The organism is Peteryoungia ipomoeae, assembly GCF_004912165.1.
In the GTDB taxonomy this organism is placed as follows: Bacteria; Pseudomonadota; Alphaproteobacteria; order Rhizobiales; family Rhizobiaceae; genus Allorhizobium; species Allorhizobium ipomoeae.
In genome coordinates this window covers 106,196-215,603 of sequence record NZ_STGV01000003.1, presented here as the reverse complement: position 1 = coordinate 215,603, position 109,408 = coordinate 106,196, and the positions used below count along the sequence as shown (strand labels likewise).

The 109,408-nt window shown below is 60.7% G+C and carries 110 protein-coding genes, 2 tRNA genes, 9 pseudogenes and 1 other annotated feature (2 of these 122 cut by a window edge); of the genes and pseudogenes, 59 read left to right on the top strand and 62 right to left on the bottom strand.

Going from position 1 to position 109,408, the window contains the following annotated elements; all coding sequences use genetic code 11:
• The 4 genes in view from FAA97_RS10795 to FAA97_RS10780 are tightly spaced (at most 45 nt apart) and all read left to right on the top strand, a layout consistent with a single transcriptional unit that may run on beyond the window.
• Nucleotides 1-3,362, top strand: partial view of a chromosome segregation SMC family protein gene (locus FAA97_RS10795; protein WP_136598536.1) — the 3' portion only. The gene continues 103 nt to the left of window position 1, outside the view; 3,362 of the gene's 3,465 nt are visible here — the last part of the coding sequence; the start codon falls outside the window, past its left edge; its stop codon occupies nt 3,360-3,362.
• 45 nt (nt 3,363-3,407) lie between these two features.
• Nucleotides 3,408-3,716 carry a type II toxin-antitoxin system HigB family toxin gene (locus tag FAA97_RS10790; RefSeq protein ID WP_136598535.1) on the top strand — a complete coding sequence of 103 codons (309 nt, stop codon included), beginning with the start codon at nt 3,408-3,410 and terminating at the stop codon, nt 3,714-3,716.
• Nucleotides 3,717-3,725: 9 nt separating this feature from the next.
• Nucleotides 3,726-4,103 (top strand): helix-turn-helix domain-containing protein, encoded by a 378-nt coding sequence (locus FAA97_RS10785; protein ID WP_136598534.1) that lies wholly within the window; start codon nt 3,726-3,728, stop codon nt 4,101-4,103.
• Complete coding sequence (locus tag FAA97_RS10780; RefSeq protein WP_246041414.1) at nt 4,103-4,528, top strand: Ivy family c-type lysozyme inhibitor; 426 nt, start codon at nt 4,103-4,105, stop codon at nt 4,526-4,528. The genes FAA97_RS10785 and FAA97_RS10780 overlap by 1 nt, the downstream gene beginning before the upstream one ends.
• Here the strand turns inward: FAA97_RS10780 and FAA97_RS10775 are convergent, their stop codons facing one another.
• Nucleotides 4,529-5,695: an MFS transporter gene (locus tag FAA97_RS10775; RefSeq protein WP_136598533.1), complete on the bottom strand. Its 1,167-nt coding sequence runs from the start codon at nt 5,693-5,695 to the stop codon at nt 4,529-4,531.
• Nucleotides 5,696-5,887: 192 nt separating this feature from the next.
• Nucleotides 5,888-6,886, bottom strand: coding sequence for a VOC family protein (locus FAA97_RS10770; RefSeq protein ID WP_136598532.1), 999 nt, complete (start codon nt 6,884-6,886; stop codon nt 5,888-5,890).
• Nucleotides 6,887-7,112: 226 nt separating this feature from the next.
• On the opposite strand from FAA97_RS10770, the gene ppdK reads away from it, so the two are divergent.
• The 5 genes from ppdK to FAA97_RS10745 all read left to right on the top strand — a co-directional run bounded on the left by ppdK (nt 7,113) and on the right by FAA97_RS10745 (nt 11,840).
• The gene (gene ppdK / locus FAA97_RS10765) at nt 7,113-9,779 is read left to right on the top strand and encodes a pyruvate, phosphate dikinase (protein WP_136598531.1); all 2,667 of its coding nucleotides are present in this window, start codon (nt 7,113-7,115) and stop codon (nt 9,777-9,779) included.
• Nucleotides 9,780-9,819: 40 nt separating this feature from the next.
• Nucleotides 9,820-10,125 (top strand): type II toxin-antitoxin system RelE/ParE family toxin, encoded by a 306-nt coding sequence (locus tag FAA97_RS10760; protein ID WP_136598530.1) that lies wholly within the window; start codon nt 9,820-9,822, stop codon nt 10,123-10,125.
• Nucleotides 10,118-10,405: an addiction module antidote protein gene (locus FAA97_RS10755; protein WP_136598529.1), complete on the top strand. Its 288-nt coding sequence runs from the start codon at nt 10,118-10,120 to the stop codon at nt 10,403-10,405. The genes FAA97_RS10760 and FAA97_RS10755 overlap by 8 nt, the downstream gene beginning before the upstream one ends.
• A 107-nt stretch (nt 10,406-10,512) precedes the next feature.
• Nucleotides 10,513-10,980 carry a carboxymuconolactone decarboxylase family protein gene (locus FAA97_RS10750; protein ID WP_136598528.1) on the top strand — a complete coding sequence of 156 codons (468 nt, stop codon included), beginning with the start codon at nt 10,513-10,515 and terminating at the stop codon, nt 10,978-10,980.
• Entirely contained in the window at nt 10,980-11,840 is an 861-nt protein-coding gene (locus FAA97_RS10745; RefSeq protein ID WP_136598527.1) for a sigma-70 family RNA polymerase sigma factor, read from the top strand. The genes FAA97_RS10750 and FAA97_RS10745 overlap by 1 nt, the downstream gene beginning before the upstream one ends.
• A 43-nt stretch (nt 11,841-11,883) precedes the next feature.
• Here FAA97_RS10745 and FAA97_RS10740 read toward each other — a convergent pair whose 3' ends face one another.
• Nucleotides 11,884-12,639, bottom strand: a complete 756-nt coding sequence (locus FAA97_RS10740) for an SDR family oxidoreductase (protein ID WP_136598526.1) — start codon at nt 12,637-12,639, stop codon at nt 11,884-11,886.
• 99 nt (nt 12,640-12,738) lie between these two features.
• Between FAA97_RS10740 and FAA97_RS10735 the strand changes: the two genes are divergently transcribed.
• From FAA97_RS10735 to FAA97_RS10725, 3 genes are all read left to right on the top strand, one after another.
• Entirely contained in the window at nt 12,739-13,644 is a 906-nt protein-coding gene (locus FAA97_RS10735) for an AraC family transcriptional regulator (RefSeq protein ID WP_136598525.1), read from the top strand.
• 111 nt (nt 13,645-13,755) lie between these two features.
• A complete protein-coding gene (locus tag FAA97_RS10730) occupies nt 13,756-14,052 on the top strand; it encodes a cupin domain-containing protein (protein WP_136598524.1) in 297 nt (98 codons plus the stop codon).
• A complete protein-coding gene (locus FAA97_RS10725; protein ID WP_136598523.1) occupies nt 14,049-14,972 on the top strand; it encodes an MBL fold metallo-hydrolase in 924 nt (307 codons plus the stop codon). The genes FAA97_RS10730 and FAA97_RS10725 overlap by 4 nt, the downstream gene beginning before the upstream one ends.
• A 9-nt stretch (nt 14,973-14,981) precedes the next feature.
• Here FAA97_RS10725 and FAA97_RS10720 read toward each other — a convergent pair whose 3' ends face one another.
• Together FAA97_RS10720 and FAA97_RS10715 are read right to left on the bottom strand one after the other, a co-directional pair.
• Nucleotides 14,982-15,920 (bottom strand): DUF1499 domain-containing protein, encoded by a 939-nt coding sequence (locus FAA97_RS10720; protein ID WP_136598522.1) that lies wholly within the window; start codon nt 15,918-15,920, stop codon nt 14,982-14,984.
• 85 nt (nt 15,921-16,005) lie between these two features.
• Nucleotides 16,006-17,031, bottom strand: coding sequence for a hypothetical protein (locus tag FAA97_RS10715; protein WP_136598521.1), 1,026 nt, complete (start codon nt 17,029-17,031; stop codon nt 16,006-16,008).
• A gap of 203 nt (nt 17,032-17,234) precedes the next feature.
• Here FAA97_RS10715 and FAA97_RS10710 point away from each other — a divergent pair, with 203 nt between their 5' ends.
• Nucleotides 17,235-17,453, top strand: coding sequence for a hypothetical protein (locus FAA97_RS10710; RefSeq protein WP_136598520.1), 219 nt, complete (start codon nt 17,235-17,237; stop codon nt 17,451-17,453).
• A gap of 109 nt (nt 17,454-17,562) precedes the next feature.
• Here FAA97_RS10710 and FAA97_RS10705 read toward each other — a convergent pair whose 3' ends face one another.
• A complete protein-coding gene (locus FAA97_RS10705) occupies nt 17,563-18,123 on the bottom strand; it encodes a type 1 glutamine amidotransferase domain-containing protein (protein WP_136598519.1) in 561 nt (186 codons plus the stop codon).
• 166 nt (nt 18,124-18,289) lie between these two features.
• Here FAA97_RS10705 and FAA97_RS10700 point away from each other — a divergent pair.
• Nucleotides 18,290-18,364 (top strand) — tRNA-Gln (locus tag FAA97_RS10700).
• A gap of 187 nt (nt 18,365-18,551) precedes the next feature.
• Here FAA97_RS10700 and FAA97_RS10695 read toward each other — a convergent pair.
• The 3 genes and pseudogenes from FAA97_RS10695 to FAA97_RS21285 all read right to left on the bottom strand — a co-directional run.
• On the bottom strand, nt 18,552-19,454 hold the full coding sequence (locus tag FAA97_RS10695) for an NAD-dependent epimerase/dehydratase family protein (RefSeq protein ID WP_206110011.1): 903 nt from the start codon (nt 19,452-19,454) through the stop codon (nt 18,552-18,554).
• A 93-nt stretch (nt 19,455-19,547) separates the two neighbouring features.
• On the bottom strand, nt 19,548-20,114 hold the full coding sequence (locus tag FAA97_RS21290; RefSeq protein WP_246041412.1) for a sugar transferase: 567 nt from the start codon (nt 20,112-20,114) through the stop codon (nt 19,548-19,550).
• Nucleotides 20,115-20,268: 154 nt separating this feature from the next.
• A pseudogene (locus tag FAA97_RS21285) lies at nt 20,269-20,856 on the bottom strand (transposase); the annotation flags it as partial.
• Nucleotides 20,857-21,210: 354 nt separating this feature from the next.
• Here FAA97_RS21285 and FAA97_RS10680 point away from each other — a divergent pair.
• Nucleotides 21,211-22,638: a mannose-1-phosphate guanylyltransferase/mannose-6-phosphate isomerase gene (locus FAA97_RS10680; protein ID WP_136598516.1), complete on the top strand. Its 1,428-nt coding sequence runs from the start codon at nt 21,211-21,213 to the stop codon at nt 22,636-22,638.
• 71 nt (nt 22,639-22,709) lie between these two features.
• A complete protein-coding gene (locus FAA97_RS10675; protein ID WP_136598515.1) occupies nt 22,710-23,822 on the top strand; it encodes a glycosyltransferase family 4 protein in 1,113 nt (370 codons plus the stop codon).
• 32 nt (nt 23,823-23,854) lie between these two features.
• Here the strand turns inward: FAA97_RS10675 and FAA97_RS10670 are convergent, their stop codons facing one another.
• Nucleotides 23,855-24,985 (bottom strand): glycosyltransferase family 4 protein, encoded by a 1,131-nt coding sequence (locus FAA97_RS10670; protein ID WP_136598514.1) that lies wholly within the window; start codon nt 24,983-24,985, stop codon nt 23,855-23,857.
• Between the two features lie 22 nt (nt 24,986-25,007).
• Nucleotides 25,008-25,658 carry a NeuD/PglB/VioB family sugar acetyltransferase gene (locus tag FAA97_RS10665; RefSeq protein ID WP_136598513.1) on the bottom strand — a complete coding sequence of 217 codons (651 nt, stop codon included), beginning with the start codon at nt 25,656-25,658 and terminating at the stop codon, nt 25,008-25,010.
• 467 nt (nt 25,659-26,125) lie between these two features.
• Between FAA97_RS10665 and FAA97_RS10660 the strand changes: the two are divergent.
• Nucleotides 26,126-27,343, top strand: a pseudogene (locus FAA97_RS10660) (IS3 family transposase).
• A gap of 674 nt (nt 27,344-28,017) precedes the next feature.
• Here FAA97_RS10660 and FAA97_RS10655 read toward each other — a convergent pair.
• The 3 genes and pseudogenes from FAA97_RS10655 to FAA97_RS10645 form a co-directional block, all read right to left on the bottom strand.
• A complete protein-coding gene (locus tag FAA97_RS10655) occupies nt 28,018-29,652 on the bottom strand; it encodes a glycosyltransferase (RefSeq protein ID WP_136598512.1) in 1,635 nt (544 codons plus the stop codon).
• Nucleotides 29,643-31,400, bottom strand: a complete 1,758-nt coding sequence (locus FAA97_RS10650) for a glycosytransferase (RefSeq protein WP_136598511.1) — start codon at nt 31,398-31,400, stop codon at nt 29,643-29,645. Before FAA97_RS10650 ends, FAA97_RS10655 begins: the two co-directional genes overlap by 10 nt.
• Before the next feature lie 461 nt (nt 31,401-31,861).
• Nucleotides 31,862-32,188: pseudogene (locus FAA97_RS10645) on the bottom strand (integrase core domain-containing protein); the annotation flags it as partial.
• Nucleotides 32,189-32,331: 143 nt separating this feature from the next.
• Here FAA97_RS10645 and FAA97_RS10640 point away from each other — a divergent pair.
• A pseudogene (locus FAA97_RS10640) lies at nt 32,332-33,120 on the top strand (IS110 family transposase); the annotation flags it as partial.
• Nucleotides 33,121-33,158: 38 nt separating this feature from the next.
• Here FAA97_RS10640 and FAA97_RS10635 read toward each other — a convergent pair.
• The 10 genes and pseudogenes from FAA97_RS10635 to gmd form a co-directional block, all read right to left on the bottom strand.
• Nucleotides 33,159-33,461: pseudogene (locus FAA97_RS10635) on the bottom strand (integrase core domain-containing protein); the annotation flags it as partial.
• Between the two features lie 4 nt (nt 33,462-33,465).
• Nucleotides 33,466-33,762, bottom strand: a pseudogene (locus FAA97_RS10630) (IS30 family transposase); the annotation flags it as partial.
• 25 nt (nt 33,763-33,787) lie between these two features.
• A pseudogene (locus tag FAA97_RS21280) lies at nt 33,788-33,979 on the bottom strand (transposase); the annotation flags it as partial.
• Between the two features lie 259 nt (nt 33,980-34,238).
• On the bottom strand, nt 34,239-34,592 hold the full coding sequence (gene tnpB / locus FAA97_RS10620; protein WP_136598509.1) for an IS66 family insertion sequence element accessory protein TnpB: 354 nt from the start codon (nt 34,590-34,592) through the stop codon (nt 34,239-34,241).
• The gene (gene tnpA, locus FAA97_RS10615; protein WP_136598508.1) at nt 34,589-34,975 is read right to left on the bottom strand and encodes an IS66-like element accessory protein TnpA; all 387 of its coding nucleotides are present in this window, start codon (nt 34,973-34,975) and stop codon (nt 34,589-34,591) included. The genes tnpB and tnpA overlap by 4 nt, the downstream gene beginning before the upstream one ends.
• A gap of 57 nt (nt 34,976-35,032) precedes the next feature.
• Nucleotides 35,033-35,610 (bottom strand): annotated as a pseudogene (locus tag FAA97_RS10610) (transposase); the annotation flags it as partial.
• Nucleotides 35,213-35,329: a sequence feature (AL1L pseudoknot), on the bottom strand. It overlaps the preceding pseudogene by 117 nt.
• A 124-nt stretch (nt 35,611-35,734) precedes the next feature.
• Nucleotides 35,735-36,481, bottom strand: a complete 747-nt coding sequence (locus FAA97_RS10605; protein ID WP_136598857.1) for an ABC transporter ATP-binding protein — start codon at nt 36,479-36,481, stop codon at nt 35,735-35,737.
• Nucleotides 36,478-37,260 carry an ABC transporter permease gene (locus tag FAA97_RS10600; protein WP_136598507.1) on the bottom strand — a complete coding sequence of 261 codons (783 nt, stop codon included), beginning with the start codon at nt 37,258-37,260 and terminating at the stop codon, nt 36,478-36,480. Before FAA97_RS10600 ends, FAA97_RS10605 begins: the two co-directional genes overlap by 4 nt.
• A 17-nt stretch (nt 37,261-37,277) precedes the next feature.
• Entirely contained in the window at nt 37,278-38,375 is a 1,098-nt protein-coding gene (locus tag FAA97_RS10595; RefSeq protein WP_136598506.1) for a DegT/DnrJ/EryC1/StrS family aminotransferase, read from the bottom strand.
• 2 nt (nt 38,376-38,377) lie between these two features.
• Nucleotides 38,378-39,469, bottom strand: coding sequence for a GDP-mannose 4,6-dehydratase (gmd, locus tag FAA97_RS10590; protein ID WP_136598505.1), 1,092 nt, complete (start codon nt 39,467-39,469; stop codon nt 38,378-38,380).
• A 585-nt stretch (nt 39,470-40,054) separates the two neighbouring features.
• Between gmd and FAA97_RS10585 the strand changes: the two genes are divergently transcribed.
• A complete protein-coding gene (locus FAA97_RS10585) occupies nt 40,055-40,261 on the top strand; it encodes a hypothetical protein (protein WP_136598504.1) in 207 nt (68 codons plus the stop codon).
• Between the two features lie 50 nt (nt 40,262-40,311).
• On the opposite strand, the gene FAA97_RS10580 is transcribed toward FAA97_RS10585, so the two are convergent.
• The 5 genes from FAA97_RS10580 to FAA97_RS10560 all read right to left on the bottom strand — a co-directional run bounded on the left by FAA97_RS10580 (nt 40,312) and on the right by FAA97_RS10560 (nt 43,446).
• Nucleotides 40,312-40,701, bottom strand: coding sequence for a hypothetical protein (locus tag FAA97_RS10580; protein WP_136598503.1), 390 nt, complete (start codon nt 40,699-40,701; stop codon nt 40,312-40,314).
• A gap of 227 nt (nt 40,702-40,928) precedes the next feature.
• Nucleotides 40,929-41,321: a hypothetical protein gene (locus FAA97_RS10575; protein WP_136598502.1), complete on the bottom strand. Its 393-nt coding sequence runs from the start codon at nt 41,319-41,321 to the stop codon at nt 40,929-40,931.
• A complete protein-coding gene (locus FAA97_RS10570) occupies nt 41,311-41,649 on the bottom strand; it encodes a DUF2293 domain-containing protein (RefSeq protein ID WP_136598501.1) in 339 nt (112 codons plus the stop codon). Before FAA97_RS10570 ends, FAA97_RS10575 begins: the two co-directional genes overlap by 11 nt.
• An 851-nt stretch (nt 41,650-42,500) precedes the next feature.
• A complete protein-coding gene (locus FAA97_RS10565; protein ID WP_136598500.1) occupies nt 42,501-42,944 on the bottom strand; it encodes a hypothetical protein in 444 nt (147 codons plus the stop codon).
• A 220-nt stretch (nt 42,945-43,164) separates the two neighbouring features.
• Nucleotides 43,165-43,446 (bottom strand): hypothetical protein, encoded by a 282-nt coding sequence (locus FAA97_RS10560; RefSeq protein ID WP_136598499.1) that lies wholly within the window; start codon nt 43,444-43,446, stop codon nt 43,165-43,167.
• Nucleotides 43,447-43,715: 269 nt separating this feature from the next.
• Here FAA97_RS10560 and FAA97_RS10555 point away from each other — a divergent pair, with 269 nt between their 5' ends.
• A complete protein-coding gene (locus FAA97_RS10555; protein WP_136598498.1) occupies nt 43,716-44,948 on the top strand; it encodes a hypothetical protein in 1,233 nt (410 codons plus the stop codon).
• 265 nt (nt 44,949-45,213) lie between these two features.
• Here FAA97_RS10555 and FAA97_RS10550 read toward each other — a convergent pair whose 3' ends face one another.
• Nucleotides 45,214-47,025 carry a site-specific integrase gene (locus FAA97_RS10550; RefSeq protein ID WP_136598497.1) on the bottom strand — a complete coding sequence of 604 codons (1,812 nt, stop codon included), beginning with the start codon at nt 47,023-47,025 and terminating at the stop codon, nt 45,214-45,216.
• Nucleotides 47,026-47,552: 527 nt separating this feature from the next.
• Here FAA97_RS10550 and FAA97_RS10545 point away from each other — a divergent pair.
• From FAA97_RS10545 to FAA97_RS10520, 6 genes are all read left to right on the top strand, one after another.
• Complete coding sequence (locus FAA97_RS10545; protein ID WP_136598496.1) at nt 47,553-48,446, top strand: helix-turn-helix domain-containing protein; 894 nt, start codon at nt 47,553-47,555, stop codon at nt 48,444-48,446.
• Between the two features lie 123 nt (nt 48,447-48,569).
• Nucleotides 48,570-50,657, top strand: coding sequence for a TonB-dependent siderophore receptor (locus FAA97_RS10540; RefSeq protein ID WP_136598495.1), 2,088 nt, complete (start codon nt 48,570-48,572; stop codon nt 50,655-50,657).
• Entirely contained in the window at nt 50,657-51,559 is a 903-nt protein-coding gene (locus FAA97_RS10535) for an ABC transporter substrate-binding protein (protein WP_136598494.1), read from the top strand. The genes FAA97_RS10540 and FAA97_RS10535 overlap by 1 nt, the downstream gene beginning before the upstream one ends.
• The gene (fhuB, locus tag FAA97_RS10530) at nt 51,556-53,514 is read left to right on the top strand and encodes a Fe(3+)-hydroxamate ABC transporter permease FhuB (protein ID WP_136598493.1); all 1,959 of its coding nucleotides are present in this window, start codon (nt 51,556-51,558) and stop codon (nt 53,512-53,514) included. The genes FAA97_RS10535 and fhuB overlap by 4 nt, the downstream gene beginning before the upstream one ends.
• Nucleotides 53,511-54,293 (top strand): ABC transporter ATP-binding protein, encoded by a 783-nt coding sequence (locus tag FAA97_RS10525; protein ID WP_136598492.1) that lies wholly within the window; start codon nt 53,511-53,513, stop codon nt 54,291-54,293. The genes fhuB and FAA97_RS10525 overlap by 4 nt, the downstream gene beginning before the upstream one ends.
• Before the next feature lie 30 nt (nt 54,294-54,323).
• On the top strand, nt 54,324-56,024 hold the full coding sequence (locus FAA97_RS10520; protein ID WP_136598491.1) for an ABC transporter ATP-binding protein: 1,701 nt from the start codon (nt 54,324-54,326) through the stop codon (nt 56,022-56,024).
• Between the two features lie 66 nt (nt 56,025-56,090).
• Here the strand turns inward: FAA97_RS10520 and FAA97_RS10515 are convergent, their stop codons facing one another.
• Both FAA97_RS10515 and FAA97_RS10510 read right to left on the bottom strand, forming a co-directional pair.
• Nucleotides 56,091-56,351: a hypothetical protein gene (locus FAA97_RS10515; protein WP_136598490.1), complete on the bottom strand. Its 261-nt coding sequence runs from the start codon at nt 56,349-56,351 to the stop codon at nt 56,091-56,093.
• 456 nt (nt 56,352-56,807) lie between these two features.
• Nucleotides 56,808-57,203: a hypothetical protein gene (locus FAA97_RS10510; RefSeq protein WP_136598856.1), complete on the bottom strand. Its 396-nt coding sequence runs from the start codon at nt 57,201-57,203 to the stop codon at nt 56,808-56,810.
• A 304-nt stretch (nt 57,204-57,507) separates the two neighbouring features.
• On the opposite strand from FAA97_RS10510, the gene FAA97_RS10505 reads away from it, so the two are divergent.
• Together FAA97_RS10505 and FAA97_RS10500 are read left to right on the top strand one after the other, a co-directional pair.
• Nucleotides 57,508-57,584, top strand: a tRNA-Pro gene (locus tag FAA97_RS10505).
• A 298-nt stretch (nt 57,585-57,882) separates the two neighbouring features.
• Nucleotides 57,883-58,950 carry a LacI family DNA-binding transcriptional regulator gene (locus tag FAA97_RS10500; protein WP_136598489.1) on the top strand — a complete coding sequence of 356 codons (1,068 nt, stop codon included), beginning with the start codon at nt 57,883-57,885 and terminating at the stop codon, nt 58,948-58,950.
• Nucleotides 58,951-59,343: 393 nt separating this feature from the next.
• Here the strand turns inward: FAA97_RS10500 and cysN are convergent, their stop codons facing one another.
• The 3 genes from cysN to FAA97_RS10485 form a co-directional block, all read right to left on the bottom strand.
• Nucleotides 59,344-60,822, bottom strand: a complete 1,479-nt coding sequence (gene cysN / locus FAA97_RS10495) for a sulfate adenylyltransferase subunit CysN (protein ID WP_136598488.1) — start codon at nt 60,820-60,822, stop codon at nt 59,344-59,346.
• Between the two features lie 219 nt (nt 60,823-61,041).
• A complete protein-coding gene (cysD, locus tag FAA97_RS10490; protein ID WP_136598487.1) occupies nt 61,042-61,998 on the bottom strand; it encodes a sulfate adenylyltransferase subunit CysD in 957 nt (318 codons plus the stop codon).
• A 207-nt stretch (nt 61,999-62,205) separates the two neighbouring features.
• Entirely contained in the window at nt 62,206-62,952 is a 747-nt protein-coding gene (locus FAA97_RS10485; RefSeq protein ID WP_136598486.1) for a phosphoadenylyl-sulfate reductase, read from the bottom strand.
• Between the two features lie 227 nt (nt 62,953-63,179).
• Here FAA97_RS10485 and FAA97_RS10480 point away from each other — a divergent pair, with 227 nt between their 5' ends.
• Entirely contained in the window at nt 63,180-63,611 is a 432-nt protein-coding gene (locus FAA97_RS10480; RefSeq protein ID WP_136598485.1) for an RrF2 family transcriptional regulator, read from the top strand.
• Nucleotides 63,612-63,674: 63 nt separating this feature from the next.
• Here the strand turns inward: FAA97_RS10480 and FAA97_RS21075 are convergent, their stop codons facing one another.
• Complete coding sequence (locus FAA97_RS21075) at nt 63,675-63,824, bottom strand: hypothetical protein (RefSeq protein ID WP_168800977.1); 150 nt, start codon at nt 63,822-63,824, stop codon at nt 63,675-63,677.
• Between FAA97_RS21075 and FAA97_RS10475 the strand changes: the two genes are divergently transcribed.
• Both FAA97_RS10475 and FAA97_RS10470 read left to right on the top strand, forming a co-directional pair.
• Nucleotides 63,823-64,854 carry a sulfate ABC transporter substrate-binding protein gene (locus tag FAA97_RS10475; protein ID WP_136598484.1) on the top strand — a complete coding sequence of 344 codons (1,032 nt, stop codon included), beginning with the start codon at nt 63,823-63,825 and terminating at the stop codon, nt 64,852-64,854. The genes FAA97_RS21075 and FAA97_RS10475 overlap by 2 nt on opposite strands.
• 220 nt (nt 64,855-65,074) lie before the next feature.
• Nucleotides 65,075-65,447 (top strand): annotated as a pseudogene (locus tag FAA97_RS10470) (hypothetical protein).
• 34 nt (nt 65,448-65,481) lie between these two features.
• On the opposite strand, the gene FAA97_RS10465 reads toward FAA97_RS10470, so the two are convergent.
• Nucleotides 65,482-66,075 (bottom strand): TetR/AcrR family transcriptional regulator, encoded by a 594-nt coding sequence (locus FAA97_RS10465; RefSeq protein ID WP_136598483.1) that lies wholly within the window; start codon nt 66,073-66,075, stop codon nt 65,482-65,484.
• Nucleotides 66,076-66,146: 71 nt separating this feature from the next.
• On the opposite strand from FAA97_RS10465, the gene bdcA reads away from it, so the two are divergent.
• On the top strand, nt 66,147-66,860 hold the full coding sequence (bdcA, locus tag FAA97_RS10460) for an SDR family oxidoreductase (RefSeq protein WP_136598482.1): 714 nt from the start codon (nt 66,147-66,149) through the stop codon (nt 66,858-66,860).
• A gap of 71 nt (nt 66,861-66,931) precedes the next feature.
• Here bdcA and FAA97_RS10455 read toward each other — a convergent pair whose 3' ends face one another.
• Nucleotides 66,932-67,582 (bottom strand): DUF2161 domain-containing phosphodiesterase, encoded by a 651-nt coding sequence (locus tag FAA97_RS10455; RefSeq protein ID WP_136598481.1) that lies wholly within the window; start codon nt 67,580-67,582, stop codon nt 66,932-66,934.
• A gap of 177 nt (nt 67,583-67,759) precedes the next feature.
• Between FAA97_RS10455 and FAA97_RS10450 the strand changes: the two genes are divergently transcribed.
• On the top strand, nt 67,760-68,002 hold the full coding sequence (locus FAA97_RS10450) for an Ada metal-binding domain-containing protein (RefSeq protein WP_136598480.1): 243 nt from the start codon (nt 67,760-67,762) through the stop codon (nt 68,000-68,002).
• A 19-nt stretch (nt 68,003-68,021) separates the two neighbouring features.
• Here the strand turns inward: FAA97_RS10450 and FAA97_RS10445 are convergent, their stop codons facing one another.
• From FAA97_RS10445 to FAA97_RS10435, 3 genes are all read right to left on the bottom strand, one after another.
• A complete protein-coding gene (locus FAA97_RS10445; protein WP_136598479.1) occupies nt 68,022-69,332 on the bottom strand; it encodes a TRAP transporter large permease in 1,311 nt (436 codons plus the stop codon).
• Entirely contained in the window at nt 69,332-69,874 is a 543-nt protein-coding gene (locus tag FAA97_RS10440; protein WP_136598478.1) for a TRAP transporter small permease, read from the bottom strand. Before FAA97_RS10440 ends, FAA97_RS10445 begins: the two co-directional genes overlap by 1 nt.
• A 69-nt stretch (nt 69,875-69,943) precedes the next feature.
• A complete protein-coding gene (locus FAA97_RS10435) occupies nt 69,944-70,978 on the bottom strand; it encodes a TRAP transporter substrate-binding protein (RefSeq protein ID WP_136598477.1) in 1,035 nt (344 codons plus the stop codon).
• 387 nt (nt 70,979-71,365) lie between these two features.
• Between FAA97_RS10435 and FAA97_RS10430 the strand changes: the two genes are divergently transcribed.
• Complete coding sequence (locus tag FAA97_RS10430) at nt 71,366-72,511, top strand: alpha/beta hydrolase (RefSeq protein ID WP_136598476.1); 1,146 nt, start codon at nt 71,366-71,368, stop codon at nt 72,509-72,511.
• Nucleotides 72,512-72,533: 22 nt separating this feature from the next.
• Here FAA97_RS10430 and betA read toward each other — a convergent pair whose 3' ends face one another.
• On the bottom strand, nt 72,534-74,183 hold the full coding sequence (gene betA / locus FAA97_RS10425; RefSeq protein ID WP_136598855.1) for a choline dehydrogenase: 1,650 nt from the start codon (nt 74,181-74,183) through the stop codon (nt 72,534-72,536).
• A 63-nt stretch (nt 74,184-74,246) separates the two neighbouring features.
• Between betA and FAA97_RS10420 the strand changes: the two genes are divergently transcribed.
• Nucleotides 74,247-74,528 carry a type II toxin-antitoxin system RelE family toxin gene (locus tag FAA97_RS10420; protein WP_246041411.1) on the top strand — a complete coding sequence of 94 codons (282 nt, stop codon included), beginning with the start codon at nt 74,247-74,249 and terminating at the stop codon, nt 74,526-74,528.
• Nucleotides 74,529-74,534: 6 nt separating this feature from the next.
• On the top strand, nt 74,535-74,885 hold the full coding sequence (locus FAA97_RS10415) for a helix-turn-helix domain-containing protein (RefSeq protein WP_136598475.1): 351 nt from the start codon (nt 74,535-74,537) through the stop codon (nt 74,883-74,885).
• A gap of 424 nt (nt 74,886-75,309) precedes the next feature.
• Here the strand turns inward: FAA97_RS10415 and betB are convergent, their stop codons facing one another.
• Nucleotides 75,310-76,773 carry a betaine-aldehyde dehydrogenase gene (betB, locus tag FAA97_RS10405; protein WP_136598474.1) on the bottom strand — a complete coding sequence of 488 codons (1,464 nt, stop codon included), beginning with the start codon at nt 76,771-76,773 and terminating at the stop codon, nt 75,310-75,312.
• A gap of 112 nt (nt 76,774-76,885) precedes the next feature.
• Complete coding sequence (gene betI, locus FAA97_RS10400; protein ID WP_136598473.1) at nt 76,886-77,515, bottom strand: transcriptional regulator BetI; 630 nt, start codon at nt 77,513-77,515, stop codon at nt 76,886-76,888.
• A 186-nt stretch (nt 77,516-77,701) separates the two neighbouring features.
• Here betI and FAA97_RS10395 point away from each other — a divergent pair, with 186 nt between their 5' ends.
• From FAA97_RS10395 to FAA97_RS10365, 7 genes are all read left to right on the top strand, one after another.
• Nucleotides 77,702-79,501: a bifunctional diguanylate cyclase/phosphodiesterase gene (locus FAA97_RS10395; RefSeq protein WP_136598472.1), complete on the top strand. Its 1,800-nt coding sequence runs from the start codon at nt 77,702-77,704 to the stop codon at nt 79,499-79,501.
• Nucleotides 79,502-79,625: 124 nt separating this feature from the next.
• On the top strand, nt 79,626-80,330 hold the full coding sequence (locus FAA97_RS10390; protein ID WP_136598471.1) for a hypothetical protein: 705 nt from the start codon (nt 79,626-79,628) through the stop codon (nt 80,328-80,330).
• A gap of 39 nt (nt 80,331-80,369) precedes the next feature.
• A complete protein-coding gene (locus tag FAA97_RS10385; RefSeq protein WP_136598470.1) occupies nt 80,370-80,864 on the top strand; it encodes a GNAT family N-acetyltransferase in 495 nt (164 codons plus the stop codon).
• Nucleotides 80,865-80,950: 86 nt separating this feature from the next.
• Entirely contained in the window at nt 80,951-81,952 is a 1,002-nt protein-coding gene (locus FAA97_RS10380; protein ID WP_168800976.1) for an NAD(P)H-quinone oxidoreductase, read from the top strand.
• 320 nt (nt 81,953-82,272) lie between these two features.
• Nucleotides 82,273-82,968, top strand: a complete 696-nt coding sequence (locus tag FAA97_RS10375; RefSeq protein WP_136598469.1) for an Ntn hydrolase family protein — start codon at nt 82,273-82,275, stop codon at nt 82,966-82,968.
• Between the two features lie 119 nt (nt 82,969-83,087).
• Nucleotides 83,088-84,407, top strand: coding sequence for a hypothetical protein (locus tag FAA97_RS10370; protein WP_136598468.1), 1,320 nt, complete (start codon nt 83,088-83,090; stop codon nt 84,405-84,407).
• Nucleotides 84,408-84,469: 62 nt separating this feature from the next.
• Entirely contained in the window at nt 84,470-85,207 is a 738-nt protein-coding gene (locus tag FAA97_RS10365; protein ID WP_136598852.1) for a COG3904 family protein, read from the top strand.
• A gap of 25 nt (nt 85,208-85,232) precedes the next feature.
• Here FAA97_RS10365 and FAA97_RS10360 read toward each other — a convergent pair whose 3' ends face one another.
• A complete protein-coding gene (locus FAA97_RS10360) occupies nt 85,233-85,613 on the bottom strand; it encodes a VOC family protein (protein WP_136598467.1) in 381 nt (126 codons plus the stop codon).
• Nucleotides 85,614-85,713: 100 nt separating this feature from the next.
• The gene (locus FAA97_RS10355) at nt 85,714-86,019 is read right to left on the bottom strand and encodes a hypothetical protein (RefSeq protein WP_136598466.1); all 306 of its coding nucleotides are present in this window, start codon (nt 86,017-86,019) and stop codon (nt 85,714-85,716) included.
• A 185-nt stretch (nt 86,020-86,204) separates the two neighbouring features.
• Here FAA97_RS10355 and FAA97_RS10350 point away from each other — a divergent pair, with 185 nt between their 5' ends.
• Nucleotides 86,205-86,576 carry a hypothetical protein gene (locus FAA97_RS10350; protein ID WP_136598465.1) on the top strand — a complete coding sequence of 124 codons (372 nt, stop codon included), beginning with the start codon at nt 86,205-86,207 and terminating at the stop codon, nt 86,574-86,576.
• A gap of 169 nt (nt 86,577-86,745) precedes the next feature.
• Entirely contained in the window at nt 86,746-87,081 is a 336-nt protein-coding gene (locus tag FAA97_RS10345) for a hypothetical protein (RefSeq protein WP_136598464.1), read from the top strand.
• A gap of 22 nt (nt 87,082-87,103) precedes the next feature.
• On the opposite strand, the gene FAA97_RS10340 is transcribed toward FAA97_RS10345, so the two are convergent.
• Both FAA97_RS10340 and FAA97_RS10335 read right to left on the bottom strand, forming a co-directional pair.
• Nucleotides 87,104-87,538, bottom strand: a complete 435-nt coding sequence (locus FAA97_RS10340; protein WP_136598463.1) for a DUF6678 family protein — start codon at nt 87,536-87,538, stop codon at nt 87,104-87,106.
• 361 nt (nt 87,539-87,899) lie between these two features.
• Complete coding sequence (locus FAA97_RS10335) at nt 87,900-88,634, bottom strand: DUF3750 domain-containing protein (protein ID WP_136598462.1); 735 nt, start codon at nt 88,632-88,634, stop codon at nt 87,900-87,902.
• Nucleotides 88,635-88,705: 71 nt separating this feature from the next.
• Here FAA97_RS10335 and FAA97_RS10330 point away from each other — a divergent pair, with 71 nt between their 5' ends.
• The 3 genes from FAA97_RS10330 to FAA97_RS10320 all read left to right on the top strand — a co-directional run bounded on the left by FAA97_RS10330 (nt 88,706) and on the right by FAA97_RS10320 (nt 92,461).
• The gene (locus FAA97_RS10330) at nt 88,706-89,713 is read left to right on the top strand and encodes an asparaginase (RefSeq protein ID WP_136598461.1); all 1,008 of its coding nucleotides are present in this window, start codon (nt 88,706-88,708) and stop codon (nt 89,711-89,713) included.
• Nucleotides 89,714-89,831: 118 nt separating this feature from the next.
• A complete protein-coding gene (locus tag FAA97_RS10325) occupies nt 89,832-91,127 on the top strand; it encodes a GNAT family N-acetyltransferase (RefSeq protein WP_136598460.1) in 1,296 nt (431 codons plus the stop codon).
• The gene (locus FAA97_RS10320) at nt 91,124-92,461 is read left to right on the top strand and encodes an oligosaccharide flippase family protein (RefSeq protein ID WP_136598459.1); all 1,338 of its coding nucleotides are present in this window, start codon (nt 91,124-91,126) and stop codon (nt 92,459-92,461) included. The genes FAA97_RS10325 and FAA97_RS10320 overlap by 4 nt, the downstream gene beginning before the upstream one ends.
• Nucleotides 92,462-92,503: 42 nt before the next feature.
• Here the strand turns inward: FAA97_RS10320 and FAA97_RS10315 are convergent, their stop codons facing one another.
• The 4 genes from FAA97_RS10315 to FAA97_RS10300 form a co-directional block, all read right to left on the bottom strand.
• Entirely contained in the window at nt 92,504-92,794 is a 291-nt protein-coding gene (locus tag FAA97_RS10315) for an XRE family transcriptional regulator (RefSeq protein ID WP_136598458.1), read from the bottom strand.
• Nucleotides 92,784-93,071, bottom strand: a complete 288-nt coding sequence (locus FAA97_RS10310; protein WP_136598851.1) for a type II toxin-antitoxin system RelE/ParE family toxin — start codon at nt 93,069-93,071, stop codon at nt 92,784-92,786. Before FAA97_RS10310 ends, FAA97_RS10315 begins: the two co-directional genes overlap by 11 nt.
• Before the next feature lie 193 nt (nt 93,072-93,264).
• On the bottom strand, nt 93,265-93,924 hold the full coding sequence (locus FAA97_RS10305) for a glutathione S-transferase family protein (RefSeq protein WP_136598457.1): 660 nt from the start codon (nt 93,922-93,924) through the stop codon (nt 93,265-93,267).
• Nucleotides 93,925-94,043: 119 nt separating this feature from the next.
• On the bottom strand, nt 94,044-95,879 hold the full coding sequence (locus tag FAA97_RS10300) for a putative bifunctional diguanylate cyclase/phosphodiesterase (protein WP_136598456.1): 1,836 nt from the start codon (nt 95,877-95,879) through the stop codon (nt 94,044-94,046).
• Nucleotides 95,880-96,255: 376 nt separating this feature from the next.
• On the opposite strand from FAA97_RS10300, the gene FAA97_RS10295 reads away from it, so the two are divergent.
• The 3 genes from FAA97_RS10295 (at nt 96,256) to FAA97_RS10285 (ending at nt 98,428) form a co-directional block, all read left to right on the top strand.
• Nucleotides 96,256-96,459, top strand: coding sequence for a hypothetical protein (locus tag FAA97_RS10295; RefSeq protein ID WP_136598455.1), 204 nt, complete (start codon nt 96,256-96,258; stop codon nt 96,457-96,459).
• Between the two features lie 314 nt (nt 96,460-96,773).
• Nucleotides 96,774-97,553, top strand: coding sequence for a L,D-transpeptidase (locus FAA97_RS10290; RefSeq protein WP_136598454.1), 780 nt, complete (start codon nt 96,774-96,776; stop codon nt 97,551-97,553).
• A 161-nt stretch (nt 97,554-97,714) separates the two neighbouring features.
• Complete coding sequence (locus FAA97_RS10285; protein ID WP_136598453.1) at nt 97,715-98,428, top strand: L,D-transpeptidase; 714 nt, start codon at nt 97,715-97,717, stop codon at nt 98,426-98,428.
• 73 nt (nt 98,429-98,501) lie between these two features.
• Here the strand turns inward: FAA97_RS10285 and FAA97_RS10280 are convergent, their stop codons facing one another.
• Nucleotides 98,502-98,906, bottom strand: a complete 405-nt coding sequence (locus tag FAA97_RS10280) for a host attachment family protein (protein ID WP_136598452.1) — start codon at nt 98,904-98,906, stop codon at nt 98,502-98,504.
• Nucleotides 98,907-99,023: 117 nt separating this feature from the next.
• On the bottom strand, nt 99,024-99,911 hold the full coding sequence (locus FAA97_RS10275) for a LysR family transcriptional regulator (protein WP_136598451.1): 888 nt from the start codon (nt 99,909-99,911) through the stop codon (nt 99,024-99,026).
• Between the two features lie 112 nt (nt 99,912-100,023).
• On the opposite strand from FAA97_RS10275, the gene FAA97_RS10270 reads away from it, so the two are divergent.
• Both FAA97_RS10270 and FAA97_RS10265 read left to right on the top strand, forming a co-directional pair.
• A complete protein-coding gene (locus tag FAA97_RS10270) occupies nt 100,024-100,986 on the top strand; it encodes a sodium-dependent bicarbonate transport family permease (protein WP_246041410.1) in 963 nt (320 codons plus the stop codon).
• A 169-nt stretch (nt 100,987-101,155) separates the two neighbouring features.
• Nucleotides 101,156-101,878: a permease gene (locus tag FAA97_RS10265; protein WP_136598449.1), complete on the top strand. Its 723-nt coding sequence runs from the start codon at nt 101,156-101,158 to the stop codon at nt 101,876-101,878.
• Here FAA97_RS10265 and FAA97_RS10260 read toward each other — a convergent pair.
• The 3 genes from FAA97_RS10260 to FAA97_RS10250 form a co-directional block, all read right to left on the bottom strand.
• Entirely contained in the window at nt 101,847-102,212 is a 366-nt protein-coding gene (locus FAA97_RS10260) for a hypothetical protein (protein ID WP_136598448.1), read from the bottom strand. The two genes, FAA97_RS10265 and FAA97_RS10260, sit on opposite strands and share 32 nt — an antisense overlap.
• Nucleotides 102,209-103,120, bottom strand: a complete 912-nt coding sequence (gene bla / locus FAA97_RS10255) for a class A beta-lactamase (RefSeq protein ID WP_168800975.1) — start codon at nt 103,118-103,120, stop codon at nt 102,209-102,211. Before bla ends, FAA97_RS10260 begins: the two co-directional genes overlap by 4 nt.
• Nucleotides 103,121-103,182: 62 nt before the next feature.
• On the bottom strand, nt 103,183-103,638 hold the full coding sequence (locus tag FAA97_RS10250; RefSeq protein ID WP_136598446.1) for a MarR family winged helix-turn-helix transcriptional regulator: 456 nt from the start codon (nt 103,636-103,638) through the stop codon (nt 103,183-103,185).
• Between the two features lie 143 nt (nt 103,639-103,781).
• Here FAA97_RS10250 and FAA97_RS10245 point away from each other — a divergent pair, with 143 nt between their 5' ends.
• Entirely contained in the window at nt 103,782-104,204 is a 423-nt protein-coding gene (locus tag FAA97_RS10245) for an organic hydroperoxide resistance protein (protein ID WP_136598445.1), read from the top strand.
• Between the two features lie 60 nt (nt 104,205-104,264).
• On the opposite strand, the gene FAA97_RS10240 is transcribed toward FAA97_RS10245, so the two are convergent.
• Entirely contained in the window at nt 104,265-104,588 is a 324-nt protein-coding gene (locus FAA97_RS10240) for a sunset domain-containing protein (RefSeq protein WP_246041409.1), read from the bottom strand.
• Between the two features lie 122 nt (nt 104,589-104,710).
• Between FAA97_RS10240 and FAA97_RS10235 the strand changes: the two genes are divergently transcribed.
• Nucleotides 104,711-104,923 (top strand): hypothetical protein, encoded by a 213-nt coding sequence (locus FAA97_RS10235; RefSeq protein WP_136598444.1) that lies wholly within the window; start codon nt 104,711-104,713, stop codon nt 104,921-104,923.
• A 43-nt stretch (nt 104,924-104,966) separates the two neighbouring features.
• Here the strand turns inward: FAA97_RS10235 and FAA97_RS10230 are convergent, their stop codons facing one another.
• On the bottom strand, nt 104,967-105,608 hold the full coding sequence (locus FAA97_RS10230) for a glutathione S-transferase family protein (RefSeq protein WP_136598850.1): 642 nt from the start codon (nt 105,606-105,608) through the stop codon (nt 104,967-104,969).
• A 79-nt stretch (nt 105,609-105,687) separates the two neighbouring features.
• A complete protein-coding gene (locus FAA97_RS10225; RefSeq protein ID WP_136598443.1) occupies nt 105,688-106,134 on the bottom strand; it encodes a MarR family winged helix-turn-helix transcriptional regulator in 447 nt (148 codons plus the stop codon).
• Between the two features lie 50 nt (nt 106,135-106,184).
• Here FAA97_RS10225 and FAA97_RS10220 point away from each other — a divergent pair, with 50 nt between their 5' ends.
• The 4 genes from FAA97_RS10220 to FAA97_RS10205 all read left to right on the top strand — a co-directional run bounded on the left by FAA97_RS10220 (nt 106,185) and on the right by FAA97_RS10205 (nt 108,986).
• Nucleotides 106,185-106,916 carry a DUF899 domain-containing protein gene (locus FAA97_RS10220; protein WP_136598442.1) on the top strand — a complete coding sequence of 244 codons (732 nt, stop codon included), beginning with the start codon at nt 106,185-106,187 and terminating at the stop codon, nt 106,914-106,916.
• A gap of 13 nt (nt 106,917-106,929) precedes the next feature.
• Nucleotides 106,930-107,415 (top strand): DUF1579 domain-containing protein, encoded by a 486-nt coding sequence (locus FAA97_RS10215; RefSeq protein ID WP_136598441.1) that lies wholly within the window; start codon nt 106,930-106,932, stop codon nt 107,413-107,415.
• 23 nt (nt 107,416-107,438) lie between these two features.
• A complete protein-coding gene (locus FAA97_RS10210) occupies nt 107,439-108,215 on the top strand; it encodes a VOC family protein (protein WP_136598440.1) in 777 nt (258 codons plus the stop codon).
• Nucleotides 108,216-108,383: 168 nt separating this feature from the next.
• Nucleotides 108,384-108,986, top strand: a complete 603-nt coding sequence (locus FAA97_RS10205) for a histidine phosphatase family protein (protein WP_136598439.1) — start codon at nt 108,384-108,386, stop codon at nt 108,984-108,986.
• A 12-nt stretch (nt 108,987-108,998) separates the two neighbouring features.
• On the opposite strand, the gene FAA97_RS10200 is transcribed toward FAA97_RS10205, so the two are convergent.
• Nucleotides 108,999-109,253, bottom strand: coding sequence for a hypothetical protein (locus FAA97_RS10200; protein ID WP_136598438.1), 255 nt, complete (start codon nt 109,251-109,253; stop codon nt 108,999-109,001).
• Nucleotides 109,254-109,342: 89 nt separating this feature from the next.
• Nucleotides 109,343-109,408: the 3' end of a 30S ribosomal protein S21 gene (gene rpsU / locus FAA97_RS10195; protein ID WP_136598437.1), read on the bottom strand. The gene runs 174 nt beyond the window's last position; only the last 66 of its 240 coding nucleotides appear in the window; its start codon lies off the right edge, out of view; the stop codon is at nt 109,343-109,345.

Sequence of the window (109,408 nt, the reverse complement as noted above, 5' to 3'; positions counted from 1 at the left end):
GCGGCAAGTCCAATCTTGTCGAAGCCCTGCGCTGGGTCATGGGAGAAAACTCCTACAAGAACATGCGCGCGTCCGGCATGGATGACGTCATCTTCTCCGGTTCGGGAAACCGACCCGCGCGCAATTCGGCTGAAGTCGGCCTTTATCTCGACAATTCCGATCGCACCGCACCCGCCGCCTTCAACGATGCCGACGAAATCCAGGTGACGCGCCGCATCGAGCGTGGCAATGGCTCTGTCTACCGCATCAACGGCAAGGAAGCGCGTGCCAAGGATGTGCAGCTGCTGTTTGCCGATGCCTCGACCGGCGCGCGTTCGCCCTCGATGGTCGGTCAGGGCCGGATCGGCGAACTGATCGCGGCCAAGCCCCAGGCCCGCCGGCAATTGCTGGAAGAGGCCGCCGGTATCTCCGGCCTGCATTCGCGCCGCCATGAGGCCGAGCTCAGGCTCAAGGCTGCGGAAACCAATCTGGAGCGGCTTGAAGACATTACGTCACAGCTCGAAAGCCAGATCGAAAGCCTCAAACGCCAGGCACGGCAGGCGAACCGGTTTCGTCAGTTGTCGGCCGATATCCGCGCGCATGATGCCATGCTTTTGCATATTCGCTGGGCCCAGGCGAAGCAGGCCGAAGGCGAGGCCGAAAGCGCGCTGAACCAGGCGATGTCCGTGGTTGCCGAACGCGCCAACCTGCAGATGGAGGCGGCAAAGCTGCAGGCCATCGCCAGCCTCAAGCTGCCCGAACTGCGCGAGGACGAGGCGAAGTGCGCCGCTGCCCTGCAGCGCCTGCAGATCGCCCGCAGCCAGCTCGACGAAGAAGCAAACCGCATTCTGCGCCGCCGTGATGAACTGACCCGTCGTCTGGCCCAGCTCGGCGAAGACATCCGTCGCGAAGAGCGCCTTGTCTCCGAGAACGCCGAGGTCATCCAGCGACTGGCGGAGGAGGAGGCCGAACTCGAGGAGATGCTGGCCGATGCGGGGCGTCTTGGCGAGGAAGCCAAGGAAACCTTTGAGGCGGCAACGGCGACGCTTTCGGACAGCGAGCGCGACTTCACGCGCCTGACAGCCGAGCGCGCCGAGGCCGCTGCCGGTCGCAACCAGCTGGAACGCGCCATCCGTGATCTCGCCGATCGACGCGCAAAGCTGGAGCGCCAGGTCGCCGAGGCAAGCCGTGAACTCTCCGATATTTCCGACCGCATTGCGGCTTTGCCCGATCCGGATGAAAAGCGCGAGATGGTCGAGATTGCCGAGCAGGCCGTCGCCGATGCCGAAAGTGCGGCCATGGAGGCCGAGGCTACTCTTAACGAGGCACGCCGCAGCGAAAGCCATCTGCGCCAGCCGCTGGAAGCGGCCCGCGCCCGCGTCAACGGTCTGGAGACGGAAGCCCGCACCATCGCGCGTATTCTGGCTTCGACCACCACAGGCGATTTCCCGCCGGTCGCAGACGAACTCTCGGTCGACCGTGGCTATGAGACAGCCCTTGGTGCAGCCCTGGGCGATGATCTCGACAGCGCGCTCGATCCCGACGCTCCGGCCCATTGGCACGGCAATGGCGACGGGGCAGGCGATCCGTCCTTGCCCTCGGGTGTGCCGTCGCTTTTCACCTATGTCCGGGCGCCGGCTGCCCTTGACCGGGCGCTTCGCCAGATCGGCGTTGTGGAGGAGGCTGATGCCCTTCGCCTGATGGCAAGCCTTGCCCCCGGCCAGCGCCTCGTCACGCGCGATGGTGACGTCTATCGCTGGGACGGCCATGTTACCGGCGCCGATGCTCCGAGTGCCGCAGCGCTCCGTCTTGCCCAGAAAAACCGTCTCGCCGAGATCGAAAACGAGGCCGAGGAAGCCCGCGACCAGATGGTCGAGGCCGAGGATCGGCTCGCCGAGGCCGCAGACATCATCCGCAGCCAAGAAGCGTTGCTGACAGATGCGCGGGATCGCAGCCGCCTGACGATCCGCGCGCTTGCCGAGGCCCGCGATGCGCTGTCCCATGCCGAGCGCGCCTCCGGCGATCTCATCCGTCGCCGTGAGGTGATCGAAGAGGCGGTCAGCGGCTTGAAAGGCCAGATCGAGGAAATCGTCGAGCAGGAAGAGACGGCCCGTATCGAGATGGAGGAGACGCCAGATCTTTCCGCTCTCGATGCCCGCCTGCGCGAAGCGGAGGCCGTGGTGGCACGCGATCGCGGTCTGCTGGCCGAAGCGCGTGCGCGTTTTGAGGGGCTTGCCCGCGAAGACGAGATGCGAAGGCGCCGCATTCTCTCGATCCGCCAGGAGAAGCAGAACTGGCAAAGCCGCGCCCGTTCGGCAGAAGAGCACATCGCCACCCTTCGCGATCGTGAGGCGGAAGCCCGCGACGAGATCACCGATCTCGAGCTTGCGCCCGATGAATTCGAGGACAAGCGCCGCCAGCTTTTGTCCGCTCTTGAAAAGGCCGAGAAGGATCGCCGCGATGCCTCCGACCGGCTGGTCGAAGCCGAGACAGCCCAGCGCGAGGCCGACCAAAAGGCGGCCGCCGCCCTTGCTTCGTTGGCGGAAAGCCGCGAGAAGCGCGGCCGCGCCGAGGAGCGCCTGGTATCGGCACGCGACTGGCGCATCGAGGCGGAAACCCGCATCCGCGACACCTTGAGTGTCGAGCCGCATGAAGCCTTCAAGCTCACCGGCCTCAAAGCCCCTTCCGAGATCCGCGATCTGCGCGAAGTCGAGCGCGATCTCGACCGGCTGAAGATGGAGCGCGAACGCCTGGGCGCCGTCAACCTGCGCGCCGATGAAGAGCAGAAGGAGCTTTCGGAGAAGCTCGCAGCCCTCATCAAGGAGCGTGACGATATCATCGATGCGATCCGCAAGCTGCGCGGTGCCATCCAGAGCCTCAATCGCGAGGGTCGCGAACGCCTGATCGCCGCTTTCGACGTGGTCAATGCCCAGTTCCAGCGGCTGTTCACCCACTTGTTCAACGGCGGCACGGCCGAACTCCAGCTGATCGAAAGCGATGACCCGCTGGAAGCCGGCCTCGAAATCCTCGCCCGCCCGCCGGGCAAGAAGCCGCAGACCATGACATTGCTCTCGGGCGGCGAGCAGGCGCTGACGGCGATGGCCCTCATCTTCGCCGTCTTCCTCACCAACCCGGCGCCGATCTGCGTGCTCGACGAAGTGGACGCACCGCTCGACGACCACAATGTCGAGCGCTACTGCAACCTGATGGACGAGATGGCCGCGTCGACGGAAACCCGCTTCGTCATCATCACCCATAACCCGATCACCATGGCCCGCATGAACCGCCTCTTCGGCGTCACCATGGCCGAGCAGGGCGTCTCCCAGCTCGTCTCCGTCGACCTGCAGACGGCGGAGGCGTTGCGCGAGCGGGACATAGCGTGAGGAACTAGGCCGCTTGTTCCCAAGTTGGGAACGTAGTCAAAGGTGATGCGCGTCATCGCTCGACCGGCATTGTTGGAGTTTTGCGCTCGACTGCCCAAGGGAAGTCAGGCAACAGCTCGTGCTGCAATGAGTGAATGGTACACTGCGGTGGAAGCCGCGAGTTGGAGCAACTTTGCCGATGTGAAGGCAACCTTCAATGCGGCAGACTATGTCACGAATGGCAAGGTTGTTTTCGATGTCGGTGGCAACAAATACCGCATTGTGGCGCTAGTGGGATTCAGAACCAAGCGTGTCTTCATTCTGTTCGGCGGCACGCACAAGGAATATGATGCTGTCGACGTTGCGAAGCTTTGAGGAGGTTTGATGGATATCGCCACCATAAGAACTTTGGCCAATGACGCTGAGTATCGCACGGCTCTCGCGGCGATTCGCCCTTATTTTGAATCCGAACCGGAAGAGGGGACGCCTGAGGCCGCACATTTTGATGCCCTTGCTTTGCTGATCGAGGAGTATGAGGATCGGAACTATCCGATGCCGAAAGCCGCGCCGGTCGATGTCATCAAAGCTGTGATGGTGGCCAAGCATTTGACCAGGGATGATCTGATTGAAGTGCTTGGGTCGAAGTCTCGGGCGTCAGATCTTTTGAATGGGCGCAGAGAAATCAATCTCGACCAGATCAAGAAGATCAGTCGGGCATGGAATATTCCTGTCGCGGCCTTGATTGGAGATCTGGCTGCATAATGGCAGTGCATAAGGCTCTTCTGATTGCATCTGTACTTGCCTGGTTGATAACACCAGCCTTCGCCCAGACCTCGCCACCTGCGCTGTCCGGCAACTACCTGCCGCAAGTTTTGGCCAGTTCCGAAGCGCATCGCGAGAGCCTGGAGCGTCTGATTGCGGGCAAGCCCGGACTTCCCTACTGGATCCGTTCCCTCACGCGACAGTCGCGTTACGTCGCGCTTGCTTCGGAAGAGGTCACCGTCAGGGCCAAGCCCATGCAGCTTTTCCGTGCCTGCGAGGCCGGCAGATGCGAGGCAAGCTGGCTGCGCATCCTCTATAGCGCCGACGGCAAGCGCGGCCTGCTCTACATCTTTGACGACAAGCTCGGCATCAAGATCTTCGGCGATCCACTACCGGAAGAGCTGTCGTTCCTGACGCGGGGCTGATCACGCCACAACTGTCTCCCTCCGTGCCGGACCGGCCGGCAGGGCGGCACTGGCGAAGATCGAGCCGAGGATCAGCGGCAGGCAGAGGAAGTAGGCATTGCGGATGCCGAAGCTCTCCGCAACGAAGCCGAGCAGCGGCGGTCCGAGGAAGAAGACGACAAAAGCCATCTGCGCGATCGCCGCGACATTGATCACCGCCGGCCGGTCCGTGCGCTGGGCCGCCGCCGAGACCGCCATCGGATAGACCGCGCTGCAGCCACCGCCCATCAGCGCAAAGCCGAGAAGGGCCGCATAGGGATGCGGCGCGAGCCAGACCAGCGCAATGCCGATGGCCGCGATCGCAAGCAGCACGCGGCCCACGAGCCGTGCCCCGTGGCGGTCCATCACCGGGTCGATGGTGAGCCGCGCCAGCGCCATGAAGAAGGCAAACAGCGTCAGGCCCGAGCCGGAGATGAACGGCGAGACGTCGAAGACCTCGTCCATGTAGATCGTCGACCAGTCGATGCCCGCACCCTCGATCAGGAAGGCCGAGGTGCCGATGATGCAGAGCGGCAGAAGCGCCAGCGTCGGCAAGGCGAAATGCGGGGCATCGTCGGTGGTCGCGGCACCAGTCACATGCGGAGCATTCTTCATGCCGGCAATGATCACAGCGCCGATCACGAACATGGTGCCGAGCAGCAGATGCATGTGCATCTGCATGCCGATGCCGGCCTGGCGTACCAGTGAGGCGGTGACAGCGGTGACGAAGAAGCCGAGGCTCCAGCAGCCATGCGCGCGGTTCATGATGCCGAAACCGATCTGCGCCTCAAGTCGGCCGATCTCGACATTGAGGCAAATTTCGAGTGCGCCCGCGAGCAGCCCCATGCAAAACAGCACACAGAACACCAGCGACGCGCTTTGCAGAAGCGGAATGGTCGAGAGCAGGGCCATGACGCCGAGCAGCGAAATGGCAAGCGTTGCCCGCGTGCCGAGCTTGACGATCAGCGGCGAGGAAAAGGTCAGCGAAATCAGCGAACCGATCGCCATGCCGATCAGCGTCAGGCCCAGTTCCGCCTTGTTGACGGAAAGCTGCGCCTGCAGGTCCGGCAGGCGCGAAAACAGCGATCCCGTCGACATGGCAAACAGGAAGAAGGCGATATAGACGCGAAACTGCGGCGGAAGGGACATCGGCACACCGGGGGAGCGTATTGCGGGTCGTTCTCACCTGTCAGGAGTGGCCGCACATGTCCAGCCACAACCTGCCATGAGCGGTACGCCTGAGGCGTTCGATCACGGAAGGGCATCCGCATGAACGACGTTGCCCAATGACCGGGCAAGGCTGCCGCAGACCTTCGCCTCAGATGCCCGCAGAAACGCGGGTCAGGTCTTGACGAGCCGAACCCGCGTGCCCCACGGGTCTTTCGCCTCGAAGCCGCTCTCGATGGGAGAGATGGAATAGCCGCGCGTTTCGAGATCTGCGCGGCGGGATGCGATCAACGCATCCTCCTTGGTCTTCAGCGAGAACCAGTCGAGGCCCGTCATCCCCTCCTGCCGCTGGCCGGCATCGCGGCTTTCCCAGATATTGGCGCCGACATGGTGGTGATAGCGGCCCGACGAAAGAAAGGTCGCCCCGCGCGCATCATCGCCGCGCACCACATCCAGCCCGAGACCGGCCGCATAGAAGTCGCGGGCCTTGTCGAGCGTGCCGACCCGCAGATGAATATGGCCGATGCAGAGCGCATCCGGCACTGCCGTGTAGAGGCTGCGATCCGTGGGCGTCTCGGTCTTGGCCAGAATATCCTCGATATCGAGTTCCTTGGTGCCCATCGAGACCTGGCCGCCGGCCCAGAGCCAGCTGGCTTCGGGACGGTCGCAATAGACCTCGACGCCATTGCCCTCCGGATCCGAGAGATAGACGGCTTCCGAAACCGAGTGGTCGGCAAAGCCGGTGAGGGGAACCTTGGCGATGGCGATATGCACCAGCCATTTTGCGAGGTCCGCCCGCGTCGGCATCAGGAAGGCTGTGTGGTAAAGTCCCGCCTGGCCGGGCTCCTCCGGCTTCGCATCCGGTCGCGACAGGAGCGTCAACAATGGCGTGCCGCCCGCGCCAAGCGTCACCCGGTCAGCGGTCTCGGTGATCACGGAAAGCTTCAGCATCGCCATGTAGTAGCGCTTGAGAAGCCCGATATCCCTGGCCCGAAGCGCCACCTCGCCAACATGCACCGGTCGGGCAAGAGCTGTCGGCAGAACCTCCGACGGCGTGGTCAGAACGGTCTGGATCTCAATGCCTTCGGCCTCTGCGGCCCGCGCCATGGCAGCGCCCATGGTTGCCAAGCTGGTCAGCTTCAGCAGTTTGCGTCTTGTCCACCCGATCGTCATCTTCGTTTCCGTTGTCAGATTGGTCTCAGTCAATTCGCCATACACGCCGCGCTGCGCCTTGTGTGTCACGTCTTGAAGGCGGAGTTTCACATCGGCGTAACACTCTATACCGGCGAGTGCCTCAAATATGATGCATTGCAGCATAAACTTGACAAGGCAGCGTTTTCAGTTTCAGGTCTCTGCTGTAAATGATGGAAAATAAAGCCTGATTGGGTGGAGAAGGGCAATGCGGAAGTGGGTTTACACCTTCGGCGGAGGAGCGGCCGAGGGGAGTAGGACCGAAATCGACCAACTGGGAGGCAAAGGCGCCAATCTCGCGGAGATGGCAAGCCTGGGTTTGCCTGTGCCGCCGGGTCTCACAATCATCTCCGATGCCTGCAATCTCTACTATAAAAACAACCGCACCCTTTGCGAGGATCTGAAAGCGCAGGTCCTTTCTGCCATATCAGGTGTGGAAGCCGAAACCGGCCGCCGGTTCGGCGATACGGATCATCCGCTTCTCCTCTCCGTCCGTTCCGGCGCGCGCACCTCCATGCCTGGCATGATGGACACGGTCCTCAATCTCGGCCTCAATGACGAGACGGTGGTGGCGCTCGGGCATGATGCTGGCGATGCCCGTTTTGCCTGGGATAGCTATCGCCGCTTCATCCAGATGTATGGCGATGTCGTCATGGGCCTCGATCACGAGATTTTCGAGGGGCTGCTTGAAGACGAGAAGGCGAGGCTAGGCCACGATCTGGACACCGAACTCTCCGCCGTCGAATGGCAACATGTGGTCGCCCTCTACAAGGACTTGCTGGAGCAGGAACTGGGCGAACCCTTTCCGCAGGATCCGCATGTCCAGCTCTGGGGCGCCATCGGCGGCGTCTTTTCCAGCTGGATGAACCCGCGCGCCAAGACCTATCGCATGCTGCACGATATCCCCGAGCACTGGGGTACATCGGTCACCGTACAGGCCATGGTCTTCGGCAATCTCGGCTCGACCTCGGCCACGGGCGTTGCCTTTACCCGCAATCCTTCAACGGGCGCCAGCGAGCTTTATGGCGAATTCCTCGTCAATGCGCAGGGCGAGGATGTGGTTGCCGGCATCCGCACACCGCAATCGATCACGGAGGCCGCGCGCATCGACAGTGGCTCCGACCGGCCCTCGCTCGAAAAGCTGATGCCGGAGGCATTCGCCGATTTCCGCCGGATCTGCACAAAGCTCGAAGCCCATTACCGCGACATGCAGGATCTGGAATTCACCATCGAGCGCGGCAAGCTCTGGATGCTGCAGGCCCGTGCCGGCAAGCGCACCACCAAGGCGGCCATGAAGATCGCCGTCGACATGGTGGCCGAGGGACTGATCTCGGAAGAGGAGGCAGTGATGCGCATCGAGCCGTCCTCGCTTGATCAGCTGCTGCACCCGACCATCGATCCGCGCGTGACCCGCCATGTCATCGGCTCGGGCCTGCCGGCCTCGCCGGGGGCGGCGACCGGCGCCATCGTCTTTACCGCGGAAGAGGCGGTCGATGCGGAGGCCGAGGGCCGCAAGGTCATCCTTGTGCGCGTCGAAACGAGCCCTGAAGACATTCACGGCATGCATGCCGCAGAAGGCATCCTGACGACTCGTGGCGGCATGACCAGCCATGCGGCGGTCGTTGCCCGCGGCATGGGCATCCCTTGCGTGTCCGGTGCCGGCACCATGCGCGTTGATCTGCGCAACGAAAAGCTCATCGGCATGGGCGTGACGCTGACCAAGGGCGATATCGTCACCATCGACGGCTCCTCCGGCCAGGTGCTCAAGGGCGAGGTGCCCATGCTGCAGCCCGAACTGTCGGGCGATTTCGCGCAGCTCATGCAGTGGGCGGATGCGACCCGCCGCATGACGGTGCGCACCAATGCCGACACACCCGGCGATGCGCGCGCCGCGCGCTCCTTCGGGGCGGAAGGCATCGGCCTTTGCCGCACTGAGCACATGTTCTTCGAGGGCGACCGTATTCACGTCATGCGCGAGATGATCCTCGCCGAAGACGAAGCCGGCCGCCGCAAGGCGCTCGACAAGCTCTTGCCCATGCAGCGCTCCGATTTCACCGAGCTTTTCACCATCATGCACGGGCTTCCCGTGACGATCCGCATGCTCGACCCGCCGCTGCACGAATTCCTGCCGAAGAGCGACGACGAGATCGAGGAAGTGGCCAATGCCATGGGCCTGGAGCCCGGCTTCATGCGCCGCCGCATCGATGCGCTGCACGAATTCAATCCCATGCTCGGCCATCGTGGCTGCAGGCTTGCCATCTCCTATCCGGAGATCGCCGAAATGCAGGCCCGCGCCATTTTCGAGGCCGCCGTCACCGCCGCCCGCGAGACGGGGGCCGCCGTCGTGCCTGAAATCATGGTGCCGCTGGTCGGCCTGCGCTCCGAGCTTGATTACGTCAAGGGTGTCATCGACCGTGTCGCGACCGAAGTCATGGCCGAGGGCGGCCTGGAAATCTGCTATCTCGTGGGAACGATGATCGAGCTTCCCCGCGCCGCGATCCGCGCCCATATCATCGCCGAAGCCGCCGAATTCTTCTCCTTCGGCACCAACGACCTGACCCAGACCACATTTGGCATGTCCCGCGACGACGCCGCGCGCTTCATCCCGACCTACCAGAAGAAGGGCATCATCGTGCAGGATCCCTTCGTCTCGCTCGATTTCGACGGCGTCGGCGAACTCATCCGCATCGCTGCCGAACGCGGCCGCAAGACGAGGCCTGACATGAAGCTCGGCATCTGCGGCGAACACGGCGGCGACCCGACCTCGATCCATTTCTGCGAGGATGTCGGGCTGGATTACGTCTCGTGCTCGCCGTTCCGCGTGCCGATCGCGCGGCTGTCGGCGGCCCAGGCGGCGATCAAGGCTAGGGGATAACAACACAAGACTTGTATTTTTGTAGTTTTCGGACGACAATATGTTCGAGTTGAAGCAAACCGAGACTTTTCGAAAGTGGCGCCTCGGTCTGAAGGACCGGCGCGCCGTTGGCTTGATTGCTGCGCGTCTTGACCGCCTCGGTTTCGGCCATGTCGGTGATGCAGCATCGGTCGGTGAGGGCGTGCAGGAGCTTCGCCTGCATCACGGCCCCGGCTACCGGATCTATTTTACGAAACGCGGCGACACGATCATTCTTCTCCTCTGCGGCGGAGACAAGGGCAGCCAGGCCCGCGATATCGAGACCGCAAAACGCCTGGCACGGATCTGGAGAGACACCGATGACTGAAATCCTGACCGACTACGATCCGGCGGAAGACCTTGATACTCTCGAAGCGATTTCGGTCTTCGTCAACGAGGCGCTCAAGACCGACGATGCCGCCTATATCGCCCATGCACTCGGCGTCGTCGCTCGCGCAAAAGGCATGGCCGGCATTGCCCGAGAAGCAGGGCTGTCGAGAGAGCAGCTGTACCGGACGCTATCCAGCGAGGGCAATCCGACATTGAAAACGACGCTGGCTGTGATGAAGGCGTTGGGAATTTCGCTGACGGCGGATGTGCTGAGCTGAGCGATTGCGAAGATTTCGCCGACCAACCCTGAAAAATTCCCGTCCCATGTCACATTGACCATTCCCCGCTCGTCATGATGTCATACCCAACAGAAGGAACTGACATCATGACTGCAAGACTTGATCCCTTTGCCGCAGCACCCGCCCTGATGAAGAAGTGGATGGCGGTGTCTGTCGATGTGGCCGCAAGCCTCGAGCCGAGCCTGATCGAACTCGTCAAAATCCGCTCTTCCCAAATCAATGCCTGCGCCAATTGCCTGAACATGCACACCGCGGAAGCCCGCGCCAAGGGCGAGACGGAGCAACGCATCCATCTCCTGGCCGCCTGGCGTGAGGCGCCATGCTATACGGACCGCGAGCGCGCCGCACTCGGCTGGACGGAAGCGCTGACCAGGCTATCCGAAGGGCATGGGCATCTCGCCGCCCGGCAGGCGCTTGAGGCGGCATTTACCGAGGAGGAGCAGGTGAAGCTGACCCTGATGATCAATGTCATCAACGGCTGGAACAGGCTTGCCGTCGGTTTCGGCCTCTGGGTCGAGACCCCTGCGAACCGGGCAGAAGGGGTGGCTGCCTGATGCACACCTCCGAGCACACAGATGCGGCAGCGAGTTTCGATCCCCTGAGGCAGAAGCTGATGCGGCTCGCCTATCGCATGCTGGGCTCGGTCACGGATGCCGAAGACATGCTGCAGGAGGCCTTCATCCGCTGGATGAGGGCCGACCGCCGCGAGATCCGCGAGCCGGAAGCCTTCCTGCCCCGTGTGGTCACACGGCTTTGCCTCGATCAGCTGAAATCCGCCCGCGTAAAGCGCGAGACCTATATCGGACCCTGGCTGCCGGAGCCGGTGGTCGAGGAGGAGGGGGAGGTCGAGGATGTCACCCTGCCGCTGATGTTGGCGCTGGAGCGGCTCTCCCCACTCGAACGGGCGGCACTTCTGTTGCACGATGTCTTTGGTCTGCCTTACGAAGAGATCGCCGAGACACTTGAGCGTGACGTTGCCGCCTGCCGGCAGCTGGCCGCGCGGGCACGCCGCAATGTGCGTGAGGAACGCGTCCGCTATACGGTGGACCGCAAGCAGGGCCTGGCGATGGCGGAAGCCTTTTTCCACGCCTCGCGCAGCGGTGACATGGGTGCACTCTCCGCCATGCTCGCCGCTGATGTCGGGCTGCATTCCGATGGCGGCGGAAAGCGCCCGGCGGCCATCGCCCCGATCCTTGGCCATGAGGCGGTGATGAAGGTGCATGCCTATCTCTCGGAGAAGATCTGGCCGCAAGGCTCCGAACTTCTGCGCGTCGGCCTCGTCAACGGCCTGCCGGGCTTCATCACCCGCGAACTGGACGGCGAATTGCAGACCACCGCGCTTGCGATAGAGAATGGTGCCATCGCGGCAATCTATGTGATGCGCAATCCCGACAAGCTGCGCCATCTCCACTGAGGGCGGGAAGGGCGACCCTTCGCCCCTCCCGTCGGGCCATCGCTCATCCCGCCAGCGCCAGCGCCACCGCATCCGCGCCGGCCGGGATGCGCAAGGGCGAAGCCGGATCGGTGGCCGCCTGCCATACGGCTTCTGCAACATCGATCGCCTGCGTCACCTCGGCCTCGCTTTCGTTCGCCCAGGCGTCCATCACGGCTTTCACCACTGGCAGATAGGGTTCCGGAAAGCCGCCTTGCTCCTGCATGCGCGCCCGCGCCGTATCCCCGAAAGAGGTTGTCGGTGCGCGACCGGGCAGGACGATGCGAACCCTGATGTCGAAGGGTGCAAGCTCCAGCGCGGAAACCTCCGTCAGCGCATTGAGCGCCGCCTTGCTCGCAGTATAGGCCGAAAGCAGTGGCAGCGGCTTCAACGTCACGCTCGAGGAAACGTTGATGATCACGCCGGAGCGTCGCTCGCGCATCTGCGGCAGCACGGCCTGCATAAGGGCCATGGGACCATAGGTGTTGGTCTCGAACAGCGCGCGCGCCGTCTCGCTGCTCGTCCCTTCCACCGCATTCATCCAGCCGATGCCGGCATTGTTGACGAGCACGTCGATCGATCCCGCCTGCTTTACCGCCGCCTCGATGGCCAGGGGATCGGTGACGTCGAGTGCCACCACCTCAAGTCTGTCAGAGGCCGGAAGCACGTCGCTTCGTGGGGTCCGCATGCCGGCGATCACCCGCCAGCCACGGTCGAGGAAAAGGTTTGCCGTTGCAAGGCCAAAGCCGGCCGAGGCGCCGGTAATCAGGATGCTGTTCATTGTCTGGATCTCCTTATCCGTTGAACTGATCACAGGCTATCCGGAGCGGGTGAAATCATCTATCATGCGGAGTGTTGAATTCTTTATCAGGAGTGTCGTTTGACCGATCCCTTGGCCGAAATCGTCTCGCTCCTGCGTCCGCGCGCCGGGCACGGCAAGATCGCCCGCGGCTTTGGCGCGTGGCAGGTCTCGCGCGAACTCACTGGCGAGCCCTTTTACTGCGTCGTGCTGGATGGCTCCGCCCGCCTGAGCGTCGGCAGTCTGCCGCCGATCGAGATCGAGGCGGGAGATTTCGTGCTGGTGCCAGCGCTGTTCGATTTCCAGGTGGACGGTCTGCCGGAGAAGGGTGGCCTCGCCGCAGACTGCCCCGTCCTGCCGGGCGAGGTCTGCCATGGCGATCTTAAGGCGCCAGCCAATGCCCGTCTGCTCGCAGGGCATTTCTATTTCGGCTCGCCTGATGCCCGCCTGCTGGTCTCACTGCTGCCGAGTCTGTTGCATGTGCGCGGTGCAGAGCGGCTTTCGACCCTTGTCAGCCTTCTGACCGATGAGATTCGGACGGCGCGTCCGGCACGCGACATGGTTCTCGCCCGTCTGCTCGATGTCATTCTGCTCGAAGCGCTGAGGGTCGTGCCCAGCGAAAATGCCCCGACCGGCATTCTGCGGGGCCTTGCCGACGACCGCCTGGCGGCGAGCCTGCGCCGCCTGCACGCCGATCCCGCCCGCGACTGGACGATCGAAAGCCTCGCGCAGGAAGCGGCTCTATCCCGCTCCGCCTTCTTCAAGCGCTTCCGCGCCGCCGTCGGCCTGCCGCCGATGGAATATCTTCTTGCCTGGCGCATGGCGCTCGCCAAGGATCACCTTCGCAACCAGATGCTCGGCATGCAGGAGATTGCCGAGCGCATCGGCTATGGATCGGCCAGCGCCTTTTCCACGGCCTTCACGCGCTTCGTCGGCGTGCCGCCCTCGCGTTTTCTCGCCGGCCAAGAGCCGGCGCTTGCCTCCTGATCTTGGAATTTCCGCTGTTGTCGTGCGGCGGCACCAAAGTTACGGTCAGCGGCATGGTGGCAAGCAACCCATCTGTGTGCCGTATTCCGTGTCAACTCCCGGAGATCCCTGATGCCTGGCTATTCCGCCCGTCCGCCCGCCATCCCGACCGTCATCCTCGAGGATGCCGTGACCCGCATCACGCGCTGGGATTTCGAGCCGGGTGCTGCGACCGGGCATCATGTCCATGGCCTGGGTTATGTCGTCGTGCCGCTCACCGATTGCCATTTTCTCATCGAGGATGCGGATGGCGAGCGCCGGGTAACGTCGGAGGCCGGCGAAGCCTATCGCCGCGATGCCGGCGTGGCGCATAATGTCGTCAATGGCGGCGCAGAACCGATGAGCTTCATCGAGATCGAATACAAATGAGCGGCGAAGACCAGGCCACCCCGCTTTTCGTCACCGCCTTTGATCCGCAACATGGCATCGCGGTGCCGGTGGCCGACCGGGTGCAGCGGCTCACTGCGCCAAATTCCGGTCCCTTCACCTTTCACGGCACCAACACATACATCGTCGGAGACAGGTCCGTCTGCGTCATCGATCCAGGCCCTGAGGACGAGGCGCATTTTGCCGCGCTGTTGGCAGCCCTCGAGGGGCGGGAGGTGACCCATATCGCCGTCAGCCACACCCATCGCGACCATTCGCCCCTTGCCCGGCATCTGAAGGAAAAGACCGGCGCGATCATCGTTGCCGAAGGTCCGCATCGCCCCGCGAGACCGCTCTTTGAAGGCGAGTCGAACCCTTTTGCCGAAAGCGCCGACATGGCCTTCACCCCCGATATCGCTCTTGCCGATGGTGAGACGGTTGCAGGCGAGGGCTGGCGGCTGACCGCGGTCCATACCCCCGGCCATACGGCAAACCATGCAGCCTTTGCCCTTGATGGCACCGGCATCCTCTTTTCCGCCGATCACGTGATGGCCTGGGCCACCTCCATCGTCGCGCCGCCGGATGGCGCCATGGGAGACTACATGGCTTCGCTGGAGCGTCTGCTCACCCGCGACGACCGCCTTTATCTGCCGGGTCATGGCGGGCCGGTCAGCCAGCCGCAGGCCTTTGTCCGGGCGCTGCGGACCCATCGCCTGATGCGTGAGCGCGCCGTTCTGGAGCAGATCCGCAAGGGGGTCGATCGGATCCCCGATATGGTCAGGGTTATCTATGCCTCCACCGATCCGCGTCTGCATGGCGCAGCCGCCCTTTCGGTGCTCGCGCATATCGAGGATCTCGTGGAAAAGGGCCTGGTCATGTCAGATGGGCCGCCACGCCTGACCGGCCCCTATCGGCCAGCCTGAAAAACGCGCTCAGTTGCCGGCAATGCCGAGCAGCGCCGCATCCAGCGCGTGCAGAAAGCCTTCCGCGATTTCATCGGAAAAGCCGAGATCATGCGATCCGTAGCGGGCAGCAACTCGGATATCGACAAGCGTCATTTCCGCCTCTTCACGCAGCCGCACCACGGCATCGAAGGGCAGGCCGAGCACCAGCGTGCGCGTTGTCATCTGCAGCCGCGCGGTGCCTTCCGGTTCGCCGTCAGCCATGGCGCGTCCGCGCTCGGCTGCAAGTTCTCCGGGGAGGGGGCGGGCACTCGGCAGCGGTCCCGTTTCCGGCAATGCATCCTCTGTCCCGCCGGGCCCCTGACCGGCGGCAGGCTCTTCGGCCGGGCGTAGCGTAAGGTCCGGCAGCACATAGGCTTCGCCGCGCGTTGCCGTCACCGTCAGCCGGTTTTCGTCAGCCACCTTCTGCACGGCCTCATAGACGCGGTCGATGGCACCCTCATAACGCCGCCCGTTCAAGCCCGGATAGGCTTTGAGCTGCAGTTCTGCCGAGCTGGCGCTCGGGGTGAGCCGCGGCAGAAAGCGCTGGTCGCTGGTCGGATCGGAAACCCATTTCGGCGGATCGGCAAGGTCCGTCGAGACTTCGGTCAGTTGCGGCATCTTCTGGTAAAGGTAGATCGCATAGCCGGGCAGCGCCAGCGGCACGGTTGCATAGATCAGGGCCCAGACAGCCGCCACGCCGCCAAGCGCGCCGATGGTCCACAGGCGCAGCAGGGCCACGGCGGCCAGCGGCACGGCCATCAGCGCCGGCACCGCGCAAATGCAGACCAGAAGCACGAATTCCGGCGTCTTGAGCGGCCCGAAGCGATGCAGAAGCAGCGCCACGACCAGCATGCCGAGCGACAGAAGCCCGAGGCGCCGGGCCAGAAAGGCCGAGCGCGAAACAGGGCGGTCGTATCGGATCATCATGCGGCATCACCTGAATTTGAAACGCGATCGCGGCGTTTGTAGCCGCTGTTGGTCACGACGTCGATATGCTCGGCCGCGCTTGCATTCAAGGAAACGCAGGCGGTGTGACGGATCGCGCAGCAGGGCTGCGATCGGCAGGCAGCTCGCCGGTTTCAGGGAGGGCGAGGGGATCGTCGCTTGCGGCATCCGGGGGCGGTGCTTCCCCAAACAGATCAGGCGCATCCGCCAGCCCTTCGCGAACGGCCGGATCGAGCGGCATCAACGTGCCCTCCTGATCCGTAATGCTGGGCGTTGGCGGCGGTGGCGCTTCGCCCGGCGGGGCATAAAGGGCAGCCGTCTCGATGATGCTGATGACCAGCAGCCAGGAGCCGATGATCCTGGCCGGAATGATGAGCCACACCCCGCGAAAGGGGCGCAGCATGAGGCCGGGCACCAGCAAAAACCACAGCGCACTCAAGACGGCGGATGTGGCAAACGCGCCGATCCCGATGCCGAAATCGTCAAGCCCGATAAAAAGGGCGAGCGACAAAGCAATCACCGCCGCCGAAACGGGCGCTGCAAACCGGCGACACCAGGCGGGAAGCCAAAGTACTGCGCCGGACGATAAAACGGCCGCCGGCGCAATCAGGTAGAGAACCTCGCCCAGCGGGCTTTTGAGGATCATCTGGAAGACGGCATCGAAGGCAAGCAGCATGGGCACGAGCACGCCAAGAAAGCCGGCAAGGATCAAACCGATATCCCGACGCATCTCCGCCATGCCAATGCAGACCGAAAGGCCAAGCAGGGCAAGTACCAGATCGTAGATCGATAGCGTGAACAGATAGCCCAGCTCGAAGAAGGCATACTCATGCTGCACGACAAGAGAGGCGACGACCGCCGCGATGCCGGCGAGAAAAACCGCAAAGGCGAGGCGAAATTCCAGTGTTTTCGCACCGGTGCGAAAGCGAAGAGCGGCCGCCTCCGCCCTTCCGGGCACACGCTCGGAGCCCGCCGCTGCAAAGGCGGTCTGCGTCTGCAACGCACGGTCTCCTGCCGAAGCTGCAGGTTTTGCCAGCGTGCCGGCAGGGGAGCGCTGCGCTGCCTTCCTCCGTGTCTGTTTCTGCTTCTTCATGCGTTTGCCCTGCGCCTTGGCCTTGTCATAAAGCCTATTCCATAGAGGATTTGATTTGTCACCGCTTGCAGGCGCAGTCTGTGACGACAGCCGACAACTAGCGTCATTCTCGTCATGCTGTCAGCCATCGCAAGGTCGAGCGAAAAGCCGCGACGCGCTTCGCCTTTGATGCAGTGAACCGCCGGGGCGGCGGGATCGATGGTGTGCATATGTATTCGACCGTGATGAGCGTCATCCGTTTGACGCTCATCACGGATACCTCTACCGGTCAGGGCGCGGCGCGTCGGGAGGGCAAGCTTGCTACCGCTCGCCGCTTTATGGCTGAAGGCCGCGAGGCCTCAGACGAGACCATGGCCCCGTTGCAAATCACCGTCCTCATGGTGAACGGATCTGACTCGGAGGCTGCCTGCTGCGTCGGCTGAGCCCCTGTTTCGATTTGCGGCAGAAGCCCAAGGATGCCGATAACGAAAAAACCCGGTGGTTGCCCGCCGGGTTTTTTCTTTGTCCATGGGAATGCGAGATACCTGGATATCAGGCGGCGCGCCGCTTATGGCGGCCTTCCTCGACCTCCTCGATGATCTTGGCGACGAAAGCGTCGAGGTCATCGGGATTGCGCGAGGTGACAATACCCTGATCTGTCACCACAGCCTCATCGCGCCAGTCGGCACCGGCATTGATGAGGTCGGTCTTGATCGAGGCAAAGGAGGTCGCCTTGCGGCCCTTCAAGGCGCCGGCCTCAACCAGGAGCCAGGGGCCATGGCAGATGGCGGCCACAGGCTTGCCGGAGTTGATAAAGGTCTTCACCAGATCGACAGCCTTCTGCTCCTTGCGCAGAAGATCCGGATTGATCTGGCCGCCGGGCAGGACCAGCGCGTCGAAATCATCGATGGAGACGTCTTCGACCGTCAGGTCAACGGGAACCGTGTCGCCCCAGTTCTTCTCGTCCCAGCTCTTGATCGGCGCCTTTTCCAACGATGCAATCGAAACGGTCGCCCCTTTTTCGGTGAGCTTGTCGAGCGGAACGCGCAGTTCCGAGCGCTCATAGCCATGGGTGGCAAGGATCAGAATGCGGGCAGATTGAATGGATGGCATGGGGAAGTCCTTCCTGTTTTGTCGTGGGATGCAGGACAAACCCGATGACAGCCCCGATCGTTCCATGGGAAATCTCGACTTCCCCGCACAAGAGGCATTGCCGACCGCCTTTGCCTTTGCTAATCAGGCCCCGCTTGCGAAGCGAAACACCGCTTCGAGGCCCTGCTGGGGCGTCGCCAAGCGGTAAGGCATCGGTTTTTGGTACCGACATTCCCAGGTTCGAATCCTGGCGCCCCAGCCATTTCCTCAAAGTCTTTATTTTTCAATGACTTGCGAGTTTGAAATATCCGGTACCGGAACAGTTTAGCGGTCCATAATTTCGGCCCATTCGGTTGCTGAATATCGAGGCGCCACAGTGGAGGCCAGACCTGAGCTTGCGAAAAGACATGGGCTGGGTCTGGTTTTTATCCGGCTGTATCTCAGAGTTCCTATTTCAACGGTAGACCCACCGATGGGCTCGGGCGCCACTGCAGCACTTCGCAAGTTTCGGAGATGTCGACTTGAAGGTTTTCCGTGAGCCGCGCGACCGCTTTCTGTCGTTGCGACAGGGCGCCAATCGCGTGCAAAAGGCGCGGAGGGAAGCCGACGCTGCGTGGGTTGCGCCCCGCATCGATGGTCAGCTTCTGCAGGAGTTCATGCGTGGATAGATCCTCCCCGTCACTCACCAAGAACGCCCGGTTCGCCGCCATCGGATGATCTAAGACCACGAGCAGAAGATCACACAAATTTTCGACGTGCACGAATGAGCGCTTGTTCTTGACCGCTGCAAAGATCGACGGCATTCCGCTCGCGGCCCACTTCATCATGCTGCGGAAATTTCCGCGCACACCCGGTCCGTAGACGAGGGGAGGGCGGATGATTGTGATCTCCATACCCGTTTGGCGGCCCAACTCCATCAGCGCCGTTTCAGCCTCTGCTTTCGAGATACCATATGGGTCCTGTGGGTTGGGCGGATCATCGGCCGTGAAAGCTCGTCCTGGCTCAGTCCGCTCCCCGTTCACCTTGATGGAACTGACGAACACGAAGCGGCGCACACCAGCGGCTGCCGCTTGCTTGGCCAGGTTGAGCGTTGCAACGACGTTGGACGCTCGGAACAGGGCAAGGGGATCGGACGCGGTTTCGCGCATCACATGCACGCGCGCTGCAAGATGCACAACGGTATCGATGCCCTCAAGACAGGCGCTCCAGTCAACCTCGGCGCCATAGGAAGGCACTGTGAGGAGGCCTGGAACTGCCTGCCTTGTAACGCCCCGAACCGGTAGGCCGCGTCGCAGCATTTCCTCGATGAGGTGTGAGCCGATAAATCCGGAGGCTCCCGTGATTAGGCTCATTCCCATTCAATCTGCTCCATTTGCCTGTCGAGTTGAGAAAGATGCATTCCTGCGACACTGTCGGAGGTCAGCCGATGCCGACGGCTCAGATGTTTAGTGTCTTACGCCAGATCCACCAACGACCTTCATCGCGGTCATCGCCAGGATACGAAGATCGAACAATAGGCTGTGTCGCCGCAGGTATTCGGCGTCCAACGCGACCTTGTCTGGGATCGCTAGTTCGTCCCGCCCGTTGACTTGAGCCCAACCCGTCAAGCCAGGCGGCAAGGTATGAACGTTTGCTGCAGTGCGCGCAGCAATCAGGTCGTCCTGGTTGAAGAGGGCCGGGCGCGGCCCGACAAGGCTCATGTCGCCCTTCAGGATGCACCACAATTGCGGCAACTCGTCGAAACTGGATTTCCTCAAGAAACCGCCAATCGGCGTCAGGTGCTGTGCCGGGTCATTCAGAAGGTGGGTCGCCACGACAGGTGCATTGACCCGCATCGTGCGAAACTTCGGCATTGAAAACAGGTGATTGTCGCGGCCGACACGCTTCGACCAATACAAAGCTGGCCCTTTCGAGGTCGCACGCACCGCAAAGGCGACAACAATCATTGGTACCGCCAGAATCGCGATCGCCGGAATTGAAATGGCGATATCAAGTACTCTTTTCAAAAACATGCGTAACAGCCCGTTTGCATCTCGCGGAAAACATTGGGGCAATAGGTCAAAAGACTTCAGACTGCCAGAGCTTTTGCATGGATCGGTGCCAGTGAGCTGATAGTGGACAAAGTCCTCCACTCGGCGTTTGTCAGCAACCGGCTGCCAGGGCAGGCATTGCCCGGACATTGTTCGGTCCAAAAGCCTCCTGGCGACCGTTTCTGAACTTTGAATTACCCGGTGCTTGAGATGCTTGTTGCGCAGTTGAAACCCTAACTCGGTATGAAGCCTGCGTGTCTTCTTCATATTGATCTCCCAGCCATCTCGGCGCAAATTCACATGGACGCGGCGGTGGCCATACCGCACACGTGTCTCGCAAGTTTCCTTGATGCGTAGTTCGAGTGGGGCCTGTCAGGTGCGGCGGGATTTGTAGTGATAGGTCGATGTATCGAACTTCGGGACCTTGGAGGCCCGTCGGATCGAAATGCGCCAGTCAACCACAGCTTTCGGCCGATGACGTCCTGCAGCATCTCCCGGTCCAGCGTCAAATCGGCTACACTTTTCTTAGTCCGTAATAATCATCTTCCAGAGTCTTCAATCGACCCTCTCATCGGGCAGCAGAGCCGCGTACCTTCCTGCGCCAATTGAAATAAGTCGCCTGGCTGATCCCCGCCTTCCGGCAAGTCGCTGCCACCGGCACGCCGTCATCGCCCTGCTTCCAAGCTAACGCTTGCTGGGCCTCCGAGAACTTCGATGCCTTAATGCTTCTGCTCCTTCTCCCAGCCGGTAAGTTCCCGCGGAAAACTCCAGTTATGAACGGTTCAGTTTTGGGGATCAGAGCACGTAGTAGCGCGCGTGATGGCGATTCTCCTTTTTATCCTGCAAGCCGCCTATAATGGGAACGATCCTTCGGACCCCGGTAAGCGACGTGTCGTTTTCTCCAGCATCAGTTCATCGGGGCGGTGAATGCCGTAGGTGGAGAAGCCTCACATAGCTCTCCTCTTCTGGCGGTTGCTATTTTTCCACATTAGAAGCTGGGTAAACCGACCTCAACAGGTTTGCCAATCCGATGCGGACACCCTACAACCACGAGCCGTCGACCCATGGAGAGAGAATTGTGACGAAGAAAATCATCCCTGTTATCATGGCGGGCGGCAAGGGCACGCGCCTGTGGCCGTTGTCACGCTCTAGCGCGCCCAAACAGTTCATCCAGGTTGTGGATGAGAAGACCCTGTTCCAGGAAACGCTGGAGCGAATCGCTGACGCTGCCATCTACGAGGCGCCCGTCATCATCACTAACCAGGATTTCCGCTTCACCGTGGCTGAGCAAGCTCGTGAAGTCGGCGTCGATCTCTCTGCCATTATCCTGGAGCCCGTGGCGCGCAATACCGCCGCTGCGATCGCGGCTGCAGCCATCCATCTTAAGCAGACATTCGGAGAGGAAGCGATTCTCCTGCTCCTGGCCTCCGATCACGAGATCGATGCTGGCCGCGACTGGAGCGATGCTGTCGCAACTGCGCACGAGACGGCGACCTCCGGCAAGATCGTGACCTTTGGTGTCAAGCCGACGGAGCCGGCAACCGGCTATGGCTATATCGAACAGGGTGATGTGCTTCCGAGTGGGGCTCACAAGGTTAAGCGCTTTGTCGAGAAGCCGCAGCTTGCGGCCGCGGAAGAAATGCTTGCCGCCGGCGCCTTCTTCTGGAACTCCGGTATTTTCATGTCGCGCGTCGATCTGCTTTTGAGCGAACTCGAAGCCTTCGCGCCAGAAGTGCACGAGGCAGCAGCGGCTGCGGTTGCTGCAGCGGCCGTTGATCTCGATTTTGTTCGTCTGGATGAGGAAAGCTTCCAAGCGAGCCCGGATATCTCCATCGACTACGCCGTGATGGAAAAGACGAAGAATGCAGCTGTGGTCACCTCCGCCTTCGCCTGGTCGGATCTGGGTAGCTGGGACGCCGTATGGAAGCTCGGCGACAAAGATGCCGATGGCAATGTCGTCATCGGCCATGCCACGGTCATGAATACGGAAAATTCTCTGGTCCTGTCGCGTGCGTCGCATGTCGCGGTGCAGGGACTTAAAGACGTGGCTGTGGTTGCGAGCGAAGACGCCGTTTATGTCGGACGTCTGGACGAGGCGCAGCAAGTCGGCACGCTCGTCAAGGCACTCGCGCTCTCGAAGGAAACTTCGCGCCTGACGGAGACCCACCCGACCGCCTATCGTCCGTGGGGCGGCTACACCTCCCTGTTGAATGGTGATCGCTTCCAGGTCAAGCGCCTGTTCGTTCTGCCGGGCAAGAAGCTCTCGCTGCAAAAACATTTCCACCGCTCGGAGCATTGGATCTGCGTCAAGGGCACGGCGGAAGTCACTGTTGGTGACAAGGTGATGTTCGTGCGGGAAAACGAATCCGTCTACATCCCCCAGGGTGACCTGCACCGGCTGTATAATCCTGGCAAGATCATGCTGGAGATGATCGAGGTGCAGACCGGCTCGTATCTCGGTGAAGACGATATAGTCCGCGTGTCCGACGAGTTCGGACGCGGCTAACCACCGCTTCCCGTCACGGCGCCGCCCGCATCCCGCTGGCGCCGTGACCGACTGACGACGAGGGTCTTGAAATGCGCGTTCTTCATGTCTTCAAGACCTATCATCCGGATACGTTCGGCGGTGTTGAGCGGACGATCCACGCGATCGCCAAAGGCGCTCTGGCGTATGGCATTCAGTCCGACGTGCTGTCGCTCAGCCGAGATCCCGAGGCCAACACCGTCGAATTCGACGGCCACATGGCCTACAAGGCGAAACTCGATCTCGAATTCGCGTCCACCGGCTTTTCGCGCGAGGCTTTCTCGAAGTTCAAGGATCTGAGCGCCAGGGCAGACGTTGTTCACTACCACTTTCCCTGGCCCTCCATGGATCTGATGCACCTCCTCCATCATCCGGGAAAGCCGACCGTCGTCACCTATCATTCCGATATCGTGAAACAGAAGCTCTTGCTGCAGCTTTACAAGCCGTTGATGCATCGCTTCCTGTCGAGCGTGACCCGGATCGTCGCGACTTCGCCGAACTACCTGGAGAGCAGTGAGGTGCTGCAGCGATACCGCGACAAGACGGAGGTCATCCCGATCGGCCTCGATGAAGCGGACTATCCGCGCGCATCTCAGGAACTCAAGGATCGCTGGCGCATGCGCTTTCCGAAGCCTTTCTTCCTCTTTGTCGGCGTGCTGCGCTACTACAAGGGCCTGCACACGCTGATCGAAGCGGCAAGAAGTGTCGATGCCGACATCCTGATCGCGGGGGAGGGGCCGATGGAGGGGGAGCTGAAGGCGCAGGCCGCCAGCGCTGGCCTGACCAATGTGAACTTCCTCGGCGCCGTCAGCGACCTCGACAAGGCGGCCCTTCTGGAGCTCTGCACGGCATTCGTCTTTCCGTCCCATCTGCGGTCGGAAGCCTACGGACTTTCACTCGTCGAGGCAGCGATGTTCGGCAAACCGATGATCAGCTGCGAGATTGGGACCGGGACCAGTTTTGTCAACCAGCACGGTGAGACGGGGATTGTGGTGAAGCCTCAAGACGGAAGCGCTCTCGCCATCGTCATAAACCAATTGGTGGAAGATCAAGCGTTGGCCCTATCGTTCGGGGCTGCTGCACGCCTCAGATACACAAGATCGCTGGGTGCGGACGTCATGGTCTCCGCCTATGCTGATCTGTACCTGAGCGACCGGGTGCGGTAACGTGCCTGTCATGGCGCGGTTCAGTCTATGCCTTATCGAGTAGCGCCCTGTTTTTTGCTAAGCTGCATGGTTTGCTCAAAAACAACAGAGAGTTCCCTCGCGCTTTTTGCCCAATCAAATCGCGCCGCATTTGCGGCCGCCGCCTGTTGCAGCCGATGATATAGGTTGGTGTCGGCTATAAGGCGCTCAAGCCCATGGGTGATGGACCTGACGCTGGAGGGATCCACGAGCAGAGCTGCGTCCCCTCCGACTTCTGGCATCGAGGACGACTCTGAAGTCAGCACAGGAATTCCCGCTGCGTTTGCTTCGATGATCGGCAAACCGAAACCCTCATAGTAAGAGGGCATCGCGAGAAATCTCGCCCGTCGATACAGAGTACCCAGCTCAGCGTCGGAGACAAATCCCGTCAAGCGTACAAGTTCTGCAATCTCCAGTCTCGAAATTTCAGTTTGCAGATCGTTGAGCCCCCATCCCTGACCGCCAGCTATGACAAGCTGCAATTCAGACCTCAGTTGGTCTGGGAGCATGGCGAAAGCTCTGAGGAGACCGTTTAGATTCTTGCGTGGTTCCAAGGTACCGACAAACAGCACGAAAGGGCGGGTGATGTCGGCGCGCCTAAAAACATCCTCGTCAGAAACTTTTGCCAGTGGTGTGCAGCCCGGGTAGACTACGCTGGTCTTGTGCCTTGCCCATGGATAGGCCGCCGCAACCGCCGCCTCCGTTGCAGACGAGACCGCGACCACTCGATCCGCCATGCGGATCGATCGTTCCATGAACACACGCTCTCCCAGCCAGCCCAAACTCCGCATCGTATCGGAGGCGTGGCGCCAGACAAGATCGTGAATGGTCAACACGGCTGGTATGGTCGAAGTTCCCAAAACAGGCAATCTGTGCGCCGGCCCCCAAAGGACGTCGATGTGATCATGCTTTGCAAGCTTGAGCAGAGAAGTGTTTCCCCACCAAATTCGAGCCAGAGCACCATTGTGATGCGATACGTCTGAATGGACGCCCGGAGGGATTGCCTCTTCGGAATGAGGTGGCGATGGCAGGTAGGCGAAAACCTCGTGCCCTAGCGCAGCCAGATGACGACTGGTTTCAACGACATAACGACCGATCCCGGAAAGCTTTGGGACCAGATTTCGGGCATCGATTCCAATTCTCATCAGGGGACCTGTAGCTCAATGTCTATTTCACGCGGCGCGCCGGCACTCCCACATAGATGCCCGGCTCGTCAATACTGCTCGTGACAACCGCGCCCGCCCCGATCACGACATCGCTGCACACCGAGACGGAATCGATCACCACTGCCCCCGCGCCAAGGAAGACATTGCTGCCGATCTTCGATCGACCCGCGACGACAGCGTTGACGGAGATGTGGGCAAAGTCCCCGACCTGTGCCTCATGCTCGACAATGGAGTGGGTGTTCAAGATGACGCCGCGTCCGATCTTGGCGCCAGGGCCCACGTGCGCGCCGTGAGCGACCAGTGTGCCCAAGTCCAGAATGCTCTCAACACCCAGGTGTGCTTCGGGGGATACAAGCGTTGCCAATTGTCCAGCAACATTTTCCATCTGTGATCGCCTTCGGCGGTTGTCGCCGGCTGCAGGAAAGAACAGCCAGTTGGGATCAAGTGGGTCTGGCAAAGTGCGGATTGCGGGGAATGATGAAAAATGTTCCCCATCATCCGCGTTAGCGTCAATGAAGATTATACGGCTCCATTTTGCCGCGACGGCAACGTCTGCAGCGCTACGGGCGTGCCCACCGAAGCCCAGAATAAAAATGCCGGCATTAGAGTTATATGGCGCCGAATTGGTGGTTGAGTTGTCGTTCGTTTTCATAGTTTACCTTTAGGATGTATGACCAACCGCGCTGCAGCCGGTGCAGCACGCTGTATTACAGCAAGCTAGCGGTGCAGTCTTTTGTTCGTAAGCATCGGACGCCAAAGTGGTCGATGATTCTTTCTGACCGCCGCCGATGGGGGTCGGCGAGAGCCCCTATTTTCTGCGAGTGCTTTGTCCGTTCCTGTCTCCATCGCCATTCAGGCTCGCTCCCGAAGTTCCGAGAAAGCATGTTGCGTGTCTATGACGCGCCAAAGCGGATCACGCCTGGAGCCGGTTTCTACGCTGCGATTTTTTCCGGTTGTACGGTTGATGGCGCACAGTCTATAGACACCACATCATGGATAGTATCCGAGGTCGCTTTGCTCAAACTCATTACAATTTTCCTTCCGATCGCCTTGTAGTGGCCCCCTAAATCCCCGGACACGATCTCCCACTTGCTAAGTGTTAGGAGTAATGTGCCCATTATGACCAGTCACATCCCCAAGATTGAAGTGCTGTCCGGCCGTGAGCGTCGCCGTCGCTGGTCGACAGCGGAGAAGCTGGCGATAGTCCAGGAGACCTACGAGCCTGATGTCACGGTCAGCATCGTGGCGCGACGGCACGGCATTCAACCGAACCAGCTATTCGCCTGGCGCAAACTTGCGCCGCAGGGTGCGCTGACGGCCACGGCATCGCAGGAAGAGGTCGTTCCTGCATCCGAATACAGAGCGCTTCAGAACCAGGTTAAAGAGCTGCAGCGCCTCCTCGGCAATAAGACGATGGAAGGCGAAATCCTCAAGGAAGCGCTTGAGATCGCATCAGGGTCAAAAAAACACCTGTTGCGCTCGCTCTCGTTGCCGAAGGACGGTTCCCGATGACGACGGTGTGTGAGACCTTGGGTGTCGCCCGATCCAACATCGCGGAATCTGTGAAGCGACGTCCCTCCAAAGCCAGAGGGCGTCCGCCGCTTGCTGATCGGGAGCTGGTGGATGAGATCAAGACCATCATCGACGATATGCCCACCTACGAATATCGCCGGGTGCACGCGATCCTTTGCCGTAAAGCCCGAAGCGAAAGCCGACCGTGGCCAAATGCCAAACGCGTCTACCGGGTGATGAAGGTTCACGGCATGCTTCTTCAGCGCCACACCGGTGCTCTCGACACCCATCGCCACGATGGCCGTGTTGCCGTCGAGCAATCCAATCTGCGCTGGTGTTCAGACGGCTTCGAGATCGGCTGCGACAACAAGGAGAAGGTCCGCGTTGCGTTGCGCTCGATTGCTGTGATCGCGAAGCCATTGCCCATGTCGCGACAACAGAGGGCATCAAGAGTGAGGACGTCCAAGACCTGGTCATTAGGGCTGTGGAGAATCGCTTCGGTCTCATCAACACTCTTCCAAAGCCAATCGAATGGCTGACTGACAACGGCTCCTGCTTCATCGCAAAGGACACCAGTCACTGCTTGTCGATATCGGCATGGAGCCTTGCTCCACGCCCATTCGCAGCCCCCAATCCAATGGGATGGCAGAGGCTTTCGTCAAAACATTCAAGCGCGACTACGTCTCAGTGAACCCTCGACCAGACGCCGCAACCGTCATCGCGCAACTGCCCTCATGGTTCGAACACTACAATACCCTTCACCCGCACAAGGCATTGGGGTATCGCTCGCCTCGTGAGTTCTTAAACCGTCAAACAGAATCCTGATCCTGTCCGGTTTTTAAGGGGCAAGTCCAGTCACAGACTTTTTCGCGAACATAAGCTATCCTCTTTACGTGGTTCACGGTGTTGCTGGCTACACTCTGCTGGCGGCGCTGAGGGATGCTGGCGTCAACGAGCATCTCGCACTTGCTATAGCCACGATGGCGGCTCTCTTGGCCGCCTATCTTGTCCACACTTTGGTTGAAAAGCCTTTCATGCACCGTTCAAAGATCCGGTTCGTTACAGGCTCGCCAGTCGCGGGTGGTGAAAAATGACGCTACCTCTACAATGGAATGGTTCTGACCACGCTCCAGTATTCATGGGTGAATTTTTTCTTGAATGCTTCGAACGGCAGCACGCAGCCGTTACGCGATCAAGTATTTCTCACCATGGCCATGCCTCAAGCCTAAGCGTCGAACATCTTCCGCCACTGCTCGAGCATCCCCACTGCAGCGGTCGCGTACCGCCCGCCCGGCGTGTTCTCAGCCGTTGCATGAGGGATGGCCTGATCAAGGGCGTAGTCAAATGCCGCTTCAACGGTACGCCTTCCTTACTCCGTCTTGATGGTCTCATGCAGGAGCCCGCTCACCACGAATTGTAGGGTCACTGACTCTGCCTTCAGTCTTTCGATCATCTCGTAATGCAGCTCCAACATTGTATGAAATCTGCACGGTCTGACATCATTTTGCTCCAGCGCTGCTAGCGCAGCTTTCCAATGCGTCGATGTATTCTCCCACAACCTGCCGCCACGACCTCGATGACAGCTTACTGTCATAGAACTCGCGCTGGAGCGCGCGCAGGCCATCGACATCATCAAGGGCTTCCCGAATAACGCGAGCAACATCCTTGTAATCGAAGCCGTCGAAGAACGTGCGGTCCGCTACGGCTGCATCATCAATGATCTCTCGTGACACAGCTATGTCAGCCATGACGACGGGCGTCCCAACCGAAAGACTTTCCGTAAAAGTAAATGGCATACCTCCCTCTGCTAAGGAGGGATTTACCGCCAACGTTGCCAATCTGTAGCAAGCAGCGAGTTCCTTCTCGCTCAACCCGCGCACAAAAAGTACATCTTCATGCAGGTTCATTTCATCCATGAAGCTCTTCACGTCGGCCGACTCTCGCCACTCTCCGGTCATCAGAAGTTTGTAAGGGAGGTTCTTTGTGCGGCGGAGGAAGTGATACGCCTTCAGAAGGGTCATCACATTTTTGTTCGGCCTGATTTGGCTAGCATAAAAAAGGAACCCGGTGTCCCGCGATGTATACCAGACCGCCTTTGTGTTGTTCACCGCCTTCGCTAAGGCGGTCCAAAGGTGCATCGCGCTCAGAATGTCTGTAGCCTCCTCGTTGTCGACGAAGCCAGAAACCTTAATGAGGTGCTCGAGCCTGTTTGCTCCATGGCGAACCACTGTCACGCGCGATGGATCGACGTGGAAGTGATGGACCAGAGTGCGTTCTTTGACATCCTGGCTGTAAGTGACGAATTTATCGCCGCCTTCAATCGCGTCCTGTATACGACGGAAATCCTGAAGACGCCGATCTGGAGACGGCTCCTCGGTGGCGAAGGCCACCGAAAAATGAATCGGCACCGCATCTGGCACGCACATCAATCTCGGAGCCTTGATCTGGTTGAACTCTGGCCAAAATGCTGCTGGCGCATACCAAGCCTTCACATGCCGGTATTTGTTGGCAGCTTGCGACACAGATTCTGCCTCTATATCACACATAAGTCGGTACAAAGTATGAGTCGCCCGCGCAACGTATCCGTCTCGATTGAGGCGTTTCTTTGCGGCACCCAATCGCGCGCCCAGCCTCAACCTTCGAAAGAGCCTGACTGAAAAACCCACCGCTATCAGAGCCCCCCCGAGAAAAACCGCAATCGGAATTGCAACTGCTAGCGACGCCAGCGTCAGTACAAACGCCAAAGGATTGCGCGATTTCGCCAGCTTAATGACCAAGCTTTTCGTACTCGCTTTGATGTTGGTAACGAGTCGCTTGAGTCTTCCCTTTCCGGCGATTCTCGTTCGAGGTTTCTTCCTTCGTTCCGTCAACGAAATCGCCGCCTTATAGAAAATTCCGATTAGAGATGACCTCGGCGGAGAAATGATTTCGAACGCTTCAGGGTCCAAATCGAAACTTTCGAAGAGATCGTGAAGTGGCGCCCGCATCCATTTAGGCGCGGCGATAACAAATTTTACATCTGTAAAGTCGGTTGAAGCGGCGAGGAACTCAGCTAAGTGCCTCCCAAGGCCCTCCGACCGAAGATCGACGCGCGGGCCATATGCCAAATATATTCCGTATGTCTTCACAGGCATTCCAACACCACATCTAGAATGGAGCCTTCTCGGCCGTCGACTACGAACATGTTCTTGATGTCGATGGCTTCCATCTTGGCCAGATGGGACTTCGTTTCTGCAGTTTTTACGATGACGGCCTCTGCGTCGGGAAGCAATCCCAACCGAGCGATACGATTACCCAGAGACTTCGGCCGCTTGGTATATTCTTCAGTATACTCGTGGACCACCCAGACGATTGGCTTCAAGGGAAGGATTGGCGTTTCCGTCCGGTCGCCGACTACGATCCAAAGATGACAATCCTGGAAGTAGTTTATCTGGTCGTCAGGCGCAATAAAGACGTTAGACTCGACCTCACGACCGACGTCTGCATAGATTAATGCTCGCTCTGCCGCTGACTGGGAGATATTCTTCCATGAGAAAGTTCGCAACGGCAAATCAATGCGTTCCATCTCGGCATCTTGCATCGCTGTGTACCGACCGGAAACTTTTTCCGACGCTACTTCGACTCCGAGCACTACATCGACTTTCAAGCCTAGTTCGCCGCCGCCGTTTACCAGGTCCTTAGCGACTTCCTCGGCCTTTCTTAGGTTCTTGCGTGCTGAGAGTACTGCGATCTGATAGCGGTCCGGCTTTTGCGACGTTTTGCGGACAGCTTCTGCCCTTTGAATTCTGGCAAGGCCGTCTAACCAATAAGGCTCCGCCTTCTCCGCCATCATGCAGTCCAGGAGGACTGTTTGGGCCGCCCTAATTTCATCCGCGAATTTTGTATCCCCGGCGAGCAAGCGCTTCACTTTTGCCTTTGCTTCTGACCACGTGTTAGCTCTACCGGGAAGCTCCCTTCCTCCCATGCGATCGAGCATTCCGCCGCCCATGAAGATTAGCGGCATCCCAATCTTGATCGCTTCGAACGGGTGATAGTGGATATGGCGCGGCTCTCTGCTGTGGTAGAACATGCACTGCATGTGTCTCATGTTTTCTTGGTGCTGACTGAGAGGAAGGTATCCCAGAACTTTTGGATCACGCACCTTGATCGATTGCGCCCCGCCAACTGCGTACGGTATGTCTTTGAAGTTCTTTTTAAACTCTGCATAGATATCGATATAGGCTTGATTGAATCCAACATCTGGACAGACGAAAAGGACTCTCTTGTCGCCTCCAACCCAAGGCTGATCCACGGGCGACGACGCGCCTGCCATCCCCAATGGGAGGTAAACCGTCTGCCGTCTTATCCAGTCGTCTTCTATCTCATGAAGGTTTGAATAACCCTCAGCAAACCAGAATCGCGACCCAAGCCGACGGAAAGCCCCTCTCGCACGGCGATATTGCGGGAACGACTGGAGCACTTTCGAATAGCTGTTAGACTGGCCGGCCAGACCGTAAGTCCGCCAAAGTATTTGCCCATTAAAATTTCGGCATGTCTTTTCCACCCCCTTCGGATCAAAGAGGATGCAGAAAAGTATTCCAAAATATCTGTTTGCCACTTCCCAAGCCTGACGATTCCCCCCGGAATACCAGTCGGTCTCGTTGAGGACCTTCAAATCATCTGCCGGGATTGAAAGCGTGCTATCCCAGCTCGCATCAACGGAGGCACTTCGAAAATTTGGGTCATTTGGATAGATCTTGGGGGCGAAGACCTCATACCCAAGCTTATTTAACATCGGGAGTTCAAACTTGCGTGCTGCGGTGTGATTTAATATCCACATGACACGGCGCGTCCTATCCACGCGCCCGTTGCCCATCGCGCTCGAAACTTCAGTTCCTTCCATAAGGATGACCGGCCCTCAGCTGTTTAATCGGACCGGCTAAATAGCAAGTGATAGCCTCGATTACCAGCCCGACTTGTAGGACATCGCGTAGGAGTTGAATAATGACCGTGGGAGAACGCTAGACCGCAGCCAGCCCAATCGTGCTGGCCGTTGGCGTCACGCTGTTTGGGGGTCCAGCTATAGGTCGCACTGCTGGCAACGTTCTGGAAAAGTGAAGCGACAGCGTTCCCCCGCGCAGTGACTCCTATGCGTCGGTTTCGACTGCCCGCGCCGTCATAGTACCCAAATCCCGTATTGTTATAGGAATATCCACCATTCGTCTGGCAATCGGTGCACGCTTACATGAGGTCGCCGCTGCCCGTGTTGTTATCGAACTCGCCGGCCTCGACAACAACTTCCGTGCAAAAGTTACTGACGAGGCCGGAAGTGGCCTGCCCCCATGGGGTGATCCGGTTGGAATGTTAGTGCATGCTTGGCCTGCTGGCCACCGCTGGCGTTGATGCCGGTCCGTTTTGGCGAGGCCAAACAGAGGCTTCGGGAGACGGTGGCCTGTAGCCCAGCGATGAGTGCGGGCGCACGGTGTTGTAGTGACGTCGCCAGTTTTCGATGACGATCTTTGCCTCCTTGAGCGTGTAGAAGATTTCACCGTTGAGCAGTTCGTCACGGAGCTTCGAATTGAAGCTCTCGCAATAGCCGTTTTCCCACGGACTGCCCGGCATGATGTAGGCGGTCTTGGCACCCACCGCCGCGATCCATTCCCGCAATGCCTTGGCGATGAACTCCGGCCCGTAGCACATCGGGAATCTTGCTCTAACATAGCCGGCGGCGCGCGTAGCCATGCGTAGCGCAGCGCGCCGTCGGCGGTGGTCATGGCCGGTCAACAGGTCTCTAAAGTGAAGTTGTCGAGGCAACACTTTGGAGGCGACAAGCCATGACCAAATATCTTTCTACTCCCACAAACGCCGTGCTGGTAGCGATCGATATGTCGAAGCACCGCCAGGAGGTCCTTATCGAGCGGCCCGAAGGTGGCCGGCGCCGGCGTATGTCGGTCATGGCAACCAAGGATGACTATGATCGCTTGGTGGAGGAACTGGCTTCCATGGCACGGCCAATCGTCATCGGTTTCGAAGCGACCGGCAATTATCATCGTACCCTGGCGTATAAGCTGCTTGCGGCAGGTTTCCAGTTGCGACTGATCTCTTCAGTTGCATTGGCCAGAACGCGAGAGGCACTGCATAACGGCTGGGACAAGAACGATCCGAAGGATGCACAGGTTATCTTACACATGCTGCGGATCGGGGCCACGCAGGTTTACGTCGATCCGCTTGAAGCCGGCATCAACGATTTGCAGGAACTGTCGAAGACGCACGAAGTCATCTCTAAAGCCAAGACCCAGACCTGGCACCGCATCCTGAACCACTACCTGCCGCTCTATTTTCCCGAGATCGCCCACTTTGCCGGTAACAGCCGGTCGGACTGGTTTCTGGCGTTGATCGAACGCTTCCCCACACCCAGCAGCATCACTTCACTCGGACGCGAAGCGTTTGTTGCGGAGGCGTGGTCGCTTGTCGGACGCAAAGTCTCAAAAGCACGATTAATCAATGACATCTATGAGACCGCTTGTTCATCTGTAGCGCTGCCCATAGCCGAGGACGCCGTCGCCATCAGCATGTTCCGCATGATTATTGGCCAAGGTCGAAGCCTGATCCGTGAACGCAATGAACCGCACCGGGTTTGCCGGAGGCCATTTCGTTTAAGTTATGCGGCCATGGCTGCTTCGTCCAGCATGGCGTAATACCGCTCTTCAGCTTCGGCTGGCGGTATGTTTCCGATGGGCTCCAGGAGGCGTCGGTGGTTGAACCAGTCGACCCATTCCAGGGTGGCGAACTCGACCGCTTCGAAGCTCCTCCATGGTCCACGTCGATGAATGACCTCGGCCTTGTAAAGACCGTTGATCGTTTCTGCGAGTGCGTTGTCGTAACTGTCCCCAACGCTTCCGACCGACGGCTCAATACCTGCTTCTGCCAACCGCTCGGAATAGCGAATGGACACGTATTGGGCAGATTCAACCGGTCGCCGCAACACCCTCGATCATATCTGATTTGAGCAAACCGTCGAGCGCCTCTGCAGGTGTGCGCCAGCCCAGCGTCTTGCGTGGTCTGCTATTGAGCGCATGGGCTACGGCGCTTAGTTCGTCGACGCCATACTGGCTGAGATCCGTCCCTTTTGGAAAGTACTGACGCAGCAGGCCGTTGGTGTTCTCGTTGCTCCCGCGCTGCCAGGGGCTTTGAGGGTCGCAGAAGTAGATATCGAGCCCAGTGTCGATGTGCAGTCGAGCATGCTGAGCCATCTCCGCTCCCTGGATCGTGATGATACCGTTGGCAGCCCGGATTCCCTGGCATCTTTGACCCACTTGCGTAGAACGTTCGCGTTGACCCCGTGGGCAAGCGCCAGGCTGATATGGAAACCCCTGGCTCAAGGCAGGCCGCTACAAGCCGGGCCTTTGACGATGGATCATAGCGGCGTCGACCATCACGCCCCACAAGCCGCACTCGCAGTTTCTGCTCTTCGTCACTCATATTTGGCGTCCACCTATTTTAAGTGGACACTTCATGCGCCAGAGGCGTCGGTGGTAAAAGGTGCGCCGAAATTAGCGCTTACTCTCCAGCCGCTCAATCCGCTCATCCTTGCGGGCTTCACGCGCCTGCGACGCAGCCAGCATCGCCTTCAGGGCAGCAATATCGTCTGGAAGATCGACCGCATCCAACATACTGGAAGTTTATCAAATTGGGCGGCGTCTTGCTGTCGGAATTTGCGAACAGAGTCATCATGACGCATCTATTCGATTGCTGTTGGCGCTCGCGCCTCAACAGAACGAACTCGCCGCCAATCGAGCCCTGCGAACAGTGCCTCGAACTGAGCATGCCCAAGAGTAATCAGACCGTCCCGGATGTCTGGCCAGGTGAACGTATGCTCCTCCGGCCGCTTGTAGGCCATCACCAAACCGCTGCCATCCCAGTAGATCAGCTTCAATCGGTCCGCCTTGCGTGATCGGAATACGAAGACTGTCCCCGTAAATGGGTCCTTATGCAACTCGTTCTTGACCAGTGCGGCCAATCCGTCGTGACCCTTGCGGAAATCGACAGGCTTGGTCGCCACCATGATCCGAACCCGGTTCGAGGGAAAGATCATGTCGGACCTGCGCAGGCACGCGCGACAGCGGCGATCCGGGCGGCAGACGCGCCTTCTTCCAAGCGGATAGTGACAGCGCCAACGATGATCTCGGGACGGCTGGCTTTCTTGATGGGCGGCTCCGCAACTGGTGGATCAACGACAACCGCCGCGAACTCCACTGCATCCTCAGGTGCGGGCAGAACCAGTTTGCCCTGCCGAGCCATTGTTCGCCAAGTCGAGAGGTGGTTTGGCTTCAGGCCATGGCGTTCTGCAACTTCATTCACCAACGCTCCGGGCCGAAGACTCTCCGAAACGATCTGGGCCTTCACCTCGTCCGGCCAATGCCGCTTCGGCTCACGCCCAGACTTCCTGGTCGTGAGAAACTCCAATGTACTCTCCATGGAGAAACTCCCGTTGCTCGTCCATGAAAAGGCGATCACAGATCACGGCGGCGAGGACAACGTGGGAGCAGAACATCGGTTACGCTTCAACTGCCGCCAGACCTTGCGAACGCCATAGACGCGGAAGTTCTGCTCGAAGACACGACGTATCTCGATCTTCATGCCGATATCGCTTCGAGCGCGGATCGACAGGCGGTCCACATCCAGTCGCTTGGCGACGTTCTCATAATAGGTTGATGGGGCAATCGGCAGCAGCCTGCAGATCGGCTCGACCCCGAACACGCCTCGGTGTTCGTCAATGAACGAGATCATCGCTTGAAGGGGCGGTCGAGCTCCGCCATCGCGAAATAGGCAGACGCCTTGCGCAAAATCTCGTTGGCCTGGCGAAGCTCGCGGTTCTCCCGCTCAAGAGCCTTCATCTTCTCGGTGACATCGCTCGGCAGGCCGGCTCGCTTGCCGCTGTCGACTTCAGCCTTCTTGACCCATTCATGCAGCGTGGCTGGCGAGCAGCCGATCTTGGCTGCGATTGATGAAACGGCAGCCCACCGCGACGAATGTTCTGCTTCGTGATCCAGCACCATACGGATGGCACGCTCACGGACTTCAGGTGAAAACTTGTTTGTTGTCTTGCTCATATCGGCTCCACTCTCTCAGAAGTTGGAGTCTCCGGCAAACCCGGTGCGGTTCATACGCCCGTTTTGAGCGTTTACACTCAATGTTCGAAACAATGTATCTCCATCGTTCAGTCAAGCGCATAAATTATAGGTTGTTCACCCGATTGTAATGATCTACCGCCTCTCCTATATCCCCGTCATATATTAATTGTCCATGGTGGAAGACTAGGCCGCGACTGCAGATTGAGCGCAGTGATGGAAAGTCGTGCGAGGCAAGCAGCAGTATCTCCGCCTTCTCCACAAGCTCGCGGATGCGTTTGCGCGCTTTGAGCATGAAGTTTGCGTCTCCGGCACCGATAACCTCGTCAAGCAGGAGTATGTCACCGCCAACGGCCGTCGAAATGGCGAAGGCGAGGCGAACCTGCATGCCGGCGGAATAGGTCTTGATCGGATAATCGATAAACTCGCCGATGTCGGCAAACTCGACGATTTCCGCTTCCATCGCGCGCATGAATTTGGGTGTCAGCCCGAGCAGCAGGCCGCGGTAGAGAATGTTCTCCCGGCCGGTCGCCTCTGGTTCGAAGCCGAGGCTGATGTCGAATAGTGAGCGAACTGTGCCCTCAACTACTTTCTCTCCGGATGAGATCGGATAGAGGCCAGCAACCATTTTCAGGAACGTGCTTTTGCCTGCTCCATTGTGCCCTAGCAGGCCTACGCGTTCACCGGGCAAGATCGAAAGGCTGACATCCTTCAGTGCATGAATGTCGTCCACCTTTACGCGCGCTCCGGGTCGCTTAACCGTAGACGCCAGCATGGTCTTCAGAGAGCGTTCCTTGAACGCTACCGACGCATAATGAAGATTTACTTTGTCTAGAACTATCCGGTTCGTCATAGGTAAAAGATCACTCGTTTCTCTGCTGTTCGTCCCACCACGACTGCCAGGAGCGACATCACCATAGCTGCACCGAAACACCAAAGGTAATTGGTCAAGGTCGGCCATTCACCGTGTAGCAGTGGCGCTCTTACGAGTTGCAGGAGATGATAAATCGGGTTGTAGTCTAGGAGAACGTGCAGATTTCCGCTCCGGAAGACTGATGCTTCAAAGTAGACTGGCGAGATGAACCAGATGGCCTGTAGGATCAGGCCAAGAGCATGTGGCAGATCCCTGAACCTTGCCGAGAAGTACGCCATCACTGTTGCCCATGGCCACAAGATTATGCCGATTATCGGAAATATTGTCAGTGCGGCCAGCCAACTCCAGCCAAAGTTCTGCGGCATGACCACAAGAACCCAGCCGATCAAACTTACGCTTGCGAGAGAAAGAATGATCATCCCAGACAGTACGTTTCGCAATGTGTAAATCGCTAGCGGATGCCGGGTTTGCTTGATGTAGGCATCCGCTTGAACGAAGGCGAGCGCTCCGCCGGTCACGTTAAAGACGATGTATTCCCACACGATGACGCCCGACAGGATGTAAGGCGCGTACTCGGCTATTGATGAGTTGAAGATACGGCTGAAGACAATCGATATCAGAATGGTCAGACCCAGCGGCTGCAGCATCGACCAGAAGATGCCGAAAAATGACCTCCGCCAGCGTGCACGCAGATCAGACATGACCAGATGCATCCAAAAGTATCGAGCGGCCCATATTCCGATGAGGTATTCACGCATGGCTTTGCTCCGATCGCTCAAGCAGCGCGCTCAAAATACCCGGAAACCGATTCACAGATGCGTTCGATTTGCTCTGAAGAGAGGCCGGGATAACTGGGTAGGTTTATTCCTCGCGCACTCAAGTCTTCGCCAATGGGAAGAACCTGCTCCGTTCGACAATGCGGCATGTGGTGCGCCATCGCGAAGAAGGGTCTGGTCTCAATGCCTGCCCGGCTGAGATGGGAGCGCAAATCGTCCCTGATCCTGCTGTCGTCTACCAACAGAGAGCACATCCAATAGGAGTGCGTAACCTCGCCTACGGGGACGTGAGTCCGAACAGGGAGACTGGCAAAACGTTCGGCATAGGTCTCCGCCAATTTTGTCTTCGACGCCAAGAATTCGTCGGCCCGCTCCAGCTGCGCCAGACCTATGGCGGCTTGGATGTTGGTCATTCGATAATTGAAGCCCAGCATGTCGTGCCAGTATTCACGGGTCGGGGATACACCTTGGCTTTTGAGACGCCGGCATCTCTCCATGACCTCAGGATCTCGGGCAATGACCATGCCGCCTTCTCCGGTGGTGATGGTTTTATTGCCAAAGAAACTGAATGTTGCCGCGTCGCCGAAGGTGCCGACATGTTGCCCCTTCCAGCGGCTGCCGAACCCTTCGGCGCAGTCCTCGATGAGATAAAGCCTTCTATTCTGACAGATGGCGACAATGGCATCCATGTCGCAAGGATGGCCATACAAGTGGACGGCCATCACGGCTTTGGTCCGAGGAGTGATTGCGGCCTCGATCAGGGCTGGGTCGACCTGCAAAGTTTCAGTCAGTGAATCTACGAATACGGGGATGGCTCCGCTCTGGATGATGGTGTTCACAGAAGCAATATAGGTGAAGCTGGGGACAATGACTTCATCCCCAGGACCGACCCCGAGTGCCTCTAGCGCCAGATGGATTGCCACCGTTCCGTTCGACACCGTCGTTGCGGCTTCAGCTCCGACATACTGCGCAAACGCCTCTTCAAACCTAGATATGAATTCGCCCCTGGACGAGATCCAGCCGGACGATAGGCATTCGTTTACGTAAGTGGAAACGTTGCCATCAAGTTGCGGCTGATAAACTGGGATTTTCGACATGACTATTCTTTCCGGAGGTATGAATCGTATCCGTTCTCGGCCAAGAATTTTTCACGCTCCGCGCTCTTCAAATCCTCGCTCGCCATCTCTTTCACCAGATCCATAAAGCTGGTTCGGGGGAACCAACCCAACTTCTCTTTTGCCTTGCTGGGATCGCCGAGTAGCGTTTCCACTTCCGCCGGTCTAAAGTACCGGGGATCGACTTCGACAATGCAGGCGCCTGTAACAGCGTCGTAGCCCTTCTCGTTGACACCTTCCCCTTCCCAGCGGATCGACAGACCGATTTCCTTTGCGCTCAATTCAACAAATTCGCGCACCGAGTGTTGCTCACCTGTGGCAATCACAAAATCCTCTGCAGTATCCTGCTGAAGCATAAGCCATTGCATCTCGACGTAGTCACGCGCATGACCCCAATCCCGTAGTGCATCGAGATTTCCCAAGTACAGCGTTTTTTGCGAGCCCAACTTGATGCGGGCTAGGGCCCGGGTGATCTTTCTCGTCACAAAGGTTTCGCCGCGGATAGGTGATTCGTGATTGAACAGGATGCCGTTGCAGGCATAAATTCCGTATGCCTCTCTGTAGTTGACTGTGATCCAATAGGCGTAGAGCTTCGCTACAGCATATGGCGATCTCGGGTAGAAAGGAGTCGTCTCCCTCTGGGGAACTTCCTGAACGAGGCCATATAGCTCCGACGTAGACGCCTGGTAAAACCGTGTCTTCTTTTCGAGGCCAAGAATTCTGATCGCTTCAAGAATTCGCAGTGCGCCTATGGCGTCAGAGTTGGCAGTGTATTCGGGTTCTTCGAACGAGACGGCGACATGGCTTTGAGCCGCGAGGTTATAAATCTCATCCGGTTGGACCAGCTGAATGATCCGCATCAGGCTTGATGAGTCTGTCAGGTCGCCATGATGCAGCGTTAGGTCGACGCCGGCCTCGTGCGGATCGTGGTAGAGATGGTCAATGCGGTCCGTGTTAAACAAGGATGTCCGCCGCCGAATCCCATGAACGGAGTATCCTTTTTTCAGGAGGAGCTCAGCAAGGTAGGCTCCGTCCTGCCCGGTGATGCCAGTTATCAGCGCAACCTTCTTAGTCATTTCTTCTCCGCCATGGTGAGACATGCAACCCAAAGTTAGCGTCGTCGATTTTCATCGCTCAACAAATTTGCCGCTCTATAGCGCTCAAGATAGATAAAGTCGATTCCCAACTGATGCGATCCAGAGCGCTACCCTCGCCTATCGTGCGCTTACGTTAGTATGGCCTGCTGCCGGTTTCATGGAAATCGCGTTAAAATGCTCCTCCTGAAACCGCAGAGCATGAACGCAAAGACGAGTATTTGGCCGCGGGTATTGCTCTGATTGCTCTGATCCCCGATAACTCGAGGAAAGTCGGGGCTCAGGTCAGACGCAGTCCTTCCCCTTCGCATATATTAAGAGCCGTACTCGGCGGCGCCGAGGCGGGGAATGGCAGCGATGCTCGGGACCGACCGACACAGCCGTGGGCCGGCGCTCACTTGCCACGCCTTGTCATGCACGCGGACGGCGGTGAAGTGTCAACGCCTCGCCAAGACTCGCCCTAGCGGGACTTCTGCCTTATGGTCGATAGCATGTGCTCCGGTTGTAAAGTTGTGCCGATACTAGAGATTCCTGCTGAGCTTGGGGCCGTAGAAATAGGGGTCAAAAATGAGCGAAAAAGACTTCAGCGGCATGGACAAGAAACGGGGCTCATCGCCGATCAATGCTGGCATGGACCAACCTGACCCCGTAAGCCCCACCGCCGGCAGAATTGCCGAGGAGGTAGACGTCGCTTCGTTTGTCAAAGAATTGCTCGTGAGCGACAGGCTGATCATGGACTACCTCAAGAAAGCTGAGGCCGACGAGCGCAGTTAACTATACCGCGCCCCTCAGCTGGTCATCAGGGGCTGCCGACCTGGAGGCGTCTATCGTGTGGTCCTTCTCAACAGCGTTCCAAGCAAGCGCCTGGCGAATCTATCCGGGGGCTGGATATCATCTGGCGCCATCCTCCTGATAAAGCTCACCCATGCAGCTTCGCCGGCGCTTCTTTCCTGTGACCCGAGCATACGCTCCATGAGGGCGATCGTCTCTGCACTGTAGAACTGCGTGAGCGCCACCCGAAACAAGGCTTTCGCATCACAGCAGAGCATCGCGGCAACGTCAGGCACCTTGTCGAGCGGCATCTTGGCGGTGCCGTCCAGAACGAGGCGCACCAGACGTTCGGGTGAGCCCGATGGACCGTCGAGATCTACAAGGGTTAGACCTGCGGTTGCCAAGCAGTCGGTGAGATAGTCGCGGATGGGTAAGCTATTCATGTCGTGCACTCATCTGTTGAAGCTGATGAATTACTTATAGCGAAGGGGTGCGTGGGGATGTCTCGGGGGCTAACAAGTACGAAGAGGACCCGTGAAATGGGCAGGGGCTCCATAAGAAGCCCTGGGAAAATTCCCGGCATGCAATTTCGGGCGTGTGCGGAATGACATGCGCCGGTCTGAAATTTCGGAGCTTGTAGAGCAGGAGGTTCGATCCGCCGATGGCTCGGTCAGTCGGCCTTCGTCTTCCTCTTCTTACCCTTTTTACCCTTCTTTTTCTTTTTCTGCTCTTCCCCCAGCGGGTTTGGCTCTACTCGTAGCTTTGCCTCTTCTACTAACGAAAACATTCGCCATAGGAATTCGCGTACGTAAGGAAGGTCATAGGACTGCTGCATGCCTTCAAGGGCGACGCAGAACAACCAGTTCTCGTCTAAATCCAGCGCCTGCGCCACGGGCTTTACAAATTCGGGCCTCAGGCGAGCTCTGCCCGACAGGAGAAAGGTTAGATACGTGCCTCTCATCCCGGCGTTGCGTAGGGCGTGCCAAGCGTCATATCCCTTTTCATCGAGGCGCTCGTTCAGAATTCCTGCGAGATAGATCCAGTTTTGGTAGTTACCTCCCATCGTCTTCTACGCTCCCTTTGATCGGTTGCGCTTCCTCGGTCTTGGTTGACTTTCGCCGCCGCCAGCTCCCTATCATGGCGTTGACACGCGGCTGCACGCGCCGGCGCGCTTCCTCTCGATCGATCCCTGTGAGCAGGAGAGTGTCGTAGTCGGTGTGGAGGTGGCGCAGATGCGTTTGCATCGTTATGCCGACCGCCTTACCCAAGGTTGCCCCTTTCCAGTTCTTGCTGGCGATCTCGGCGGCAAACCAAGCAACGGCAAAGTCTGGGCAGCGTGGATGCTTCTTCCGGATATGTTCAGTCACAGCCTCAATACTGTATTTCGTCACTGTGTGCTCCAATTCAAAAAATGGAGCTGAATAACGATCACAGTGGGTGCCAGATAAACAAACGCTTATCTCTGTGGATTTCGGGGATAAGCTGTGTTTGCTTGAGAACGTTTTTAGCAACGTGTCCTTGCCGCAACACCGAGGGCATCCTTCAGCCGGAAATTGAAGTCCTAGGTTTCCCGAGGAATGTCGATGGGGATGCCTTTAGGCGCCGCCGACGTTTTTGGCACCAAGCCTCCCATGTCGGAAATGCAACCTATAGGTGCTATACGAAGTTGACGGTCGAGCTGTCACTGACAACCTAACTCGGCTTTTGAAGTTGCAGGCGTCAACCTTTGACGTCATCAGGTTGACGAGCAGGGGCTGGAGTGGTCGTGAAGCGCAACACGATGTTGACGAAGCTTAACATTTAATTGTCGCTTTAGGTCCGAAAATCGAAATTTTCTCACGGTGTCAACGTCTGACTTCGCGCTGCCGATCGACATTGCGGTGCTTGAGCTCACGGCACCGGCCCGAGACTGAAACAATCAATGGTAGTGTTGAACGCATTCGACTTTGGTGTCGATGCAGCGCGTCAGAAGCCTTGCCGGCCAGGGCCGAAAACATATTTTCCAAGACGTGGGCCGAGCGAAATGATTGATCGATATCCGCCCCGTTTCTCGTTCCATTGTCCCGCCGTTTCATGCCTTCCACGTGTCCTGCAATTACGATGCGGAAACATTCTGATGACGGGAGAGGAGTGACGGCATAGCGCCGACAGCATGTTGCCTCCACAAATGCGCCGCCGAACCTACCATCTCGCAACCTGAAGGTTGCAAGGGCGCGGTGGTGTATCACCGCGCCCAGGTCACTCAAGTCATCGACAGCGGCTCGACCAGGTCGTTGATCGCGCGGCGGATGGTGTCGACCTCTTCCTTCAGCGACACGTCGTCTTCCATCACCTCGAGATGGAAGCGAAGCCTATCAAGGATGGCGATCGTCGCATTACGATTCCCGCGGATCAGGCGCTCCTCATCGCTGAGTTCATCCCAGTCATCGTAGTCGACAAGGATGTTGCGGTTACCGTCGCGATCAATCTGATGGCCGCGAGAGTCGCAATCGGGGTAGTGGTTTGCGATTTCCCGGAAGAACGCCGCGCCCTTCGGGTCGTCCTTCTCCAGATCACGTGCCAGCATCAGGTAAAACTCGCGACGCGGCAGCGTCAGACCGCTGACGCCGGTCTTGACTTCGATTTCGTGCGGATACTCGAAGCAATAGCAGTTGCTGTTTGCATAGAGGTTTTCGATATTGGGCATGCTTGTTCTCCTTGCTTTCAAGGTCCGGCGACAAGCCGGACCTATTTGCAGGGAGGGTGCGAAGGGGTTGAAGTCATGGTGGAATCCTCTGCCGTTACTTTCCTTATAGCGTCCACCTGGCTGTGATGCAGACGATTGTCCGCATCGCAGCCAGTTTTTTTCAGTCGCAGCTTGTTTGCAGCATCGAACCACTACCGCTTAGCTTCGACTGGGGGGCTCGTCACCGCCAGCCGGGCCCGACATGCTCATCCATCAGCGCAATCATCTGCTCGGAGGCTTCCTCGTCGTCAGGCGCCACGTGCCCATCGAGGAGGTATTCAATGTAGCCAAGTGATGCCGGGCGGGTGCCAAAGCTGAGCCGCGCTGCGTCCTTCGGCGAGAAGGTGAACATGAGGTTACTAAAATCGGTTTCGATGATCTGCTTCTCGTCGTCATCAAGCCAGTGCCGATCGACCATTGCTGCCCGGTCCTCGGTTGGGGTCTGAAGAGTGTTGGTGCTCATCTGCTCTATCCTCTGCTGCTACGGACTGCCGGAGTGGTTGTTCCGTTGACGGTTCAGCATCACGGGGCGGAGCAATATGATGATACGGCTTTGTGGGGTGCTCATTCGTCTTTCCTTGTCTGGTAATTTCCCTATAGCCAAAACCCATGTGGCAACGCACATTTTTCTGTTGCGGATTGGCAACAGCGTGCTGACATTTCTCAGCCGGTAGTGGATCGGTTGCGCGATGCGGCCTATCCGGACGCTTCACATGAAGCCGGATGCCATTGATGACCTCCACCTACACAGTCATTATGTATCGCAGCGAGGAGCTCGATGCCCCTGTAGGGCTAGATTACGTAGAAGAGACTCTCAGGAGCTCACAGAGGCGCTTCCAGGGCCGGATAGTGCTTCGGCCGCAGATTGATCTCGGAGCCTACCGGTGGGCTTCTGTGGTCGATTGGATCGATGTCGAGTTTATTCTCGGTCGACGGTCGCAATATTGGCACCTGAACCATCGAATCGAGGGACTGACGGGACGCAAGGAATATCCGGAGGCGTTGGATGTCGGCCCTGGTGGAACCGCCAGACGCTACCGCCTTCGTGTCCAGGAGCCCGACTTTAGTGTGCTCCGGCGTGTGCTCGCGGATATTGAAGGCGAATACGGCTTCGCTTCTCCGGCGGCTATAACCGGGGTTGAAGTGAGCATCGACGCTTATCCGCACTTCCCCGGCGAGGAGGCCAGGGCTCGACTTCATGGCGTCATGGTCCGACATTTCTACCCGACGACCAAGTGGCTGACGACAGGCATGAAGTGGCCTCGAGCGACGCCCGGGATCGTCGATAAAAGAGGTGACTACATCGTTGCCCGGAATGGCCAGGACGACTTCCGGGATATCCAAGTCCGGATGACCCCAAGTTCGGACCGTCCAGCTCCTTACGCGTCCACTTACTATCTCGGAGAGGAGGACGACCCTCACGCCATGTGGCGGATTCAGAACAAGACGCTAGACAAGCAGAACAAGGCCACCGGAACACGTCAGGAGTTGACGGAAGAGGAGAAGCGCATACGCATCGAGGTCACGCTGGGACCGGATGGATGCAAGGAGGCTGGACTGGCCGACTTCGACGGCCTCGCCGAGTTCAACTTCACGGGGCTTCAGAAGAATTTCTTCCAATTTCGGCTACCGACCTTCGGCACATATCCGCCAGGCAGCTTGAAGAGCTCATCCAGACCAGTTGCTGCGGTTAAGGAGCGTGTCGAAGAGACCAGGAAGCAGCGCTTCCTCAACGCTGGTGTTTTGGGTCTGCAGATCCGGGAAGATGCGAGATGGGATCACGCACGCCTGAACCGGGACTATTTCCTGAGCTGGCATAAGGCACGTGGAAGCAAGATGCCGAAGAGGAGCAGGGTCGGAGTGGGCCCCCATGGAACGCACATCAACTACAAGGAAATGGCCCGCGTCATCGAGCGCGCGCTTGCCGGCCTTCAGAGGAAGGTACGGAGGGAGATGAAGGGGTAGGGGAGTGCTGTTGCTTTGATCGGTTGCTTTCAAAGGCTGAAGGAAGAGGAAGAATGGGGATCAGCTTACATAGAAACAAGTTATTAGGTCGCACACGGAATCCATTAGCGACTTCTCCTAAAGGCGGGGCTTTTGGACGCAAGGAAGCCGGCAGGCCTTCGGGAAAATCTTGTTCGAGGTTGCCCCAAGGGAGGTGTTCGTAACAGATCGAGCCGTCCCAGACGTGATAGCGTGGGATGGTAGTAAACCCGTGGCGCGGCACGCGTCACTTCATAAGCAGGTGGTCCAACTCCAACCCCGGATAAGCGATAGCATCCACCAGTTCGGCTCGCTGCTCGAGCATTCCTTGGTTCAGCACGCCGTAGCCACGTGTCACCGGATTGCCGCTTACGTGACCAAAGATGAAGTTGAACTGCTCATCCAGGTGGCCTGCGCGGCGCAATGCGTCAAAGGCACCATGGCGGAACGAATATAGTGAGAGGCCTCTTCCTTCCTTTATTCCGATCCGTTCAAGGTATCTTCCAAACTCGCGACTGAAGTCAGCCATCATCTGGCCGCGCTGGTTGCGAACGGCAAAAGGGAAGAGACGCGTGTGACCCAGGGATCGCATCTCCTCAATGTAGTCAAGCAGGCCAAGAGCAACTAGTTGCTTATGCAGGGGCACATGACGGCGGGAGCTGGAGCTCTTCAGGCTCTTGCGGTCGTCGCCGTCATCGTCCGCGGTCTCGGTAATGTCCATGAGCCAGATCTGCTCCTGTTCCCGGACGTCTGATAGCGTCAGCTGTGCAATTTCGGCTGGACGAGCTCCAGAATATAGCATGATGAGCGGCACCCAATATCGGTGATCCCGGACCTTTACATCGCCTGGCTTGTGCCAGAAACGCGGCGCTTCATCGCTCTCGCAGCCGGTGAATAGCGGCGACTGGAAAAGGAGGTTCATCTGATACGTCGAGAAGGGGAAGACCTTTTTACGCTTGTCCTTGGCGAGTGCCATGCCTTCGGTCGGATTTGAGTCGATGTAGCCATGCGCCACAAGCCAACTGCAAAACGCGCCGAGGCTGGCGAGATGTCGATTGACGGTGCGCGGCGTGATCGTTGGCTTTCCCACCTCAGCATTGTGTTTGACAATCTGAGCAATCTTCATGCCTTGGAACGCTTTCGACTCCGCGGCTTTCACCGGGTAGAGCATGAGGAGCGCTTTCCACTCCCGAACTGCCCGCTTGTCGATTTTCGCAACGGGGAAGGTGGTGCCGACATGGTCCACGAATAGACGTACGTCGCGGCGAGCCTGCGCCAAGGTGTCCGATGTGATGCTGCGCGGGTTCTCGCGGGCATAGACCTCGAAAAGCTCCATGATCGATTGACCCGGTGCCGCTGTTTCGCGCGGTGCTGCGTAGGCCGGCTTAACGACGGGATCGGTAGGGTGGCCTGAGTAATCTCCGTCATCACGCTCAAGCGTCCGCTCAAGTGCTTGGATTTCCGCGCGCATCAGAAGGTGCTCGAGCTCACGAAATTCGTTCGATTCCTCTTCCACCAGTAACCGATGCCTGTGAATGAAATCTCGGACACTGTCGCCGATTAAAAGGTGCCGCCCCGCAGCGAGATCACGGCGCAATGCTGCCAGCCGGCGCGACCGGAGGTTCGCATCGTCTTGACGCGCACGCTTGAGCAGTTCCAAGTCGGCATAGCCGTTGATCATGCTGACCATGTCGTCTGATCGGATTTCGCCCCTGTCTATGCGTTGCCAGACAAGCTCTGCTTCCCTCTCCAGGTCTGCGTCAGTCGGCATTGAGCGCCGCTTCTCCACGTCGTCTTGCAGCCTGGCTTCGTAGTGCTCCCAAACGGCAATTGCCTTGTCCTGCTCTGCCAGTCGCCGCCGTGCTGCCATATCGGCGAACTTGACCTCCCACTTATGCACTTCGGCACTGAGACGAAGCTTTGCGGTTGCCTCGTCCTTGGTCCGCAGCGAGATCTTTTTATCCTCACTCGGGAAGTGGTCCCGCAGATCAGCAGGGATATAGATCCGTGCATAATATGTGCCGCCTTCGCGGCGAATGAGGTTGGATCGTCGTGTCATTTTGGAGCCCCCGGAACCGCTTACCGGAACAGTAAACCGGAACACCTCTAGACAGAAAAGCTATTTAATGGCAATATGTTGAGGCAATTCAAGGCTGTGGAGAAAGTTGGATTATGTTCCTGGCGCCCCAGCCCTTTCCCCCAACGATCCAGATCGCGGCAGCCCGCCTGCTTCAACCGTTCTCGCCGCCTCAATCCACGCCAGCTTGATCGTTCGCTCCAGTGAATTCGCCCTCAAGGTACCGCTAACCCTCTCGCATGCCCAGGTGCCGGGTCCCCTCTGGGCCTGCGTCTTGGGTTCGTTGCCAAAGGCGGGTTCTGGCGGGTTCTGGCGGCTTCGGGTGGGGAGCCGGTCGGGCGGGAATACTTGACGAAAAGGGTTTAGTATTGCATGACGCGAAGCGGTGATGGTTCCGCCCGTTCAGCGATTGACGAACGATGCGGTGCAAACGATGTGCTGCCACCGGCGTCGCGGGTCGCGGTGATGGTCGGGCAGGTTCACATCTCTGGCTCCTTCCGGAGGTTTCGATGGGCTTTCGTCCCCGCATGCAGGCGCTAACACGGGCTTACCGCACGCTCAAACCCTTGTGCGTGCGCAGCTGGCCCGGCGTTGTGGCCGATGTCTGGCATGTGGAAAGTGGTGCCAATGCCGGCGGCTTTTATGTTTCGCCGGACCCTCGATTGTTCGTCCTTCTCGGCACGCCGCCCAAAGGCCTTTTGCTGAAGACTAGCGAAAGTGGCAAGGCCGTGTCTGCCGTTTCCATCGCCTATGTTCCGGCAGGTCAGCCACTCTGGGGCGCCATGGGCGCCGGGGAGCGGTTCTCCCATCTCGACTTGCACCTGGAGGCAGGTCCGCTGCAGCAGCGCCTCATCGGTCTCGTTTCTCCGGGAAAACTGTCCGAGACGGTGATGTTGACGAGTGAGCCCGCTTCGGAAGGGGCAGGGGCAGGGGCCAGAACGCTCGCGCGGATGCTGGCTGATGAGGTGGAGCGGCCTTCGCGCCCGGCCATGATGCTGGATGGTCTTCTCTCCGCCATGCTGGCCGAAGTGCTGAACCTGTCGAGTGACGGGCCGGAGCATCATGGCGGTCTGTCGCCGCGCCAGGTAACGGCGGTCAGGAGGTTCGTCAGCGATGCCTTTCCCCGCCGCGTCACAGTCAGCGAACTGGCTGAGCTTTGCGGGCTGTCGGAAAGCTGGTTCAGCCGCGCCTTCCGCCAGAGCACCGGGGAGGCGCCGCAGCGTTTCATGGCGCGGCAACGTTTGGAGGTGGCGATGGATCTGATGCTGACGACCGATCGCGGCCTTGCGGACATCGCCGATGCCACCGGCTTTGCCGATCAGGCCCATCTCACCCGCATCTTTCGCACAGCCCAGGGCCTTCCGCCGTCGCAATGGCGCCGGATGCGCCGCGGAAACGACTGAGGAAAACAAGGCGAAATTTTGAAAATTGAGCAGATCCGATCAAATCGCACGGCATTCGTTCAAGCGCCGCCTTAAAACAAGACTTATTCAGTCATGAATTCTTTACGCCTTGTTGGATGAACCATGAACAGCAGAATTGTCCTTTTCGCCGGAGCCAGCCTCCTTGCCCTGCAGACCGCAGCCTTTGCCCAGGAGGCGGCAACGACGGAATTGAATGAGATCGTCGTTTCAGGGCAGGGGGATCCCACTGCGCCGACCGATGGTTATGTCGCAAAGAGCGCGGCCACGGGTACGAAAACGGGGGCTGCTGTCCTCGAGACGCAGCGCTCCGTCTCGGTTGTCACGCGTGACGAGATCGCCGATCGCGGCGCCCAGAACCTCGGTCAGGCCCTGTCGACCACAGCCGGCGTGATTGGCGAGCCCTATGGGGTCGATCCGCGTTTCGACAGCCCCTCCTTGCGCGGCTTTGACATGCGCAATGCGCAGTATCTCAATGGTTTGCGGCTGATGCGCTCCATGGGCGCGCCCTCTTACGAGCTCTACGGCCTGGAGCGGGTGGAGGTGCTGAAGGGCCCGGCATCGAGCCTTTATGGCTCCGGCACACCGGCCGGTGTCGTCAACATGGTTCAGAAACATGCGCAGTTCAAGGATGCCTATGAAGCCGGAACCGGTTTCTCGATCGATGGCGATGCGGATGTCTTTCTCGATGCCAACAAGGCTCTCACCGATACCTTTGCAGCCCGCCTGACCGGCAAGCTGATGAAGTCGGAAGAAGATATCGACGAGCTGACCAACCGGCGCGGTTATCTTGGGCTTGCCGCCCGCTGGTCGCCCTCCGATGCCACCACGGTAGATTTCCTTGGCTCCTACCAGAAGGATAGCCCGATCAGCCCGGCCGGCATTCCCTTTGCGCTCACCGGTCGCGGCAACGACAAGAGCCTGCGCGATCTCTATATCGGCGACCCTGCCATTGATGGATCCGACCGGCGGATGGCGAATATCGGCTATGAGTTGCGCCATGAATTCGACAATGGCTGGGTGCTGGATCAATCCGCCCGCTATCAGACCTTCGACTGGGACTATACCGGCTTTTACGCATCCGGCTACACCGCCCCTTTGAGCATCAGCCGCGGCGTGACCTTTCAGGATGAAGACACCTGGACGGCCAATCTCGATACCCGCATCTCGCGCGAATTCGAAACCGGGCTTCTGCGCCACGATCTGTTGTTCGGCCTCGACTTGAGGAAGCATGACAACACCACGACGACCGCATTCTCGTCGTCCTCGGACTTCGACATGGCCAATCCGACGCCGACTGTCGTTGGCGCACCGTGGTACACGAAAACGGATGATCTCGTCCTTCAGCAGGCCGGCATCTACGCGCAGGACGAACTGTCCTTTGACCGCTGGCGTGCAACGCTCGGTCTGCGTCACGACTGGGCCGATCAGCACGGCCAATCCGGCGCCGCGATTGTCGACCAGCAGGATAGCGCCACCACCGGCAATGCCGGTCTGTCCTATCTCTTCGATAATGGTCTTGCGCCCTATGTCAGCTATGCGACGTCATTCGATCCGGAACTCGGCACGGATATCGGTGGCAACCAGCTGCAGCCCACGACCGGCGCGCAGTGGGAAATCGGCCTGAAGTACCAGCCGACCTCCTTTGACGGCCTGTTCTCGATCGCGCTTTACGATTTGCGCCAGGACAATGTCAGCGTGTCCGTCACCGAAATCATCAATGGCAACCCCGTTTCCGGCATCCGCCAGATCGGTCAGGTCAAGTCCCGCGGTCTCGAGATCGAGGGTGCCGCCGAGATCGCCATGGGCTGGAGCGTCAGGGGCGCCTATAGTTACACGGATGCCCAGCAGGTCGGCTCCAATGATGGCAAGATGCCGGCCAACACGCCGGCCCATCTGGCAAGCCTCTGGCTGGACTATGAATTCGCCGAGGATACCGCACTGGACGGTCTCTCGCTCGGAGGCGGCATCCGCTATATCGGCAAGCGCTTCGGCGACAATGCCAATGCCTTTGAGATGGATCCGGTCACGCTGGTCGATCTCGCAGCCCGTTACGAGGTGACTGAGAAGGCGACGCTGTCGCTCAACTTGAACAACGTCACCGACGAGAACTATGTCGCCAATTGCGGTTCTTTTGGCTGCTACTACGGCTCGGGCCGCACCGTCATGGGAAGCCTGACTGTCCGGTGGTAATGTCTGACCGATCCTATGGCCGGCGTGCCGTCCTGCAGCTTGTGGCTGCCACGGGGCTTGCCGGCCTTGCCGCTCCGCTTTCAAGAGCCGCTGCGTCCTCGACGGGCGCTGCGGCTCAGCGCCTTGCGGCCATCGACTGGGCCATGCTCGAAACCGCCTGCGCCATTGGCCATGTGCCGGTTGCGGCTTGCGAGCTGATCCGCTTTCGTGCCGAGAGCGCCAGTCTTGCGCTTCCGCAAGACCTGCTGGATCTCGGGCTTCGCGGCTCGCCCAATTTCGAGCAGCTGCGTTTCGCCCGGCCAGACCTCATTCTCTCGTCGCCCTTCTATGTCAGGCTTGAAGGCGCTTTCACCGCCGTTGCGCCGGTCTACAGTCTGCCGTTCTTCGTGCGCGGCGAGCCATCCCTGCCACATGCGCTGGATGCCTTGCAGGCGCTTGCCCTGCGTCTCGACGATCCCCGATCCGGCGAACGAGCCCGGCACGAGGCGGAAACACGCTTCGACCGCCTTGCATCAAGGCTTAAGCCCCATGCCGACCGCCCGGTGATGCTGATCGATTTCGGCGATTCCCGGCATTTTCGCGCATTCGGTTTCGACAGCCTCTATGGCTCGACGCTGGCCCGTCTCGGCCTCGTCAATGCCTGGCAGGGCGGCACACAGTTTTCCTTCGCAGCCCCGGTGCCGATCGACCGGCTGGCGGAAATCCCCGATGCGAATTTCGTCATCGTCAACCCGGTGCCGATTGAGGCACGGGGGCAGTTGCAGACCTCCCGGCTCTGGAATGCACTGCCGCCGGTGCGCGAAGGGCGGGTTCATCAGCTTGGCGCCACCAATGCCTTTGGTGGCGTTCCCTCGGCACTCGCCTTTGCCGAGGGGCTGGCTGAGGCTCTGGCTGCCGCATGAAAACGCTTCCCGTCCTTCTTGTTCTCGCAGCCACCCTGCTGTGGGTCGCCGCCGCCCAGGCGCTGCTTCCCCTGCCGCTCTGGCTTGATGCGCTGTGGTCTGCCGGCGACCAAAGCATAATCGAAATCCGTCTCGTTCATGGCCTGATGCCGCGCGCGGCCATGGCCCTTCTCGTCGGCGGCGCCCTTGGGCTCGCCGGTGCGCTCCTGCAGCGGGTTCTGCGCAATCCGCTGGCCGATCCGACCGTGCTCGGTGTCTCGGCCGGTGCGCAGCTGGCGCTGGTCGCAGCCACCCTTTTTGTGCCGGCCCTTCTTTCCTCGGGCCGACTGCCAGTGGCGCTTGCAGGGGCGGCGGCAGCCGCGGCACTGGTCTTCCTGATCGGTTCGAAGCGCGGTTTCGAACCGGCTCGCATGGTCGTCGTCGGCATGCTGATCGGCCTCCTGGCCTCGAGCCTCGCCACGGCACTGACGCTCGCCCATGGCGAATATCTGCTGTCGCTGGTGATCTGGAACGGTGGCTCGCTGGTCCAGCAGGATTGGTCCGCCGCGCTCAGGCTTTCCGCTGTGCTTTCGGCCTGCCTGACCGTCGCCCTCTGCCTCGCAAGACCGATGCAGATTCTCGCCATCGGCGCAGAGACGGCCGCAGCGCTTGGCATGCGCGTCGGTCTCGTCCGCGCGATCGCCATTACAATTGCCGTCTTCCTCACGGCCATGGTGTCGGCCGAGGTCGGGCTGATCGGCTTTATCGGCCTTGCCGCACCGACCATGGTCCGCGCACTTCCGATCCGGCATGAAGCATCGCGGCTTCTGGCCTGCGTTATGGTCGGAGCCGGCCTGCTTCTCCTTTGCGACAGCGGCGTGCTCTTGATCGATCATGCCGTCGGCGAGATGTTCCCGGTCGGCGCCGTGACGGGGCTGATCGGTGGGCCGCTGATGCTCTGGCTCTTGCCGAAGCTTTCGGGGCGTACCCCGCCACAAGAGGTCCAGTTGGCAGACGCCGGCCAACAGGGGAGGGTCTGTCGACTTGTCGCCTTGCTGGCGGCGCTGCTTGTCGGTTGCTCGCTCCTGGCGCTGGTTCTGGGGCGCGGGCCGGATGGCTTCGCCATTCTCAACGGCGAGGAACTTGCAGCCTTCCTGCCGCTCAGGCTCCCGCGGCTGATTGCAGCGATTGCGGCCGGCGCGCTGCTTGCCGGTGCCGGCGCCATTCTGCAACGGACAACCTCCAATCCGCTCGCCTCGCCTGAGGTCATGGGGGTATCGGCCGGCGCCGCGCTTGGCTTCGGCCTTGCGGTTTTCCTCATCCCGGCACCGGCATCCTGGATGTTCCTGATTGCGACCGCCCTCGGTGGCGCGGTCGTCCTCCTGATCGTCGCCCGCGCCGCGATGGCATCCGGCATGCCGTCCGTACGCATCCTGCTTGTCGGCCTGGCGCTGAGTGCCTTTGCCTCTGCCGTCTTGTCAGCGATGATGGCAGGCGGTGACGCCCGCGCCTGGGTCATCCTCACCTGGCTTGCCGGCTCGACGGCGACCATAGGCATGGTCGAGGCTGCGATCCTCGCCATCCTTGCCGTATCGCTGCTGGTCTTCTCGCTCTGTGCCGCACGCTGGCTGACCGTGCTGCCGCTCGGAGCCGAGATTGCATCTGCACTCGGCCTCTCGCGCTTTGCCCGGGTGTGCCTCTTCCTGGTCGCCGGCCTTGCCACCGGCACGGCGACGGTGCTGGTCGGTCCGGTCAGCTTCGTCGGGCTTATGGCGCCGCATATCGCCCGCATGCTTGGCTTGACCACGGCGGCTGGCTTTGTCGCCGGTGCCATGCTCATCGGTGCCTTCCTGATGATGCTGGCCGATGCAGGCGCCCGCTTTGCGGCCTTCCCTTACGATCTTCCGCTCGGCCTCTTTGCAACCCTCATCGGGACGCCCTGGCTCCTGCTCACCATGACGAGACAGACGCGATGAACTGCCTGTTTGAAATCCGCAACCTCACCATCGATCTTGGCAGCGGCAGGGCGCCGCGGCGGGTGATCGACAGCCTTGATCTCGATATCCCCGCAGGCCGCACCGTCGCGCTCATCGGCCATAACGGTTCGGGCAAGTCGACGCTTCTGAAGGCGCTTGCGCGCCAGATAGAGCGGACGTCAGGCGAAATCCGCACCATGGGCCGGCCGCAGCAGGCCTGGTCGCAGCGCGACCACGCCCGCGCGCTCGCCTATCTGCCGCAATACACGCCGTCAGCCGAAGGCATGACGGTGCGCCAGCTGGTGGCACTCGGCCGCTATCCCTGGCATGGCGCGCTCGGCCGTCCAAGCGCCGAGGATCGGGTGGCCGTTGAGGCGGCCCTCGTCGAATGCGGGCTTGTTGAATACGAGGGCCGCCTCGTCGATACGCTGTCTGGCGGCGAACGGCAACGCGCCTGGCTTGCCATGCTGCTCGCCCAGGGCGCGAATGCCCTTCTCCTCGACGAGCCGATTTCGGCGCTCGACATCGCTCATCAGATCGAGGTCATGAGCCTCGTCCACCGCCTGTCGCAAGCCGGACGCTCGGTGCTCGTCGTTCTCCATGACGTCAACCTTGCGGCGCGCTTTTCCGATCACATCATCGCGCTGAAGGCAGGAAAGGTTGTGCTCAACGGCACGCCGGACGACCTGATGCAGCCCGACGCCTTGTCATGGGTCTACGGGCTTGCGATGGATGTGGTAACACGTCCCGGTCGCGCGCCGCTCGCCAGCGCCCTTTGAGGGTGCAACGGACATTTGCAGGAACATCGCATGCTGAAACAATTCTTCGCCTATTATCGTCCCTGGAAAGGCCTGTTCTGGCTGGACTTCTCCTGCGCTGTCGCCTCCGGCCTGCTGGAGCTTGCCTTTCCGCTCGCCGTCACGGCCTTCATTGACAGGCTGCTGCCGACCGGCAACTGGACGCTGACGCTGATCGCTGCAGCCGGCTTGCTTGGGATCTATCTCGTCAATGCCGCCCTGATGGCGATCGTCATCTACTGGGGCCACAAGCTTGGCATCAACATCGAAACGGCAATGCGTGCCAAGGCCTTCGAGCATCTGACAACGCTCTCCTGGCGTTGGTACGATACGGCGCGCACCGGCAAGCTCGTCGCCCGCGTCACGCGTGACCTGGAAGAGGTCGGCGAAGTGGCCCATCACGGCCCCGAAGACCTGTTCATCGCCATCATGACCTTTGTCGGCGCCTTCATCCTGATGCTCAACCTGCATGTCGAGCTCGCACTCGTCACGGCCCTCATCGTGCCGGGCACCGTTGCCATCGTCTCGATCTATGGCGGCCGCATGACCCGCACCTGGCAGGAGATCTACGGCCGGATCGGTGCCTTCAACGTGCGGCTGGAGGAAACAATCGGCGGCATCCGCGTGGTCCAGGCCTATGCCAACGAAGATCACGAGCGGAAACTTTTCGCCAAGGACAATGCCCGCTATCGCAAGACCAAGCTCGACGCCTACAAAGTCATGGCCGTCTCCTCCTCGCTGCACTACATGGGCATGCGTTTCGTCCAGGTGGTGATCATGGTGGTCGGCTCGGCCTATGTGCTGTCAGGCGCCATGTCGACCGGCAGCTTCGTCGGCTTCCTTCTGCTCGTCGGCGTCTTCTTCCGCCCGCTGGACAAGATCAGCTCCGTCATCGAAACCTATCCGCGTGGCATCGCCGGCTTCCGCCGCTATCTCGATCTGCTTGCCACCGAACCTGAAATCACCGACAGCCCGAATGCCCGCCCGGTTGCAACGCTGTCAGGCGAAATCGTCTTCTCCAATCTCTCCTTCGCCTTCACGCCGGGCCGCCCCGTGCTGCACGATATCGCGCTGCATGTGAAGCCGGGAGAAACCATCGCCTTCGTCGGGGAGTCCGGTGCCGGAAAATCGACCTTGCTGTCGCTCCTGCCGCGTTTTTATGAGCCGACGACAGGCACCATCACCATCGACGGCATGGCACTGCCGGAGATGACGGTCGAGAGCCTGCGCCGCCAGATCGGCCTTGTCTCGCAGGATGTCTTCCTGTTCGGCGGAACGCTGCGGGAAAACATCGTCTATGGCCGAATCGGCGCCAGCGACGAGGAGGTGCTGGAGGCCTGCCACCGGGCGCAGCTCTCGGCCATGCTGGAAAACCTGCCAGAAGGTCTGGACACCATCGTTGGCGAGCGCGGCATTATGCTATCAGGCGGCCAGAAGCAGCGTGTGGCGATTGCCCGTGCCTTCCTCAAGGACCCGCCGATCCTGCTGCTCGACGAAGCCACCTCGGCCCTCGACAGCACGACCGAGCGCGAGATCCAGTCGGCGCTCGAGGACCTGTCCAAGGGCCGCACGACGCTCGTCGTCGCCCACAGGCTCGGTACCATCCGCAATGCCGACCGCATCGTCGTCATGCAGCAGGGCCGTATCGTCGAGGTTGGCAATCATGCCGAACTGATGAAGCGGGAAGGGGCCTACGCCAGGCTCGCGGCCTGACGGGCCTAGGTCCCACCTGGCCCGCGCCCGTGGCAGACTGCCGTTCTCACGGGCGGCGGCAGCCGGTCACAGTCTGGTCTTCACCGGACGCCAGATGATGGTCTCGGGTGTCCTGTCATGCGGGTTTTCAACCAGCGTCACCTTGCAGTCCCGGCTGTCGCAATCCGTGCAGCGGAATTTCAGCGTGCGCGGGTTGCGGCCATGACCGTAGAAAGCGGCGATGTCGGCAGCCAGAAAGCGCGCCTGTTTCTCACAGCTGCGACAGGTGGCCATCACCAGCATGTTGTGGCGCAGCGCCTTGCCAAGCGTATCGATCTCCTGGGTCATGCGAGCGATTTGGAACAAAGGAAGAACATCGTCAAGTAGGCATATGGCATAAAGTGCCGGGTCTGCGGGTTTTTCAGCGCCTTTTCCACGCAAAACGCGGAGCGCGCGAAAAGCTCGCAGCGACCCATGGTCAGGCGGAGAAGCGTGCCCGAGGAATGCGCGCAGCTAACTGAAAATTAACGATAAAAATTACCTTGCGTAAGGCATCTGTTAACCGCGGTATTTCTATAAGGAGGGTGCTTCCATCAAGGTCTCGCGTCGAGAAGCACATCGGTTTCAGTATTGCGTATGGGGAGAACGTCATCCACGGCGTTCTCCCCTTTCGCGTTTTGGCTCGTGCGAAAAACGCCGGTCTTGCCGGGCGGAAACAGGTGGTCGTGAACGGCTGGTCCGAACAAAAGGAAAGCCTCCGTGCAGGGCAGGGAGGCTCTCAGGATCGGGTCTTTGCAGAGCGGATCAGGCGCCGGCCAGAAACTCTGCACAATAGCTTTTGCCACCCGCCGTCGGGCGATCGACAATCGTGCGGATGCCGCGAATGATGTAATCGCCGGAAACGGTGAGCTGCACTTCGCAACGCAGATATTCGGTGCGGGCCCGCGTCAGCAGCTTGCCGCGCTTGCCGTCGGGCAGCGTCTCGTAGGTGGCAGGCACCGTGCGGGTCTTATGGCCGCCGCGCCAGGTATAGGTCGTGGCATTGCCGGCGGCGGCATCGCCTGCGGGCGGACCAAACTTGGCAAAGAAGGCGCCGGCCTGCTGGCCGATCCAGCGGGTCTCGACCTCATTCTTGGGAGCGGCCGTGGTCGTGCAGCCGGCAAGTGCCAGCGCAAAAGCGGCCATCAGCGTTAGGTTCATGCCCATGCGCAATTTCATCGTGTGTCTGCCCTCATTCCTTGCGGAGTTCATCAGGCAGCGTTGCCCTGTTCAAACAGGCCCCCACACGCTGCCATTCCTGCCTTAACGTCAAAGCGTATCGCGTGACATCGCGCAAGTGATGGATTTAACGAATTCTTCAGAAATGATGTTTCCCTGCAACGTGATTTGATCGGGAAAGGCGAAGCCGAAGCGCCTGTCATGAATTCATCAAGAATCCTCCCGAAAATTGTCGATGCCCGCTTGTGCAGATAAAATCACTGGTCTATAGAGGCGCCGCTGGTCACGGAGTGTAGCGCAGTCTGGTAGCGCACCACGTTCGGGACGTGGGGGTCGCAAGTTCGAATCTTGCCACTCCGACCAGCTGATTGAACATTTCCCCAAAAAAATCTGACTTGCTCCAGCGCTCCGGCGCGCGCATCCGTCTTATTGTCATATTCGGAATTTCTGCTGCATCTGCAAGCTCTTACCCTCCGTATCCGCGCGATCAATTGTGACCATGCAACCATATGATGCGGCGTTGCCAGACGCGGTTAACGCCCGGTAAACCGTTGCGTGTAATCGCGAAAGGGTTTAACCCTCGTCGGGGATTGAGTTGTAGGCGGCGCCTCCTGAGTTGTGCCGAATACGACCGGGGATTGTGCTACGCGGTGGGGGTCTCATGAGGTCGAATACACGGCGACGGCGCCAGCGACTGGAAAAGATAACGCTGTCGGATGTTGCTGCCGAGGCGGGTGTCAGCGCCATCACGGTGTCGAGGGCGTTGCGCGAGCCGGACAAAGTCTCGCCGCCTCTGCGTGAGGCCATCCTCGAAACCGTCAAGCGTCTCGGCTATGTGCCGGATCTGGCTGCCCGCGCGCTTGCCAGCCGCAACAGCGGTTTTGTCGGCGTCATGTCGCCGGGGCTCACCAATTATTCCTTCATGGCCCTGATGCGCGGAATTGAGGATCGGGTTCGCTCCAGCGATCTGCGCATTCAATATGCAGTGCCCGACAACGACGTGGATGATGAAGCACGCCAGCTGCGCTTCTTCTTCTCGCAAAATCCGGCCGGCATCATCTATATCGGAACCGAGCGGGGCGAAGCCGTCCGAGACCTCCTGCACAAGGCGCCGTGCCCTGTGGTGGAGGTGATGGACCTGAGCGACGAACCGGCCGAGATGGCGATCGGTATCGATCACCGCCGCGCGGCGGAGGTTGCAACCCGCCACCTCATTGACCAGGGCTATCGCCGGATCGCGCTTGTCGGCGGTCGCTGGGATATCCGCGCCCGCCGTCGGCACGAGGGTTATCGCAGTGCCTTGATGCAGGCCGGCCTGTTCGATCCGTCGCTGGTGATAGCAGTGGATGGCCATACCAGCGCCTCGCTCGGGGCGCAGCTGCTCGAGAGGCTGCTGCAGGAGCATCCTGACGCAGATGGTGCCTTCTGTCAGAATGACGATCTTGCCCTTGGCATGCTATTCGAGTGCCAGCGGCGCGGCCTCAATGTGCCCGAGGACTTTGGCATTTGCGGCTTCAACGATCTCGATCCGTCCGGCGTTGCATGCCCCTCGCTGACCTCGGTCAGAGTGCCGCGCTACGAAATCGGCTACCGGGCGATCGACATGCTGATTCGAGCCGCTGGAAACGTCAATCCACCGCCGGCCAAGGTCGACCTCGGCTTCCAGCTGATGGAGCGGCAGTCGACCGCGCGGACGAAGGTGCCGATCGCCCTGCCGATCACCGCCTGACACGCCGCCCATAGAGCGTCCCGTGGACGGCCGCACCGATGCTCTCAGGCTGCGCGACGCAGATCGTGCAGCACGATGCATCAAAGCGGCATAAGCTCCCTCCGATCAAGAGAGCCGCATTCCACGAAGCGGCGCGGCCATGGCGCGCGATGCCCGCGCCGCCTTGCCGGCCAGGTCGCGCCCATGGCGGGCAAGGGGGCAGCCGTCTTTCACAAGCAGGGTGGCGATGCGCAATGAAGCACGTGTATTCTGCGCGCTTGGCCCCCAATGCGCCTTTGGCAAGGTTGTAGACCAAGCGCCTATCATCGCGCCCAGGATAGGCTCCAGGGGCGCCGTCACGGGATGTGAAAAACCCGCTGGCGATACCGGCGGGCTTTTGCGTGTGGAGAGGCCTCAGCCGTCGATGTCGTCGAGCAGCTGGCGTGCGGCACTCGTGGTCACGCGGCGGGTTTCCACCTCGTCACGACGGCTGGCGAGAAGCTCGGTCGCCAGCAACTGTTCGGCGAGATCCGCCGGCAGCGACAGGATGACCCGGCCCTCATGGCTGTTCAGTCCGCCCAGTTCCGTGCGTTTGCCCGAGATCATGCCCCCGGCCACCGTATTGTTGGTGTCCGGATCGATCACGATGAAGGCGCCGGTTGCGCGGTTGAGTTCGTAAGGGTCGAAGATCGCGGTTTCGTCGAAGGAAAGATGCACCTTGCCGATCGCGTTCATCTGCAGCATTTCGCTCGGCTGCCACTTGCCAGTCTTCAGGTCCAGCTGCTGCACCGGCTCCACCTGCACGCGCTGGCGGCGCGAACCGGCCTTTAGCCAGTAGCGCTTGCCGGGCACGATGCCATCGGGCTGCAGCGCCACGATCTGGGCGTCGAAGGCAAGGCCCGTCTGCGGCTGCGCGTCGAGCGAAACGATCATGTCGCCGCGTGCCACGTCCACCTGGCGGTCGAGCACCAGCGTGATCGCATCGCCTGAAACGGCGGCATTGCGCACGAGGTCGAAGGTGACGATCTGCTTGACATTGGCGATCTGGCCCGAGGGCAGGATGGCAACGCTGTCGCCCGGCTTCACAGCACCGCCGGCAACTGTGCCCTGATAGCCTCGAAAACTTTCGCCCGGCCGCGAGACGCGCTGCACCGGCAGGCGGAAACCGGTCGACTGGCCGGAGCGCAGCGTCGCCAGTTCCAGCGTCTCGACCAGCGTCGGGCCTTCGTACCACGGAATTTCCGCCTTGGCCGAGTAGACGACGTTTTCGCCCTTCAGCGCCGACATCGGGATGGCCGTCACCTGGCGCACGCCAAGCGTCAGCGCCAGTTCCTTGAAGTCGTGGCTGATCTTCTCGAACACGGCGCGGTCGTAAGCCACGAGGTCGAACTTGTTGACCGCCAGAACGAACTGCTTGATGCCCATCAGCGAGGCAATGGTGGCGTGGCGGCGTGTCTGTTCCAGAAGGCCGGCACGGGCATCGACCAGAAGCACGGCCAGATCCGCCGTCGAGGCGCCGGTTGCCATGTTACGGGTATATTGCTCATGGCCGGGCGTGTCGGCGACGATGAAGGAGCGGCGATCGGTGGCGAAATAGCGATAGGCGACATCGATGGTGATGCCCTGTTCGCGCTCAGCCTGCAGACCGTCGAGCAAAAGCGCGAAATCCGGCAGGCCGAGATCGTTCTGGCTGCCCGAATCGCGCCGCAGCGTCGCGGCCTGGTCTTCCTTGACGGCCTTGGTGTCCCAGAGCAGGCGGCCGATCAGCGTCGACTTTCCGTCATCGACCGAGCCGCAGGTGATGAGGCGCAACGGACGCGAGTCGCGGATGACAGGAGCGGCTTCGGTTTGGGGTGCCTCGGTTGCGAGGGTGACGGTGGCAGCCTGGGTCATATCAGATACCTTGGGAAGAGATTGTGTGCAGGGCGGCAGCAGAGAACCCGCTCTCCCCCCTTGTGGGGGAGATGTCACGAAGTGACAGAGGGGGGTGCGCCGCAGGCGAAACTCGTGCGCGGCCAAGGCGGAGCGAAGGGTTCACCCCCCTCTGGCCTGCCGGCCATCTCCCCCACATGGGGGGAGAGCGAAAGCCGCCGACGTCGCGATGCGAAGCCATCAGAAATATCCTTCGCGCTTCTTCTTTTCCATCGATCCGGCCTGGTCGCGGTCGATGGCGCGGCCCTGGCGTTCGGAGACGGTGGCGATTTCGAGTTCGGCGATCACCTCGTCGAGGGTCGCCGCATGGGAGCGGATGCCGCCGGTTAGCGGCCAGCAGCCGAGCGTGCGGAAGCGCAGCATGCCTTCCTGGATCTGTTCCCCGGGAAGCGGCTCGAAGCGCGGATCTTCCGCCCAGAGCAGCATGCCGTCGCGCTCCACATATTTGCGGTTCTTCGCGTAATAGAGCGGCGGCAGCGGAATGTTTTCCGCCTGGATGTAGCGCCAGATGTCGACTTCGGTCCAGTTCGACAGCGGGAAGGCGCGCACGCTTTCGCCACGCCGCACCATGCCGTTATAGATGTTCCACAGTTCCGGACGCTGGTTGCGCGGATCCCACTTATGGTCGGGCGTGCGGAAGGAATAGATGCGTTCCTTGGCGCGGGAGGCTTCCTCGTCGCGACGCGCGCCGCCGAAGGCTGCGTCATATTTGCCGGCGTCCAGTGCCTGACGCAGCGCCTCCGTCTTCATCACGTCGGTATGGTAGGACGAGCCGTGGGAGAACGGGCCGATGCCTTCGGCCGCACCGCGCGGATTGGTATGCACGATCAGGTCGAGATCGAACTTTTCCGCCATCTCGTCGCGAAACGCGATCATTTCCGGGAACTTCCAGCCGGTATCGACATGCAGAAGCGGGAAGGGCACGCGGCCGGGGAAGAAGGCCTTTCTCGCCAGATGCAAGAGCACCGAGGAATCCTTGCCGATCGAATACAGCATGACCGGCTTCTCGAACTCGGCCGCCACTTCGCGGAAGATGTGGATCGCCTCGTTCTCCAGCGCCTTCAGATGCGGATCAAGCGGCGGCTTGGTGGCCGGGTCCTTGGAATGCGGATCGAATTCGGATGTGTGTACGTGCATGGTCTTTGTCTGCCTTGATGGCCATCGATGATGGCATTTCGTGGCACCCCCCTCTGCCTGCCGGCATCTCCCCCACAAGGGGGGAGACCGAAATCCGCTTACCCGGTGCCCGGTCCGGGCAGGGCGGCGATTGGCTGGCGCCCCGCTCTCCCCCCTTGTGGGGGAGATGTCACGAAGTGACAGAGGGGGGTGAATTCTCGTTCCAGTTCAAGCCGGCGTCGGTATCGCCGAAGCTGGTGCCTCCGGCACATGCAGCCCGCATTCGCGCTTCTCGTCGTTTTCCCACCACCAGCGGCCGGCGCGTTCCGGTTCGCCCGGCTTGATGGCGCGGGTGCAGGGCTCGCAGCCGATCGAGGGGTAGCCGCGTTTGTGCAGCGGATTGGTCGGCACGCTTTCTGCCTCGACATAGGCGTTGATGTCCTCGATCGACCAGTCGGCCAGCGGGTTGACCTTGATCAGGCCGCGCTCGGCGTCATATTCGGCAAAGGGCGTCGCCGCGCGATTGCCGGACTGGGAGCGGCGCAAGCCCGTGATCCAGAAGCGGGCGCCGGCAAGCGCCTCCGCCAGCGGAACCAGCTTGCGCACATGACAGCAGGCATGCCGCGCTTCGACGCTTTCGTAAAAACCGTTCAGGCCGAACTTCGCCGCATAGGCGTCAATGTCGTCCTGCTTCGGCACGAAGCGTTCGATGGAAATGCCGAAGCGCTCCTCGGTCTCGGCGATCAGGTCGAGCGTCTGCTTGAACAGCCGGCCGGTCTCCAGCGTCGAAACCGAAATCGGCAGCTGCGCGAGGCCGATCGCCGCGGTGATCACCTGGTCCTCGATGCCGAGCGAGGTGGTGAAGACGGCGCGGCCTTCCTCGGCGGCGATGATGGCAAGGCGCTCCTGCAAGGAAGCGGCGGCCAGCCGCGCATCAAGTGCTTGGGCCGTGTGCTCCGGGCTGTGAAGGGTCATGAGGCTATCCTGCTTGTTTTCGCGATTATGCAAATATTCCCTTGGTGTAGACAGCAATGCGCTTTCGTCGTGACGCGGGCTTGGAGCAAATATCTCTCCAGTCCGCGGCAATCGCGGCAATTCCTGCCGCTTGCCTGCATCAAGGTTTGAACCTTCGCCCGATCTGCGCTATGGCCGAGCCAGGCTTGCGGCAGCAAATTGCCTCCAATGCCGCGCGGGTGAGACGAATGATTACGCAGAAAGCCAAATATGCGCTGAGAGCGCTCAATCTGCTGGCGCGCGCCGAACCGGGCGTAACGGTTCAGATCCCGGAGATTGCCGGGCAACAGAAGATCCCGAAGAAGTTTCTCGAACAGATCATGCTCGATCTCAAGCGTGCCGGCATGGTGGAAAGCCGCCGCGGCAAGCAGGGCGGCTATCTGCTCGCCCGCCCGGCCGCCGAGATCACCTATGGCGAGGTGCTGCGTCTGATCGACGGTCCCGTTGCGCCGCTTCCCTGCCTCTCCCTGACGGCCTATCGCCGTTGCGAGGATTGCGATGGCGAAACCGACTGCGAAATCCGCCGCGTCTTCTCCCGTGTTGCGGATGAGACGCGGGCCGTGCTGCTGACAACCAGCCTGGCCGATAGCGTGTCCTGTGAGACGCCCGAGCTCGTCTGACCGGCCTTGATGCCGCCTTCCGCCCGCAGTCGTATTCTGCGACATCCGCGCTTGCTGCCAATTTCATTCGGAAACATTGGCAGGATCGGCAATGCTTTGCCCCAGATCCGCACCGAAAAGAGATCGCTTTTCTGATTGCAACTCTTCACGTTGACTAAGACGACTTGTTCGGTAGTCTTTAATCGTTAACGCCAAAGAGGAGGCAAGGCGCATGAAAGGCATCTGGAAACACTTCGCCGGACTGCTGGTCGGTATGGGATTGTCCACCGGCCTGGTCCTGACGACATCAGCCCAAGCAGCCGAGCTCTTAAACGTCTCCTATGATCCAACGCGGGAGCTTTACGCGGATTTCAACGCATCCTTCGCCAAGGCCTGGGAAGCGCAATCGGGCGAGACGGTGACGATCAGCCAGTCGCATGGCGGTTCCGGCCGCCAGGCCCGCGCCGTCATCGAAGGCCTGCAGGCCGACGTGGTGACGCTGGCCTTGCAAAGCGACATCGACGTCATTGCAGACAAGGCCAAACTGATTGCGCCGGAGTGGCGCAGCCGCCTGCCCAACAATTCCGCGCCCTACACGTCGACCATCGTATTCCTGGTGCGCAAGGGCAATCCGAAAGGCATCAAGGACTGGGGCGACCTGGTCAAGGGCGACGTCCAGATCGTGACACCCAACCCGAAGACATCGGGCGGCGCGCGCTGGAACTACCTCGCCGCCTGGGCCTGGGCCAACAAGGCCTTTTCCGGCGACGAGCAGAAGATCCGCGACTATCTGGCCGAGATCTTCCGCCGGGCGCCTGTGCTCGATACCGGCGCCCGCGGCGCACTGACGAGTTTCGCCCAGCGTGAAATCGGCGATGTGCTGATCTCCTGGGAAAACGAGGCCTATCTCGCCGGCAAGGAATTCGGTGCCGACAGTTTCGACATCATCACGCCGTCGCTGTCGATCCTTGCCGAGCCGCCCGTCGCTGTGGTCGACGCCAATGTCGACAAGAAAGGCACGCGCAAACAGGCGGAAGCCTATCTCAACTATCTCTATACCGCCGAAGGCCAGACCATCATCGCCCGCCACTTCTACAGGCCCTCGCGTCCCGATCTGGTGCCGGACGCGGCAAAGGCCGATCTTCCCACCCTGCCGACCCTCGATCTCGTCACCATCGACGACCCGATCTTCGGCGGCTGGGCCAAGGTGCAGCCCGAGCATTTCGGTGATGGCGGCGTCTTCGACCAGATCAATCGCCGCTGATGGTAAAGGTCTCGCAAGACTGGAAAACGGCTCCGCAAGGGGCCGTTTTCCGCAATCGGCCGGCGGCGATCGCTGGGGCGATGCCGGCCAAGTTCGGAATGGCGGAAGACTGTCCGGCCGCTGGTTGCGGGTCGATCTCCCCGAAAATGATTTTTGTCAGGCAATTTTCCCCGCGCTGCAGCTGAGTTACCTTTCCTCTGATGTATCGGGGGAATTCATCATGCCGCAATTGTCCGTCTGGTATTTCCGGACCGCCATCCTGTTTCTGATCGCCGGTATCTGTGTTGGCCTTTACATGTCGATCACGCACCAGTTCGAGGCCACCGGAGCGCATGCGCACATTAACCTGCTTGGCTGGGTGACGATGGCGATCTTCGGCATCTACTATGCTCTTAACCCGCAGCAGGCGTCGACCCGACTCGCAAGATTGCAATACCTGGTCTATACGCTCGGTTGTTCTCGTCATGGGTCCCTCGCTCTTCCTGATGCTGACAGGCAACCCTGCGCTCGAACCTATCGTCGCGATCTCGTCGCTCGTGACCTTCGCCGGTGTGCTCATGTTTGCCGGCATCGTTTTTACGCGCAAGGCGTGACCGGCGAGCGCTGAGGTTGAGCTGAACGGAAGTCTCACCCCTCCAGCGCCTGCGCGAGCGCATGCGTCGCCATCCGTGCAATGGCCATGAGCCGATCGAGGGGAAGTCCGGTGCGGGCCTTGGCCGACATTCCCGACATGGTCGCACTGATGAAGTCCGTCAGTTCCCCGGCCTTGTTCGGAGTGCGCTCCGCGATAAAGGCCCGGATCACCGCCTCTGCGCCTTGCTGAAATCCGCAGGCCGCCGCCCGTGCATCCGGGTCGTCAGAGCGAATACCCTCCACCACCAGACATCCCGTTGTCTCGGGATTGCTCGCATAGCGCCGGGCTGCCTCTTCCAAGAGCGCGCCAAGGCATTCCGCCACCGGTCGGTCGCTGCGCAGAAGATCGGCAAGCGGGATCGCGCCTGTCTCCGCATAGCGATCGAGAACGCGGCCATAGAGACCCATCTTGCTGCCAAAGGCGGCGTAGAAGCTTGGCGGATTGATGCCGAGTGCCGCCGTGATGTCGGCAACGCCGACAGCGTCATAGCCGCGCGCGTGAAACAGTGACTGGGCGACCGCCACACCTTGCTCGGGATCGAAGCGGCGAGGGCGGCCGCGTGCTGAAACATTTTTTGTATCGTTCACTACATAAATCCTTGAACGGTTAGTGCGAATGTTTATGTAGCGTTCGTTACGTAAATTCCCAAGGAGCGACTATGTCCAATTTTCAGGGAAAATCCGTCCTGGTGCTCGGCGGCAGCCGCGGCATCGGAGCTGCCGTCGTCCAACGCTTTGCAGCCGATGGTGCAAACGTCACCTTCACCTATGCTGGGTCGCAGGCTGCTGCCGAACAATTGGCGCAAGAGACCGGCAGCATGGCGGTCTTGACCGACAGTGCCGATCGCGATGCCGTCATCGCAAGGGTGCGCGAGAGCGGCCCGCTCGATATCCTGGTCGTGAATTCCGGCATCGCCGTCTTTGGCGATGCGCTGGACCAGGATCCGGATGCCATCGACCGGCTGTTCCAGATCAACATCCAGACACCGTATCACGCCTCCGTGGAAGCCGCCCGGCAGATGCCGGAAGGCGGGCGCATCATCGTCATGGGCTCCGTCAACGGCGATCGCATGCCCGTTCCCGGCATGGCCTCCTACGCCGTCAGCAAGTCTGCGCTGCAGGGACTTGCAAGGGGCTTGGCGCGCGACTTCGGGCCGCGTGGCATTTCCATCAATGTCGTGCAGCCCGGACCGATCGACACGGATGCCAATCCGGAGAATGGACCTATGAAGGACCTGATGCACAGCTTCATGGCGATCAAGCGCCACGGAAGGCCAGAAGAGGTGGCGGGCATGGTTGCCTGGCTCGCCGGACCGGAGGCGAGCTTCGTGACGGGGGCCATGCACACGATAGACGGTGCATTCGGCGCCTGATCATCAACGGCGAGAGGCGCGCGCGGGCTTTCGACGTCCGACGCGCGTTTCAATCCGCGAGATGGCGGCCGTCAGGCCTGCTGCCACCGCTCCAACGCCTCATGCCCCGCCACCGTCAATCCATAGACGCCGCGCTCCAGCCGTTCGAACCAGCCATAGACATTGCCCGGCAGGATCTTGACGGCCTCAGGCACATGCGCCCGCACCGCGGCAAGCTTCAGCGGACCTGCGGAAAGCGCTGCGGCACAGGCAAGCGCCTGCTGGCGGTAGGCGGTCATCAGCGGTGTGCGGGTGCTGCCGCCGATGGCCGGATCGCCCTTGCGCCGCTGATGTTCCCGCATCAGGCGGGAGCGTCGCTTCGGATTGGTGCGCGGCATCGGCGTGACGGAGCCGACGATGACGCCGACCTCGCCCGTGTCGGAAATGCCGAGCATGCCGAAGCCAAGCCGGCGGCAGAGATCGCGGTAGCGCTTGTCGGCCTCGCGGCCCCGGCCCTTGGCCGAAACGCGGGCGGCAATCCACACCTCGTCGGCAATCGACGCCCGGTCGACCGCCTGCAGGATCAGTTCGAGATTGAAGCTCATCTTCAGCTCGCAAACGACCAAGACGGACGGATCGTCGGCACTGACCCCTACGAGATCGCAACCGCCGATCTCGCCCTTCACGGTATAACCGGCCTGTTCGAGAAAGGCTTTGACGGGCGGATAGAGCGCTGTTTCCATGAACCTGCAACGATGATGGTGAAGACCGGCAAACCGTTAGCGTGGATTGCCTGACGGAAACAGGAAATTCCGCAAGCGGCCGGCGCAACACCCGGCGAAACAGCCGGCGCAACAATCGGGTGGCAGGATCGGCCCCTTATGCAGCATGCTCGGTCGCATCCCACTCCGGAGTATCCCATGCGCGTACCATCCCCTCCACCGACAGCAGCCGAATGGCAGGCCATCCGTGTCCGCGATTCCTCCGCGGATGGCCGCTTTTTCTATGGCGTCCTGTCCACCCGCATCGTCTGTCGTCCGTCTTGCGCTGCACGTCCCGCCCGGCCGGAAAGCGTCGTCTGCTATGAAACGGTGACCGCGGCAGGCGAGCAGGGCTTTCGCCCCTGCCGGCGCTGCCGTCCCGATCAACCCGATACGTGGTGAGAGGAGGAGCTTTCGCCCCTCACACCAGGAAGATCGAAATGATCGGAAAGGCCGTGAGAAGCACAATGCGCAGGAGATCGGCCGTCACGAAGGGCACGATGCCCTTGTAGGTCTCGCGGATCGGCACGTCGCGCGCCATGGCCGAGATGATGAAGAGGTTCAGGCCGACAGGTGGCGTGATCATGCCGATCTCGGCCACCATCAGCACGAGAATGCCGAACCAGATGGCGAAATGCTCCGGGCTCATGCCGAAATCCATCGCTGTTACGATCGGAAAGAAGATCGGGATGGTGAGCACGATCATGGAGAGCGAGTCCATGATGCAGCCGAAGATGATGTAGAGCACGAGGATGATGATCAGCACGGTCATCGGGGCAAAGCCCTGCGCCGTCACCCATTCTGCGCCCACCTGCGGCAGCCGCGAGAAGGCGAGGAAGGAGTTGAACACGGACGCGCCGAGAATGATGAAGAAGATCATGCCGGTGGAGATGGCCGTTTCCTTGAAGCAGGCAAGCAGCGATTTCGGGTCTAGCCCGCCATTGATCAAGGCGACGAGACCGGTTGCGACCGCACCGATGGCGGCCGCCTGGGTCGGCGTAAAGAAACCGAGATAGATGCCGCCGACCACCGTGAGGAAAATGGCAACAACCGGCCAGACGGCAATCAGCGCCGGCATCCGGTCGCGCCAGGCAAGCCGATCGGAATGGCCCGCACTCTCGGGCTTCAGCCGCACATAGATGGCGATGACGACGAGATAGGAAAGGGCAGCGATGATGCCGGGCACGAAGGCTGCGAGAAAGAGCTTGGCGATATTCTGTTCGGCAAGGATCGCATAGATCACCAGCACCACCGAGGGCGGGATCAGGATGCCGAGCGTGCCGCCGGCGGCAAGGGCTGCGGTGGAAAGTCCACCGTCATAACCCTTGCGCTTCAGTTCGGGCAGCGCTACCTGCGCCATGGTGGCTGCGGTCGCAAGCGACGAGCCGCAGATCGAGCCGAAGCCGGCGCTGGCGCCGACCGCCGCCATGGCAACGCCACCCTTGCGATGTCCGAGAAAGGCGGCAGCCGCATTGAACAGCGCCTGGCTCATGCCGCCGCGCGCGGCAAACTGACCCATCAGCAGAAAGAGCGGAATGATGGAGAGCGAATAATTGGCATTGGTATTCCAGGCCAGCGCCTTCATCTGCCCCAGAATGGGTGTCCAGCGCCCGAGCACGAGATAGGTCCCGATCATGCCGGTGGCGAGCATCGCCGCGCCAATCGGGACGCGGAGAAGAATGAGGGTGATCAGGACGGGAAACGACCAGAGCCCGATTTCAATGCTGCTCATCAATGGGCTCCGGCGGATGCGACGATGACCTGACCGCGCCTGATTGCGCGCAGATCGGCCAGGATGACAAAAAGGCAGATGATCAGATTGGCGACCATCAGCACAAAGGCGATGGCAAAGCCCCACCAGACCGGTAAAAGCAAAAGCGGCGTGGTTTCGCCATTGCCGAACTTGTCCATGGTGCCGATGAAGTGGCGCCAGGTGACGATGGCGAAAAGCACGCCGATCAGAATATCGCCGATCAACTGGCTGATGTTCATCGCCCGGGGCCCAAGCGCCGAAAGGAAGAGGTCGACGCCGACATGACCGCGCTTCAGCTGGCAATAGGGCAGGAAAGCGAAGACTGCAAAGCCGCAAAGCGCCTCGGCAAGCTCGATCTCGCCGGGCAGCGGACGAAGCGCAACGCTGCCGACAACCGAGGTCAGCGTCAGGCCGCAGGCTGCAAGAAGGCATAGGCCGCCAAAAGCCACAAGCAACGAGGACAGACGGCGAATAAGGGCTTCAAACCGGTCAAAGCCGGTAGGGGTAGGGGCTATGCCCATGAACAGGCTCCTGGACGCTTGGCACAGTTCGCCCCGGATCCCGTCCGGCATCCGGGGCGCTTAATGGGCTTACTTGCTGTATTGCTCGATCAAAGCAATCGCGTCCTTGTAGAGGCCGGTGCCGTCCATGCCCTTGCCGTCCATCTCGGCAATCCAGGCCTTGGTGACGTTTTCGCCGGCGGCCTTCCAGCGCGCCGTTTCCGTCTCGTCCAGCGTGATGACGGTGTTGCCGGCCTTTTCGGCGATCTCCTTGCCGCGAACGTCTCCTTCATCCATCGCCTTGCCGAACAGGCGGGCGAGTTCCTTGCCGGAATTGTCGTCGATCACCTTCTTCAGGTCATCGGGCAGGGCATCGTAGCTGTCCTTGTTCATCGCAAAGACGAAGGTGCCGGTGTAGAGGCCCGTCGTGCCGGCAAAGCCGGTATGGTTCGGTGCCAGCTCGGCAATCTTGATCGCCGGGGTCACTTCCCATGGCACGACCGAGCCGTCGATGACGCTCTTCGACAGGCTTTCCGGAACCGCCGTCACCGGCATGCCGACGGGCGAGGCGCCCATGGCTTCCAGCATCTGGTTGATCACCTTGGAGGTGCCGCGCAGTTTCAGGCCGGCCATATCTTCAAGCTTGTTGACCGGCTTGGAAGCGATGGTGTGGATGAGACCCGGACCGTGGGTGTGGACGGCGAGCACGTGATAATCGGTCAGCTCGTCCTTCAAATGCTTTTCGTAATAGTCTTGGAAGGCAACCGAGGTGGCCTCTCCGGTGGTCACCATGAAGGGCAGCTCGAAGGCTTCCGACTTCGGGAAGCGGCCAGGCGTATAGCCAAACAGCGTCCAGGTCAGGTCGACGACCCCGTCCTTGACCTGGTCGACGAGATCGGCCGGCTTGCCGCCCAGCTGCATGGCCGGATAGAGCTCGACCGCGATGCGCCCGCCGGAATCGGCCTGAACCTTCTCCGCCCAGGGGGCAAGCACCTTGGCCGGAATGGTCGCCTGCGGCGGCAGCATCTGATGAAGCTTGAGCGTGACGTCTGCGGCAAAAGCCGAGCCGCCAGGGCCAAAAACGGCAACGCCGGCAAGCGCGGCAAACAGTCTACGACGCAACATGAATTTCCTCCCATGAATATGGTCAACGCAACAGGAGCATTGCTACGCTGCAACGCGCGATCGAACAACTGAAAAGGTGATAAATTCGGTCAACTTCTCAATCTCGAAGCGTGTCTCCTCCCAGTCACAATGCTCCCTCGGCGGTTATGCTTGCAGAAGACCAGCGCGGCGGCAAATAATAATATCGGGCGGATGCATAACTAAAATGACATGATCTCCCGCTCCGCCGGGCCCGTCATCCCCGGAAGGTCAGGACTTGCGATGGGGCCAGCGCTTGGCGAAGCATGTGGAAGCCATTATAGGTCGCGCTTCAGACACCGGCAGAATGCCGGGCCGGGGGAGTGGCCCCCGGATCGAATGATCTCGATGACAAGGACAGGCCGGGACATGCGTTTTTCATCTTCTGCGTCGCGTGGAAAAACCCCTTTCCTCACGGTGGCCGCGACAGCACTCGTCTGTCTTGCTGTTCAAGGTTGCGCAGGGCGGCCCGGCCCGGAAACCATTGCCTCTGTCACCGCTGCCGATTTCAAGCCGCAGCGGGTCGAACGCATCTTGACTGTCACCACCCGTGACCGCGCCAAGCCCGGCGAGAACGTTTTCACCACGGAGAAATCGATCGAGCCGAATTACGCCCGCTTTGACGTCTCCATTCCCCCCAATCACAAGCCCGCGAACATCGAGTGGCCGAAGGGCAAAACCGTCAATCCACGCACGGATTTCGCCGTCATGGCGCAGGACGCCCTCGGGCGCGAGGCCTTGCTGCGCGACATCGCCGCAAACGCCGCCAAGGGCCAGAAACCCGGCGTCTTCGTGCACGGCTACAACTATAACTTCCAGGAGGCGCTCTACCGGCTGGCGCAGCTGAAGACGGATTCCAACATCGGCGGTACGCCGATCCTCTTTTCCTGGCCGTCCTTTGCCGCCATCCCCGCTTATGTTGCCGATAAGGAGGCTGCGACCTATTCCCGCGACGCGCTCGCCGCCCTTCTCGTTGATCTCACCAGGGCAGGGCGCGGCGAGGTCGATGTCTTTGCCCACTCGATGGGCGGCTGGCTGACTGTCGAGGCCTTGCGCCAGCTGAAGCTCGAGGGGCGCCAGGATGTGCTTGATCGCCTGCGTGTCGTGCTCGCAGCACCTGATATCGATGAGGATGTCTTTGTCGCCCAGATGCGCGTGATCGGCCGCATGAAAACCCCGATTACCGTGCTCGTCGCTCCCGACGACCGCGCGCTCCTCGTCTCGCGTTTCCTCGGTGCCGGCACGCAGCGCGTCGGCTCGCTCGACGTGACGAACGCGACGGTGGCCGAGGTCGCAAAGCAGGCCGGCGTGACCATCATCGACATCTCGTCACTGCCGCCGGTCGATTCGACCAACCACAATCGCTTCGTCGATGCGCAGGTTCTGGCCGGCGCCTTGAGCCGTCCGGCCGCCGCGGCCCGTCTCGGCGATGCCGGTGCCTTCGTCTTCGACGCTGCCGCGCAAACGATCTCTAGCCCCTTCTCGCTGGCGGCAACGGTGTTGCGCGGACAGTAGTCGATGTCGAGCCCGTGGTTCTTCAGCGGTCGCTCGTTTCCCAGCGCGGATTGATCCACGGTTCCTGGTTCGAACGGGGCAGCGGCGTCTTGCCCAGAATATGGTCCGCCGCCTTCTCGCCGGTCATGATCGAGGGGCCGTTCAGGTTGCCATAGGTCAGCTTCGGGAAGATCGATGAGTCGGCGACCCGAAGACCCTCCACGCCGATCACCCGGCATTCCGGATCGACAACCGCCATTGGATCGTCCTTCGCCCCCATCTTCGATGTGCCGCAGGGGTGATAGGCGCTTTCCAGATGCTCGCGCAGGAAGGCGTCGATCTCATCATCCGTCTGCACGCTTTCGCCCGGCTGGATCTCCGGTCCGCGGAACGGATCAAAAGCCTTCTGGCCGAAGATCTCGCGCGTCAGCCGCACGCAGTGGCGGAATTTCACCCAGTCCTCCTCATGGCTCATATAGTTGAACTTGATCACCGGATCGGCCATCGGATCGGCTGAAGCGAGCGTGACATTGCCGCGCGACTTTGAGTGGTTGTAGCCGACATGCACCTGGAAGCCGTGGCTCTTCGCCGCCGCCTTGCCGTCATAGGAGATTGCGACGGGCAGGAAATGGAACTGGATATCAGGCTGCTTCACGCCCGGTGCCGAGCGCACGAAGGCGCAGGATTCGAACTGGTTTGATCCGCCGAGACCTCGACCGGCAAACAGCCACTGCGCGCCCGCAACCCCCTGCCAGAACCAGGGCAGCCAGGAATAGAGCGAAACGGGCTTGGTCGCGACCTGCTGGAAGTAGAACTCCATGTGGTCCATGAGATTGGCGCCGACGCCCGGCCGGTCGACATTCACCTCGATGCCCCTCTCTTTCAGATGTGCCGCCGGTCCGATGCCGGAGAGCATCAGCAGTTTCGGCGTGTTGAAGGTCGAGGCCGAAACGATCACCTCGCGATTGGCCCGGACCACTTCGATCTTGCCATTGCGCTCGATCTCGACGCCGACGGCGCGGCCGTTTTCGATGACGATCTTGCGGGCAAAGCAGCGCACCAACTCGACATTTTGCCGCTTCATCGCCGGCTTCAGATAGGCATTGGCGGCAGACCAGCGGCGCGAGCGCCAGATGGTCTGCTCCATCAGGCCGAAACCTTCCTGCTTCTCGCCGTTATAGTCTTCGGTCGTCTCGAAGCCCGCCTGTTTCCCCGCCTCGACAAAGGCCCGTACCAGCGGGTTTTTCGCCGGTCCGCGCTGCACATGCAGCGGCCCATCCGTGCCGCGCCAGCCCTCCTGGCCGCCGTGGGAATTTTCCATGCGCTTGAAATAGGGAAGAACGTCGGCATAAGACCAACCGGCAGCACCGCTCTCGGCCCAACCGTCGAAATCCTCGGCCGAACCACGCACATAGACCATGCCGTTGATCGAGGACGACCCGCCGATCACCTTGCCGCGGGGTGCTGTGATCCGCCGGTTGTTGAGGTTCGGCTCGGGCTCGGAAAGATAACCCCAGTTGTAACGCTTCATGCTCATCGGCCAGGCAAGGGCCGCCGGCATCTGGATAAACGGCCCGATATCCGAGCCGCCATATTCCAGAACCATGACGGTATGCTTGCCGTCTTCCGAGAGGCGATAGGCTAGCGCCGATCCGGCCGAGCCGGAACCGATGATGATGAAGTCTGCTTGCATTGTCATGGAAGGCGTCCAGCGTTAGTGGCGAAGGTGACAGGTGTATCGCGATACGCTATAGTCTTGCGTATCGACATCGCTGAGAGCGAAGGCGGCAGGATGAAGGAAGTCGTGGTGTCGCAGCGCGCTGACAAGGCGCTGCAGAGCATGCAACCCAAGCGCCGTCTCGCGATCATCGCGAAGGTAAAGGCCTATGCTCGAGGCGAAAGGGTCGACATCAAGAAGATGAAGGGCATGCCCTTCTGGCGTATCCGGGTTGGCGACGATCGCGTCATCATTGACGATCAGGGTAGGATTGTCCTGGTTGTGGCGGCAGGTCCGCGCGGCAGCATCTACAAGGAATGAGAGGCCATGGGACGGATTCAGAGAATCGAAATTGAGGGCAAGGCTTATGTCTTGCTCAGCGAAGAAGACTACGAAGACCTGATTGACGGTCTGGAAGCAAGTGCTGTCCTGGCTGAGATTGCGGCAGGGCAGGAAGTCTGGCCACTGGACATCGTCGAGGCACGTGCCAACGGTGAAAACCCTGTCCGTGTTTTCCGCACCTACCGCAAGATGACCGTCTCCGACCTCGCCATGGCCGCCGGCATTTCCCAGCCTTACCTTTCGGAAATCGAGAGCGGAAAGAAGACCGGTTCCGTCGACGTGCTGAAGCGTATTGCGGTGGCACTTAACGTCGATCTCGATGACATCGTAGTGTGAATTTCTGCCGCGGTTAGGCTTCTGAAGGTTGAACCGCGCCGCCCTCTCCCCCCCAGCGCAACGCGTTGCGCTTGAGCTCCGCTTCGCTCGGCCATCCTCTCCCCGAGGGGAGAGGAGGTCACGCAATCGCCGCGCGCTCCCTCTTCTCCCCAGCGGGGAGAAGGTGCCCGAAGGGCGGATGAGGGGGGCGAAGCTGCGCCCGTCTTTCTGTCGCCGGGGGTACCCCCCTCTGTCGGCTCCGCCGACATCTCCCCCACAAGGGGGGAGAGTGGCCGCCAGCGCTGTGCCTCCTGAACGTCCGACCGGCCATGTGCTCGTGGTTTTTTGTCGGTTGCGCGCCCAGCCGACATCCGCTCTCCCCCCTTGTGGGGGAGATGCCCGGCAGGGCAGAGGGGGGCGAATTTGCGCGACGGCCACGCTCATCTCAATACGGCGCCTCGCACTTGCCCATGCCGACATAGACCGTCTTCAGCTCGGAATAATGCTCCAGCGCCGCTGCCGAGTTCTCGCGACCGAAGCCCGACTGCTTGGAGCCGCCGAAGGGGATCTCGACCGGGCAGAGATTATAGGTGTTGATCCACAGCGTTCCGGCCTCCAGCTGATCCACCACGCGATGCGCACGGGAGAAATCGGCGGTGAACACGCCGGCTGAAAGACCGAACTCGGTGGCATTGGCCCGTTCGATCACCTCGGCCTCGTCGTCGAAATCGAGCACGCACATCACAGGCCCGAAGATCTCTTCCCGCGCGATGGTCATGTCGTCGGTGACATCGGCAAACACGGTCGGCTGGATGTAGAAGCCCTCGCCGGTAATGCTGTTTGGAATGCCGCCGCCGGTGACAAGCGTCGCACCCTCCGCCTTGCCCTTGTCGATATAGGACATGACCTTGTCGCGCTGGCTCAGCGAGACCATCGGTCCCATCTGCGTTGCCTCGTCCTGCGGATCGCCGATCACGATCGCCTCCGTGCGGGCCTTGAGCCGCGAGAGGAAGGTCTCCTTGATCGCCTTCTGCACGAAGACGCGCGTGCCGTTTGAGCAGACCTGGCCGGTCGAATAGAAATTGCCCAGCATGGCGCCCGAAATCGCGCTGTCGATATCGGCATCGTCGAAGACGACCAGCGGCGACTTGCCGCCGAGCTCCATCGTCACATGCTTCAGCTGGCTGGCGGCGGCACCCGCCACCTTGCGCCCCGTCGGCACGGAACCGGTCAGCGAAACCTTGGCGACGTCGGGATGGGAAACCAGCAGCGGACCTGTTTCGCGGTCGCCCTGGATGACATTGTAGACGCCCTTGGGTGCGCCGGCCTCGATGAGGATCTCGGCGATCTTGAGTGCGCCGAGCGGCGTCACTTCCGAAGGCTTGAACACCATGGCATTGCCGGCGGCAAGCGCCGGTGCGCCCTTCCAGCAGGCGATCTGCTGCGGGTAGTTCCAGGCGCCGATGCCAACGACCACGCCGAGCGGCACGCGCTTGGTATAGGCCCAGTCACCCCCCAGCGGGATCTGGCTGCCATTCATGGCGGTTGCGATGATGCCGCCGAAGAATTCGAAACTGTCGGCACCCGAAGTCGGGTCGGCGACGATGGTTTCCTGGATCGGCTTGCCGGTATCGAGGGTTTCGAGTTCGGAGAGTTCGCGGTTGCGCTCGCGCATGATCTCGGCGGCCTTCTTCAGCACGCGACCGCGCGCCGCCGGGCTCCACGAGGCCCATTCCTTCTGCGCTCGCTTGGCAGAGGCGATCGCCATCTCGACGATTGCAGGCGTTGCGGCGTGCAGCCTTGCGATCACTTCGCCGGTCGCCGGATAGATGCTTTCGATGACGGTGCCGTCGGTATCTTCGACATACTCGCCGTCAATGAAATGCGAGGCTTGCGGTTGGGCTTTCATGTCTTGTCTCCAGACGGGTGGTTTCTCTCCACCTCCCCCTTGAGGGGGGAGGTCGCCGCGAAGCGGCGGGTGGGGGTGATTTCAAGTCTTCGCTACGCTCGGCATTCGTGGCTCATGCGTCACCCCACCCCGGACCTTTGGTCCGACCCTCCCCCTCAAGGAGAGGGTGGGAGGCAAGCTGACCCGCCACATAATCCTCGACCAATGCGACAGAGGCATCAATCGAAAGGGGGGCTGCCTTCAAAGATTGCCGGATATAGAGCCCGTCGATCATTGCCGCCGCGCCATCGGCAATCCGACCTGCCTCAGGTCCGCAAAGCGGCCTCAATCCCGACATGAGGTTCGAATGCAGACGTCGCGCGTAAAGTGCCAGCAGCCGCCGCACCTCTTCGGAGCGTTGCGCCTCGGAGTAGAAGGCAAGCCAGGCCGCCACCACATCGGAGGCGAACTGATCGGCCTGGAACGAGATGCGGATGACGGCCGAGATCCGCTCGCGCGGCGTCTGCGCCTCAGCCAGCGCCAGAACCGCATCCGCCTTCAACTGGCGCAACAGCGAGCGGATGGTCTCGATCAGAAGCTGGTCCTTGGAGCCGAAATAATGATGCGCAAGCGCTGCCGAAACGCCGGCCTCGCGGGCGATCTCCGACATGGTGACGCTGAGCGAGCCATGATGGCCAATCGTCTTCAGTGCTGCGTCCACAAGCGCCTTTCGACGCAGCGGTTCCATTCCGATCTTCGGCATGATGTCTCCTTGGAAGACGTCAGCATAGTTTTGATTGACTGATCAATCAATAAAAATCGGACTGCATCAAACACACCACAAATGCCGGGTAAACTTCATGGAACTGTCATTTTGAGGAAAGGATTTGTTGACGCTTGTGACGCAGATTTCACCCATTAAAACAAAGGGATAATCCAGGAGTTTCTAATGGTGTCGCAGCTGATGGAGGCTCAGCCCAACGCCCGGCGTTTTGCCGGCGATCAGCTCGTCACGCTCGTCAAGCTGGTGGTGGAAAATGCCTTCCAACCGATCGTCGAGGTCGGAACCGGCGCCGTCTTTGGTTATGAGAGCCTGCTGCGCGGCCATGATCGCATCGGCTATGACAGCCCGCTGGACCTCATCGACCATGCCGCCGAAGCCGGCCAGCTTCTGGCGCTGGAGCAGATGGTCTCCACCCGCGCCGTGGCAAAGTTCGCCGCCTTGCCGGATCGCGCCGGCGCCACGCTCTTTCTGAACCTCGATGTCCGGCTGATCCGCGAGGGCAATGCGCTGATCGACACGCTGCTCGACCAGCTGCGCAAGGCGCAGGTGCCGCCGTCGTCCATCTGCTTCGAGCTTTCCGAGCGCTTCGACAACACCCAGGTGCCGGAATTTGCGGGGCTCGTCGAGCGCCTGCGCCGCTCCGGCTTCAAGCTCGCCATCGATGATTTCGGCGTTGGCCATGGCGAGATGAAGCTGCTCTGCGATTACCCGGTCGACTATGTGAAGATCGATCGCCATTTCATCGCCGGCCTCGACCACAACCCGCGCAAGCGCCATCTGGTCAAGAACATCGTCAACTTCTGTCATGTGCTCGGCGTGCGCGTCATTGCCGAGGGTATCGAGACCGAAACGGAATTCCTCGCCTGTCGCGAATTCGGCGTCGATCTCGTGCAGGGCTGGTTCATCGCCCGCCCGACCACGCTGATGGCAGAGCTCAAAAGCGCCTTTCCGCATCTGCAGGATGTCGGCAAGGCCCGTCGGGCCGGCCAGTCGCTCGACGAGATCCTCATCCGCAAGCAGATCGAGGCGCTGCCTACCGTTTTCGAGCACGAAAGCATCGAACACGTCTTCGATCTCTTCCGCCGCCATCCGGGCCAGAGTTTCTTCCCCGTGCTCAACGCCAATGGGGAACCGCGCGGCATCATCAACGAGCGGCATTTGAAGGAATACATCTACCAGCCCTTCGGCCGCGATCTCCTCAAGAACAAGGTCTATGAACGCTCGATCTCGCATTTCGTCGACCGAGCCCCGATCGTCGGGCTGGATGCCGATGCCGAGCGGCTGATGACCATCTTCGCCAACATGGAAGGCTCCGACTGCGTCATCCTGACGGAAAACATGCGTTATGCCGGCGTCGTGTCTGCCGCCTCGCTGATCCGCATCATCAACGAGAAACAGCTGAAGACGGCGCAAGACCAGAACCCGCTCACCGGCCTGCCGGGCAACCGCGCCATCCGCGATTTCATGCGCGACAGCGCGCTCGACGGCGATGCCACGCGCTTCTTCTGCTACTGCGACTTCGACCACTTCAAGCCGTTCAACGACCATTACGGCTTCCACCAGGGCGATCACGCCATCTCGCTCTTCGCCGCCCTCATGCGCCGCTATTTCTTCTCCGAGGGCGATTTTCTCGGCCATGTCGGCGGCGACGATTTCTTTATCGGCGTCACCGACTGGACCCGCGAGGATCTCACCGAAATCCTCGAACGCCTGCTCTCGGATTTCCATGACGACGTGATCGAACTCTATTCCACAGCAGACCGGAAGTCCGGTCGCATCCGCGGCGAGGACCGCCTCGGCCACGCCCGCGATTTCCCGCTGATGCGCTGCTCCATCGGCGTGCTCGAACTCCCCGCCGGCCGCGTCATCGACGACGTCGACGCGATCAGCACGGAAATCGCCGAGCTGAAGAAGCGCGCCAAGGACGGCGAGAGCGGGCTGGAGATTGCAGCGCTCGGAATGTGAAGTGCGGCAGGGGTTGGCTTGCCGTCACAACCACATTCTTCCAAAAGCCACGCGCAAGGATGCACCTATAAGGTGTTTTCTAGATTTTATTCACGCAATTGGTTTTTTTGGGGGAGTGCCATTCATGCAAGTGCCTTGCAGCCACGGAACGTCTTCATCCTACTCCAAGCCTGCAAAGGCCCAGGATTGCGCCGGTGGTTTTTCTGAAGCCGTTGGCACGGCGGCGCGCGCGGATCTTGAGAAGATGCTGGACAACCTGTGTCAGGATCCGTCTATCGCAAAACGTGTCAGCGAAGATGAGGAGGGCCGCTACAGCTTTGATATAAAAGGCCAGAATTGGTCCGAGAAAAGCTTTGCTGCACGCGCGCTCGTCTTGGAGTTGAATGATCAGGATTTCAGCCTGATCGGCAACGAGGGTTTCGTATATCCCAGTGACGCCGACAGGAGTCTGTTCAAGCAGATGACCGGCTACAATATGCTGATCTTGGGTGGAACTTGCGTGGTACTGGATAATGAAGGATTCCCTCCGGCCGCCGCGGACAAGTCTTCGGTTCAGCAGGCATTTGACTTTTTTCAGGACGTTGCCTGTCACCGGCAGGCTGGCTATCTGGAAGGCGAATTGTCCGCTGAAAAAATTGGAGCATTCCTGGCGGCTCGCAATCTGGGGCCGGGATCGAGGCCCTTCATCGACCATTTGCTGCAGACATTGAATGTTTCCTCGGGAGATTTGCTTGGCTTTAGCGAGGCGGCGGCGCTCAGCCAGGAAGACCAGTTGTTGGCTCTCGTGGAGCAGCTGGATAATCAGGACAGGGCCGCGCTGGCGAACTAGGGTTCACTGGAACCAAGCCGCGGGAGGTCGCGAGATAGCATGTCGGAGCAGTATCAACCGCCGCTTGAAATCGCCGTTGAAGCCGCAGAGCAACCGGATGTTGATCGACTACTGCAGTTGTCGGATGCCGCCGCAGCGCGTCTTTATCCCGGGGAATACCGCAAACCGATTACCCGCCGCAGTCTTGATCGACCCGGCACATATGTTGTTATAGCCCGGCTTGGGGTTCAGGCCGTCGGCTGCGTCGTTCTGTTCGATCTTGGCCAGGGACAGGCCGAGGTCAAGCGTCTGATTGTTGATCCTCGACAGGCCCGCAAGGGCATTGGGCGCCGGCTTATGCAGGAATGTCTAAAGCTTGCGCACAGCCAGGCACAGGAAACGCTTCTGCTTGAAGTGGGAACGCGCAATATCGAGGCGCGCGCCGTTTATGAATCTCTGGGATTTTGTCCTTTCGGACCCTACAGGGAGACGCAAGTCGCCACATTCATGCGATGCGACCTCTGCGCTGAGTCGGGGGCTTCTTCGCCGTCCTGATTGCCAACCCGCGACCATCAACCACCTTCCCAATCCGCACGCCGTGCCCTAGCTATTGCACTCCCACTGCAACCGGAGTGCTTCCCATGTCCCTTCCTTCCACCATGCGCCATGTCGAATTCACCACGCCGGGCGGGCCCGAGGTCATGCGCATCGTCGAAGGGCCGGTGCCGACGCCGCGGGCCGGAGAAATCCTGGTGAAGGTCGAGGCCGCGGGCGTTAACCGGCCGGATGTCGCGCAGCGCCAGGGCAGCTATCCGCCGCCGAAGGATGCAAGTCCGATCCTCGGGCTGGAGATCGCGGGCGAAGTGGCAGGCCTTGGCGAAGGCGTCACCGGCTTCACGCTGGGCGACAAGGTGTGTGCCCTCGCCAATGGCGGCGGCTATGCGGAGTATTGTGCCGTTCCCGCCAGCCAGACGCTTCTCTGGCCAAAGGGCTATGATGCGGTGAAGGCCGCAGCCCTGCCGGAAACCTTCTTCACCGTCTGGGCCAACCTCTTCCAGATGGCCGGCCTGACCGACGGCGAGACGGTGCTGATCCATGGCGGCTCGTCGGGCATCGGCACCACCTCGATCCAGCTCGCAAAAGCCTTCGGCGCCACCGTTTACACCACCGCAGGATCTGCGGAAAAATGCGCCGCCTGCGTTGAGCTCGGTGCGGCCAAGGCCATCAACTACAAGACGGAGGATTTTGTCGAGGTCATCAAGGCAGATACCGGCGGCAAGGGCGTCGATACCGTGCTCGACATGATCGGTGCCGCCTATTTCGATCGCAACCTGCAGGTGCTGGCCAAGGATGGCTGCCTGTCGATCATCGCCTTCCTCGGCGGCGCCGTGGCCGAAAAGGCGGATCTCCGGCCAATCATGGTCAAGCGGCTGACGGTCACCGGCTCGACCATGCGGCCGCGCAGCCCGGAAGAGAAGCGCGCCATCCGCGACGACCTTAAGTCGGAGGTCTGGCCGCGTCTCGAAGCGGGTGAGGTCGCGCCCGTCATCCACACGGTTCTTCCCTTCGCCGATGTCGCCGCCGCGCACCGGCTGATGGAAAGCTCCGAACATATCGGCAAGATCGTCCTGAGCTTCGATTGACCTTTGTGCACCTGCGGTCCTGCGCGCCGCCGCCCTGCAACAGGATTGCCTCCTTCAAAATGCAAGGGAAATGGAACGGGAGCGGCGCTGAAAGCGTCTAGCGTATGTCTCTCGAAAGTGGTCACCGGTTTCGGGACAAAGACATGCGCAAAAACAACAAGATAAAGCGCGGCATGCGGATCTGAGAGATCGCGGCGCGCTTGAGGGACAGCGGGCAGGGTGGAACAATCGCCTTGTCCGTCAGAAGGACACCGGCTTGCCGCGATACTGCGGCGAAGAGGGCGGTGGCCAAGGTCTCAAGGACGTGAAAGGATTGCCGAATGACTGTCGTGCTGGCCACCGTGTGCAAAGATGGCGTGATCCTGGGCTCGGATTCCCAGATCACCGACAAGGCGCGCGGCATGACCTATCCGGCTGAAAAGCTGCATCCCCTTGGTGACAAGGCAGCCTGGGGCGGCAGCGGTGCGCGCTCCGTGCTCACCGATGTGCAGCGCTGCTTTAACGAAAACAGTGCTGCGATCCTTGAGGCGCCGGATATTGGCCGCGCCCTGCAGGGTCATGTCCTGCCGATCCTGCGCCACCACTATGATACCTTTATCGCGGATGTCCCGGGCGAAGAAGGGGGCGGCACGCCCTCGGCCTATGTCATGGCGGCCGGCTGGCGCGATGGCGCGCCATGGATCATCGAGATCACCCCCTCTGGCATGATCGGCCACTATGCCGATATCGGCTTCCACGCCATAGGTAGCGGTGCACCGCTTGCCCAGCAGGCGGGTTCTCTGCTCTCCCATTTCCACCTGACCGAGCGGTCGGTCGATTTCGGCTGCGCTGCCGTCCTGCGCGTCCTGCAAGCCCTTGATCTGACGTCCGCCAGCGTCGGCAAACCCTTCAGCCTGTGCCGGATCGATGCGGACGGCGCGCATCATTTGAGCGAGGAGGAAATCGAGAAGGTGGCCGAGGTCGTGGCCAAATGGGAGAAGGCCGAACAATCGGTGATCGCCAAACTCTTCGACTGAGGGCCGTGCTGCCTATGACGCAATGTTGATGCCGGCGCGCAAATGCAGCTATCCTCCAGCCTTCATTCCGCCCCCTTTTTAAGGATTGCCTAAGAGTTCAAATCCCCTCGGAGGTCTTCATGGCGCTTGGCGCATCGCATCGTTTGCAGGATGGCGTCCTGGCCGTCGAAACCATGACCCGCTTTGCGCTGGCCGTTCTGGCGCTTGCCTCCGGGGTTTACACCTATCTCGGCGTTCGCAGCCTGCTGGATGGTTCCGCCACCGCTGTCTTCTTCGCCGCAATCATCTACTCGGCGTCCGTCTCGGTCGCGATCTACGCCTTCTGGTCCTACATGGCCCGCTTTTATCCGCACGTGACCAGCACGGCTGCCCGTGGCGCGATGATCGGCGTGATGGCGCTTGGCTGTGCCATGATCATCGCCATGTCGAGCTGGCTCAATGCGGCAGCGCTTGCAGGCTCGGCAGCCCTTGAACAGCACCTTGCCGAAACGGTCGAGGATTACACCGCCGACCTCGACCAGGCGCACCAGAACGCGCTTGCCGCGCAAAGCCTGCTCCCGGATATCCAGCGCACCTCGGAACGTTTTGCCCGGCTTGCCGAGGACGAGCGGCAGAATGGAGCGCTGACGGGCACGACAGGCTCAGGCAGCGTCGTTCAGCTCCTGTCGCAGATGTCCTCGCAGCTCAACGAGCTGGAAACCGGCATCACGGCATCGCGCGAGCGGGTGACAACGCTGTTCGATCAGGGCCGCGCGCATCTGGAAACCATGCGCAAGCTCGTCTCGGCGCCCGGCGCGGTTGCCCCGCGCAGCGATGATTTTTCCGCCGAAGTCGTGGCGCTGTCTGGCGTGATCACCTCGCTCGAACAGACCTCCATCGCCCCCTCCGTCAAGCGGGCGGCGGAAGATCTCTCCCTCGGCTTCATCGCCCCGGTTGCCGATGGCAGGGCAGCTGATCTCGCCAACCGCCAGGATCAGGTGATGCAGACGATCCGCGCCTCGGTCACGGCGCAGTCGCAGGTGCTGTCGCAGGCGGCAGACGATATCCTGGCGCGCGAACCGGTGGCGGACCGCCGCTTCGTGCCCCTGTCGTCTGCGGAAGCGGTCCTGCGTTATGCCGCAGATTTCATCCCCGCCTGGGCCGGCGCCATCTCCATCGATCTCCTGCCCGCCGTTCTCGTTTTCATCCTCGCCATCGTGCATGGCGCGATCCGCCGTCAGGAAGAGCGGCTGCCATTTGCCGAACGCATCACCGCTGCCGAACTTCTGGAGGCGCTGGAGGTGCAGCGCGCCCTTGGCCGGCATGGGGTTGATGCGGAACGGGCCGTGCAGGCGGCAGAGCGCAGCGGTGAGCCCGACGAGGAGCGCGATCGGGGCGATACCAACATCACCAGCCTCGACATGATCACCAAGACGCCGCGCAAGGGGCCGCCCGCGTGAGCCCGGCAACACTGGCCTCGCGGCTGAAACACGCGGTTCTCAGCGCCGATGACGGCCTTCTGATGCGCGGCGCCTTCTTCGGGCTTCTGGCCGCAGCCAGCGCCTTCCTCATCATCGATCTGCGCGAGTTGAGCCTTCAAACCGCAGATCTGCCGGGCCACGACCCGATGACGACGGACGCGCCGGTTCTGCCGCCCGCGTTGACCGATGGCGTTCCCAATGCGCCGCCGGTGGACCCGGAGACATCGCCGGATGTGCTTCGCCAGCCCATGCGCTTCGAACTCCTGCCCGGCGGCGTCATGAAGGCCGAAGGCTCCATCGATCTCGGGGCTGCCGATCGTTTCGCCAAGGAAATCGAGGCGCGCGGCGAATATGTCAAATCGGTCTCGCTCAACTCGCCAGGTGGGTCGGTTGCGGATGCGCTCGCCATGTCGAAGCTGATCCGCGACAAGGGCGTCAACACGCACGTCGCCGCCAAGGCGCTCTGCGCCTCTTCCTGTCCGCTGATCTTCGCCGGCGGCGTCGCGCGCGAAGCGGAAGAGAACGCCATCATCGGCGTCCACCAGGTGTTCAACGCCGGAGAACAGCGCCCCTCGCCGGAACGCGCCATGTCGAGCGCCCAGAGCACGACGGCGCGCATTGCACGGCATCTGGAAGAGATGGGCATCGGCAACGGCCTCTGGCTCCACGCCCTCGAAACGCCGCCGGACCGGCTCTATTATCTGACGCCGGAGGAGATGAAGGCGTTCAAACTGGTGACGGAACCGGTGGCAACGGCAAAGCAGGCGGCTCGGAAATAGCCTGCCCGCAGGGATTGCTCGCCGCTTATCCCTGGCTGGAGGGCATTGATCGCACCGTCAGCTTGTTTCCATCCGGGTCACGCATATAGGCGACGAATTGTCCATTCGGCCGCTCTGATGGCGGGGTTTCGATGGAGGTGCCTCCATGTGCTGTTCCTGCCGCGTGCCAGGCGCGCACGTGCTCAGGGCTTTCCGCCTGTATGCCGATTGTACCTCCATTGGCCGCCGTCGCCGGATGGCCATCGATCGGGGTGGTGATCATCAGGCGACCGCCTTTATGGGTGTAGATGAGCCTGCCGCGCGGATCCGTCTCGCCGCACTCAGCGCCCAAGGCCTCGAAAGTCGCGTCGTAGAAGCGCTTTGACCGCGTCAGGTCGTTGCTGCCAATCATGATATGCGTAAACATTTTATCTCCTATATCTCTGCGTGTATTGGAGGACCTGAACTGCGAAGGTGGCGCGCGGCACAAGCCGGCGGGCGCCCCTTTGCCGAAGGTCCGCGTGCCCTCAGATCCCCGAGCCGTCCAGCTCCCGCTCGTCCTCGCCCTCCCAGGCGGACGGCCGCACCGTCGCATCCATGTTGACCCCCGGCAAAGGCATCCAGCATTTGAGCTCCGGTTCGGCATATTCGACAATCAGGCCCGGCGTGGAATCCGAGGAGCGCCAGGCCTCACGGCCAAAGCGGTCGCCATTCGACCAGTAGACGAGATCGACAGCACCCGGCCCCTGTTCGGAAGCGCGAATGGTCACCAGAATGCGGCTGCCGTCTCTCGGCGCCGTGCGCATGTTTCGCCAGCGGTTGATCTCGTCCATGGGCTCCTCCTGCTTTTCTTTGAAAGGAAGTGTCACCGCCAGCAGTGGTGCGGTCAACCACGAATGCAGGCAGGCGGCATTCAAAGCCTTGCAACGTTCGCGCCTCTCATGGGCATTTGCGTATCGGCTGATGTCACGCTACCTTCACAAACGGTTGAGGAGCCGAAACACGGGAGGATTTTTCCATGAGACGCATGTGGCCGGAAGAACTGAAGCCGATCCTTGAAGGCGCCGAAGAGGTGATGCTCGAGATACCGGTCTCCGACCGGGGAGGCGACCATCCGGCGGGTGCGACCCGAAGGGCAGCCCTTCGTCTGCGCCTCACCGAGGCCGAGTACCAGCGCATCTGGCCGCTTGCCGATGCGCGTTACCGGCTGGACGGCAAATATGCCGGAAAGGCCGTGACACTCATCGTCAACAATCCCCATTACCACGCCTGGCACCCCGCCGATGGTGGCACGGAAGAGCGTTTATCCGGCAGCGGCGCGCCCTTCACCGTCAAGTATATCGTGGTCCACCTGTTGATGGATGACGTGCGTGAAGAGGCGGTGGCGTAAGCCATCAGCCACCGACGAGGCAAAGCAACAAGGGCCGGTCCTCTCGCGGGGGTCGGCTTTCCTCTGAGGATGCTGGGGGCCGTCACCGAAGCGTCGGCGGCCATTCCGTCCAGCATTTGCCATTGCACCCCAAAAATGTAGTCTGCCGCGCATGTGGCCCACATTTTTCATGACGACGCTAATTTCTTTCGCCCTGATGATAGCGGAATTGCGTCGCCTTGCCGCGAACTACGGCATTCTGCTCGCCATGGTGGCGGGAGGCTGCGGCATTCTTCTGGTGTCCGGCTGGTTGCTTGTCCTGGTAGAGTTGGCAGCGGAAATCAGGGGGCCGTTTTCCGTTTTCAATATCTTTGCGATCCTGGCCATGGCCGGTTTGCCGCTGACAAGTTTTCTCTACGCCCGCCGCCGTTTCGCGGTTACGCCAAGCCTTTTTCCTGCAGCGCTTGTCTTCGCGGCGGTGGCCGGCGTCTATTTGTCGATCAGGTTTGGTCAGGCGTTGACTTGAATAGGGGGAATGGTCCCCTGTTTCAGCCATGACCGAGGATGATCAGAAAGCCGTCCTCTTCCCTAAACGGAATATGCAGGCGTCTGAGAATGGCAACAAGCGGTACAGAACAGTCCTCGAGACGGGGAGGCAGTAGCTGACCGACGCTCACGCTTCGCCTCGGCGCCACTTTCAGCCATTCGATGCAGATACCGAGAGAGGCTTCCGGCGACGCTGCCCAGTCACCACAGTACCAGGGAGCGGCATCAAAAACCGCTGGTTCCGGGTTGTCCGAAAGCACAAGCTTTCTCTGATAGGCGGGAGGGAAGGGAAGCTCCTCGACAATGGCCGAGCAAAGCGCCCGCCATTTGGTGTCGTTCATGTGGGATGCCAGTCCACGTTCCTCGATCCGGCGACGCACTCTGGCAACCTCATCCTGATCGGTGGTGCCGACATAGAGCATTTGGTGACCTCTCATTACGGACTGCCAGAATCTGCAACCGCACCCTCAATCACCGGCGCGCGAATTGTGAACGAAACCTGCCGCGATGCAACACAATTATCTGCACAAACAGTCACACAACGTGCCTTGTCGAATCTCTTTCGCCACCCTACCTTTCAATCATCGGCAACGTAACGAAAGGAAGGTGATCCAATGTCTAATGAGATTTCGGTCTGCGTAGGTGACTTTGGAAAGGGTGTGGTTTTGACGGGGCAGCCCTCGGTCTGATCCAGCCTTCCTTCGGATGCCGCAAGGTTTCCGGGTCCCCACTAGGACCAGAACTCATGGGAGCCACCCTCGCGGGTGGCTCTTTTGATTCCGGGTGTAGCGTTCGTTGTTAAAACCCGACGGCGCCGAAGCCCGGCACCTTGAGCGCGGGTCGGGCAATGTCGATCCCGGCCACCAGTCCAAGGAAATTCACTTCCAGGCCGCTGCGCGCGCCGATCGACACTCCGGCAAAGCCGCCCAGGCTTAAGTGCAGGTCGCGGCCATCTTCATCCAGCGCATAGAAACCGCCATTCGGCAGATAGTCGCGTCCCACGGCATCCGGCGGCAAGACGGCGCCGAGTTCGGGCACGTCGCGCAGCACATGCGCAACGAAGGTGTTGGAGTTCGGTCCCGGGTAGATCCGGTAGCCGCCCGGCTGGCCGTAAGGATAGGCCTTGATCGCCGCTTCCACCTTGGGGATCAGCCGCTCGGCCTGCTGGCCCTTGATCTCGACAACCAGCCGCGGCGGGTTGGAATACCAGAAGGCGTCGGGCGCACGATGGTTGCGGCGGATCGGCGATCCCCAGCCCACCTTGTCATAGCGCTGGTAGTCGCCGCCTTTCTCCTTGGTGACGATCCAGGCATGGCTGGCGATGGCACCTTTCAGGCCGCCGGTCATGGCGGAGAACACGTAGATCGCCGCGTCCTCGCTCTCTTCAGCCTCTGGCAGCAGGCCGGATGAACCCCAATTTGCCTCGTTCCATCGGGTTGGCCGGTCCTTGGTCACCCAGAGGCCTGCAGACACCAGGGTCGGCAGAATGAAGACGGCAATGATGACGGCCAGAAGGCGAAGGACAATTTTCAACTCGGGGGTCTCGCGAAAGGTGAGCAACTCGGGTTAGGTATGGGCAAAATCACACATTTCTGGGGCAGGGCATGGAAAATCCGATCACGGTTGAAGTCACGCGCGGTCAACTCGTCGAGAGCCGTCATCGCGGCATGGCCGTGGTGGTGGATGCCGATGGCAGCGTTGTTTTCCAGGCGGGCGATGTCGATGCTGCGATCTTTCCGCGCTCGGCCTGCAAGGCCATGCAGGCCCTGCCGCTGGTGGAAAGCGGCGCGGCCGACGCCTTCGGTTTTGGCTATCGCGAGCTGGCGCTGGCCTGCGCCTCGCATTCCGGCGAGCCGGAGCATGTGGCGGTTGCCGCCGCAATGCTGAAAGCGGCAGGTCAAAACGAAAGCGTGCTGGAATGCGGTGCGCACTGGTCCTCGCATCAGCAGGTGCTGCTCGCCCAGGCACGCACCCTCGAAAAGCCGACCGCGCTGCACAACAATTGCTCCGGCAAACATTCCGGCTTCGTCTGTACCTGCGTGCACACCGGCGAGGATCCGCGCGGCTATGCCGGCTACGATCACCCGCTGCAGGAGGCGATCCGCTCCATCATGAGCGATCTCACCGGCGCCGTTCTGTCGCGCGATACCTGCGGCACGGATGGTTGCTCGATCCCGACCTACGCCGTGCCGCTCACGGGCCTCGCCCGCGGGTTCGGCAGGCTGGCGACGGGCAAAGGGCTGGAGCCGATCCGTGCGGCTGCCGCCCGCCGGTTGATTGCGGCCTGCATGGCTGAACCCTTTTATGTCGCCGGCACGAAGCGCTTCTGCACGAAGCTGATGCAGGTGGCGCCGGGCAAGATCTTCGCCAAGACCGGCGCGGAAGGCGTCTTTTGCGCGCTGCTGCCGGAAAAGGGTCTGTCCTTTGCGGTCAAGGCCGAGGATGGTGCCACCCGTGCTGCCGAGGCGATGATTGCAGCCCTTCTTGCCCGCCATTACGAGGCGGACAGCGAAGAGCGGCATGCCCTGATGGCGCTTGCCAACCACGGCATGACCAACTGGAATGGCCTAGCCGTCGGCAAGGTGCGCGTGACGGATGTGCTGTTTCACTGATCTTAAGGGCATTGCGATCCCGCGCTGACGACGATCTCTCGCCTCTCAAGGGAGGTTTAACCCTTGGTGGTTAGACTGGCGCGTGAACCCATAGCGCGCAACCCGAGAGCCCGATCCCATGGATGCTTCGACCAGAGGTCTAGAACGGCGCCCCGGCGAAACCGCGCCCCGTTTCTCGGTCGCGCGCATTCGCTTTGAGGGGCGCCAATTCGACCTTGAATGCCGCGATAGCCTTGCCGATCTGGCCGCGCTGGAGGAAACCTGGAAAGCGCTTGAAGAGCGTTGCCCTGAACCTTTCACCTATTTCCAGAGTGCCGACTGGTGCTTGAACTGGGCAAGGATCTTCCTTGCCGATGCGGCGGGCTCTGACGCAAGCGCCAAGGTCTACATCCTCTGGGAGGGGGCGGACTGCCGGATGATCTGGCCGTTGATGATGCGCCGGGCAAGCCCCGCGATCACCGTCTTGGAGCCGCTGACGGCCCCGATGAACCAGTATACGACACTGCTTTATGATCCCCAGGGCTTCGGGCCGGATCTGGGCCGCCAGGTGTGCGATGAGATCGCCAGGCATTGTGGCGGCGATGCGATCTGCCTCGATCACGTGCCGCAGTCCTCGCTGCTGGCGCAAATGCTTGATGGCAAGGGCTATACGCCCGACAGGCAGCAGCACTCCTCCATCCTCGATCTTGCCGGTCTTGCCGACTGGGAAAGACATCATCGCGCTCTGCCGAAAAAGCAGCGCCTGCAGCGCAACAGCCGTCGCAACCGTCTGGAAAAGCTGGGTGTGCTCGACTACCAGGTCTGGCCTGCGGACAGCGCGGGTTATGCTGCCCATATCGACCGCTGCATTGCCATGAAGCAGGACTGGCTGAAGGAAACAGGCCGTCTTGGCCGCGATCTGTTCGATCCGCGTTTTGCCGCCTTCCTGCGCACACTTGGCGCCGTCAAGGGCGAGGATCACGGACGTGTCTATCTGCATGCGCTCACGCTGGATGGTACCCCCATCGCCATGGAACTCGGCATGCGCTTCCATCAGGATTACTATTGTTTCCTCGGCGCCATCGACCTTGCCTATCAGAAATACTCGCCCGGCAAGGTGCAGATGGAAAGCGCACAGCGTTGGGCCATCGAGACCGGTATCAGCCGCTTCGATTTCCTGAGCGATCCTTCGGCCTACAAGTCGAGCTGGACCAATACCTGCGTTCCGCTCACGGCCAGCTACATGCCCTTCACCAGCTTAGGACAGCTCTATTGCCAGCACTGGATGGCCGGGCTTCGCCCGCGCCTGCGCGCTTTCTACCATGGCTTCGGCCCGGCCTGGAAAGCCCGGGTCCGAACCCTCTTCGATAGCGTCAATCGCTTCATGGGGCGCAATGGCAGCACCATGGGCTTCGTTTTGTGCTGCGTCCCATGATCGCAAGACTGCGGCGCAAGGCGCTTGATCTTGCCGGTGACGCCGCGTTGCGCGGCGCGCTTGTCAGCATATCCGTGCGCATTGCCGCAGCCTTTGTCGGGCTTGCGCTGCAGATCCTTCTGGCCCGCCTGATGGCGCTGGAAGACTACGGCGTCTATGTCATCCTCTGGACCTGGGTGAGCGTCGCAGGCCAGGTCGGCGTGCTCGGCTTTTACGATTCCGCTGCCCGCTTCATTCCCCGTTATGGACGGCGCCAGAAACACGCCCACCTTGCAGGCTATCTGGCAACCGGTTTTCGCGCGGTGGTAACCGGCTCCGGCCTGCTTGCGGTCTCAGCGCTCGTATTCCTTACCGTGCTGCCCGATCTGGTCGATCCGGCATTCCTGCTGCCGATCGGCGTTCTGGCGCTCGGCTTTCCGGTTCTCGCGCTCGAATCCTACCTGATCGGCGTTGCGCGCGGCTTTGGCTGGTACGCACTCTCCACCATTCCAGGCTATATCCTGCGCCCGGCGCTGATCATGATCGGCGTCGGCGTCGCCAGGGTCGCAGACCTTAACCTGACCGCCACGACGGTGCTCACCATCGTCGTGCTCGCCTCCATCGTCGTGCTGCTGGTTCAGGCCCTCATCCTGCGCGCACGGTTGCCGAAGGGGGAACGCCCGACGAAGAACCGCGAGCGTCGCCGTTTCTGGCTCCTGGCCTCCGTGCTGATGATGCCGGCGATGACGGCAGAAGAGCTCTTCGTCTGGATCGATGTGCTGATTCTCGGCTTTCTGGTCTCCCCGGATGAAGCCTCGCTTTATTTCGCCGCCCAGCGGTCGCTGTCGCTGGCCGCCTTCGTGCAATACGGTTTCATGCTGGTCGCTGCCCGCGGCTTTTCGCTCTCGCTTGCCTCGGCAGACAGGGCAGGGCTTCAGGCGCGCATCACCCGCTCCACCAATGCCACCTTCTGGCTCACCATCCCCTCCGTTGCACTGACGCTGATCGCCGGCTATCCGCTGCTTGCCCTGTTCGGGCGCGCCTTCCTTGCCGCCTATCCCTGTCTCGTGCTGCTCGGCCTGGCCTATATCATCCGCGCCGCGACCGGTCAGGCTTCCGAGCTGCTCGTCGTCCAGGGGCGCTATCGCCTCAGCCTCGCCATCGTTTCCGTTTCGGTCGTTTCCTGTCTTGCGGCCATGTTCCTGCTCGTGCCGCTTTACGGCATCAACGGTGCCGCCGCCGCGATGGTCCTCGTCCAGCTTCTCCGCCTCGTCGTGGTCACGTCCCTCGTTTATCGCCGCACGGGTTACTGGGTCCTGGTCCGCCCGTTTACGCGGGTGGCGCCGGAGGGGTGAGGGTCGGGCCTCTGCCGAGGAAGGTCCGCCTCGCAGGGGCAGTCAGCTCAAGTTGACAGAAAGCGTTTTCCCAACCGCTGAGGCAGCCTTGATCAGAGTATCGAGCTGAATCCGGTCATTGTCCGGGTCCAGCAACCGCGCAAGCTGTGTCGCGCTGGTCTTCATTCTCCGCGCCATCTCCGACTTCGAGAGCTGCTGCACTTTCATTTCATGTTCGATATCCAGCACCAAAGCACGTTTGATAGCGACTGCCGTGACCGCCTCGTAAATACCCTCGTCGCGTAGAAAGCTATCGAAGCTCTCGCCGATGTGCGGATTGTCGTCATGCGCCATGTCGCGATACTTCCTTCATGCGTGTGATTGCGATTGTCAGTTCCTTTGTCGGTGCCTTCTGTGTCTTCTTCTCAAAGCCATGCAGAAGAACCATACGTCCCTGGACCATGGTGAAGAAGACGCGGGCGATACGCCCGTGCTCAAGCGACGAACGGATTTCGAAAAGACCTTTCACGCCAGAGATGGCGGCACATTTCGGCATTCCTACAGGCCAGCAATACTCGAGCGTCGCGATATCTTCGCCAATGGTCCTCCGGTCATTCACACTAAGCGCCATCAACCAGTCCCGCACCGGACGCTTTCCGGAGCTGGATACGTAGAAATATGCCTCGACAATCTTCCTAGATGGCACCAGGACACCTTACACGGTAAACCTCATGCGGTGCGATTGCAAGCCCCGCAGCGTTTCACACTTTATGGCTGCAGAATGCTACGGGTTTACGCATGCATCAAGGGGACGACGCCCCGCCTTACTCCACCTCGGCCAAGCGCTTTTCCCACATGGACTTGAAGCCGGGGCGGGCCTGCATGCGGTTCAGCCATTCAGCCGTTTTCGGGTGCGCGTCGAAAAGTGGTTGGAAGGCCTGCGCATAGCGTACGATCTCTGCAACATTGATATCGGCCACGGTGAATCGCTCGCCGACGAGGTGGCTATGCGTGGCGAAATGATGCTCCAGCACGCCAAAGGCGCGGCTCAGAATGCGGGCGAGCGCCTTGGCCTCGGCCTGACCGGCTTCCGTCGTCAGGCGACCTTCGGTGTTTGCCATGGAAATCTTCAGCGCATCGGTCTCGATGGAGGTCGCGGCAAAGAGCGTCCATTGCATCATCTGCGCGTCTTCAACGACTTCTTTCGGCGCCAGAGGCCCGCCGTGCTTCTTTGCCACATACAGCGTCTGCGCCAGCGATTCGTTCAGCACCAGTCCATCGTCGTCGATCGTCGGAATGCTGCCCATCGGATTGACGGCAAGAAACTCCGGCGAACGGGTATTGATGCGCACATCCGGCGCCATCGGGTCCGCAAGTTTGTAAGCCTGGAGAACCGGTACCAGCTCGAAGGGAATGCCCAGCTCCTCCACCAGCCAGAGAATGCGTGTCGCGCGCGATTTGTAGACGCCATAGATCTTCAGCATGCCAGTTCTCCCGTGGGTTGAGCCGGGACGCTAAAGGAGAAGCCGTGGCGAAAAAAGGCGTGCAGCGGTGAAGATGCGATGAAATTTTCTGATGGCTTGCAGGGGAGGCGGCAGAGAGCTCAGGCGAACAGCCGCTCCGCGACGGACTGCTCCACGGTCGCTTTCCAGGCCAGGTGAAATCCCTTGCCTTCATTGAGCAGCAGGCGCACCTGATCGCGGGCCATCGGCCGCGCGAAGAAGTAGCCCTGGCCGGCCGTGCAGGTGAGTTGCGAAAGCTGATCGGCCTGGTCGGGGGTCTCGATCCCCTCGGCAATCACGTCGATCCCAAGCCCATTGGCGATCTCGAGCAGGCCACGGGTCACAACACTGCCACCGCCTGCCTGGAAGAGCCTTTGCACGAAAGACCGCTCGATCTTGATCATGTCCACCGGCACGGTCATCAGCTGGGTCAGGGAGGCAAAGCCGGTGCCGAAATCATCGAGCGCGACCCTGAAACCTTCCTGCCTGAGCAGGCTGATTTCATCGGCCACGATCCCGTCCTTGCGGGCGAGATAGACGCTTTCGCTGACCTCGGCGACAAAGCTCTCTGGCTTGATCCCACACTGCAGACAGACGGCCTTGATGCGCTCAGTCAGGCCGCCGCGATAAAAATCCGCGGCCGTCAGATTGATGCCAATCGTGCCATAGGCCAAGGCCTCCGATTGCCATTGCCGGACATCCTTTCCAATCCTGTCCAGCATGCGATTGGTGATTTCGATGGCGATATGAGCGTCTTTCATCGCCTCTTGAAACTGCTGCGCCTCGATGATGTGCCCCTCGGGCGTGGTCATTCGGCAGAGCGCCTCAAATCCCAGGATGCGTCCGTTGGAAAGGGAGATCACCGGCTGGTAAAACGTGTCGATGCGGTCGTCGCGCAAGGCTTCGTCGACGTCGCGCACGGAGCGAAAGCGCCGGATGATGGCGCTGCCGTGGCCCGGCACGAATTCCACGAAGCGGCCGCGCGCGGTCTCCTTGGCGTCGTAGAGCGCATAGTCGGCGTTCTGGCGCACCTGTTCGGGGCTGCGTTCCCCGTCTGCGCGGGCACCACCAAGGGTCGCCTTGGGAAAGATGACGTGGCCGGCGCAATCGGCCGGTGATGAGATGCTGTCAATCACTGCGGCTGCCAGCGCCTCGGGCTCCGTGGTCTCGGCGCAGGCGATGATGATGGCAAACTCGTCGCCACCCAGGCGGAACGCCGTGCCTGGCGCGCAGACACTCGCCAGGCGATGACCGACGGTTCGGATCAGGTCGTCTCCCGCCGCGTGGCCGAATGTGTCGTTGACCATCTTGAGATTGTCGACATCGAGCAGAACAAGAGCCCAGTTCGGTTCGGTGCGCGCCACACTGGCAAGCGCTCCATTGAAGCGGCTGCGGTTCGGCAGGCCCGTCAGGGCATCGATTTCGGCCAGTCGCTGCTGTTCTGCTCTGCGCTGGTCGCGCTCTATGGCGATGGCGCAGAGGTGGACGCAGGCTTCGACCAGCATACGCTCAAGGTCTGAGGGGCCGCGCGGGGTGCGATAGTAGAAGGCAAAGGTCCCGAGAACCCTGCCGGATGCGATGATTGGCGTCGACCAGCAGGCCATCAGGCCAAGCGGCAACGCCAGAGATTTGTACAAGGCCCAATAGGGATGCGTCTCGATATCGGTCACTTCGACCGCCTTGCCCGTGAACGCCGCCGTGCCGCAGGAGCCGATGCCAGGCCCGATCTGCGTCCCGTCGATCGCCTGGCAATAGTGCAGCGGCAGCGATGGGCCGCCAAGGTGTCGCAGCCGGTTTTCACTGTCCAGCAGCAGTACCGAGCTCACCACATCGTCTGCCATCGCTTCCACGGCGCGACACAGATAATCGACGATTTCGCCAATGGGACGTCCCTTGGCGGTCATCTCCAGAATGGTGTTCTGCGTCGAAAGCAGCATTTTCATCCAATGGGTTGAGTTTACTTGAGCTAAGCACCTTGGGGGTGAAATAGAAACAGGAAATACATCTCTACCTAATATTGGTTTATATGAAGATAACCTCTCCGGCCGTGTTGCTGGCCTGGCGCGCCGAAGCGAAAGGCAAGGCGAGACCCGCGAGCACGGCAGGAAAAGTTAGCATTTTCAGAGCTTTGTGGCGGAAGACTGTGGCCCTGCAACAGGCTGTTTCGATGTGCGGGTGATGGCCGGCAGCACCAGCGGCGCTTCATTAGCCTTTGGTCTAGTGCCGTCTTGCGGATCATTTGAGCCAGATCAACTGGCATTTTCCCGGCAGTGCTATGGTTGGAGCAACATAACGATCGTCTGGAGATCAGCCATGATCAGGCTTGCCATTGTCCTCTATATTCTCATTGCCAGCGCTGTTGCCGGTTCTGCCGTCATTGCGGTTCTGACGCTTGATATGCGCGAAGCCTGGCAGATTGCTGGCGCTTTCGTCGCAGGTCTGCTGATCGCGGTGCCGATCGCAGCGGTTCTCGGTCGCAAGATCTACAACGAGCTGAATGGACCGAACGCGGTCTGACCCTGGTTCTCTTTCGGCGCGGGGGGTAGGCTTGTGGCAGCCTGAGATGGGCTGACCGGCAGGACACCGCCCCGTGACGACCGACCGGCATTTTCTCGGGGGAGGGGATGCCGGTCGGGTCTTTTTGTTCTCTTGCGGCTTTCCGGCCCTGTCGTTGCGCGCATCGCAAGGCCGCTATTCCATCGACAAAACGTGCCGGCCATAAGCTTCGCGCCAGCCGCGCCTGACAGCATGCCGCTAACGACGTCAGTGTGAATCGGTGTGGCATGCCCAATCAGTTGAGCGCTTTCAAAGCGGAAAAGTCCTTGGTCCGGATGCGGCATCTCGCCGGCTTCGGTCTCGGCGCGGTCATGATGGCAACCCTGTCCGGCTGCATCCTGGTGCAGGATACCAGTCGGATGAACATCGATGTCTTTCAGGACGAGGTCGCACCCGTCTGGTATGATCCGGCCCGCACGCCGCCGGCCGCAGACCAGCGCGCACCGGTGCGCAAGAACCTGTATCAGACGCAATTTCACCAGACCTATGGCCTGCCGGTCTCCAATCCGTTGCATCGGGTGATCTATAGCCAGATTGTCGATGAGGGGCACACGATACCGGCCATTCCGCTCGATCGGGTGCGTACCGACAGTCTGCGTCACGATGTCGACTATCAGACGACGGAGGCCCCCGGCACCATCGTGGTCGATACCAGGGCGCATTACCTTTATCTCGTGCAGGCCAACGGCAAGGCCATCCGCTATGGTGTTGGTCTTGGCAGCGAAGGCTTTGGCTGGTCGGGCCGCGGCGTCGTCGCGCGCAAGGCGAAGTGGCCGCACTGGACCCCCACCAAAGATATGGTCGAGCGCAATCCGAGCTTGCGCACGGTTGCTGCGGATCGCGGCGGTCTGGTGGCGGGCCTCAACAATCCGCTGGGCGCGCGGGCGCTCTACATCTACCAGAATGGCAAGGACACGCTGTACCGCGTGCATGGCACACCGGACTGGCAGTCCGTCGGCAAATCCACCTCGTCGGGCTGCGTGCGCATGTTCAACCAGGATGTCATCGATTTGTTTGAACGTGTGCCCGACAAGACACCGATTGTTGTCATATAGCGACACTCCCTCGCGCTCGGGTGCCTCTCCCTAAAAAGTGAAGGCGCCGTGCGGTTGCGTTAACCCACCCTTTCCTGTTTGCATCGCACCATCCCTGGAACATTTTCGCCATTGATGCGTCATGGTTCCGCTGCTTTCGCTTACAGGAAACCTCAACTTTCATGTCTTCTTCCACCTTTCTGACCCGCCGCTCCCTTCTGTCTATGACGGGCATCGGCGCCGCAGCCGCTTTGGCAAGCTGCACCACATCGCGTCCGCTCCCGCCGGGTGTCCGTCTTGACGGCCCGGTAACCCCGGCACCTGCAGCCGAAAGCGGGCGCACGCCGGAACTCGACGCAATGTATGGCGAGGTCTATGACGGCGGCTACGTCATCCCCGCAGTGCCCTACTGGAAGATCCCGTCGCGCTTCTACCGCCAGCAGGTGGTCGATCCGACCGGCGAGGCCCCCGGCACCATCGTCGTCGACACGCCGAACCGCTTCCTCTATCTCGTCGAGCGCGGCGGCACTGCCATGCGCTACGGCGTCGGCATCGGTCGCGACGGCTTTTCCTGGGGCGGTGTTGGCGTCATCCAGTGGCGTCAGAAGTGGCCGAAGTGGACGCCGCCGGATGAGATGATCGCCCGCCAGCCCGAGCTTGAGCAGTATTCTGCCCGTAACGGCGGCAAGCCCGGCGGTCTCGACAATCCGCTCGGTGCCCGCGCGCTTTACATCTTCAAGGATGGCAAAGACACGATCTACCGCCTGCACGGTTCGCCGGAATGGTTCTCCATCGGCAAGGCGGTCTCGTCGGGCTGCGTGCGCCTGATGAACCAGGACATCATCGACCTTTACGAGCGCGTGCCGACCAAGGCAAAGATCATCGTTCGCCAGTAACCGCCACGCGCCATCGCAGCACAGTTTGAAAAGCCCCGCCGGACGGTTCCGGCGGGGCTTTTGTTTGTTCGCGTCAGGCTGCTTCCAGCGCCTTTTCGATCTCGGGAATGGAGTGTCCCGTCAGATCCTTGTCCAGTTCCTTGACGAGAACCGCCGACAGCGCCTTGTGATAGGCCTTGCGCATTTCACCCAGCGTGCGTGGGGCAGCAATGATGACGAGGTTTTCGATCTTGCCGTCGAGCACTTGCCGGTTCAGCATGTCTGTCACACCGCTGCCGAAGGCGTCTTCTTCCTGCAGATCGTCGGAGGGATTGGCGGCGCTGGACGGATGCCGGCTGCCGGAAGGGTGCTTGGAGGCATCGACGTCATCGACCGGCAGTGCCTTGAGCTTGATGTTGAGGCCTTGGCCTTCGTTCTGAAACAGCGCCAGCTTCTCGCCGTCTGCGACAGCGACAATGGTGTTCTGCGGAAGGTTCATGGAGGTCTCCTCTGTCTGGGCGCCCGCCCGCCGGATGCGGAAGGCAGCGCATGGTTGCGCTGGGACAACCCCTGGACGCCGCGTCGGTTCCGCCAATTTTCTGGCCTGCCTTTGCCGTCAGCTGGCCCAACTGGCCGCAGCCGCGATCAGTTCGCTGACCACCGGATTGGGAAACTGCCGTGGCATGGTGAGGGCGTAGAAGCGTTCGCTGATCTGTGGCAGCGCCACGACCTCCGATAGCGTGCCGGCCTGCAACTCGTCGCGAACGACAATCGCCGGAAGCGGCGCAAGCCCGATCGCCTCCCGCGCCATCAGGCGCAGCATGGCCATGTCATCCACCTCGGCAACGATGCTGGGCGTGACACCAAGCCGCTGGCAAAGCGCGTCGAACTCGGCGCGAAGCCCCGTGTCGCCCGTCGGCAGGATGACGGGGTGACGCGTCAGCGCCTCCTTCGGCGTGCTGGCCGTGCAATGGAGGAGCGGGGCAGCGACAAGGCTGATCGGCTGTTCCGCCAGCCGCTGCGCAATCAGGCCCTCGGATTCAGCCCCCTGCGGCGGCTGGTTGCACAAGACCACATCGAGGTCGAGCTGCTTCAGCGCGCCCTGCAGCTCGGAAAGGCTGCCGGAGGTAAGCACGATCTCGATGTCAGGTCGCCCGAGACAGGGCCGCAAAAACTCGATCTGGAAATTGCGCGAAAGTGTCGCCAGCGCACCGACCTTCAGCAGCCGGCGCGTTCCGGTCCCGGCCTTCAGTGTCGCAAGAAGGTCGTCGCCGACGGCAAAGATTGCGTCGGCATGCTCAAGGGCAATCCGTCCCGCTTCCGTCAGCACAAGGTGCCGCCCGATCCGCTCGAACAGCGGATGGCCGAGCCTCTCTTCGAGTGTGCGGATCTGGGTGGAAAGCGCCGATTGCGAAACGGCAAGCCTTTCGGCCGCGCGTGTCAGGTTCCCCTCGCGCGCCACTTCGCGAAAATAGCGCAGGTGATTGTAGTTCAACGGAGCCATTCTTCTATTTTATCGAATGAAATGTTCGAAACAATGAATTTTTAAGAACGGTCCATCGCCGCTACATCGCGCCGCACAAATGGTGTCCCATCCAGCAAGCGGGGTCTTATTGATGGATGTCCTGATCTCTCCGATGATCCTCTTCTTCGTGCTCGGGGCCTTGGCGGCCCTGATCCGCAGCGACCTTGCCATTCCCGAGGGGATCAGCAAGGCGGTGGCGCTTTATCTGATGGCGGCAATCGGCCTGAAAGGCGGTGTGCAGCTGTCGGAAACGGGCTTTACCGGCGATCTCGTCGCTGCCGGTTTCGCCGGGGTGGCGCTCAGCCTCCTGTTGCCGCTTCCCGTCTTCTGGGTGGCGCGGGCCATCGGCCGGCTGGATCGCCTGAGTGCCGGCGCCATCGCCGCCCACTACGGCTCCGTCTCCGTCGTCACCTTCGTCACCGGCATCGAGGTTCTGAAGGCGGCCGGTCTTCCTGCCGATGGTTATATGGTTGCCGTCATGGCGCTGATGGAAGCACCGGCCATTCTGGTGGGTCTCTGGCTTGCGCGCTCCGGCATGGAAAAGTCATCCAGAGGGGATCAGGGCAAGTCCGCAGGCCATGGCATGACGGAGGCCTTCACAAATGGCTCGATCGTGCTGCTTGCCGGCAGTTTCCTGATCGGCCTTGTCGTCGGACGGGAGGGTTTTGCGCAGGTGTCACCACTGTTCGAGGGCGGCTTCCGCGGCATGCTCTGCCTCTTCCTCCTCGATATGGGCCTGCTTGCCACGCGGCAGCTTTTGAAGTCGCGCAATCTGACGCCGGTTCTCGTGCTCTCGGCTGTCGTCATGGCCTTGATCAACGGAACCTTCGGCGTGCTGCTCGGCACGGCGCTTGGTCTGTCGCCGGGGTCAGCGGCAGCGCTTGGCATCCTGGCAGGCAGTGCAAGCTACATCGCCGCACCCGCCGCCGTGCGCCTTGCACTGCCACAGGTGAATGTCGGCCTGCCGCTCACCATGTCGCTCGCGGTCACCTTTCCTTGCAATCTGATCGTCGGCATTCCCGTCTATGTTGCCATGGCACGCGCCCTGGGGTGATCTGTCCGGGCCCCTCGCGGCGGGTGTGAAGTGCGGCTAGCCGAAGCGGATCGCTCCAGCGCCGGGCAATCTGGTGGAATTAAAGCCAAGGACATGGAAGGTAATCCCGTGATCGCCTTCAATGCGTTATGTCTCGCAAGGATCGATCAACGGCGGGAGAGGGACCGGCATGGATTTCATGAGGCTTTTGAAGTCGCTCGAAGAGCTTCTCTACGAGCTTGTTTCCTGGCTGGTCTTTTATCCGCTCACCTTCTGGCGCGCGCTCAGCCGTCCGCTGCCAATGATGCGCTATGCCGATCTGGAACTCGGCGACCGGCCGGAGGACCAGTATGAGGATACGCTGTCGCCGCCGCTCTTTCTGCTGATCACGCTGATGATCGCCCAGGGGCTCGCAAGCCTGATGCCCCTGGTGCACCGGCCGGATGAAATCGGTGGCGAACTGTCCTCGACGGCCAATCTGTTGATTGCTCGCGGCGTCATTTTCAGCGTTTTTCCGCTGGTCATGTCCGTCACGCTCCTGCGCCACAAGGGGCTGCGCCTGACGCGTGAAAGCCTGCGTCCGCCTTTCTACAGCCAGTGTTATGTCGCCGCACCCTTTGTACTCGTCGCAACGCTTGGCCTGGATGCACTGATGGTCAAGGCCGAGGGCGGCTGGCTTGCCGCTGGTCTCGCTGCCATAGCGCTGGCCATTCTATGGTACGGACAGGCACAGGTCCGCTGGTTCGTCCGGGACCTCGGCATCGGCTGGGGCAGGGCGGTCGCTCTCTTTCTGAGCGCCTTTGCCATCGCCTTGGTCACGGCTCTTTGCCTGACGGTGGTGATCGGCCTCAGCTTCGGCCATCTGCCGCTTGATGGCGCCGTCAGTTCTGCTGCCGGCAGCGGAAAGGGCTGAAGGTCGAGGCAGCGCCCGCATTCATCGTGGCAATCGTCAGCCCGTTGGCGATCTCGATATCCTTCGGCGTCTTCGGGCAGGCATCGACAGGGGCCAGGCAGCCGCTTGCGATATAGGCCCGGTTGTTGTCGATGAAATCGGGGCTGACATCGTCGGTGCCCATGCGCGCCAGAATGCGGTCGAGCGCCTTGGCAAAGACCTCGCATTTCTCCACCTGCCAGGCAGAGCGTGCTTCCGTCGATGCTCCGGGCTCAGTCTCTCCGGCAAGGCTGACCCCGCAGCCCATCAGGATTGCGATCATCAGGGCGGCGGGCAATACGAACGTCGGTCTCATCGCGCAAGGTCCGCAAAGATCGCGTCGCCGAGCTCTGCAATCGCCGCATCGCGCACCTTGAGCGGATGCGCCTTGCCGGTCATGTAGATCGCGACAACGACGGGATCGCCCGTGTCGGGCCGGATGAGCGCCACGATGCCGCGGCTGCCAAAGCCCCCGGCACCGCTTCTGTCGGCAATCGGCCAGCCCTTTGGCAAGACCTTGCGCAGCAGCCCGTCGGCCACGGCATTGGCCTGCATCCAGGCGTCGAGCTGCCGGCTGGCGGCAGGCGATAGCCCGGAGCCGAGCGTCAGGTGCCGAATGGTGCTGGCCATGGCGCGCGGCGTCGTCGTGTCGCGCGGATCGCCGGGCTTTGCTTCGTTGAGCTCCGGCTCGAAACGGTCGAGCCGGGTCACGTCATCGCCTTTGGCACGCAGGAAATCGGTGAGCGCCTCCGGCCCGTCGATGGCCTTCAGCACAAGATTGGCGGCCGCATTGTCGCTGGTCCTCAGCGTGATCTCGCAAAGTGCGCGGATTGCGATTGTCGAGCCGATCCGGGTCTCCGTGACCGGCGAGTGCGGCAGAATATCTCCCTTGCGGACAGTCACGCGCATATCGAGAACCTGATCGCCTCGATTAAGCGCTGCAGCGCAGGCCAGCGCCTTGAAGGTGCTGTTCATCGCAAAGCGTTCGTCGGCCCGGTAGCCATGCTGCATCTCGCCAGTCGGGCCGATCATCGCATAGCCGAGGCGCAGATCAAGCCGTGCTTCGATCGATTTTGCGGTCTCAAGCGCCTTCTCGCCGGCGGCCGTCGAAGGCGACGCGACAAGGCAAGCGAAGAGAACGGCAAGCGCGGCGGGGCGGCCTCGGGCAAGGCTTCGCCATCCCGCGGCACGAAACGGAAGAAGACGATAAAGTACGGCCGTCATGGGCATGGCTTCTCCTGAGCTGAAGCCGGTCTTGATCCCGCAATCAGGGCGAGAGTGAGGCGTCAGTCGTCGGGCAGCGCTTCCAGATGCCCCTTCAGCCGTTTCAGGCTGTCCCTCAGGCTCTCGGCTTCCGCCTTGCAACAGCCGGTCGATTGCGCAATCGAGGCAAAAACCTTGATGGCTTCGGCCTTCAACGCGCGTCCGCGCTCGGTGAGAGAAATGAAGACCTGCCGCTCGTCGGCCACGTCGCGCTTGCGCTCCACATAGCCAACCTGCTCCAGCCGCTTCAGAAGCGGGGAAAGCGTGCCTGAATCCAGGCCCAGCTGTTCGCCAAGGCTTTTGACGGGAATGCCGTCCTCTTCCCACAGCGCCATCATGACAATGTATTGCGGATAGGTGAGACCCAGCGGAGACAAGAGCGGCTTGTAGGCGCGCGTGAAGGCATGCGCAGCTCCGTAGAGCGCGAAGCATAACTGCTTGTCGAGCGTCAGCTCTTTTTCCAGGTCGAGATCGTTCATCATCTCAGGGAACCTCTCGGATGTCGATTTTGTTTCAATTGTGGTCAAATCCTGACCGATATGCAATGCGCAAAAAACAATTGCGCACAATTCAATTGTGCTCTATATAGGTGGTCAGACCCACCCAGACAAGGAGATACCCGATGCCAATTCTCTATACTGCCCACGGCCACGCAACCGGCGGCCGCTCCGGCCACGGTGTTGCCAATGATGGCGCTCTCGATGTGACCCTGACGACGCCGAAGGAACTCGGCGGCGATGGCGCTGAGGGCACCAATCCCGAGCAGCTGTTTGCGGTCGGCTACTCCGCCTGCTTCCTCGGCGCCTTGAAGGCTGTTGCCGGCAAGCAGAAGGTCAAGATCCCGGAAGATGCCAAGGTCCACGCCGATGTCGGCATCGGCCCGCGCGAAGACGGCACCGGCTTCGGCATCGAGGTCAAGCTTTCCGTCGAACTGCCGGGTATCGAGCGCGAGCTTGCCGAGCAGCTCATCGCCGCCGCCCACATCGTCTGCCCGTATAGCCATGCCATGCGCACGGCCACAGAAGTGCCGGTGACCCTGATCTGATTGCCGCCTCCGCATTGATCCACCGCGTGGAAGGCCGGCCCTCGCGCCGGCCTTTCTGCGTCAGGGGCAGGGGCGCATGGATGGGCGCGCTTTCGCGCTTGGAGCGGACGGCAGCGCTTCTCCGCGCCTCGCCTTTCGCCAGCCCGCGGCCTGCGCTTCGGCCTCCGAGCAGAACCACCGTTCGCCATGGCGGTGTGAGATTTTGGTGGCGTCGTAAAATTCCTGGCCGGGAACGTGGTAGATGCGCTCGCCGGAATTGATCGAGACATTCCCCTTGATCGTGCAGGAAGCATCAAGGTCCCTGGCCGGGATCAGCTTATAGCCTCCGCTTGCCACAAAAGTGACGGCAGAAACGGCCGCAACGATGAGTGCGAATTTGCTCATCGCGCAATGCTGCCGCCAAGAGTTGAAGATATGGCTTGCACATTCGATAAAGTTGTCTGAAGCCGGGAACTTACTGGTGCACCGATGGTTGAAACTGATGCAACCAGAAACAGGAGCCACCCATGCAAACCACCAGGGCAAACGACGTGATCGATGACGGTCGTCCGTTGCCGGACGCAGCTGTTGCCGAAGCCAGTCGCCATGCAATCCGCCGGGTTTACCCCGCCTCAGCCTTTCGCGGGCCTCTGTTTGAAACGCGCGACAGGGTGGCGCTCGCGATGGCGGCCGTCATGCTGATTGGTCCTCTCGCCGCGTTGCCGCTCGGGCTGGGCTGATCGCTTTCAGTCCCGCAGGCCTCAGGCAGCGTCTCGGGCTGTGTCAGGCATGCGCATCCGCTGCGGCGAAATGGGCCATCTGATCGGCAAATGCTTTCTGAAAGGCCGGTCGTGCAACCGCCTTGGCGACATAGGCCTGGCAGGCGGGGTGCGCGCCGAGGCCGTCGAGCCGGCCCACCAGTCGCAACACGTCGGCCATCGCGATGTCGGCGACGGAGAAGGACCCCGCCAGCCAGGTCCCGCTGGACAGCACGTCTTCCAGGCTCGCAAGCCGCTTCGACAGATAGGCCGTTATCGGTTGCGGGATGCCCGCCTCCGGTGGCGAGAAGCGCAGGATCGACCAGGGCAGGCTTGCCGACTCGACCGAATTGAGCGCGGCGAACAGCCATTCGGTGACCTTGATGCGCCCCTCGGCATCGGTTGGCATCAGGCGTTCGCTTTTGCTGCCCAGGTAATGCAGGATTGCGCCGCTCTCGAAGATCGAGAGGTCGCCGTCCGTCAGCCAGGGAACCTGGGCAAAGGGCTGATGCTGAAGATGGTCGGCGCCGCGGCTGCGAAGAGGTGTGCTCTCGACACGATAGGCGAGGCCGGCCTCCTCCAGGGCCCAGCGGATCCGAAGATCGCGCACGAAACCGCGGGGCGCCTCCGGCACCCAGTCATAGGTGGTCAATACCAGGGTCATAATGCGCTCCGATCCTTCCTTCATCTTTGAACGGCATGATTCTGCCGGAACGCGTTTGCGCCGGCTGGTGCGGCAATGCGGCCTAGAGGCTCACCTCCAGCAATCCCTTGCGCAGCGCATCGGCATCGGTTTCCATGCCGGCCTCAAGCAACCCATGAACCTTCGTCCAGATCGGCAGCGCCGAAGCGAGCGCCATGGCCCCTTCCGGCGTCAGCCGCAGGCGCTTGCCGCGGCGATCGTTCGGGTCAGGCTCGATCGCCACCCATCCCCGTGTTGCAAGCGGCTTGAGGGCTGCCGTCAGGGTCGTGCGGTCTATGGCAAGCAGTTTCGCCACCGGGCCCATGGGCGGGGGCTCAGGCCGGTTAAGCGACATCAACAGGGAAAATTGCTGGTTGGTCAGGCCGGTGGGTTTCAGCGCCGTGTCGAACCGGCGGGCAAGGGCGCGGGCTGCCCGCTGCGCATGAAGGCAAATACACGTGTCTCGCACATGGATTGTCGTCGAGAAAGGAATCAACTGTTGGTTTGACATGCCGTAAATATGTTGATATCAACGTAAAAGTCAATGGGAGGAGCAGTGACATGGAACATCAGATTGTCTCGCGTGATCAATGGCTGGAGGCCCGCAAGGCGCTTCTGCAGAAGGAAAAGGCGCTGACCCGGGAGCGCGACCGCGTCAATGCTGAGCGTCTGGCCCTGCCTTGGGTCAGGATCGACAAGGATTATCGCTTCCAGACCGGGAAGGGAGAGGTCTCGCTTGCCGATCTCTTCGATGGCCGCAGCCAGCTGATGATCAACCATTTCATGTTCCATCCCGATTGGGAGGCGGGCTGCGAGGGATGCTCGTTTTTCGGCGACCATATCGATGGCATGTTGCCGCATCTCAACAACCACGACGTCACCTTCGTCACCGTTTCGCGCGCGCCGCTTCAAAAGATAGAGGCTTACAAGCGCCGCATGAACTGGCATTTTCCATGGGTTTCGTCCGCCGGCAGCGATTTCAACTATGATTTCCATGTCTCCTTCACCAAGGAGGAGCTTGCCTCGGGATCGGTGAACTACAATTTCCGCGAGACCCCAAGTGAGCAGGCCTATGATGAATTGCCCGGCCTCTCTGCCTTCTATCGCAACGACAAGGGCGAGATCTTCCACACCTATTCGCAATATGCTCGTGGCGGCGAAGAGGCGCTCGGCACGCTGATGATCCTTGATCATGCACCCCTCGGCCGCAACGAGACGGGCACGCTGAGCTTCGTCAAGCGCAAGGACGAATATGTCCAGGCGCCGGTCAAGCAATCCAGCTGCTGCCATTGAAGGAGGTCTGCCGATGGAAACCCCGAAACCCACGGAGCATCACCGCTTTCTCGAGCGCCTGCTCGGCGACTGGCTCTATGTGAGCTCCAGCGGCCATGAGGCCTATGACCCGGAAGACCCGCTCAAGCGCTGGACCGAAAAGGTCCGCTCCATTGGCGGCCTCTGGTTCATCGCCGAATCCGAGGGGCACATGGGTGACAAGCGCGAAACGATGATCATCACCCTCGGCTACGATCCCCGTGAGGGTCACTATGTCGGCAGCTGGATCGGCTCGATGATGGACAAGCTCTGGATCTACAGGGGCTTTCTGGAGGAAGATGGTCAGACCCTTGTGCTGGAGGCGGAGGGCCCGAGCATGACGGATCCGTCGAAGTCAGAGCTTTATCGCGATGTCATCCAATTCATTGATGATGACACCAGGCGCTTTTCCGGCAGCGTGCGCCAGCCGGACGGCAGTTTTCACACCTTCATGACAAGCGTTTCAAAACGCATCCGCTGATTTCAAAAGGGAAGGACATTTTTATGCATGGTACATTCATCTGGCACGAATTGATGACGCCCGATCCGGAAGCCGCCAAGGCCTTTTACGGTCATCTGCTTGGCTGGGAACCGACCGATATGGAGATGGAAGGCTTCACCTACACCTCGTTTGCTGTGCCCGGATTTCCCTTCGGCGTCGCGGGGATGATGGGGCTGACGGAGGAGATGAAGACGCAGGGCATCCCGCCCAACTGGACCGGCTATATCGCCGTCGATGACGTGGATAAGATGGCAGCGGACTATCAGAGCAATGGTGGCGTGATCTGCCGTCCCGCCGAAGATATCCCCGGCGTTGGCCGGTTCGCCGTCGTTGCGGATCCGCAAGGCGCTGTTATCTGCGTCATGACCCCGATGATGGAAGACAGGAGCACCGGCACCTGGCCGACACCCGGCAGTGCTGGCACCGTCGGCTGGAACGAGCTGATGGCAGGCGACTGGGAAAAGGCCTGGGACTTCTATTCCGCCCGTTTCGGCTGGGAAAAGGATATGGCCGTCGACATGGATGCCATGGGCATCTACCAGACCTTCAAGCTTGGCGATCACGGAATCGGCGGCATGATGACCAAGAGGCCGGAAATGCCCGCGCCCTATTGGGGCTACTATTTCATCGTGCCCGCCATCGATGCCGCGGTCGAGAAAGTGAAGGCGCTCGGCGGCACGGTGCTGATGGAGCCGCATCCGGTTCCCGGAGGCTCCTGGATTGCAGCCTGCGTGGATCCTCAAGGGGCGCATTTCAATCTGACGTCTTCAACACGCTGACATTGGCGCCACCTCGGCGCTTCGCGGGATGCGGCGGCCTCTTTGGCTGCTCATCCCGCCTCTGGCGTTTCCCCGGTGATCTGCTCTCGACGCATCCTGCGTAGAAGAGGTGACGTTTCCGTGTCCGGCATGCTGTCGACCAGCGGCAGAGCGAAAGCGGAGGGGCGGATGCAGATTGATCGCAGAGGTTTGCTCGCATCCTTGCTGGCCCTGTGCGCACAGCCGATTGCATCAAGACCGGCGCTTGCGAACGCGGATCTCTGGGCTGCCTTCAGCAAAGGCCAGGCTTTCATCCTCCTGCGCCACGCCTTGGCACCCGGAACCGGCGATCCGCCGGGGTTCCAGCTCGGCGATTGCAGCACGCAGCGCAATCTCTCGGAAGCCGGACGCCAACAGGCGCGCCGGATCGGTGATCTCATTCGGCAAAACGGGCGGCAAAACGGGGTGGAGGAGGCGGCGGTTCATTCGAGCCAGTGGTGCCGTTGTCTCGACACGGCCACTGCACTTCGTCTTGGCAAGGTCGAGTCGCAGCCGCTGCTCAACTCTTTCTTCGGCACACCGGCCGATGGAAAGAGACAGACGGAGAATTTGCGCGCCTGGCTTGTCGACGGCGCGGCACGCAAAGCACAACCGGCTTTTATCCTGGTGACCCATCAGGTCAATATCACAGCGCTCACCGGAATCGTGCCGTTGAGCGGTGAGATCGTATTCGCTGCAGTTTCAGGAGATGGCACAGTGTCCGTGCTCGGCCGTCAGGCCGGACCCGGCTGAAGGGCAAAGCCCTTAGCCGCGCTTCACGACCTTTTTGACGGGGGGCTTCTTTTTCGGCGCCGGTGCGTTTTCAGCCTCGCGCGCCTCACGCTCCAATCTCAGCGCCTTCAGCGCCTCGGTCTTGCGGATACGGGCGCTCTGTTCGGCTTCGATGGCTTCCCAGGCGGCGGCCTCGGTGGCGGCAGCGCGCTGCTGCGGCGAGAGTTTCGCCGGGCGTGCGGTCGTCTCGAATGGGGTCTCGGTCGTCGTGTCGGCGGTGATGGTCATGATGATCTCTCCCGGACGTCGTGCTTCCGATCAGCGGGTGATAGACCCGCGGGCGGGCGTCCGCGCATCGAGGCGCGGACGAATGGCGATCAGCGCGAAGGACGCGCGACGCGCTTTGGACCCGGGATCAGGCCTTCGCGCTGCATTTTCTTGCG

Coding starts and splice junctions, on each gene's coding strand:
- FAA97_RS10280 (WP_136598452.1), bottom strand. CDS start 98,906: ATGAACCTTCCGCAGAACACCATTGTCGCTGTCGCAGACGGCGAGAAG.
- FAA97_RS10455 (WP_136598481.1), bottom strand. CDS start 67,582: ATGGAAACAGCGCTCTATCCGCCCGTCAAAGCCTTTCTCGAACAGGCC.
- fhuB (WP_136598493.1), top strand. CDS start 51,556: ATGAAAACGCTTCCCGTCCTTCTTGTTCTCGCAGCCACCCTGCTGTGG.
- FAA97_RS10600 (WP_136598507.1), bottom strand. CDS start 37,260: ATGCGTGAATACCTCATCGGAATATGGGCCGCTCGATACTTTTGGATG.
- FAA97_RS10205 (WP_136598439.1), top strand. CDS start 108,384: ATGCAGATTGATCGCAGAGGTTTGCTCGCATCCTTGCTGGCCCTGTGC.
- tnpA (WP_136598508.1), bottom strand. CDS start 34,975: ATGGAGAGTACATTGGAGTTTCTCACGACCAGGAAGTCTGGGCGTGAG.
- FAA97_RS10440 (WP_136598478.1), bottom strand. CDS start 69,874: ATGGGCATAGCCCCTACCCCTACCGGCTTTGACCGGTTTGAAGCCCTT.
- FAA97_RS10550 (WP_136598497.1), bottom strand. CDS start 47,025: ATGACACGACGATCCAACCTCATTCGCCGCGAAGGCGGCACATATTAT.
- FAA97_RS10720 (WP_136598522.1), bottom strand. CDS start 15,920: ATGATGATCCGATACGACCGCCCTGTTTCGCGCTCGGCCTTTCTGGCC.
- FAA97_RS10250 (WP_136598446.1), bottom strand. CDS start 103,638: ATGAACGATCTCGACCTGGAAAAAGAGCTGACGCTCGACAAGCAGTTA.
- FAA97_RS10780 (WP_246041414.1), top strand. CDS start 4,103: ATGGCAGTGCATAAGGCTCTTCTGATTGCATCTGTACTTGCCTGGTTG.
- FAA97_RS10770 (WP_136598532.1), bottom strand. CDS start 6,886: ATGACGATCGGGTGGACAAGACGCAAACTGCTGAAGCTGACCAGCTTG.
- cysD (WP_136598487.1), bottom strand. CDS start 61,998: ATGCACGTACACACATCCGAATTCGATCCGCATTCCAAGGACCCGGCC.
- cysN (WP_136598488.1), bottom strand. CDS start 60,822: ATGACCCAGGCTGCCACCGTCACCCTCGCAACCGAGGCACCCCAAACC.
- betI (WP_136598473.1), bottom strand. CDS start 77,515: ATGCCGAAGATCGGAATGGAACCGCTGCGTCGAAAGGCGCTTGTGGAC.
- FAA97_RS10730 (WP_136598524.1), top strand. CDS start 13,756: ATGCCTGGCTATTCCGCCCGTCCGCCCGCCATCCCGACCGTCATCCTC.
- FAA97_RS10435 (WP_136598477.1), bottom strand. CDS start 70,978: ATGTTGCGTCGTAGACTGTTTGCCGCGCTTGCCGGCGTTGCCGTTTTT.
- FAA97_RS10565 (WP_136598500.1), bottom strand. CDS start 42,944: ATGCCCAATATCGAAAACCTCTATGCAAACAGCAACTGCTATTGCTTC.
- FAA97_RS10540 (WP_136598495.1), top strand. CDS start 48,570: ATGAACAGCAGAATTGTCCTTTTCGCCGGAGCCAGCCTCCTTGCCCTG.
- FAA97_RS10275 (WP_136598451.1), bottom strand. CDS start 99,911: ATGGCTCCGTTGAACTACAATCACCTGCGCTATTTTCGCGAAGTGGCG.
- FAA97_RS10225 (WP_136598443.1), bottom strand. CDS start 106,134: ATGTCAAACCAACAGTTGATTCCTTTCTCGACGACAATCCATGTGCGA.
- FAA97_RS10220 (WP_136598442.1), top strand. CDS start 106,185: ATGGAACATCAGATTGTCTCGCGTGATCAATGGCTGGAGGCCCGCAAG.
- FAA97_RS10665 (WP_136598513.1), bottom strand. CDS start 25,658: ATGAAAACGAACGACAACTCAACCACCAATTCGGCGCCATATAACTCT.
- bdcA (WP_136598482.1), top strand. CDS start 66,147: ATGTCCAATTTTCAGGGAAAATCCGTCCTGGTGCTCGGCGGCAGCCGC.
- FAA97_RS10535 (WP_136598494.1), top strand. CDS start 50,657: ATGTCTGACCGATCCTATGGCCGGCGTGCCGTCCTGCAGCTTGTGGCT.
- FAA97_RS10245 (WP_136598445.1), top strand. CDS start 103,782: ATGCCAATTCTCTATACTGCCCACGGCCACGCAACCGGCGGCCGCTCC.
- FAA97_RS10560 (WP_136598499.1), bottom strand. CDS start 43,446: ATGAGCACCAACACTCTTCAGACCCCAACCGAGGACCGGGCAGCAATG.
- FAA97_RS10715 (WP_136598521.1), bottom strand. CDS start 17,031: ATGAAGAAGCAGAAACAGACACGGAGGAAGGCAGCGCAGCGCTCCCCT.
- FAA97_RS10695 (WP_206110011.1), bottom strand. CDS start 19,454: ATGAGCCTAATCACGGGAGCCTCCGGATTTATCGGCTCACACCTCATC.
- FAA97_RS10520 (WP_136598491.1), top strand. CDS start 54,324: ATGCTGAAACAATTCTTCGCCTATTATCGTCCCTGGAAAGGCCTGTTC.
- FAA97_RS10650 (WP_136598511.1), bottom strand. CDS start 31,400: ATGGAAGGAACTGAAGTTTCGAGCGCGATGGGCAACGGGCGCGTGGAT.
- FAA97_RS10380 (WP_168800976.1), top strand. CDS start 80,951: ATGTCCCTTCCTTCCACCATGCGCCATGTCGAATTCACCACGCCGGGC.
- FAA97_RS10390 (WP_136598471.1), top strand. CDS start 79,626: ATGCAAGTGCCTTGCAGCCACGGAACGTCTTCATCCTACTCCAAGCCT.
- FAA97_RS21075 (WP_168800977.1), bottom strand. CDS start 63,824: ATGCGCCTTGCCTCCTCTTTGGCGTTAACGATTAAAGACTACCGAACA.
- FAA97_RS10265 (WP_136598449.1), top strand. CDS start 101,156: ATGGATTTCATGAGGCTTTTGAAGTCGCTCGAAGAGCTTCTCTACGAG.
- gmd (WP_136598505.1), bottom strand. CDS start 39,469: ATGACTAAGAAGGTTGCGCTGATAACTGGCATCACCGGGCAGGACGGA.
- FAA97_RS10670 (WP_136598514.1), bottom strand. CDS start 24,985: ATGAGAATTGGAATCGATGCCCGAAATCTGGTCCCAAAGCTTTCCGGG.
- betA (WP_136598855.1), bottom strand. CDS start 74,183: ATGCAAGCAGACTTCATCATCATCGGTTCCGGCTCGGCCGGATCGGCG.
- FAA97_RS10485 (WP_136598486.1), bottom strand. CDS start 62,952: ATGACCCTTCACAGCCCGGAGCACACGGCCCAAGCACTTGATGCGCGG.
- FAA97_RS10200 (WP_136598438.1), bottom strand. CDS start 109,253: ATGACCATCACCGCCGACACGACGACCGAGACCCCATTCGAGACGACC.
- FAA97_RS10320 (WP_136598459.1), top strand. CDS start 91,124: ATGATCGCAAGACTGCGGCGCAAGGCGCTTGATCTTGCCGGTGACGCC.
- FAA97_RS10785 (WP_136598534.1), top strand. CDS start 3,726: ATGGATATCGCCACCATAAGAACTTTGGCCAATGACGCTGAGTATCGC.
- FAA97_RS10725 (WP_136598523.1), top strand. CDS start 14,049: ATGAGCGGCGAAGACCAGGCCACCCCGCTTTTCGTCACCGCCTTTGAT.
- FAA97_RS10395 (WP_136598472.1), top strand. CDS start 77,702: ATGGTGTCGCAGCTGATGGAGGCTCAGCCCAACGCCCGGCGTTTTGCC.
- FAA97_RS10580 (WP_136598503.1), bottom strand. CDS start 40,701: ATGAATAGCTTACCCATCCGCGACTATCTCACCGACTGCTTGGCAACC.
- FAA97_RS10555 (WP_136598498.1), top strand. CDS start 43,716: ATGACCTCCACCTACACAGTCATTATGTATCGCAGCGAGGAGCTCGAT.
- FAA97_RS10525 (WP_136598492.1), top strand. CDS start 53,511: ATGAACTGCCTGTTTGAAATCCGCAACCTCACCATCGATCTTGGCAGC.
- FAA97_RS10515 (WP_136598490.1), bottom strand. CDS start 56,351: ATGACCCAGGAGATCGATACGCTTGGCAAGGCGCTGCGCCACAACATG.
- FAA97_RS10260 (WP_136598448.1), bottom strand. CDS start 102,212: ATGAGACCGACGTTCGTATTGCCCGCCGCCCTGATGATCGCAATCCTG.
- FAA97_RS10300 (WP_136598456.1), bottom strand. CDS start 95,879: ATGCTGCTTTCGACGCAGAACACCATTCTGGAGATGACCGCCAAGGGA.
- FAA97_RS10360 (WP_136598467.1), bottom strand. CDS start 85,613: ATGTTTACGCATATCATGATTGGCAGCAACGACCTGACGCGGTCAAAG.
- bla (WP_168800975.1), bottom strand. CDS start 103,120: ATGACGGCCGTACTTTATCGTCTTCTTCCGTTTCGTGCCGCGGGATGG.
- FAA97_RS10375 (WP_136598469.1), top strand. CDS start 82,273: ATGACTGTCGTGCTGGCCACCGTGTGCAAAGATGGCGTGATCCTGGGC.
- FAA97_RS10345 (WP_136598464.1), top strand. CDS start 86,746: ATGACGACGCTAATTTCTTTCGCCCTGATGATAGCGGAATTGCGTCGC.
- FAA97_RS10285 (WP_136598453.1), top strand. CDS start 97,715: ATGTCTTCTTCCACCTTTCTGACCCGCCGCTCCCTTCTGTCTATGACG.
- FAA97_RS10705 (WP_136598519.1), bottom strand. CDS start 18,123: ATGCCATCCATTCAATCTGCCCGCATTCTGATCCTTGCCACCCATGGC.
- tnpB (WP_136598509.1), bottom strand. CDS start 34,592: ATGATCTTTCCCTCGAACCGGGTTCGGATCATGGTGGCGACCAAGCCT.
- FAA97_RS10545 (WP_136598496.1), top strand. CDS start 47,553: ATGGGCTTTCGTCCCCGCATGCAGGCGCTAACACGGGCTTACCGCACG.
- FAA97_RS10655 (WP_136598512.1), bottom strand. CDS start 29,652: ATGCCTGTGAAGACATACGGAATATATTTGGCATATGGCCCGCGCGTC.
- FAA97_RS10350 (WP_136598465.1), top strand. CDS start 86,205: ATGAGACGCATGTGGCCGGAAGAACTGAAGCCGATCCTTGAAGGCGCC.
- FAA97_RS10790 (WP_136598535.1), top strand. CDS start 3,408: ATGCGCGTCATCGCTCGACCGGCATTGTTGGAGTTTTGCGCTCGACTG.
- FAA97_RS10475 (WP_136598484.1), top strand. CDS start 63,823: ATGAAAGGCATCTGGAAACACTTCGCCGGACTGCTGGTCGGTATGGGA.
- betB (WP_136598474.1), bottom strand. CDS start 76,773: ATGAAAGCCCAACCGCAAGCCTCGCATTTCATTGACGGCGAGTATGTC.
- FAA97_RS10210 (WP_136598440.1), top strand. CDS start 107,439: ATGCATGGTACATTCATCTGGCACGAATTGATGACGCCCGATCCGGAA.
- FAA97_RS10595 (WP_136598506.1), bottom strand. CDS start 38,375: ATGTCGAAAATCCCAGTTTATCAGCCGCAACTTGATGGCAACGTTTCC.
- FAA97_RS10775 (WP_136598533.1), bottom strand. CDS start 5,695: ATGTCCCTTCCGCCGCAGTTTCGCGTCTATATCGCCTTCTTCCTGTTT.
- FAA97_RS10295 (WP_136598455.1), top strand. CDS start 96,256: ATGATCAGGCTTGCCATTGTCCTCTATATTCTCATTGCCAGCGCTGTT.
- FAA97_RS10215 (WP_136598441.1), top strand. CDS start 106,930: ATGGAAACCCCGAAACCCACGGAGCATCACCGCTTTCTCGAGCGCCTG.
- FAA97_RS10330 (WP_136598461.1), top strand. CDS start 88,706: ATGGAAAATCCGATCACGGTTGAAGTCACGCGCGGTCAACTCGTCGAG.
- FAA97_RS10605 (WP_136598857.1), bottom strand. CDS start 36,481: ATGACGAACCGGATAGTTCTAGACAAAGTAAATCTTCATTATGCGTCG.
- FAA97_RS10585 (WP_136598504.1), top strand. CDS start 40,055: ATGAGCGAAAAAGACTTCAGCGGCATGGACAAGAAACGGGGCTCATCG.
- FAA97_RS10430 (WP_136598476.1), top strand. CDS start 71,366: ATGCGTTTTTCATCTTCTGCGTCGCGTGGAAAAACCCCTTTCCTCACG.
- FAA97_RS10740 (WP_136598526.1), bottom strand. CDS start 12,639: ATGAACAGCATCCTGATTACCGGCGCCTCGGCCGGCTTTGGCCTTGCA.
- FAA97_RS10355 (WP_136598466.1), bottom strand. CDS start 86,019: ATGGACGAGATCAACCGCTGGCGAAACATGCGCACGGCGCCGAGAGAC.
- FAA97_RS10365 (WP_136598852.1), top strand. CDS start 84,470: ATGCGCGGCGCCTTCTTCGGGCTTCTGGCCGCAGCCAGCGCCTTCCTC.
- FAA97_RS10415 (WP_136598475.1), top strand. CDS start 74,535: ATGGGACGGATTCAGAGAATCGAAATTGAGGGCAAGGCTTATGTCTTG.
- FAA97_RS10310 (WP_136598851.1), bottom strand. CDS start 93,071: ATGGCGCTTAGTGTGAATGACCGGAGGACCATTGGCGAAGATATCGCG.
- FAA97_RS10745 (WP_136598527.1), top strand. CDS start 10,980: ATGCACACCTCCGAGCACACAGATGCGGCAGCGAGTTTCGATCCCCTG.
- FAA97_RS10385 (WP_136598470.1), top strand. CDS start 80,370: ATGTCGGAGCAGTATCAACCGCCGCTTGAAATCGCCGTTGAAGCCGCA.
- FAA97_RS21290 (WP_246041412.1), bottom strand. CDS start 20,114: ATGTTTTTGAAAAGAGTACTTGATATCGCCATTTCAATTCCGGCGATC.
- FAA97_RS10340 (WP_136598463.1), bottom strand. CDS start 87,538: ATGAGAGGTCACCAAATGCTCTATGTCGGCACCACCGATCAGGATGAG.
- FAA97_RS10500 (WP_136598489.1), top strand. CDS start 57,883: ATGAGGTCGAATACACGGCGACGGCGCCAGCGACTGGAAAAGATAACG.
- FAA97_RS10510 (WP_136598856.1), bottom strand. CDS start 57,203: ATGAACCTAACGCTGATGGCCGCTTTTGCGCTGGCACTTGCCGGCTGC.
- FAA97_RS10370 (WP_136598468.1), top strand. CDS start 83,088: ATGGCGCTTGGCGCATCGCATCGTTTGCAGGATGGCGTCCTGGCCGTC.
- FAA97_RS10480 (WP_136598485.1), top strand. CDS start 63,180: ATGATTACGCAGAAAGCCAAATATGCGCTGAGAGCGCTCAATCTGCTG.
- ppdK (WP_136598531.1), top strand. CDS start 7,113: ATGCGGAAGTGGGTTTACACCTTCGGCGGAGGAGCGGCCGAGGGGAGT.
- FAA97_RS10270 (WP_246041410.1), top strand. CDS start 100,024: ATGGATGTCCTGATCTCTCCGATGATCCTCTTCTTCGTGCTCGGGGCC.
- FAA97_RS10305 (WP_136598457.1), bottom strand. CDS start 93,924: ATGCTGAAGATCTATGGCGTCTACAAATCGCGCGCGACACGCATTCTC.
- FAA97_RS10450 (WP_136598480.1), top strand. CDS start 67,760: ATGCGCGTACCATCCCCTCCACCGACAGCAGCCGAATGGCAGGCCATC.
- FAA97_RS10750 (WP_136598528.1), top strand. CDS start 10,513: ATGACTGCAAGACTTGATCCCTTTGCCGCAGCACCCGCCCTGATGAAG.
- FAA97_RS10290 (WP_136598454.1), top strand. CDS start 96,774: ATGCGGCATCTCGCCGGCTTCGGTCTCGGCGCGGTCATGATGGCAACC.
- FAA97_RS10315 (WP_136598458.1), bottom strand. CDS start 92,794: ATGGCGCATGACGACAATCCGCACATCGGCGAGAGCTTCGATAGCTTT.
- FAA97_RS10675 (WP_136598515.1), top strand. CDS start 22,710: ATGCGCGTTCTTCATGTCTTCAAGACCTATCATCCGGATACGTTCGGC.
- FAA97_RS10760 (WP_136598530.1), top strand. CDS start 9,820: ATGTTCGAGTTGAAGCAAACCGAGACTTTTCGAAAGTGGCGCCTCGGT.
- FAA97_RS10575 (WP_136598502.1), bottom strand. CDS start 41,321: ATGGGAGGTAACTACCAAAACTGGATCTATCTCGCAGGAATTCTGAAC.
- FAA97_RS10445 (WP_136598479.1), bottom strand. CDS start 69,332: ATGAGCAGCATTGAAATCGGGCTCTGGTCGTTTCCCGTCCTGATCACC.
- FAA97_RS10325 (WP_136598460.1), top strand. CDS start 89,832: ATGGATGCTTCGACCAGAGGTCTAGAACGGCGCCCCGGCGAAACCGCG.
- FAA97_RS10235 (WP_136598444.1), top strand. CDS start 104,711: ATGCAAACCACCAGGGCAAACGACGTGATCGATGACGGTCGTCCGTTG.
- FAA97_RS10755 (WP_136598529.1), top strand. CDS start 10,118: ATGACTGAAATCCTGACCGACTACGATCCGGCGGAAGACCTTGATACT.
- FAA97_RS10240 (WP_246041409.1), bottom strand. CDS start 104,588: ATGAGCAAATTCGCACTCATCGTTGCGGCCGTTTCTGCCGTCACTTTT.